The 115,343-nt window shown below is 59.0% G+C and carries 105 protein-coding genes and 1 tRNA gene; 32 read left to right on the top strand and 74 right to left on the bottom strand.

Annotated features, from left to right (window positions below):
• Positions 1 to 239: 239 nt before the first annotated feature.
• From PFY00_RS18010 to PFY00_RS18000, 3 genes are all read right to left on the bottom strand, one after another.
• A complete protein-coding gene (locus tag PFY00_RS18010) occupies positions 240 to 1,754 on the bottom strand; it encodes a glycosyltransferase (RefSeq protein WP_271433989.1) in 1,515 nt (504 codons plus the stop codon).
• 185 nt (positions 1,755 to 1,939) lie between these two features.
• Positions 1,940 to 2,014, bottom strand: a tRNA-Val gene (locus PFY00_RS18005).
• A gap of 117 nt (positions 2,015 to 2,131) precedes the next feature.
• The gene (locus PFY00_RS18000) at positions 2,132 to 2,584 is read right to left on the bottom strand and encodes an HU family DNA-binding protein (RefSeq protein WP_271433988.1); all 453 of its coding nucleotides are present in this window, start codon (positions 2,582 to 2,584) and stop codon (positions 2,132 to 2,134) included.
• 178 nt (positions 2,585 to 2,762) lie between these two features.
• On the opposite strand from PFY00_RS18000, the gene PFY00_RS17995 reads away from it, so the two are divergent.
• Positions 2,763 to 2,951: a hypothetical protein gene (locus PFY00_RS17995; RefSeq protein WP_271433987.1), complete on the top strand. Its 189-nt coding sequence runs from the start codon at positions 2,763 to 2,765 to the stop codon at positions 2,949 to 2,951.
• 116 nt (positions 2,952 to 3,067) lie between these two features.
• Here PFY00_RS17995 and lon read toward each other — a convergent pair whose 3' ends face one another.
• Entirely contained in the window at positions 3,068 to 5,476 is a 2,409-nt protein-coding gene (gene lon, locus PFY00_RS17990) for an endopeptidase La (protein ID WP_271433986.1), read from the bottom strand.
• Positions 5,477 to 5,825: 349 nt separating this feature from the next.
• Entirely contained in the window at positions 5,826 to 6,953 is a 1,128-nt protein-coding gene (gene tgt / locus PFY00_RS17985; protein WP_271433985.1) for a tRNA guanosine(34) transglycosylase Tgt, read from the bottom strand.
• Between the two features lie 221 nt (positions 6,954 to 7,174).
• Here tgt and PFY00_RS17980 point away from each other — a divergent pair, with 221 nt between their 5' ends.
• From PFY00_RS17980 to PFY00_RS17965, 4 genes are all read left to right on the top strand, one after another.
• Entirely contained in the window at positions 7,175 to 8,914 is a 1,740-nt protein-coding gene (locus PFY00_RS17980) for a glycosyltransferase family 2 protein (protein ID WP_271433984.1), read from the top strand.
• A complete protein-coding gene (locus tag PFY00_RS17975) occupies positions 8,911 to 9,867 on the top strand; it encodes a glycosyltransferase family 2 protein (RefSeq protein WP_271433983.1) in 957 nt (318 codons plus the stop codon). The genes PFY00_RS17980 and PFY00_RS17975 overlap by 4 nt, the downstream gene beginning before the upstream one ends.
• Before the next feature lie 78 nt (positions 9,868 to 9,945).
• A complete protein-coding gene (locus PFY00_RS17970; protein ID WP_271433982.1) occupies positions 9,946 to 10,419 on the top strand; it encodes a cupin domain-containing protein in 474 nt (157 codons plus the stop codon).
• A gap of 161 nt (positions 10,420 to 10,580) precedes the next feature.
• On the top strand, positions 10,581 to 12,020 hold the full coding sequence (locus PFY00_RS17965; RefSeq protein WP_271433981.1) for a DEAD/DEAH box helicase: 1,440 nt from the start codon (positions 10,581 to 10,583) through the stop codon (positions 12,018 to 12,020).
• 20 nt (positions 12,021 to 12,040) lie between these two features.
• On the opposite strand, the gene PFY00_RS17960 is transcribed toward PFY00_RS17965, so the two are convergent.
• From PFY00_RS17960 to PFY00_RS17745, 44 genes are all read right to left on the bottom strand, one after another.
• Complete coding sequence (locus tag PFY00_RS17960; protein WP_271433980.1) at positions 12,041 to 12,697, bottom strand: HAD-IA family hydrolase; 657 nt, start codon at positions 12,695 to 12,697, stop codon at positions 12,041 to 12,043.
• Complete coding sequence (locus PFY00_RS17955) at positions 12,694 to 14,361, bottom strand: ribonuclease J (RefSeq protein WP_271433979.1); 1,668 nt, start codon at positions 14,359 to 14,361, stop codon at positions 12,694 to 12,696. Before PFY00_RS17955 ends, PFY00_RS17960 begins: the two co-directional genes overlap by 4 nt.
• Positions 14,362 to 14,363: 2 nt before the next feature.
• A complete protein-coding gene (locus PFY00_RS17950) occupies positions 14,364 to 15,140 on the bottom strand; it encodes a type III pantothenate kinase (RefSeq protein WP_271433978.1) in 777 nt (258 codons plus the stop codon).
• Between the two features lie 14 nt (positions 15,141 to 15,154).
• Positions 15,155 to 15,898, bottom strand: a complete 744-nt coding sequence (locus PFY00_RS17945) for a biotin--[acetyl-CoA-carboxylase] ligase (protein ID WP_271434027.1) — start codon at positions 15,896 to 15,898, stop codon at positions 15,155 to 15,157.
• 123 nt (positions 15,899 to 16,021) lie between these two features.
• Positions 16,022 to 17,464: an NADH-quinone oxidoreductase subunit NuoN gene (gene nuoN, locus PFY00_RS17940; protein ID WP_271433977.1), complete on the bottom strand. Its 1,443-nt coding sequence runs from the start codon at positions 17,462 to 17,464 to the stop codon at positions 16,022 to 16,024.
• Positions 17,465 to 17,476: 12 nt separating this feature from the next.
• Positions 17,477 to 19,072, bottom strand: coding sequence for an NADH-quinone oxidoreductase subunit M (locus PFY00_RS17935; protein WP_408648480.1), 1,596 nt, complete (start codon positions 19,070 to 19,072; stop codon positions 17,477 to 17,479).
• On the bottom strand, positions 19,042 to 21,219 hold the full coding sequence (gene nuoL, locus PFY00_RS17930; protein WP_271433975.1) for an NADH-quinone oxidoreductase subunit L: 2,178 nt from the start codon (positions 21,217 to 21,219) through the stop codon (positions 19,042 to 19,044). The genes PFY00_RS17935 and nuoL overlap by 31 nt, the downstream gene beginning before the upstream one ends.
• A 2-nt stretch (positions 21,220 to 21,221) precedes the next feature.
• Positions 21,222 to 21,707, bottom strand: a complete 486-nt coding sequence (locus PFY00_RS17925; RefSeq protein ID WP_271433974.1) for a hypothetical protein — start codon at positions 21,705 to 21,707, stop codon at positions 21,222 to 21,224.
• Between the two features lie 4 nt (positions 21,708 to 21,711).
• Positions 21,712 to 22,017, bottom strand: a complete 306-nt coding sequence (gene nuoK, locus PFY00_RS17920) for an NADH-quinone oxidoreductase subunit NuoK (RefSeq protein WP_271433973.1) — start codon at positions 22,015 to 22,017, stop codon at positions 21,712 to 21,714.
• A gap of 90 nt (positions 22,018 to 22,107) precedes the next feature.
• Positions 22,108 to 22,710, bottom strand: a complete 603-nt coding sequence (locus tag PFY00_RS17915; protein ID WP_271433972.1) for an NADH-quinone oxidoreductase subunit J — start codon at positions 22,708 to 22,710, stop codon at positions 22,108 to 22,110.
• Positions 22,707 to 23,111: a carboxymuconolactone decarboxylase family protein gene (locus PFY00_RS17910; protein WP_271433971.1), complete on the bottom strand. Its 405-nt coding sequence runs from the start codon at positions 23,109 to 23,111 to the stop codon at positions 22,707 to 22,709. The genes PFY00_RS17915 and PFY00_RS17910 overlap by 4 nt, the downstream gene beginning before the upstream one ends.
• On the bottom strand, positions 23,108 to 23,602 hold the full coding sequence (gene nuoI, locus PFY00_RS17905) for an NADH-quinone oxidoreductase subunit NuoI (protein WP_271433970.1): 495 nt from the start codon (positions 23,600 to 23,602) through the stop codon (positions 23,108 to 23,110). Before nuoI ends, PFY00_RS17910 begins: the two co-directional genes overlap by 4 nt.
• Positions 23,603 to 23,607: 5 nt before the next feature.
• A complete protein-coding gene (gene nuoH, locus PFY00_RS17900; RefSeq protein ID WP_271433969.1) occupies positions 23,608 to 24,645 on the bottom strand; it encodes an NADH-quinone oxidoreductase subunit NuoH in 1,038 nt (345 codons plus the stop codon).
• Positions 24,646 to 24,652: 7 nt separating this feature from the next.
• Entirely contained in the window at positions 24,653 to 25,021 is a 369-nt protein-coding gene (locus PFY00_RS17895; protein ID WP_271433968.1) for a hypothetical protein, read from the bottom strand.
• Positions 25,022 to 25,065: 44 nt separating this feature from the next.
• The gene (gene nuoG, locus PFY00_RS17890) at positions 25,066 to 27,084 is read right to left on the bottom strand and encodes an NADH-quinone oxidoreductase subunit NuoG (RefSeq protein ID WP_271433967.1); all 2,019 of its coding nucleotides are present in this window, start codon (positions 27,082 to 27,084) and stop codon (positions 25,066 to 25,068) included.
• Between the two features lie 263 nt (positions 27,085 to 27,347).
• Positions 27,348 to 27,752 (bottom strand): DUF5333 domain-containing protein, encoded by a 405-nt coding sequence (locus PFY00_RS17885; protein WP_271433966.1) that lies wholly within the window; start codon positions 27,750 to 27,752, stop codon positions 27,348 to 27,350.
• A gap of 105 nt (positions 27,753 to 27,857) precedes the next feature.
• Entirely contained in the window at positions 27,858 to 28,202 is a 345-nt protein-coding gene (locus PFY00_RS17880; RefSeq protein ID WP_271433965.1) for a hypothetical protein, read from the bottom strand.
• The gene (locus tag PFY00_RS17875; protein ID WP_271433964.1) at positions 28,202 to 28,519 is read right to left on the bottom strand and encodes a hypothetical protein; all 318 of its coding nucleotides are present in this window, start codon (positions 28,517 to 28,519) and stop codon (positions 28,202 to 28,204) included. Before PFY00_RS17875 ends, PFY00_RS17880 begins: the two co-directional genes overlap by 1 nt.
• Before the next feature lie 149 nt (positions 28,520 to 28,668).
• Positions 28,669 to 28,896, bottom strand: coding sequence for a hypothetical protein (locus tag PFY00_RS17870; protein ID WP_271433963.1), 228 nt, complete (start codon positions 28,894 to 28,896; stop codon positions 28,669 to 28,671).
• Positions 28,897 to 28,910: 14 nt separating this feature from the next.
• On the bottom strand, positions 28,911 to 29,393 hold the full coding sequence (locus PFY00_RS17865; RefSeq protein WP_271433962.1) for a DUF3291 domain-containing protein: 483 nt from the start codon (positions 29,391 to 29,393) through the stop codon (positions 28,911 to 28,913).
• Positions 29,380 to 29,697, bottom strand: coding sequence for a DUF5333 family protein (locus PFY00_RS17860; protein WP_271433961.1), 318 nt, complete (start codon positions 29,695 to 29,697; stop codon positions 29,380 to 29,382). The genes PFY00_RS17865 and PFY00_RS17860 overlap by 14 nt, the downstream gene beginning before the upstream one ends.
• Before the next feature lie 188 nt (positions 29,698 to 29,885).
• A complete protein-coding gene (locus tag PFY00_RS17855; RefSeq protein ID WP_271433960.1) occupies positions 29,886 to 30,221 on the bottom strand; it encodes a DUF5333 family protein in 336 nt (111 codons plus the stop codon).
• 72 nt (positions 30,222 to 30,293) lie between these two features.
• Positions 30,294 to 31,595, bottom strand: a complete 1,302-nt coding sequence (gene nuoF / locus PFY00_RS17850; RefSeq protein WP_271433959.1) for an NADH-quinone oxidoreductase subunit NuoF — start codon at positions 31,593 to 31,595, stop codon at positions 30,294 to 30,296.
• A gap of 3 nt (positions 31,596 to 31,598) precedes the next feature.
• Positions 31,599 to 31,829, bottom strand: coding sequence for a DUF5337 domain-containing protein (locus tag PFY00_RS17845; RefSeq protein ID WP_271433958.1), 231 nt, complete (start codon positions 31,827 to 31,829; stop codon positions 31,599 to 31,601).
• Positions 31,830 to 31,960: 131 nt separating this feature from the next.
• On the bottom strand, positions 31,961 to 32,944 hold the full coding sequence (locus tag PFY00_RS17840; protein ID WP_271433957.1) for an endonuclease: 984 nt from the start codon (positions 32,942 to 32,944) through the stop codon (positions 31,961 to 31,963).
• Between the two features lie 29 nt (positions 32,945 to 32,973).
• A complete protein-coding gene (locus PFY00_RS17835; RefSeq protein ID WP_271433956.1) occupies positions 32,974 to 34,197 on the bottom strand; it encodes an NADH-quinone oxidoreductase subunit E in 1,224 nt (407 codons plus the stop codon).
• Positions 34,198 to 34,285: 88 nt separating this feature from the next.
• A complete protein-coding gene (locus PFY00_RS17830; protein ID WP_271433955.1) occupies positions 34,286 to 34,588 on the bottom strand; it encodes a hypothetical protein in 303 nt (100 codons plus the stop codon).
• A 148-nt stretch (positions 34,589 to 34,736) separates the two neighbouring features.
• Entirely contained in the window at positions 34,737 to 35,087 is a 351-nt protein-coding gene (locus PFY00_RS17825; RefSeq protein ID WP_271433954.1) for a hypothetical protein, read from the bottom strand.
• Positions 35,084 to 36,301, bottom strand: a complete 1,218-nt coding sequence (locus tag PFY00_RS17820; protein ID WP_271434026.1) for an NADH-quinone oxidoreductase subunit D — start codon at positions 36,299 to 36,301, stop codon at positions 35,084 to 35,086. Before PFY00_RS17820 ends, PFY00_RS17825 begins: the two co-directional genes overlap by 4 nt.
• 130 nt (positions 36,302 to 36,431) lie before the next feature.
• Positions 36,432 to 37,040: an NADH-quinone oxidoreductase subunit C gene (locus PFY00_RS17815; protein WP_271433953.1), complete on the bottom strand. Its 609-nt coding sequence runs from the start codon at positions 37,038 to 37,040 to the stop codon at positions 36,432 to 36,434.
• A 12-nt stretch (positions 37,041 to 37,052) separates the two neighbouring features.
• A complete protein-coding gene (locus PFY00_RS17810; RefSeq protein WP_271433952.1) occupies positions 37,053 to 37,586 on the bottom strand; it encodes a NuoB/complex I 20 kDa subunit family protein in 534 nt (177 codons plus the stop codon).
• Positions 37,577 to 37,942, bottom strand: a complete 366-nt coding sequence (locus PFY00_RS17805) for an NADH-quinone oxidoreductase subunit A (protein ID WP_271433951.1) — start codon at positions 37,940 to 37,942, stop codon at positions 37,577 to 37,579. Before PFY00_RS17805 ends, PFY00_RS17810 begins: the two co-directional genes overlap by 10 nt.
• An 812-nt stretch (positions 37,943 to 38,754) precedes the next feature.
• Complete coding sequence (locus PFY00_RS17800) at positions 38,755 to 39,537, bottom strand: crotonase/enoyl-CoA hydratase family protein (protein WP_271433950.1); 783 nt, start codon at positions 39,535 to 39,537, stop codon at positions 38,755 to 38,757.
• 30 nt (positions 39,538 to 39,567) lie between these two features.
• Positions 39,568 to 40,428: a hydroxymethylglutaryl-CoA lyase gene (locus PFY00_RS17795; RefSeq protein ID WP_271433949.1), complete on the bottom strand. Its 861-nt coding sequence runs from the start codon at positions 40,426 to 40,428 to the stop codon at positions 39,568 to 39,570.
• Positions 40,429 to 40,470: 42 nt separating this feature from the next.
• Positions 40,471 to 41,139, bottom strand: a complete 669-nt coding sequence (locus tag PFY00_RS17790; protein ID WP_271433948.1) for a glutathione S-transferase family protein — start codon at positions 41,137 to 41,139, stop codon at positions 40,471 to 40,473.
• The gene (locus PFY00_RS17785; RefSeq protein ID WP_271433947.1) at positions 41,136 to 43,085 is read right to left on the bottom strand and encodes an ATP-binding protein; all 1,950 of its coding nucleotides are present in this window, start codon (positions 43,083 to 43,085) and stop codon (positions 41,136 to 41,138) included. The genes PFY00_RS17790 and PFY00_RS17785 overlap by 4 nt, the downstream gene beginning before the upstream one ends.
• On the bottom strand, positions 43,078 to 43,587 hold the full coding sequence (locus PFY00_RS17780; RefSeq protein ID WP_271433946.1) for a thermonuclease family protein: 510 nt from the start codon (positions 43,585 to 43,587) through the stop codon (positions 43,078 to 43,080). Before PFY00_RS17780 ends, PFY00_RS17785 begins: the two co-directional genes overlap by 8 nt.
• Before the next feature lie 145 nt (positions 43,588 to 43,732).
• The gene (locus PFY00_RS17775; protein WP_271433945.1) at positions 43,733 to 45,331 is read right to left on the bottom strand and encodes a carboxyl transferase domain-containing protein; all 1,599 of its coding nucleotides are present in this window, start codon (positions 45,329 to 45,331) and stop codon (positions 43,733 to 43,735) included.
• Between the two features lie 73 nt (positions 45,332 to 45,404).
• A complete protein-coding gene (locus PFY00_RS17770) occupies positions 45,405 to 46,007 on the bottom strand; it encodes a hypothetical protein (RefSeq protein WP_271433944.1) in 603 nt (200 codons plus the stop codon).
• Positions 46,004 to 47,563: an AMP-binding protein gene (locus tag PFY00_RS17765; RefSeq protein WP_271433943.1), complete on the bottom strand. Its 1,560-nt coding sequence runs from the start codon at positions 47,561 to 47,563 to the stop codon at positions 46,004 to 46,006. Before PFY00_RS17765 ends, PFY00_RS17770 begins: the two co-directional genes overlap by 4 nt.
• Positions 47,563 to 48,051, bottom strand: a complete 489-nt coding sequence (locus PFY00_RS17760) for a lysozyme inhibitor LprI family protein (RefSeq protein WP_271433942.1) — start codon at positions 48,049 to 48,051, stop codon at positions 47,563 to 47,565. Before PFY00_RS17760 ends, PFY00_RS17765 begins: the two co-directional genes overlap by 1 nt.
• A gap of 11 nt (positions 48,052 to 48,062) precedes the next feature.
• Complete coding sequence (locus PFY00_RS17755; protein WP_271433941.1) at positions 48,063 to 48,371, bottom strand: hypothetical protein; 309 nt, start codon at positions 48,369 to 48,371, stop codon at positions 48,063 to 48,065.
• A complete protein-coding gene (locus PFY00_RS17750) occupies positions 48,372 to 49,535 on the bottom strand; it encodes an isovaleryl-CoA dehydrogenase (protein WP_271433940.1) in 1,164 nt (387 codons plus the stop codon). It abuts the gene before it with no gap.
• Positions 49,536 to 49,705: 170 nt separating this feature from the next.
• Positions 49,706 to 51,340, bottom strand: coding sequence for a L,D-transpeptidase family protein (locus tag PFY00_RS17745; RefSeq protein WP_271433939.1), 1,635 nt, complete (start codon positions 51,338 to 51,340; stop codon positions 49,706 to 49,708).
• 324 nt (positions 51,341 to 51,664) lie between these two features.
• Here PFY00_RS17745 and PFY00_RS17740 point away from each other — a divergent pair, with 324 nt between their 5' ends.
• On the top strand, positions 51,665 to 52,237 hold the full coding sequence (locus PFY00_RS17740) for a YcbK family protein (RefSeq protein WP_271433938.1): 573 nt from the start codon (positions 51,665 to 51,667) through the stop codon (positions 52,235 to 52,237).
• A gap of 177 nt (positions 52,238 to 52,414) precedes the next feature.
• On the opposite strand, the gene PFY00_RS17735 is transcribed toward PFY00_RS17740, so the two are convergent.
• Both PFY00_RS17735 and PFY00_RS17730 read right to left on the bottom strand, forming a co-directional pair.
• Positions 52,415 to 55,393, bottom strand: coding sequence for an Rne/Rng family ribonuclease (locus PFY00_RS17735; protein WP_271433937.1), 2,979 nt, complete (start codon positions 55,391 to 55,393; stop codon positions 52,415 to 52,417).
• 491 nt (positions 55,394 to 55,884) lie between these two features.
• Positions 55,885 to 56,241 (bottom strand): VOC family protein, encoded by a 357-nt coding sequence (locus tag PFY00_RS17730; protein WP_271433936.1) that lies wholly within the window; start codon positions 56,239 to 56,241, stop codon positions 55,885 to 55,887.
• Positions 56,242 to 56,343: 102 nt separating this feature from the next.
• Here PFY00_RS17730 and PFY00_RS17725 point away from each other — a divergent pair, with 102 nt between their 5' ends.
• Together PFY00_RS17725 and PFY00_RS17720 are read left to right on the top strand one after the other, a co-directional pair.
• Positions 56,344 to 57,078 carry a helix-turn-helix transcriptional regulator gene (locus tag PFY00_RS17725; RefSeq protein ID WP_271433935.1) on the top strand — a complete coding sequence of 245 codons (735 nt, stop codon included), beginning with the start codon at positions 56,344 to 56,346 and terminating at the stop codon, positions 57,076 to 57,078.
• Between the two features lie 67 nt (positions 57,079 to 57,145).
• The gene (locus PFY00_RS17720) at positions 57,146 to 57,607 is read left to right on the top strand and encodes a GNAT family N-acetyltransferase (RefSeq protein ID WP_271434025.1); all 462 of its coding nucleotides are present in this window, start codon (positions 57,146 to 57,148) and stop codon (positions 57,605 to 57,607) included.
• Here the strand turns inward: PFY00_RS17720 and PFY00_RS17715 are convergent.
• Positions 57,585 to 57,986 (bottom strand): VOC family protein, encoded by a 402-nt coding sequence (locus PFY00_RS17715; protein WP_271433934.1) that lies wholly within the window; start codon positions 57,984 to 57,986, stop codon positions 57,585 to 57,587. The two genes, PFY00_RS17720 and PFY00_RS17715, sit on opposite strands and share 23 nt — an antisense overlap.
• A gap of 27 nt (positions 57,987 to 58,013) precedes the next feature.
• Positions 58,014 to 58,886, bottom strand: a complete 873-nt coding sequence (locus PFY00_RS17710; protein ID WP_271433933.1) for an NAD(P)-dependent oxidoreductase — start codon at positions 58,884 to 58,886, stop codon at positions 58,014 to 58,016.
• A 138-nt stretch (positions 58,887 to 59,024) separates the two neighbouring features.
• On the opposite strand from PFY00_RS17710, the gene PFY00_RS17705 reads away from it, so the two are divergent.
• A complete protein-coding gene (locus PFY00_RS17705; protein ID WP_271433932.1) occupies positions 59,025 to 61,487 on the top strand; it encodes a penicillin acylase family protein in 2,463 nt (820 codons plus the stop codon).
• Positions 61,484 to 62,431, top strand: a complete 948-nt coding sequence (locus tag PFY00_RS17700; RefSeq protein ID WP_271433931.1) for a phosphotransferase family protein — start codon at positions 61,484 to 61,486, stop codon at positions 62,429 to 62,431. The genes PFY00_RS17705 and PFY00_RS17700 overlap by 4 nt, the downstream gene beginning before the upstream one ends.
• Positions 62,432 to 62,466: 35 nt before the next feature.
• Here the strand turns inward: PFY00_RS17700 and PFY00_RS17695 are convergent, their stop codons facing one another.
• The 11 genes from PFY00_RS17695 to yajC form a co-directional block, all read right to left on the bottom strand.
• Positions 62,467 to 64,347: a cation:proton antiporter domain-containing protein gene (locus PFY00_RS17695; RefSeq protein ID WP_271433930.1), complete on the bottom strand. Its 1,881-nt coding sequence runs from the start codon at positions 64,345 to 64,347 to the stop codon at positions 62,467 to 62,469.
• A 202-nt stretch (positions 64,348 to 64,549) separates the two neighbouring features.
• Positions 64,550 to 65,773, bottom strand: a complete 1,224-nt coding sequence (locus PFY00_RS17690) for an MFS transporter (RefSeq protein ID WP_271433929.1) — start codon at positions 65,771 to 65,773, stop codon at positions 64,550 to 64,552.
• Between the two features lie 133 nt (positions 65,774 to 65,906).
• The gene (gene hflX / locus PFY00_RS17685; RefSeq protein WP_271433928.1) at positions 65,907 to 67,181 is read right to left on the bottom strand and encodes a GTPase HflX; all 1,275 of its coding nucleotides are present in this window, start codon (positions 67,179 to 67,181) and stop codon (positions 65,907 to 65,909) included.
• On the bottom strand, positions 67,178 to 67,417 hold the full coding sequence (hfq, locus tag PFY00_RS17680; protein ID WP_271433927.1) for an RNA chaperone Hfq: 240 nt from the start codon (positions 67,415 to 67,417) through the stop codon (positions 67,178 to 67,180). Before hfq ends, hflX begins: the two co-directional genes overlap by 4 nt.
• 186 nt (positions 67,418 to 67,603) lie before the next feature.
• Positions 67,604 to 69,118 carry a TrkH family potassium uptake protein gene (locus tag PFY00_RS17675; RefSeq protein WP_271433926.1) on the bottom strand — a complete coding sequence of 505 codons (1,515 nt, stop codon included), beginning with the start codon at positions 69,116 to 69,118 and terminating at the stop codon, positions 67,604 to 67,606.
• A gap of 3 nt (positions 69,119 to 69,121) precedes the next feature.
• Positions 69,122 to 70,498, bottom strand: a complete 1,377-nt coding sequence (gene trkA / locus PFY00_RS17670) for a Trk system potassium transporter TrkA (protein ID WP_271433925.1) — start codon at positions 70,496 to 70,498, stop codon at positions 69,122 to 69,124.
• Positions 70,499 to 70,566: 68 nt separating this feature from the next.
• The gene (locus PFY00_RS17665; RefSeq protein WP_271433924.1) at positions 70,567 to 70,938 is read right to left on the bottom strand and encodes an Mth938-like domain-containing protein; all 372 of its coding nucleotides are present in this window, start codon (positions 70,936 to 70,938) and stop codon (positions 70,567 to 70,569) included.
• Positions 70,939 to 71,029: 91 nt separating this feature from the next.
• A complete protein-coding gene (locus PFY00_RS17660; protein WP_271433923.1) occupies positions 71,030 to 71,746 on the bottom strand; it encodes a sulfite exporter TauE/SafE family protein in 717 nt (238 codons plus the stop codon).
• Positions 71,747 to 71,768: 22 nt separating this feature from the next.
• Positions 71,769 to 72,737 (bottom strand): protein translocase subunit SecF, encoded by a 969-nt coding sequence (gene secF, locus PFY00_RS17655; RefSeq protein ID WP_271433922.1) that lies wholly within the window; start codon positions 72,735 to 72,737, stop codon positions 71,769 to 71,771.
• A 1-nt stretch (position 72,738) separates the two neighbouring features.
• Entirely contained in the window at positions 72,739 to 74,400 is a 1,662-nt protein-coding gene (gene secD, locus PFY00_RS17650) for a protein translocase subunit SecD (protein WP_271433921.1), read from the bottom strand.
• Between the two features lie 3 nt (positions 74,401 to 74,403).
• Positions 74,404 to 74,691 carry a preprotein translocase subunit YajC gene (gene yajC / locus PFY00_RS17645; RefSeq protein ID WP_271433920.1) on the bottom strand — a complete coding sequence of 96 codons (288 nt, stop codon included), beginning with the start codon at positions 74,689 to 74,691 and terminating at the stop codon, positions 74,404 to 74,406.
• 219 nt (positions 74,692 to 74,910) lie between these two features.
• Between yajC and PFY00_RS17640 the strand changes: the two genes are divergently transcribed.
• From PFY00_RS17640 to lfb1, 4 genes are all read left to right on the top strand, one after another.
• Positions 74,911 to 76,689, top strand: a complete 1,779-nt coding sequence (locus PFY00_RS17640) for a pentapeptide repeat-containing protein (protein WP_271433919.1) — start codon at positions 74,911 to 74,913, stop codon at positions 76,687 to 76,689.
• A gap of 126 nt (positions 76,690 to 76,815) precedes the next feature.
• Positions 76,816 to 78,108, top strand: coding sequence for a serine--tRNA ligase (gene serS, locus PFY00_RS17635; RefSeq protein ID WP_271433918.1), 1,293 nt, complete (start codon positions 76,816 to 76,818; stop codon positions 78,106 to 78,108).
• Positions 78,105 to 78,806: a hypothetical protein gene (locus tag PFY00_RS17630; RefSeq protein ID WP_271433917.1), complete on the top strand. Its 702-nt coding sequence runs from the start codon at positions 78,105 to 78,107 to the stop codon at positions 78,804 to 78,806. The genes serS and PFY00_RS17630 overlap by 4 nt, the downstream gene beginning before the upstream one ends.
• Positions 78,807 to 78,884: 78 nt before the next feature.
• Positions 78,885 to 79,223, top strand: coding sequence for an LIC10280 family protein (gene lfb1 / locus PFY00_RS17625; RefSeq protein ID WP_271433916.1), 339 nt, complete (start codon positions 78,885 to 78,887; stop codon positions 79,221 to 79,223).
• Between the two features lie 2 nt (positions 79,224 to 79,225).
• On the opposite strand, the gene der is transcribed toward lfb1, so the two are convergent.
• The 3 genes from der to PFY00_RS17610 form a co-directional block, all read right to left on the bottom strand.
• Complete coding sequence (gene der, locus PFY00_RS17620) at positions 79,226 to 80,686, bottom strand: ribosome biogenesis GTPase Der (protein WP_271433915.1); 1,461 nt, start codon at positions 80,684 to 80,686, stop codon at positions 79,226 to 79,228.
• Positions 80,687 to 80,825: 139 nt separating this feature from the next.
• The gene (locus PFY00_RS17615) at positions 80,826 to 82,163 is read right to left on the bottom strand and encodes an outer membrane protein assembly factor BamB family protein (RefSeq protein WP_271433914.1); all 1,338 of its coding nucleotides are present in this window, start codon (positions 82,161 to 82,163) and stop codon (positions 80,826 to 80,828) included.
• 32 nt (positions 82,164 to 82,195) lie between these two features.
• Complete coding sequence (locus tag PFY00_RS17610) at positions 82,196 to 82,852, bottom strand: hypothetical protein (protein WP_271433913.1); 657 nt, start codon at positions 82,850 to 82,852, stop codon at positions 82,196 to 82,198.
• Positions 82,853 to 83,141: 289 nt separating this feature from the next.
• Here PFY00_RS17610 and PFY00_RS17605 point away from each other — a divergent pair, with 289 nt between their 5' ends.
• Together PFY00_RS17605 and PFY00_RS17600 are read left to right on the top strand one after the other, a co-directional pair.
• Complete coding sequence (locus tag PFY00_RS17605; protein WP_271433912.1) at positions 83,142 to 84,929, top strand: efflux RND transporter periplasmic adaptor subunit; 1,788 nt, start codon at positions 83,142 to 83,144, stop codon at positions 84,927 to 84,929.
• Positions 84,926 to 88,651: an efflux RND transporter permease subunit gene (locus PFY00_RS17600; protein ID WP_271433911.1), complete on the top strand. Its 3,726-nt coding sequence runs from the start codon at positions 84,926 to 84,928 to the stop codon at positions 88,649 to 88,651. Before PFY00_RS17605 ends, PFY00_RS17600 begins: the two co-directional genes overlap by 4 nt.
• A 48-nt stretch (positions 88,652 to 88,699) precedes the next feature.
• On the opposite strand, the gene PFY00_RS17595 is transcribed toward PFY00_RS17600, so the two are convergent.
• Entirely contained in the window at positions 88,700 to 88,855 is a 156-nt protein-coding gene (locus PFY00_RS17595) for a DUF2256 domain-containing protein (RefSeq protein ID WP_271433910.1), read from the bottom strand.
• Positions 88,855 to 90,369, bottom strand: a complete 1,515-nt coding sequence (locus tag PFY00_RS17590) for an FAD-binding domain-containing protein (RefSeq protein ID WP_271433909.1) — start codon at positions 90,367 to 90,369, stop codon at positions 88,855 to 88,857. Before PFY00_RS17590 ends, PFY00_RS17595 begins: the two co-directional genes overlap by 1 nt.
• Positions 90,370 to 90,472: 103 nt before the next feature.
• Here PFY00_RS17590 and pepN point away from each other — a divergent pair, with 103 nt between their 5' ends.
• The 4 genes from pepN (at position 90,473) to PFY00_RS17570 (ending at position 95,258) form a co-directional block, all read left to right on the top strand.
• Positions 90,473 to 93,034, top strand: a complete 2,562-nt coding sequence (gene pepN, locus PFY00_RS17585) for an aminopeptidase N (protein ID WP_271433908.1) — start codon at positions 90,473 to 90,475, stop codon at positions 93,032 to 93,034.
• Positions 93,031 to 93,774 (top strand): SDR family oxidoreductase, encoded by a 744-nt coding sequence (locus PFY00_RS17580; protein ID WP_271433907.1) that lies wholly within the window; start codon positions 93,031 to 93,033, stop codon positions 93,772 to 93,774. Before pepN ends, PFY00_RS17580 begins: the two co-directional genes overlap by 4 nt.
• 9 nt (positions 93,775 to 93,783) lie before the next feature.
• On the top strand, positions 93,784 to 94,209 hold the full coding sequence (locus PFY00_RS17575) for a hypothetical protein (protein ID WP_271433906.1): 426 nt from the start codon (positions 93,784 to 93,786) through the stop codon (positions 94,207 to 94,209).
• Positions 94,210 to 94,385: 176 nt separating this feature from the next.
• Positions 94,386 to 95,258 (top strand): lysophospholipid acyltransferase family protein, encoded by an 873-nt coding sequence (locus PFY00_RS17570; RefSeq protein WP_271433905.1) that lies wholly within the window; start codon positions 94,386 to 94,388, stop codon positions 95,256 to 95,258.
• A 16-nt stretch (positions 95,259 to 95,274) separates the two neighbouring features.
• Here the strand turns inward: PFY00_RS17570 and PFY00_RS17565 are convergent, their stop codons facing one another.
• On the bottom strand, positions 95,275 to 96,036 hold the full coding sequence (locus tag PFY00_RS17565; RefSeq protein WP_271433904.1) for a transglycosylase SLT domain-containing protein: 762 nt from the start codon (positions 96,034 to 96,036) through the stop codon (positions 95,275 to 95,277).
• A gap of 213 nt (positions 96,037 to 96,249) precedes the next feature.
• Between PFY00_RS17565 and PFY00_RS17560 the strand changes: the two genes are divergently transcribed.
• From PFY00_RS17560 to PFY00_RS17535, 6 genes are all read left to right on the top strand, one after another.
• Complete coding sequence (locus tag PFY00_RS17560) at positions 96,250 to 97,500, top strand: hypothetical protein (RefSeq protein ID WP_271433903.1); 1,251 nt, start codon at positions 96,250 to 96,252, stop codon at positions 97,498 to 97,500.
• Between the two features lie 127 nt (positions 97,501 to 97,627).
• On the top strand, positions 97,628 to 99,142 hold the full coding sequence (gatB, locus tag PFY00_RS17555; protein WP_271433902.1) for an Asp-tRNA(Asn)/Glu-tRNA(Gln) amidotransferase subunit GatB: 1,515 nt from the start codon (positions 97,628 to 97,630) through the stop codon (positions 99,140 to 99,142).
• 236 nt (positions 99,143 to 99,378) lie between these two features.
• The gene (locus PFY00_RS17550) at positions 99,379 to 99,798 is read left to right on the top strand and encodes an NUDIX hydrolase (RefSeq protein WP_271433901.1); all 420 of its coding nucleotides are present in this window, start codon (positions 99,379 to 99,381) and stop codon (positions 99,796 to 99,798) included.
• A 72-nt stretch (positions 99,799 to 99,870) separates the two neighbouring features.
• Positions 99,871 to 101,361, top strand: coding sequence for an inorganic phosphate transporter (locus tag PFY00_RS17545; protein WP_271433900.1), 1,491 nt, complete (start codon positions 99,871 to 99,873; stop codon positions 101,359 to 101,361).
• 151 nt (positions 101,362 to 101,512) lie between these two features.
• On the top strand, positions 101,513 to 103,063 hold the full coding sequence (locus PFY00_RS17540) for a hypothetical protein (RefSeq protein WP_271433899.1): 1,551 nt from the start codon (positions 101,513 to 101,515) through the stop codon (positions 103,061 to 103,063).
• Positions 103,064 to 103,411: 348 nt separating this feature from the next.
• Complete coding sequence (locus PFY00_RS17535) at positions 103,412 to 103,954, top strand: DUF4177 domain-containing protein (RefSeq protein WP_271433898.1); 543 nt, start codon at positions 103,412 to 103,414, stop codon at positions 103,952 to 103,954.
• 15 nt (positions 103,955 to 103,969) lie between these two features.
• Here PFY00_RS17535 and PFY00_RS17530 read toward each other — a convergent pair whose 3' ends face one another.
• Entirely contained in the window at positions 103,970 to 104,227 is a 258-nt protein-coding gene (locus PFY00_RS17530) for a BolA family protein (protein WP_271433897.1), read from the bottom strand.
• A gap of 74 nt (positions 104,228 to 104,301) precedes the next feature.
• On the opposite strand from PFY00_RS17530, the gene PFY00_RS17525 reads away from it, so the two are divergent.
• Positions 104,302 to 104,925 carry a J domain-containing protein gene (locus tag PFY00_RS17525; protein ID WP_271433896.1) on the top strand — a complete coding sequence of 208 codons (624 nt, stop codon included), beginning with the start codon at positions 104,302 to 104,304 and terminating at the stop codon, positions 104,923 to 104,925.
• Positions 104,926 to 105,044: 119 nt separating this feature from the next.
• On the opposite strand, the gene PFY00_RS17520 is transcribed toward PFY00_RS17525, so the two are convergent.
• Positions 105,045 to 105,992 (bottom strand): alpha/beta fold hydrolase, encoded by a 948-nt coding sequence (locus tag PFY00_RS17520; RefSeq protein WP_271433895.1) that lies wholly within the window; start codon positions 105,990 to 105,992, stop codon positions 105,045 to 105,047.
• A gap of 103 nt (positions 105,993 to 106,095) precedes the next feature.
• On the opposite strand from PFY00_RS17520, the gene PFY00_RS17515 reads away from it, so the two are divergent.
• Positions 106,096 to 106,704: a TetR/AcrR family transcriptional regulator gene (locus PFY00_RS17515; RefSeq protein ID WP_271433894.1), complete on the top strand. Its 609-nt coding sequence runs from the start codon at positions 106,096 to 106,098 to the stop codon at positions 106,702 to 106,704.
• A gap of 24 nt (positions 106,705 to 106,728) precedes the next feature.
• On the opposite strand, the gene PFY00_RS17510 is transcribed toward PFY00_RS17515, so the two are convergent.
• The gene (locus tag PFY00_RS17510; RefSeq protein WP_271433893.1) at positions 106,729 to 107,145 is read right to left on the bottom strand and encodes a VOC family protein; all 417 of its coding nucleotides are present in this window, start codon (positions 107,143 to 107,145) and stop codon (positions 106,729 to 106,731) included.
• Positions 107,146 to 107,181: 36 nt separating this feature from the next.
• Positions 107,182 to 107,649: a peptide-methionine (R)-S-oxide reductase MsrB gene (msrB, locus tag PFY00_RS17505; protein ID WP_271433892.1), complete on the bottom strand. Its 468-nt coding sequence runs from the start codon at positions 107,647 to 107,649 to the stop codon at positions 107,182 to 107,184.
• 176 nt (positions 107,650 to 107,825) lie between these two features.
• On the opposite strand from msrB, the gene PFY00_RS17500 reads away from it, so the two are divergent.
• The 4 genes from PFY00_RS17500 (at position 107,826) to PFY00_RS17485 (ending at position 115,278) form a co-directional block, all read left to right on the top strand.
• Positions 107,826 to 109,481 carry a Y-family DNA polymerase gene (locus PFY00_RS17500; RefSeq protein ID WP_271433891.1) on the top strand — a complete coding sequence of 552 codons (1,656 nt, stop codon included), beginning with the start codon at positions 107,826 to 107,828 and terminating at the stop codon, positions 109,479 to 109,481.
• A 79-nt stretch (positions 109,482 to 109,560) separates the two neighbouring features.
• Positions 109,561 to 110,427 (top strand): phosphoserine phosphatase SerB, encoded by an 867-nt coding sequence (gene serB, locus PFY00_RS17495; RefSeq protein ID WP_271433890.1) that lies wholly within the window; start codon positions 109,561 to 109,563, stop codon positions 110,425 to 110,427.
• Positions 110,428 to 110,550: 123 nt separating this feature from the next.
• The gene (locus PFY00_RS17490) at positions 110,551 to 111,687 is read left to right on the top strand and encodes an alpha-hydroxy acid oxidase (RefSeq protein WP_271433889.1); all 1,137 of its coding nucleotides are present in this window, start codon (positions 110,551 to 110,553) and stop codon (positions 111,685 to 111,687) included.
• Between the two features lie 147 nt (positions 111,688 to 111,834).
• Positions 111,835 to 115,278 carry a pyruvate carboxylase gene (locus PFY00_RS17485; protein ID WP_271434024.1) on the top strand — a complete coding sequence of 1,148 codons (3,444 nt, stop codon included), beginning with the start codon at positions 111,835 to 111,837 and terminating at the stop codon, positions 115,276 to 115,278.
• Positions 115,279 to 115,343 lie beyond the last annotated feature (65 nt).

Genomic DNA, 115,343 nt, shown 5'->3' with positions numbered 1-115,343 from the left:
GCACAACCCGTTAAAACTAGGGGAGAAAATGCGACACCCGGCTACATCTTACCTACACCAACAAACGCTAACCAGATACACACCCGGCAGGATGTCGCATATAAACCTATACCTTTTTGTAGCTCACTCAGACATAGAAGAATCTGAAAGTAGGCTATTCAAATATGAAAGGGTGTAGCGTTCCTATTTGAAAGTTCTTGTATGACGTGTACGTAAAGCTTGGCTGCCCAAGCCCGGTGCTATCGCCCCGAAGCCAATTCAGCTGGCAACTCGTTCTCGGCGTGCATTCTGCTGTCTTCGCTTGCATGGAACGGACCAGCCCCACCCTGCGAGCCCGTTGCCATTTGTCGACCCGCGTGCGCCATTTGACGGGCAAGGTGCTCTAACGCGCAAAGTCCCAGCCCCTGAAGATGTGGGTTTGCTTCGTGAAATGCAGCCTCGTCGAAACCGGGGCTCGGTTGGCGCCCCTCTCCGACTCCCCACTCCAGATAATGCTGAAGAGGGTCTAGGCCGGCCTCGGCCACTTCGGGATATGACCGCAGGTACCATTGCGCATCAAACAAACCGCTGGCCTGAATGACGTCGTAGGCTGACGCGCCCTCTGGATCGGCGGCGACATGTCCCCCCTGAACCAACAGCAAGGTCTCCAGCAGGTGCCGGACGCGGGCCTCTGCTGCCTTGGCGGTATCACGGGCCAGGCTCAGATCCTGGCGAAGTTGCCGTGTCTCGGCCTCAGCCTGCGCCCTCGCCCACACCAGCGCATCCGCTTCTTTTGCCAGCCACGCCATATAGGGCCCAAAGCTTTCGGTCGGGAGCGCTGAACCAACCTTCGACACCGCCCGCTCGTACAGCGCTTCATAGAGCCGACCCGCGTTTTCCAAAGACCAATCCTTGCGTATGCGTGCAGTGGTCTGCGCGTTCTTCTCGGCCGAATAGCCGGCAATCTGTTCTTGCAACCAACCGGGGGACACATGTTGCGCCGTTCTGAAATAACGCGGGCTGAAGTTCAGATCGGACCAATGATCCAGCGTCTCGGGAACGATCAAAGTGCCAGCAAGGCCAGGAACGACCGGAATCACCGCACACCCGCAGGCCATCGCCTCAAGCGCGCTGCGCCCCACTGCAAAAACCAGATCATAGTCGGGCAGAACCAATTCCGGGTTCTCAACGCCGTTGCCGTAACCATGTCCGATAACATCGAAACTCAGCCCCGCATGGACGCATGCCTCTTGCAATTGGCCCAAATCGTCCTGGCTGAACCCGTCCTGGCCGTAGAGCAGCGCTTTCTTCAATCCCGAACCAGTGCGTTGACGATCAAACCGCGCCGTATCGACAAAGTTGGAGATCTGGACAACCTTTTCGGCGTCAATGTCGGCTCTGGTCCGCAGAGTTTGCCGCATCGGATCACTGCACACCGCGTGAAACTGAATACGTTCGCTGACAGGCACCTGTTCGACCCAAGGTCGCGCCCCATGCCAAACGTGAATAGCAGGCACTTCAGGCAAGTTGGCCAGCGCGGCCATGGTTGGCAAATGCTGATGCCCATGGATAACGTCTGGCTGAAACGGAAGCTGTGCCAAATCTTCACAGACCGCGATGCCATTTGGCGCAAACAGCTGCGCCACAGCGCCCCTTTTCGGGGTCCAGACGCAAACATCATGTCCGCGCCAAACGAGCGCCCGAGCCAAATCGAATGTGAACAATTCCGAGCCGCGGTAATCTTCCAGCGCGCGCTGAGCAAACAAAATCTTCATATGAACCTGACGTGCAACAATCCCCTACGTCAACTTAACGGGATCTTTCGGCAGGTCAAAGGCAACAGATTTTGCAACTGAAGTCGGTACCCACCGCGACCTTCACGTCACAGAAATCATTGATTTCGCTAAAAAAAATCTACCAAAGCGTGAGTCATTATATCGCGCAGCAACTCATGGGAGAATGGTGGGTGATGAGAGATTTGAACTCCCGACATCTTCGATGTGAACGAAGCGCTCTACCACTGAGCTAATCACCCGCTGCGAGGCGTATTAGCCCTCTGAAGATCAAATCGCAAGAGGCCGGGCACATGCCGAAACGGGGCGCGCTGTGTCACGCCCCGTCAATTAACAAAAGGTGGAGAACTGGCTTGAGTTTATTCTGCCGGAGAGACGCTGGGCATTGGAACCGCGGGTTCCGATACTTGCGGCTGACGCAATCTGGCGTGCACAACTGTGCCGTTCTGGGCATCAACTGTGCGCTTGACCTTAAATTTGCCAAACCCCTTCAGGTTCAGTTCGCGGCCCTCGGAAACCATTTCGCCCATGATCGCAAGCGCCGCTTCGATCGCAGGCTTTGCATCGCGTTTTTTGACACCGCTGCGCGCAACTGCAAGTTCGATCAGTTCGTTTTTGCGGGCTGCTTCAACGCCACCATCGCCGGTATCCTGAACATCCTCGAGAACGGGCGCCATGTCGTCATCCGCAGCCTTGATAGACGTGGGCTCAAGCGCTGCAGCCGACGTATCGCTGGCCGTCTTCTTTTTGGTAGAGGTTGTCGTTTTACGGGTGGTTTTTCGACCGGTGGTCGATGTTTTTGTAGTCGCCATAACTTCTGCTCTGCCTCTTGTTTTCACCTGCCCGAGCGGTTGCGCCATAAAGGCTCCGCTTCTTGGGTATGACACAAGGTATAGTACATCCTGAGGGAGATTACCACCCATACCTTGACTCTTCGGAAAAAACCGCATCAGCTTTGATTCGAATTCAATCTGCCAAATGGGTTCTCAAATGAAAAAGCTCGTAATCATTGCCTCTCTTTCTTTCGCCGCTGTTTCTGCGCAGGCGGATGGTCCTTCTGATCCGGTCGTTGAACCGATTGTCATTCAACAAGATGCGGCCGACAGCAGTGCAAATGCTGGTGGTTTGGTGCTGGGATTGATCACTTTGATCGTCTTCGGCGCAGCAGCCGGAAACTAACACTTAGACCAATCAATAGCGTATCTCTGGGCCGCTGGCCCTGAACGCGAATTGACGGCGCAAAAAAACGCCGCCCAGAAGGGCGGCGCTCTTTAAGCTTTGGCTTTGGCTTGGGCTCAGTGGGCGGTCGCCCCTGCTCCTTCTCCGCCCGCTTGCAACTTGGCAGCGGCAGCGGCTTCTTCGGCCTCTTCGTCCCATTCAATCGGTTCCGGCGACTGCACAAGCGCCAGTTTCAGAACCTCTGAGACATGCTTGACCGGAATGATCTCGAGACCGCTGGTCACGTTGTCAGGCAGGTCGGCCAAATCCTTTTCGTTTTCTTCCGGGATCAGAACCGTCTTGATGCCACCGCGCAGTGCGGCCAGCAGCTTTTCCTTGAGCCCGCCGATTGGCATCGCGTTGCCGCGCAGCGAAACCTCACCGGTCATGGCGATATCCTTGCGCACCGGGATGCCAGTCAGAACCGATACAATAGATGTCACCATGGCCAAGCCTGCAGATGGGCCATCTTTGGGCGTCGCGCCATCGGGCACGTGCACGTGGATGTCCATCTTGTCGAACTTCGGCGGTTTGACCCCGATCTGCGGCGCGATTGAACGGACGTAGCTGGCAGCAGCGTCAATGCTTTCCTTCATGACATCGCCCAGCTTACCGGTTGTCTTCATCCGGCCCTTACCCGGAAGTTTCAACGCTTCGATGTGCAGCAGATCGCCACCCACAGAGGTATAGGCCAAGCCGGTAACGACACCGACCTGGTTCTCGTCTTCAGCCAAACCGTAGCGGTATTTGCGAACACCGAGAAAATCATCGAGGTTCTCAGAGGTAACCGTAACGGTCGTGTCCTCTTTCTTGACGATCTTGGTCACGGCCTTGCGTGCCAGCTTCGCGATTTCGCGCTCCAGATTACGAACACCGGCCTCGCGTGTGTAGTACCGCACGATATCCGTAAGCGCCGCATCTTCGACCGCAAACTCACCTTTCTTCAGGCCATGGTTCTTGACCTGTTTGTCCAGCAAGTGCCGCTTGGCGATTTCCAGTTTCTCGTCCTCGGTGTAGCCCGACAGAGGGATGATCTCCATCCGGTCAAGCAATGGACCCGGCATGTTGTAGCTGTTGGAAGTGGTCACGAACATCACGTTGGACAGATCGTATTCCACCTCAAGATAGTGGTCCACAAAGGTCGAATTCTGTTCAGGATCAAGGACTTCCAGCATTGCCGACGCCGGATCACCCCGGAAATCCTGACCCATCTTGTCGATCTCATCCAGCAAGATCAGCGGGTTGGACGTCTTGGCCTTTTTCAGCGCCTGAATGATCTTGCCCGGCATCGACCCAATATAGGTTCTCCGGTGACCGCGAATTTCGCTTTCGTCGCGCACACCGCCCAGCGAAATACGAATGAACTCGCGCCCCGTGGCCTTGGCAACGCTCTTGCCAAGCGATGTCTTACCCACACCCGGAGGGCCAACAAGGCACAGGATCGGGCCTTTGAGCTTTTTCGAACGGGCCTGAACGGCCAGATATTCGACAATACGCTCTTTGACCTTCTCGAGCGAATAGTGATCGGCATCGAGGATTTGCTGCGCGCGGCCCAAATCCTTTTTGACGCGGGACTTGGTGTCCCACGGAATCGACAGCATCCAGTCGAGATAGTTCCGCACCACGGTCGCCTCTGCGCTCATGGGGGACATGTTCTTGAGCTTCTTGATCTCGGCTTCGGCTTTTTCGCGCGCTTCCTTGGACAGCTTGGTCTCAGAAACCTTGGCTTCGAGCTCGGCCACTTCGTTCTGGCCATCCTCACCGTCGCCCAGTTCTTTCTGAATGGCCTTCATCTGCTCATTCAAATAGTACTCGCGCTGGGTCTTCTCCATTTGCGTTTTCACGCGCGTCTTGATCTTTTTCTCGACCTGCAGGACGCTCATTTCACCCTGCATCAGACCATAGACCTTCTCAAGCCGTTCGGACACGGCCAGCGTCTCCAGAAGCTCTTGCTTCTGAGGAACCTCAACGCCCAGATGCCCGGCAACCAAATCTGCCAGCTTGGCCGATTCCTGTGCTTCACCGACGGCGGACAGCGCCTCTTCGGGAATATTCTTTTTGACCTTTGCGTAGCGTTCAAACTCTTCTGCAACGGTGCCAGTCAGCGCTTCGACCGTGTCTTCGTCGCCCGGCATCTCGGTCAGGTATTCGGCCGTGGCCTCAAAGAATGAATCGTTTTCGATGTATCCGCTGATGCGAACCCGGCTTTGCCCTTCGACAAGCACCTTCACGGTCCCGTCGGGCAGCTTCAGCAACTGCAGTACATTGGCCAGAACGCCAGCCTTGTAGATACCATCCGTCTCGGGATCATCGACAGAAGGATCGATCTGAGCGGCAAGCAGGATCTGCTTGTCGTCGTTCATGACCTCTTCCAATGCGCGCACCGATTTTTCACGCCCGACGAAAAGCGGCACGATCATATGTGGGAACACAACGATGTCCCTGAGGGGCAGCACCGGGTAAGAGGCATTAAGGGGATTTTGCATGCTCGTATCCTGTTTTTTGGCAAGATCACCCTGCCCCGCTCGGCGGCAGCCTGGGCAATCTCCAGTCATGGAAAATTAAGGTGGGGTTAAAATGCGCCATTTCAACCGGGCACCGCTTTCCTTGCATGGCAGAATGACGTTTGCGCACCCCGGGTGCAAGCAGATGTTGCCCACAAATCAACAAGGTTTCTAACGGTTCTTGGCTTTCGCTAAGCAAGTTTGAAAATTTCAGGCACTTTTCGTCGCCATCCAACCGTTTCATTCGTCACAGCAAGGAGGCGAATGGTGGCACGCAGCAGGAACGGTTCCCCCAATGGCGGCCTGCTCCTCACAGCGTCAATCAGATCGATCAGACCGGCTCAATGTCGCCTTGCTGCCGCTGCGCATGGAAATCTGCTTCGAACTGCGCAAAGCTCTGCCGCGCGATTGCATCGCGCATACCCTGCATAAGTTCTTGATAGTAATGCAGGTTATGCCAGGTCAGCAGCATACCACTGATCATCTCTCCTGACCGAAACACATGATGCAGATAGGCCCGGCTATAGCTGCGGCAGGCCGGACATGTGCAGTGTTCGTCCAGCGGGCGCGGGTCGTCAGCATGGCGCGCATTCTTGATGTTCACCTGTCCGCGACGCGTCCAGGCTTGTCCTGTCCGCCCGGACCGGGATGGCAAAACACAATCCATCATGTCGATGCCGCGTTTCACGGCCCCCACGATGTCGTCGGGCTTGCCAACCCCCATCAAGTAACGCGGCTTGTCATGCGGTAGCTGCTCCGGCGCGAAATCCAGACAGCCGAACATGGCTTCCTGTCCTTCGCCCACCGCCAAGCCGCCGACCGCATAGCCATCAAAACCAATCGATTGCAGGGCTTCGGCGCTCTCAGCGCGCAAATCCTCTTCCAACCCGCCTTGCTGAATACCAAAGAGCATGTGCCCCGGACGATCCCCAAAGGCGTCACGTGACCGCTGCGCCCACCGCATCGACAAACGCATGCTGTCTGCAATCCGGGCCTTGTCGGCTGGCAAGGCGGGACATTCGTCGAAACACATAACAATGTCGCTGCCCAGCAATCTCTGGATCTCCATGGACCGCTCCGGGCTGAGCATGTGCTTGGAGCCATCGATGTGGCTGCGAAAGGTCACGCCCTCCTCGGTCAGTTTGCGCAACTCCGCAAGGCTCATCACCTGAAACCCGCCCGAGTCTGTGAGGATCGGGCGGTCCCAATTCATGAACCGATGCAGCCCGCCCAAACGGGCGATGCGCTCCGCCGACGGCCGCAACATCAGATGATAGGTGTTGCCCAGCAGAATATCCGCGCCGGTGTCTCGCACCGAGCCTGGCAACATGCCCTTTACAGTCGCCGCCGTGCCCACGGGCATAAATGCCGGCGTCCGGATTTCACCACGCGGCGTGTTGATCACACCGGTTCTCGCGCGCCCGTCGCGGGCTTTCAGTTCAAAAGACGTCTCAACCATGGCGCTCCAATGCCGCAAGCCGCCGGACTTGTGAAGCCCCCGCTTCCCAGCTTTCCAAAATACCGCCGCGTGGGCTTTCCACAAAAAACCGCCACAGGCGCCAACGGCCTGTTCCCGCAGGCCGGGATCAGGCAATACCGGCGCGCCGCAGGCGCACAATTTCATAACCTTGCCTCAGGCTTGCCTTGCCCATGCCGCAGCAAACCGCCACTCTTTGAACCATGAGCAGCGATCAGACCTACCCCGGAGGCATCAAGGCCGTGCTGTCCCAATACGAGGGACGGCGCGATGCCTTTGACTATGCGCCCGGCGAAGCCTTGCCAGATGCAGACATTGACCTGACGCCGCTCAGCGGGGAAATCGTTGCAGATCCGGATCTCGATCCGGCTGAGGCCGCGCCCTTCCGCTCCTCCTACCACCGCAAACGGCATGCGCTGCGCAAGGAACTCACCGGCCTGTCAGAACTCTGCTACCTCAATGCAATGCTGATCTCCCACCTGCGAAAACGCAGCTTCCCGGCACATGCGCCTGCCCTGTTCAACAGGCTTTGGGCCGAACACGGGGATCATCTGCGCAGCCATCTCGATCAGCGCTGGCAGGTCTCGGCAATCACCACCTTTGGTGATCATGGCGCAACGGCGGCGCAGCGCTCGGTCGGATTGGCGCTGACCGCCCTCTTCGGCATGATGAAACTTTATGAATCCGAACGGCTTTACTCTGGGCATACCCCGGACCGCGCCTTTGCACTTGATGGAAAACAGCGGGCGGTGCTGCCACTGGATATGGACAGCTACTCGCTGACAGGCGGCGGGCTGGATGTGAACCTGATCGCCCGACTTTGGCAGGAAGCAGCGGGCGATACTGTCATCGCCCCGCTTGCGCATGGGCTGATAGAAGACCTGACGACCGATCCCCGCACCGTGTTCAAGCGCCTCCGAACAATGAAGTCCCGCAAGGAACGGCTTCAGAAGGACAAGGTCAAACCCTCCAATATCGCGCCTGTCCCGCATGATCGTTTGCATCTAGACAGTGAAACGCTGCGTTGGGGGTTGGTCAGCACGATCAAGGCCCCCCTGCCCCAAATCGCGCGATTTGCTGCGCACCATATCGAAATGGGCGCATCGCTCATCCAGATCTACCTCGACCAACCGGATCATCAGGCAGAAGAGTTCCTGACGCGTCACCCGGCGATCCGCATCACGCAATGCGATGACGTCTATTGGCAAGACACCGGAAAACCGCGCATGGCAGCCCATCAGCAGCGTCAGGCCCATAATGCGACCCGCAGCCTGCGCGCGTTGGAGCATTCGCTGGATTGGCTGGGCCACATCGACGTCGATGAGTTCATTCTTTCGGATGGCCGTTTGTCCGACAGGCTCGCCACCGTTCCACCGGCCTGCGCCCTTGCCCGCATCCCCCCAGCCGAAGCCTTGGCAAGCGAAGACGGCACGCCCTGCCACTTCAAGTTGACCCACAAACAAGCTGGCGTCCCAAAGGCACAGTTGCAGGACATATACCCGACCTTCGGCATGCATCTTTACGGGGGTTTTTTGTCACACACCTCCGGCAAGGTCTTTGCCCGGACCGGCATCCCAGACACGCGGCTGGGCATTCATACGCTTAAATATCGCGGGGCGGATGCTACGAACCGGATCAAACCGGATGGTCTCTATCTGGCACACATGCATGCGCCCAGCTGGGATCACTTCCGCAATCATCTTGAGTTCCGCAGAAGCAAGGGATCCTACCGCGCCCGGTCGGAACGTCCCGAATTGGGACAGGCCGAACTGCTTGGTTTTCTGGCTGATGAGGAAGGCGACGAAGGGTTGCGTGCCTTTTTCGACGAAGTCTGCGCCGATACGCCGGAGCTGCGCAAGAAACTGGGTCAGCACAAAATGTTGCTTCGGTGCGAGCTTGATCTGGATGCTGCGGTGTCGCGGGTGTTCGGGACTGCACCATGACAGACCTCAGATGGGGAATCGTATCGACCATCAAGGCGCCGTTGCACGCGGTGCTCGACTTTGCCGCTTGGCATTTGGAACGGGGCGCGCACCGGCTCTACATTTACCTCGACGAACAGGCACCCGAAACGCTGAACACCCTGCAGGCCCACCCCAAGATCCGGGCGGTGCACACCGATGACGCGTGGTGGGACAAACGCAAGGGGCGACCTGAGAAACATCAGGTGCGCCAGTCCATGAACGCCCGGCACGCCAACAACCGCAAAACCGAAGTGGATTGGCTGGCCCATATCGATGTGGATGAATTTCTGATTCCCGGCAGCCCGATAGACATGCAACTGGCCGCTCTGCCCCAAGAGTGCCTCGCGGCACGCGTGCGCCCGATCGAAGCGCTTGCGCCAATGCCCGGCGCGCAAAGCAAAGCAACTGCGTTCAAGGCGTTCCATATTGATCAGGCCGCCCGCCAAAAGGCGGCTCATGATTGCTTTCCCACCTATGGGGCGCATCTGTCAGGCGGTTTTCTAAGCCATGTGGCTGGCAAACTCTTTTTTCGTGCAGGCACAAAAGGCCTTCAGATCAAAATTCACAACGTGATTTTGGATGGGGAACAAAACCCCGGCCAGCACGAATTGCCCGGTATTGAGCTTGGCCACTTTCATTCATCGGATTGGGATCATTTCATCGAAGCCTACCGATTTCGACTGTCCAAAGGTTCCTATCGCGCCGAATTGAAACCTCAGGTGCGCGATGGAACGGCTCTGAACTTGCATGACCTATTCGCCGAAATCGAAGCCAGCGGCGGCGAAGAAGCGCTCCGCGCCTTTTTCCATGAAGTCTGCACTGCCACACCAGAGCTGTGTGACCGGTTGGAAAGACACGGACTTTTGCGACGGCATACGATGAACTTGGAACACCTGCGCGCCAAGCATTTCCCTGACGCGACCCATCTCTAAATTGATTCTTCATTGCGATTTCTAATTCCGGTTGTTTTACTGCCATTGCAAACACCAATTTTGGCACGGAAAAAAATCATGAAAAAAGCAGTTTTGTCAGCGCTTTGTCTGGTCGCCACATCTTTTGCCTCTGAGGTCAGCGCCCAAGCGCAAGAAGCGGAAACCGGCGAAGTCATCAGTCTGGTCACAAAGATCAATGGTCAGACACCACCCGGACGTCTGGCCCATCTGGTCGACGTGGAAACCATGATCGATACCATTATGCCAGACGGCAACCGGCTGGTCGTGATGAAGGGCATTCGCAAGGCGGGCACTCGAGTTGGCATCCATGTTCACAAGTACGGCGGCCACACCTGCGTGCTCAGCGGGGCGATCACCGACTTTGTCGAAGGCATTGATCCGGGCCTGTTTCCTGCTGGCACCTGTTACTACATGCCTTCCGATACGCCGATGACAGCGGCCAATCTTGGCACCGAGGACGCGATGCTGATCGACACGTTTATCCTGCCACCGGGCGAAGAAACGATCACCATCCTCGAACCCGGCTATTGATCTGACGCAACAGGCAAATTCCGGTCTGGGCGGGTTTGGTTGACCAACCCCGCACAACCCCTTAAACCCGCGCACAGGGAAATCGGCGTGACGCCGGGCCATTCGGGCTGCCCCTGGACAGACGCGCGGGCCAAAGTAGTGTCCGCTTTGATCGGACATCTATGACCAAATTTTCTGAGCTGAATCTCAACCCCAAGGTTCTCAAGGCAATCGACGAAGCCGGATATGAGACACCGACACCCATCCAAGCCGGGGCCATCCCGCCTGCTCTCGAAGGCAAGGACGTGCTTGGGATCGCCCAAACCGGGACGGGCAAAACCGCAAGCTTTACCCTGCCGCTGATCACAATGCTGGCCCGAGGCCGCGCCCGCGCCCGCATGCCGCGCAGCTTGGTGCTTTGCCCGACGCGGGAACTGGCTGCACAGGTCGCCGAAAATTTCGACATCTATGCTAAGAACGTAAAGCTTTCCAAAGCCTTGCTGATTGGTGGCGTGTCGTTCAAGGAACAAGACGCGCTGATCGACAAAGGTGTGGACGTTCTGATCGCCACACCAGGTCGCCTGCTCGATCATTTTGAACGCGGCAAGCTGATCCTTTCGGATGTGAAGATCATGGTCGTGGACGAAGCAGACCGTATGCTTGATATGGGCTTTATCCCCGATATCGAACGCATCTTCGGTCTGACGCCTTTCACCCGTCAGACACTGTTCTTTTCGGCCACAATGGCCCCAGAGATCGAACGCGTCACGAACACCTTTTTGTCGGCCCCTGCCCGCGTCGAAGTCGCTCGTCAGGCCACTGCGTCCGAGACGATTGAACAGGCTGCGGTCATGGTCAAAGCGGCACGCCGCGACAGCGAAGCCAAGCAAAAGCGCGAAGTGCTGCGCGCCCTGATCGAGGCCGAAGGCGACGCCTGCACAAACGCGATCATCTTCTGCAATCGCAAGGTCGATGTGGATATCGTCGCAAAATCACTCAAGAAATACGGGTTTGACGCCGCTCCGATCCACGGAGATCTGGATCAGTCCCAGCGCATGCGCACGCTGGATGGGTTTCGCGAAGGCAGTCTGCGCTTCCTCGTCGCCTCGGACGTCGCCGCGCGCGGGCTGGATGTGCCATCGGTAAGCCATGTGTTCAATTTTGATGTCCCCAGCCATGCGGAAGACTACGTGCACCGCATTGGCCGCACCGGTCGCGCTGGCCGGTCTGGCAAGGCATTCACAATCTGTGGATCAAAAGACGACAAGTATTTTGATGCCGTGGAAAAGCTGATCCAGAAAGAAATCCCCAAGATCGACAACCCGATCGCCAAGGCTGAAAAACCCGCCAAGAAGGACGACGCCCCCGAAGAGGCCGCCAAGCCTTCGCGCAGCCGCTCAAGATCACGGAAACCGCAGGCGGAAGCCGTCGAGGCCCAAGCCGAGGCCCCAAAGGCGCCGCAGCCGCAGGTCGAAGATGAAAAGCGCGACAGCAACCGTGGCGGGCGCAGCCGTTCGCGTGGAAAATCCGGCGGTGGTTCTGACCGCGGCGGCGTCGTTGGGATGGGCGATCACATGCCCGAATTCATCGCGCTGAGCTTTGATGAACGGCGCGCAGGCTAATCGCCTGCGCCTGTCGCGCACTACGCGAAGATTTTTGAATAAGTCGCTGGCAATACGCTGAAATCCTCGATCAATAGATCATGCTTTAGCGAACCAATAGGGCTGGTTCTGATCCCGTGAGCGTATAGCGCAAAGGGTACTTTGGCATTTTGCGCGGTCTGTGCGTCCACGTCATTGTCACCGACATAGAGCCCGGTCTCCGCCCCCAGATCCGCAAAAGCCCGGAGCAAAGGCGCGGGGTCAGGCTTGCGCACCGGCAGCGTATCCCCTGCCACCACCACATCCAACAAAGCGTCCAGACCGGTGGCCCGCAACACAACCTCTGTCGGGCCGCCCGGCTTGTTGGTGCACAGCCCCAAAGGCACACCCATCTCGCGCAGCCTTTGCAAGGCATCCAAGACACCTTCAAACAGAACCGTGTTGGCCGAAACCTCTTTGTATAGAGCCATGAAACGCTGAAGAAGCGCATTCTTTGCATCGACCTCTAGTCCGCCTGCAACGATCAGCTTGTCGAGGAAAACCTGCTCTCCCAAACCGACGAAACTGGCAATTGTCGTGCTTGGCAGAGGCGGAAGCGCATGTTCCGCCAACAACGTATTGGCTGCCTCGGCAATGTTCGGCAAACTGTCGATGAGCGTGCCGTCCAGATCAAAGACAACCGGCGTGCGCTTGCTCATGTCAAACGGCTGACGACGACAGTGACCTCGGGCTTCTTGCCGATCTCGTTGTTGCACGACTGACGGGCAATCTTTTTCAAACCGTCTTCCAGCTTGTCATCATCGGCCAGTGTTTTGCTTCCCGCGCGCCCAAGATACTGCGAAAGGTCCTCCTCCAGAACCTCGACCAGCGCCGCATGGCTGCGACCTGTATGCGCAAGACCCATGATTTCGCACCATGGCTCGCCCAGTGGCTCATCATCTTCGTCCAGAATGACGGTCACAACCACATGGCCGTTCAGCGCCATGCGAATGCGGTCACGCACCACGCCATCCAGCGCGCCGATCTGCACGGACCCATCCAGATATGTGCGGCCCGTCTCGATGTATTCGGTCACCTTCGGCTCATTGCCACTCAGATCGATCATCATACCGTTGACGGCCAGAACCCCTTGACGACGCTTGGCTTTCGCCAGTTTGACATGTTCACGCAGGTGGCGATGCTCACCGTGCATCGGCACGACAATCTGCGGCTGAACGACATCCTGAAGCGCCTCAAGATCCGGCCGGTTCGCATGGCCGGATACGTGATACGCGCCGCCTGAATCGTCCACGACGTCGACACCCTTTTCCGACAGCTGGTTCATGATCCGGATCACACCGCGTTCGTTGCCTGGAATCGTCTTGGACGAAAAGAGGAACAAATCGCCGTCCTTCAATTCCATCCCATGGTATTTTCCGCGCGCCAGTTGTGCCGATGCGGCCCGCCGTTCCCCCTGTGAGCCGGTGACCAGCAACATCAGATTCTCACGCGGAATGCTGCTGGCATCCTCAACCGGAACCACCTTGGGAAACCCCTTCAGCACGCCGGTCTCAACCGAAGCTTCGATCATGCGCCGCATGGCGCGGCCCAGCAGCACAATAGACCGCCCTGCCCGTTCCCCGGCCTCTGCCAGCGTTTTGACCCGCGCCACGTTGGACGCAAAGGTTGTCGCCACCACCATGTTCTTTGCGCCGGCCACCAGTGTCTCGACCGCCGGACCGACCGAGGCTTCGGAACGTCCGGGATGCTCGGAAAACACATTGGTGCTGTCGCAGATCAACGCCTTGACGCCATCCTTGGATACCTCGGCCCAAAGCTCGGGGTCCCACGGCTCACCAACCAGTGGAGTTTTGTCCAGTTTGAAATCACCGGTGTGAATGACACGGCCTTCCGGGCTGTCGATCACCAATGCACTGCTTTCTGGAATCGAATGCGAGATTGGTAGGAAGCCCACCGAGAATGGACCGACTGTCACGGTTTCCGGCCATTTCGATGCCGTTTTGACGGCGGTTTCCGCAACGCCATATTCCGACAGCTTGCGCCGCGCGATATTGGCCGTGAAGGCCCGCGCATAGATTGGCGCACCCAGGTCTTCATAGGTATGTCCGATCGCGCCCACGTGGTCTTCATGCGCATGGGTGATGAACACCGCCTCGATACGATCGCGGTTTTCCTTCAGCCAAGTGATATCAGGAAGGATCAGATCAACACCGGGCGTGCCATCCATATCGGGAAAGGTCACGCCAATATCCACAACGATCAGACGTTCCTGCCCCGGTTTGCCGTAACCATAGACGTAGCAATTCATGCCGATTTCACCAGCACCGCCCAATGGCAGATAAATCAAACGCTCTGCGCTCATGCTCAAATTCCCCTGTTCTTGTTATGATTATATATGACGGTTAGCCCGTGCATGGTCAGATCGTCTTCGATGGTATCAAACAGATGATCCTCCTGTCCGAAGAGCGGCGCAAGCCCCCCCGTGCCCACCACTTTCATCGGTTTTCCATATTCGGATTTGATTTGATCCGTGATGCCCTGGATCAGCCCGATATAGCCCCAGAAAACACCGGACTGAATGCAGCCGACCGTATTGGTGCCGATCACCTTGTCCGGACGGGACACATCCACATGCGGCAGCGCTGCAGCGCCCTGCGCCAGCGCCTCGAGACTGAGGTTCACACCCGGCGCAATGACACCGCCCACATAGGCACCATCGGCGGCCACCACATCAAAATTCGTCGCCGTGCCGAAATCCACCACCACAACGTCGCCTCCGTGGCGATCAAAAGCCCCCGCGGCATTGGCCAGGCGATCCGGACCAACCCCCGTACCCGCATCCACGCGCGGTGCATGCGGCAATGTGCAATCAGGTTTGCCCACAACATAAGGCCGGCATCCAAAGAACCGATCCGAAAAGACCCGTAGGTTCCAGACGACGCGCGGCACCGTGGACGAGATGATCACATCCTCGATGTCCAAGGTCAGCCCATAGTGATTGATCAATGTGCTGAACCAGGTGAAATAGGCATCAGCCGTCCGTGCATGATGGGTCGAGGTTCTCAGGGTGCACAGGAAACGCTCCCCATCCCAGATCGAAAATACCGTATTCGTATTGCCGCAATCAATCGCCAGAAGCATGCCCTGCGCTCCGCTTAGAAAAACACGTCCGCTGCGGCGATCGCCGCGCGGGTTGAAGAGGTCTTTAAGACAAGGTTGCCACGCTCGTCCACCGACTCGAAGGTGCCCGTGACTTCATCCCGGGTCGTGCGTGCCGTGATGACCTCACCCAGACGCGCCGCCCTGTCCAGCCAGGCCCGGCGCACAGGCTCGAACCCGTAGGTGACAAATCGGGTTTCCCATTGCGCATAGGCATCGGCCAACAACGTCAGAAACTGCTCCGGTGACACCCGCATGCCGCTTTCTTCCAGCAGCGACACCGGAGGCACGGCACCGGGTTCAACCGCATCGGCGTCAGGCGCCGCGATCAGGTTCACACCAACGCCAATGGCCAGATGCCCACCGGGCCCGCCCAGATTCTCCAGCAGAATGCCCGCCGCCTTGCCGCCGTTCAGCAAAACATCGTTTGGCCACTTCAAGGCCAGTCCCTGCGCCGTCCCCGCCGCCGCTTCAAAGGCATCGAAAAGCGCGAGAGCGGCAACGAAGGACCGCAGCGCCATAACATCGGGCGGATCTTCTGGCCGCAAAACCAATGTCGCCGAAAAATTGCCTGCAGGCATATGCCACGCCCGCCCGCGCCGACCGCGGGCCGCTGTCTGTTGCAAGGCCAAAATCCATTCGGGACCGGTCAGCTCCGGCGCAATGCGCGCGGCCTCTGCCATCGTGCTGTCCACCTGCTGCAGCACCCGGCGCCCGTATCCCGCAGGCCAGGTCACCAGGCCCCGCTCCGGCTTCTTTGTGCCTGAAATATCCCGGGGGGTTTGGGGGGCAGCGCCCCCCGGCACAAAACAAAAAAGCGGCGCGCCTTGGGCGCGCCACCGTTTCGCAAATGCACTTGAGGCTTAGTTGACAAGCGTCATCGCCGCAGCCTGTGCCACGCCTTCGATGCCAAACAGGTTCACGATGCCAACGACCATGATCACCGCCGAAGCCATCAGGAAACCCCAAAGAACCGGGCTTTTGCCGCCGTCCAGCGCACCTTCGCGATCTTCCCCAAAATACATGAAGAAGACGATGCGCAAATAGTAATAGGCACCGATGACCGAAGCGATCACACCTGCCACCGCAAGCCAGGCCAGCCCGGCTTCATAAGCCGCGCGCAGGACATAGAATTTGCCAAAGAAACCAACCAGCGGCGGAACCCCTGCAAGGCTGAACAGCAACACCAGCATTGCCATCGCCTTGCCCGGCTCACGCTTGGAGTACAGCCCAAGCGAATCGATATCCGTTACCGGCTGCCCGTCGCGTTCCATGGACATGATAAAGGCAAAGGTGCCGACATTCATCGTCACGTAGATCGCCATGTAGATCAGCATCGCCTGAACGCCCAGCACCGTACCGGCGGCCAACCCCATCAAGGCGTAGCCCATATGCGCGATGGACGAGTATGCCATCAGACGCTTGATATCGCGCTGGCCGATAGCGGCAATCGCACCGAGGAACATCGAAAGCACGGAAATCAGCGCCACGACCTGCTGCCAGTCGCCGACCGCACCGCCAAAGGCATCATGCATGACACGGGCGAACAGTGCCATGGCCGCAACCTTGGGCGCCGTGGCAAAGAAGGCCGTGACCGGTGTGGGCGAGCCTTCGTAGACGTCCGGTGTCCACATGTGAAACGGAACCGCAGAAACCTTGAAAGCCAGGCCCGAGATGACCAGCACCAGACCGATCAGCAAGCCCACTGACATATCGCCATGCGATGCAGTTTCGATGATGCCGGAGAACAGTGTTGTCCCGGAGTAGCCATAGACCAGTGAAGCGCCATAGAGCAGCAGACCCGAAGACAACGCGCCCAGCACAAAGTACTTCAGGCCGGCTTCGGTGGATTTGGCAGAGTCGCGCCGCAGCGAGGCGACAACGTAGAGCGACAGAGACTGCAGCTCGAGCCCCATGTAGAGCGCCATGAGATCACCAGCGGAGACCATCATCATCATGCCAACCGCAGCCAGCGCGATCAGCAGCGGGTATTCAAACCGCAAAATGCCGCGGCGTTCCATGTAGCCAGCAGACATGACCAGAACCGCCGCCGCCGAAAGCAGGATCGTGACCTTGGCAAAGCGGGCAAACCCGTCATCGATGAACATTCCGTTGAATGCCACCTGCGCGGCACCGCCAGTGCTGCCAATCCAGAACGCAAGGGCGACAAAGATCGCTGAGGTGGCCCAGACCAGTACGGTCGCGTGCTTGTCCTTGCCGGTGTACACCGCCCCGAGCAGAGCCAGCATGGCAAAAACAGCCAGCAGGATTTCGGGCAGGATGATATTCAGATCAGCCGAGATCATGGCCGCGTCCCCTTAATGGTCTGCTTTGGCAACTTGCGTCGGCGCGGCATCGACGTGCCGCCCCGCATCCGCAAGGGCCGTATCGTATTGTTCAACCAGCGCCGCCACAGACGGGCCGATGCGGTCGAGGATCGGTGCCGGATAGACACCCATCCAGATGGTCATGACGACCAGCGGCGCAAAGATCGCCTTTTCGCGTGTCGTCATATCCGTGATGGTCTTCAGGCTTTCCTTGATCAGGTCGCCCATGACCACCCGGCGATAAAGCCAGAGCGCATAGGCTGCCGACAGGATCACACCGGTTGCCGCACCAGCGGCCACCCATGTGTTGACCTGGAAGATGCCCATCAATGTCAGGAATTCGCCCACAAAGCCGGATGTGCCCGGCAGGCCGACGTTGGCCATGGTGAACAGCATGAAGATCAGCGCATAGGCCGGCATCCGGTTGACCAGACCCCCGTATGCATCGATTTCGCGTGTGTGCATCCGGTCATAGATAACCCCGACGCAGAGGAACAGCGCGCCCGAGATGAAGCCGTGGCTGATCATCTGGAAAATCGCACCGTCCACACCCTGCTGGTTGGCTGCAAAGATGCCCATGGTGACATAGCCCATGTGCGCCACCGACGAATAGGCAATCAGCTTTTTCATGTCTTCCTGCACCAGCGCAACAAGGCTGGTGTAGATGATCGCGATCACCGACAGGGTGAAGACAAAGTTTGCCATGACGTCTGATCCCACCGGGAACATCGGCAGGCTGAAGCGCAAGAAGCCGTAGCCGCCCATCTTCAACAGGATCGCCGCCAGAACAACCGAACCCGCCGTCGGCGCCTGAACGTGTGCATCAGGCAGCCATGTGTGCACTGGCCACATCGGCATCTTGACCGCAAAGCTGGCAAAGAAGGCCAGGAAGAGCATGGTCTGCAATCCGCCAACAATCTGCACACCGAGGATCGAGAAACTGTCGGACGCGAACTCGTGCTGCAGCAGGCGTACCATGTCGGTGGTGCCCGCATCCGCATACATCGCAACCATGGCGACCAGCATCAGAACCGAGCCAAGGAAGGTATAGAGGAAGAACTTGAAGCTGGCGTAGATACGGTTCGCCCCGCCCCAGATCCCGATGATGAGGAACATGGGGATCAGGCAGGCTTCGAAGAAGACGTAGAAGAGAACCAGATCAAGTGCCATGAAGACACCGAGCATCAGCGTTTCCAGAACGAGGAACGCAATCATGTATTCCTTGACCCGCGTCTTCACATCCCAGCTGGCAGCGATCACCAACGGCATGATGAATGTGGTCAGCAAGACGAACAGCACCGAAATACCGTCGACGCCCATCTTGTACTGTAGTCCAAGCAGCCAATCTGCTTCTTCGACCATCTGGAACCCGGTGTCCGAAGGGTCGAACTGGAACAGGATGAACAGCGAGATGACAAAAGTCGCCGATGTGGCGGCCATGGCCAGCCATTTGGCATTGCGGTCTGCCGCCTCATCCCCGCCGCGCAGCAGCAGCGCCATGATCAGCGCACCCAGCGCCGGGGTGAAGGTGACGATAGAAAGAAGACTGCTAAGCATTAGTGCGCCCCTCCGGCGATCGTCATCCATGTGATCAGGATGGCCATCCCGATCACCATGGCAAAGGCATAGGTGAAGATATATCCAGACTGCGCCCGGCCTGCGAGGCGGGTGAAGAACGGCACGATGCCCATGGCAAGCCCGTTAATCCCGCCATCAATGACGGCCCCGTCCCCACGCTTCCAAAGCAACCGGCCCAGAGCCGAAGCTGGTTTGACAAAAATGAAGTCGTAGATTTCGTCAAAGTACCACTTGTTGAGCAGGAACAGGTACAAAGGACGCTGGCTCTCGGCGAGCCGTTTGGGCAGCGACGGGTTCACGATGTAGAACCAATACGCCACGGCAAAACCGATCAGCATCGCAAAGAACGGGCTGACCTTGACCCACTTCGGCACGTAGTGCGCCTCGTTCAGGATGTCGTTGTCATGCCCGGCATAGATTGCGCCCTCGCCCGGCTCACCGGCCAGAACGTAGTGTGGCTTGGCATCTTTGCCGTCCTTGGCGTCACCCGCGACTTTGACGATCGGGTCTGCATCAGACTGCACCTGTTTAGGCGCAACATACGCCAATCGGGTGTCGATCGCGGCATGGTCCTTGTCGTCGCCATGGGCTTCCTCGGCGTGATAGGGCACGCCAAAGAACTTGGCGACCTGATCGGTTTTGCCAAAGAAGCTGTTGTACCAGACCATCCCCGAGAACACGGCGCCAAGCGCCAGCACTCCCAGAGGCACCAGCATGACCGCCGGGCTTTCGTGCGCGTGCTCATGCGTGTGCTTGTCGCCACGCGGCTTGCCGAAGAAAGTCAGGAACATCAGACGCCAGCTGTAGAAGGACGTGAACAGCGCGGCGATGACCAGCATCCAGAAGGCATAGCCACCCATCGTGCCGGCATAAGCGCTCTCGATCACGGCGTCCTTGGACAAGAAGCCAGCAAAGCCCAGCGGAATACCACCAAGGGTAAACAGCACGGCTGGCACACCCACACCGGTGATGGCCAGTGTCCCCAGCATCATCGCCCAGAAGGTGTAGGGCATCTTGTCTTTCAGACCGCCATAGTTCCGCATGTCCTGTTCATGGTGCATCCCGTGGATCACCGAACCGGCACCGAGGAACAACATCGCCTTAAAGAAGGCGTGTGTGAACAGGTGGAACATCGCGACCGAATAGACACCGACACCCGCCGCAACGAACATGTAGCCCAGCTGCGAACAGGTCGAATAAGCGATCACGCGCTTGATGTCGTTCTGAACCAGACCAACTGTCGCCGCGAAAAAGGCCGTGGTTGCGCCCAGGAAGGTGATGAAGCCTGTGGCATTCGGGGCAAATTCCATCAATGGCGACATGCGGCACACAAGGAATACACCCGCCGTCACCATGGTCGCCGCGTGGATCAGCGCCGACACAGGTGTCGGACCTTCCATCGCATCGGGCAGCCATGTGTGCAGGATCAGCTGCGCCGACTTGCCCATGGCGCCCACGAAGAGCAGGAAGGCAATCACTTCGGCTGCATTCCACTCACCCCAAAGGAAGGTGATCTGCGTAACCGAAAGCTGCTCGGCGGCAGCAAAGATGTCGTCAAACTTGACCGAGTCGACCAGCAGGTAGAGCGCAAAAATCCCCAGCGCAAAACCGAAGTCGCCCACACGGTTGACGACAAAGGCCTTGATCGCTGCGGCATTGGCCGAAGGTTTCCGATAGTAAAAGCCGATCAACAGGTAGGATGCAACGCCCACGCCTTCCCAGCCAAAGAACATCTGAACAAGGTTGTCCGATGTCACCAGCATCAGCATCGCAAAGGTGAAGAAGCTGAGGTAAGCGAAGAAACGCGCGCGATAGCTTTCCTCGCCCTCCTTGAAGTTGTCGTCATGCGCCATGTAACCAAAGGAATACAGGTGCACGAGCGCCGAAACCGTGGTCACCACGATCAGCATGATCGAGGTCAAACGATCAAGGCGGATCGACCAGTCGGTGCTGAGCGTGCCGCTTTCGATCCAACGCAGAATGTTGATCGTTTCTTTTTCCGCGCCATGCGTCAGGAATACGATCCAGCTGAAGGCACAGGCCAGAAACAGCAGCCCGGTGGTCACCCACTGCGCGCCGCGTATGCCGATGAACTTCCAGCCAAAGCCAGCGATCAGGCTACCGACAAGAGGGGCAAAAAGGATGATGGTTTCCATCGTTAGTCTTCCTTTTCAGAGCTGAGGCCGGTTTTCCCGCACCCGCAATAGGCATTCGGGCCGTTTCCGTCTTCGAGCTGGCTCAGATAAGTATCGAACCGGGTCCAGCGATCACCGAACACTTCGGCAAGCGCATCAACATTGGTCGCACCGCGTTCGACCAGGAAAGGCCGCAGTGGCGGACCCTCCAGATCGTCATTCCATTCTTCGGTCCAATTGCTGCGCACTGGCACAAGGATCGAACGGTTCGCATCACAATCGACAACCAGCGTGCGTTCAAAGCTGCCGCAACCGTGATACTGAGAAATGCTTTGCGCCATCAGCCCATTGTCGAGGCGATACGGCGCCGAGGCATGCACCGGAAAAGCGCCGCCGGCATGTTCAAACGAACAATCCGAACCAACCTGCATGGGTTCATCAGCAACAGGGTTCATCGCGCCGGTACAGAAAGCGACGAACATGTTGGTGATGACTACGGCGTTCCACATGACGTCAGCCCTTCATCACGTTGACGTCTTCGACCGCGATCGTGCCGCGGTTGCGGAAGAAGCAGACAAGGATCGCAAGGCCGATCGCCGCCTCGGCGGCGGCAACGGTCAGCACGAAGAGTGTGAAGACCTGCCCTACCAGATCGCCAAGGTAAGACGAGAAGGCCACAAGATTGATGTTCACCGCCAAGAGCATCAGTTCGATGCTCATCAGCAGGATGATCACGTTTTTACGGTTCAGGAAAAGCCCGAAAATCCCGATGACAAACAGCACCGCTGCCACCGTCAGGTAATGTTCAAGTCCGATCATCTTGTCGTCCCTCCGGGCCGCGCCCGTTTAGTCTTGGATCTTGCGCCGCCTGCATCAGGCAACGCGGGTCTTTTCATATCGCGCCGACGCTCAGAGCCCCTGCCCCGGCTTGACGTCTTTCAGTTCCATCGCCTTGGCCGGATCACGCATCATCTGGGCAACCACGTCCTGACGCTTGACGTCGCTGCGGTGGCGCAGGGTCAGAACGATGGCACCAATCATGGCTACCAGCAGGATCAAGCCTGCCAGCTGGAACAGCAGGAAATACTGGTCATAGAGGATCAGGCCCAAGGCTTCTGTATTGTGCCGGTCCGTCGGTGTTGGCTGGGCAAGCTGACCAGCGGCCAGATCACTGCTTTGCCATGCGCCAAAGGCAATGGTCAGCTGCATCAGGATCACGAGGCCGATCAGCAGGGCCAAGGGCATGTATTTCGCCATCTCCGCCTTCAGCTCGGCAAAGTCGACATCCAGCATCATCACCACAAAGAGGAACAGCACCGCGACCGCGCCCACGTAGACGATGATCAGAAGCATCGCGACAAATTCCGCCCCAAGCAAAACGAACAGGCCCGCCGATGACAGGAAGGCCAGGATCAGCCAGAGCACCGAATGCACCGGGTTGCGGCTGACGACTGTGAACAGCCCGCCTGCAATGGCGCCAAGCGCAAACAAATAGAAGGCGAATGCGATCATGTCTCATCATCCTTTGTCTCATCCATGACGTCGCGGGCGATTTCCATCGCGCGGGTCATGGCGGGAATGCCGGCGAACATCGACATCTGGGCGATGGTCTCGGCGATCTCTTCTTTGGTGGCGCCAGCCTCAAGGGCGTGACGCACTGTCATACGCACGGGCGCTTCGGCCTGTGCCCCCTGCATCGTCAGCCCGGCCAGCGTCAGCAACAGGCGGGTCTTGGCATCAAGTCCGTCCTTGGACACCCCTTTGCCAAACCACATTTCCATGGCGTCTTTGGGCATTGTGGGCCAGAGCGCTTCGAACCCCTTGGGATCAAACGAAGTCATGGCAGGATTGAAGGCTTTCGCCATCTCCTGCGCCTGCTCCATCATCAGCTCAAAGGGGGTCTTGCTGGTCATCGGTACGGCGCATCCAGTTCGAGGTTGCGGGCAATCTCGGCTTCCCAACGGTCGCCATTGTCCAGCAGCTTTTGCTTGTCGTAGTACAGCTCTTCGCGGGTCTCGGCCGAAAACTCGAAATTCGGGCCTTCTACGATGGCATCCACAGGGCAGGCTTCCTGACAGAAACCGCAGTAGATGCATTTGGTCATGTCGATGTCATAGCGCGTCGTGCGGCGGGAGCCGTCATCGCGCGGCTCGGCATCGATGGTAATGGCCTGCGCCGGGCAGATCGCTTCGCAAAGCTTGCAGGCGATGCAGCGTTCCTCGCCGTTGGGATAACGGCGCAGCGCGTGTTCACCCCGGAAACGCGGGCTCAGCGGGCCTTTTTCGTGCGGGTAGTTCAGCGTGGCCTTGGGGGCAAAGAAGTACTTCAGCCCCAGCTGAAAGCCTTTGACGAAATCCGCCAGAAGAAAGTACTTGGCCGCGCGTCCGTAATCGATATTTGCCATCTGTCTTACCCTCCCACAGTCCAGCGCGCGTAAGCGCCGAAGAACCAGTCGAATTTGGCCGCGAAGGCTACGAAGACTACCCAGACAAGGCTGAAGGGCAGGAAGACTTTCCAACCCAGCCGCATCAGCTGGTCATAGCGGTAGCGGGGTGTGATCGCCTTCACCATCGCGAAGATGAAGAAGAAGAACGCCATCTTGGCCACCATCCACAGCGGGCTGTCCGGCAGGAATGGGATCGGCGACAGCCAACCGCCAAAGAACAGCAGCGTGGTCAGGGCGCACATCAGGAAGATGGCGATGTATTCACCGGCCATGAACAGCAGGAACGGTGTCGAAGAGTATTCCACCTGATAGCCGGCCACCAGTTCCGATTCCGCTTCGGGCAGATCGAATGGCGGGCGGTTTGTCTCAGCCAAGGCGCTGATAAAGAACAGGAATACCATCGGGAAGTGCGGCAGCCAGTACCAGCTGAAGAAGCCGTAGGCACCATCCTGTGCATTCACGATCGCGCCAAAGTTCATCGACCCTGTCGAAATGATCACACCGATGATGATCAGGCCGATCGAGACCTCGTAGGAAATCATCTGCGCCGCCGAACGGAGCGAGCCGAGGAACGGATATTTGGAGTTTGACGCCCATCCACCCATGATCACGCCGTAGACTTCCAGAGATGAGACCGCAAAGACATAGAGGATCGCCACGTTGATGTCCGACACGACCCATGTGTCGTTGAACGGGATCACCGCCCAGGCCAGCACCGCCAGCACAAAGGACGCCATCGGCGCCAGCATGAAAACGGTCCGGTCTGCACCGGCCGGGATCACCACTTCTTTGACCACGTATTTCAACGCGTCGGCCACCGTTTGCAGCAGGCCGTAGACCCCCACAACGTTCGGACCGCGCCGCATCTGAACCGCTGCCCAGATTTTGCGGTCGCCGTACACAAGGAACAGCAGGCTGACCATGACGAAACCCAGTACCGCAAGGCATTGCGCCGCTACGATCACCAGGATGCCCAGGGGGGTGCTTAGAAACTCTGCCATCAGGTCCTCATACCATCGGTATTCCGTTCTCAGCGCAGGCCAGCGCGACCACTTCGGCGTCTATGGTCTTGAGCCCACGGGGCAGCGCCGCCGAGATGGTGTAAACCGCATCTCCACGCCAGAGGCCACCCTCTTCGTATACATTTGTGCGCAAATGCCGCGCGAAACCGTAACCGCGGATCAATGCGTATTGCGCGGCTGCGCATTCTGCATAATTCGCGACGTCTTCATTGCCACGCGCACCGCGCATTTCCACTTCGAATTGCACCAGATCACCGTCCAGCAAGCGGGTGTTGATGCCTTCATACACCGGCACAAAGGGGCGTTCATCCTGCGCGCCCGGTTCGGGCGTGCAGGCCGCAACGGCACTGGCCATTGCCAGCGCCAGACCGGTTATGAACAAGCGCCCCGTCACCCGGATTACTCGGCCGCGATCTGATCAGCGGCGCGCGCCTTGGCGCCCCGTGACAACTCGGCCATCAATTCGGATGCCCGTGCAATCGGATTGGACAGATAGAAATCCTTGATCGCGTAGCGGAAATCAGCCTTGCCAAGCTTGCCTGCGGCTTCCGCCTGCCAAGCGTTTTCCGGCACCTCATCGATCTTGGCCAGATGCGGTACCTCTGCCACCAGAGCCTGACGCAACTGCGCGATGCTGTCCCAAGGCTGCTGCGCCCCGACCTCAGCCGACAATGCCCGCAGAATGGCCCAGTTTTCCTTGGCCTCGCCGGGGGCAAAGCCCGCGCGGATTGCCAATTGCGGCCGCCCTTCGGTGTTTACGAAAAGTCCGGTTTCTTCGGTATAGGCAGCGCCCGGCAAGATCACGTCAGCACGATGCGCGCCGCGATCCCCGTGGCTGCCCTGATAAATCACAAAGGCACCCTCACCGATCTCGACCTCATCAGCGCCAAGATTGTAGATCACATCCGCATTCTGAATGGCGTCCATACCGCCATCATTCACAGCACCCACATCCATCGCACCGACACGGGCAGCAGCGGTGTGCAAAACCATGAACTTGCTCTGGCCCGCTTCGGCCGTGGCCATCGCCGTACCCAGAACCGCCGCGCCATCTGCTTCGGTCAACGCACCCTGCCCGACAATCATCACACCGGGAACGCCGTGTTTGTCGGAATGATCCATTTTGGCCAGCTCGGCCAAGGCGTTACGGCCCGTGCCCAGATGGATATAGTCATACGTGAGGTCAACAGCGGGACCAATCAGAGCGACTTTCGCGCCTGCGGCCCATGCCTTGCGAATCCGCGCATTGAGCACAGGCGCCTCTTCACGAGGGTTGGTGCCGATGAGCAGGATCATCTTGGCGTCGTCAATGTCCTCGATGCAGGCATTGCCCACATAGCCAGAGCGATTGCCGGCTGGCAGCTTCGCGCCATCCGTACGGCTTTCGACAACGCCGCCCTGCCCTTCGACCAACTGCTTGAGTGCAAAGGCCGCTTCGACAGGGGCGAGGTCACCGACCAAGCCACCCAGCTTGGACGCGCCTTTGATTGCATCGGCGGCCTTGCCCAACGCTTCGGGCCAGCTTGCGGCTCGCAGTTTGCCGTTTTCACGCACATAAGGGCGATCGAGTCGCTGGCGGCGCAGCCCGTCCCAGACAAACCGTGTTTTGTCGGAAATCCACTCTTCGTTCACGCCATCGTGGTTGCGCGGCAGGAACCGCATCACTTCTCGGCCCTTGGTGTCCACACGAATGTTGGAACCAAGCGCATCCATCACGTCGATGGATTCTGTCTTGGTCAGCTCCCATGGGCGTGCGGTAAAGGCATAAGGCTTGGAAACCAGAGCGCCAACCGGGCACAGGTCAATGATATTGCCCTGCATGTTCGAGTTCAGTGTCTCGCCCAGATAAGATGTGATCTCCGCATCTTCGCCGCGACCGGTCTGACCCATCTGCGTGATGCCCGCCACTTCAGTGGTGAAACGAACGCAGCGGGTGCAAGAAATACAGCGCGTCATGTGCGTCTCGACCAGTGGGCCAAGATCCAGATCGGTTACTGCGCGCTTCGGCTCGCGGAAACGGCTGAAGTCAACACCATAGGCCATGGCCTGATCCTGAAGGTCACATTCGCCGCCCTGATCGCAGATCGGGCAATCCAGCGGATGGTTGATCAACAGGAATTCCATGACGCCCTCGCGGGCTTTCTTGACCATGGGGCTGTTTGTCTTGACGACTGGCGGCTGGCCTTCCGGGCCAGGACGCAAATCGCGCACCTGCATCGCACAAGAGGCCGCAGGTTTGGGCGGACCGCCCACCACTTCCACAAGGCACATGCGGCAGTTGCCAGCAATTGAAAGCCGTTCGTGGTAGCAAAAACGCGGGACTTCGATCCCCGCCTCTTCGCAGGCCTGGATCAGCGTCATTGCGCCGTCCACCTCCAGCTCATTGCCGTCGATGATGATCTTGCGTGTATCGGACATGCCCGAGCCCTTCGTTTCCCATAGCTCGCACGGCCTCGCGAAAGGGCCGCGGTCGCGCGCGTTCTAGCGCGGCTGGCGTCGCGATGCCAGATCATAACGCCCGAATAATGGGGAAAAATCGACGCGGAAGCAGTGATTTACATGCATCTCAATGAATGTGACTTGAATTTAAAGCACTTCGGTCATGTCCCTTGACCAAAAACAGGAACGCCGCCTGAAACTATCGTTACAGGCGGCGCAACTTTCCATCAAAATGGACGACCTCAGCGCAGCAAAATACCAATCGAGGTTGCTTTGGCCATTTGCTTTTTGCCAAAGCTGCAAAGCTGCGCGGTATCAGAGGCGGTTACGCCCTGACTGGCCAGATATGCAGTCGCTTTTTTGCGCATCCGCTTCTTTTCCGATTTGGATGTCACGTAGTCTTCGATCTCATCGTCGGAATAGCCCATGTCCTTGGCCCGTGATTCCAACGCGTTCACAACCGACAACGCCTTGATCATTCGCGCGCGGATGTCATCGCACCGTTTGCGGATTTCGTCAGCGATCGCCACAGCCATCAAACCATCGTCGATCTCGGACACCTGGCTAAGCGGTGGTTTGGCTGATGCCGGCGCTGCCAAAGCAAGACTCAGAGCCGCGGCAGCAAGAACAGTATTAACAAGGCGCATAGTTGGCCCCTTTTCACCAATTTTCATTGAGCTTTAGATGCAGCAAGGCCCCTTGCTATGCAATAACAAGGGGCCAAGAGTCTGAAAACAGGCGGAAATCCCGCATTACTGATCGATGCAGCGCCCCATGAGGGTGATCTTGTCATTGTCCACCGCAAGCGCGTCAGCATCGGTGTCAGGCCCAACCGTCCACTCGATCTCGGAGGTTCCATAGTATTTGATGCAATGCTGCACGCCCTGATGCGCCGCAGCCTGAATTGCACCGTCCAAAGACGTGGAAACAGGGCCTGCCGTGGCGATGAAATAGTCACGCTCTTTGCGATTCTCAGCCTTGGCGCTGCCGCGATAGACATTGTTTTCGATTGTCGTGCCGCGCTTCACCAGCCCAAGGCGTTCGCAGCCTGCCAGCGCGAGGATCATCGCAACTATTGTGATCGATCGGGTCATCATCACTGACCTCCCATGCATAAAACTTCGAATTGGATAGCAAAGGATTGCGTCTTTGCCACGATTGTTGAGAGCGCGGTACCGCCTCGGCAACCTGCGGCGGCAGCAAAATGGCCTGCCGCGACTTGCTGCGCACCGGTCGGAGCTGTGCCAGTCTTGGTGCTGACCGCCACGAAGGCTTGGGTCATTGCCGTTCCGTCCTTCATCGGTGCCAGTGCCTTGCGCTGGACTTCGCCACGAAAGGCGCTCGATTCCACGATTTCGGCATAAGCAGGTGAAACGGCACTCAGGGTCGCCACGAACAAAAAAACGTGTCTCATCGGTCTCGTCTCGCTACAGCCAAAATGCTTGGTATCAAATTACGCCTATCCTCTTGCCTCAAAGGCCCAAGGTCAAGCGTGCAGCACATCTGACCCGCATCTCAGACGAAGGCCTGTTGCGCAAATTGCGCGACTCGGTCCGTTTTTTTTCAACCCTGAAGCGGCGGTATCCCCTGCCAAGCTTTGGACAAAAACGCCAAAACCACAGCCGATGTGACCAGCACCAACGCGACGATGCAGGCGTAGACCCATGTCGGCGCAATGCCGATAGAAATGGCTAAATGCGCATACCAGCCGGGAACAAATCCGGCGGCTGCGGTAATCAGGGCCGCAATTAAGCTCAGGACTCCTGCCCAGATTCGTTTAACAAACGTCATCGTTACCCAACCTTTTACCTATCCAACGGCTGCGCCGTTGCTGTCGCATCGGCCTTTCTGGCCATAAGCCAGTCCCAGCCAAAGGCATCCTCGCTATCGCCGTTCCTGCGCAGCTGTTCAAGCTTTTCCATCGCTTCGTCCAATGTTGGGCGATGTCCCTCCGGCACCCACCACATAACGAAGTGGCGTTGCTCCATCTTTTCGAACCAATTGGCCCGACGTTTGAAGAACCGGCTGTGCAAGGTGTTCCAGACAAAGTGTTCAAGGCTTGCCACATCCTCCCAGACCGTCAAATTCGCGACCATCTGTGGATCTTCATCAAGACAGTTCTCGGTATTTCCCGTTCCCGGCTCGCCCGAACCTTCCATCATCCAGACAAAACCGGGGCTGCGCTTGCCAATTCCGTTGACCCGATCAAGGCTGTCCATGAATTCCGCAACCTTGGGATCATCCGTGGGGGCGATCAGCCGCCCGATGTTCAATTCAGCTAGATGCATTGTCCGGAACCCTCAACATGCGCCCGATCGGTGTTCTTTGCGTTATTTCAGAATGCCCGGCGTCACAAAACCGGGTAATCGGACTCGCTGCGCTCAGGCCGTACTTGCGCAAGAACTCTTCTTGAAGCGGCTGATATCGCTCTGGTGCAATCGGGGAAAACTTGTTTTGAAGATCGCGGGCGTGGTGGCCGCGATCACTCATGGCGGCATAGGCCGATGACCGATGTCGGTCGATGCCGGGATGATGCTTTTCCAGATCCCCGCAATTGTCCGCCAGCATAAAGGCCATGTGTTCTTGAAACATGTGCTCAACCCATACATCGGGATATGGCACCCTGCCCTGTGCAGCCGCACAAACAGGCAACAGACAGGTGAAAACCACTGCTGGAGTCAGATTTCTGAAAAAACCGCGCATGTGGTGTTCTCCCTTATGTCCTGAACCGCAATCACGGCCGTGAACTGGCAACGCACCAAGATCGCAGGACACTTCAGTCAGTTGCGTTCCAGAAACTGCCCGACCAGATCATTGGCGCCAACAACCTTGCGTCCATGACCGCACAAGGCGCGTTTATCCGCAAGCGATGCGCCCACCCCGGCCAAAAGCTGATCCGTCGCCTTGGCCAGGACCCCGGCTTTGGAATAGTAGACGAGCTTGAGAACCGCCTGCCTGCGAAAACCCTGCCGTTTCAACGTTTTCGAAGCAGATTGCAGAAAATCTGCCTCGGACTGACCACCAACCAGTCCGATCCCGTCGCAGTCGCGCGCAATGTGGATCGCAGCCGAAAGCGCCGCCGCGCCCATCATCGGATCCTGTTTGGCCTGTGCCATCATCGGAGACAGCAACAAGCCAACACTGAAAGCAATTGCAACAGATACGCGCGGGCCGGTTGTCACGGCAGTTTACTCGGCAGCGACAGCGGCGCTGATCCGGCCAGCCTGCTGCGCCTTGATACGGTCTTCGATCTCATCGCGGAAATTGCGGATCAAACCCTGAATTGGCCAAGCCGCCGCATCGCCAAGCGCGCAAATGGTGTGACCTTCGACCTGCTTGGTCACGTCCCAAAGCATATCGATCTCTTCCGGATCCGCTTTACCCTGAACAAGACGGTCCATGACGCGCATCATCCAGCCTGTGCCTTCACGGCAAGGTGTGCACTGGCCGCAGCTTTCGTGCTTGTAGAACTTGGACAGTCGCCAGATCGCCTTGATGATGTCAGTTTGTTTATCCATCACGATAACCGCAGCCGTGCCGAGACCCGAACCCAGTTCACCGCGCAGATAGTCAAAATCCATGATTGCGTCGCGCATGTTTTCGCCGCGCACACAAGGCACCGATGATCCACCCGGGATCACAGCCTTGAGATTGTCCCAACCGCCGCGGATGCCGCCGCAGTGCTTTTCGATCAGTTCTTCGAACGAGATCGACATCGCCTCTTCGACGACACAAGGATTGTTCACATGGCCCGAAACCGCGAACAGCTTGGTGCCCGCGTTGTTCTGACGGCCAAAGCCCGCGAACCACTCGGGGCCACGGCGCAGAATGGTCGGAACCACCGCAATCGATTCAACGTTGTTTACCGTGGTCGGGCAGCCATACAGACCCGAGCCTGCCGGGAATGGCGGCTTCATCCGTGGCATGCCTTTCTTGCCTTCGAGGCTTTCGAGCAAGGCGGTTTCTTCGCCGCAGATATAGGCGCCCGCACCATGGTGCAGGTACAGATCGAAATCCCAACCGGACCCGGCTGCATTCTTGCCCAGAAGGCCCGCATCATAAGCTTCGTCGATTGCGGCCTGAAGCGCTTCTTTTTCACGGATGTATTCGCCGCGAATGTAGATGTAGCAAGCATGGGCCTGCATTGCGAAACTGGCGATCAGGCACCCTTCGATGAGCGTGTGCGGGTCGTGCCGCATGATTTCACGGTCCTTGCAGGTGCCCGGCTCGGATTCATCGGCGTTCACAACCAGATAGCTGGGGCGACCGTCGCTTTCCTTGGGCATGAACGACCACTTCAGACCGGTTGGAAAGCCGGCTCCGCCACGGCCACGCAGACCGGATGCCTTCATCTGGTCAATGATCCAGTCGCGTCCGTTCTGGATGATCTTTGCCGTTCCATCCCAATGGCCACGCTTCTTGGCACCCGCAAGGGTGCGTTCGTGCATGCCATAAAGGTTGGTAAAGATACGATCCTGGTCTTGCAGCATAGCCTAGTCGTCCTTGTGTTCCTGGCTGTCGCGCCAGATCCCGTATATCTTCCAAATGGCCAATCCGAACCCGGCCAGAACAGCCAGATCGAAAAAGGCCCGCGTGCGCTGGGGCCAACCCAACGAACCGCCCAGTGCCGTGATCCCGATCCAGCCGATGCCAAGACCTGCGATCAGCAAGGCAACCTGCCTGCCGCGTCTGGCCCTGTCTTCTGCACCGTCGTTCTTCGACATCCTGCGCCTGCGCCTATCAAACCAATCCGCCCTCGTTCAAGAGGACGTGGGGCCGCACAATGCCACCCCACTCTATTTTTCTTGGGCTTGCCGATCAGTTGAACCGGCAAGCCAAGTCTCAAAACTCCGCGTTAGTAGACGTTGCCGCCTTCTACACGCTTGGAGAACTCCGTTTCACCGCCAGCAGCAAGGATCTTGGCTTGCTCGACCCACTTGTCACGGGTCACACGGCCACGGAAGCCTTCGAGGTTCGCGTCAACCCAAGCGACTTCGTCTGCCGTCCAGTTGGCGATCTGGTCAAAGTGGTAAAAGCCCAGCTTGTTGCAGAGTTTTTCTAGCTTGGGGCCGATACCCTTGATTTCCTTCAGGTTGTCGGCGCCGCCATCCCGAGGGCCGTCCAAGGTTGTTGGCTTCGAGCCTTCGTTGCGACCTTCGATAATACCATCGCCATCGCGATCCACTGTGTCATCGCCCGCATCAACAGCAGGAGCCGCTGCCTTGGCCTCTTTCGCCGCCTTCTTGGGTTTGTCAGCCTTTGCCGCCTTTGCGGGTTTGTCGGCTTTCGCCTTGGCCGCTTTTGCTGGTTTCTTGGCCTTGGCTTCCTTGGCTGGTGCAGCGTCTTGCTGCTCTCCTTCGTATTTCCAAGTACCCTTGCGAGAGGCAAGGTCTTCTTCACCCGCCAGACGCGCAGATGGCTGTACCGAAACCTCGGCCGCTGTGTCTGCCGATGATGCCGCCGTATCAGCCGCTGCTGCCGCAGAACCAGATGCATCCCCCGCATCTGCTGCCGCTGCATCCGCATCACTTGCCGAAGCCGAAGCACTTGCACCGGCCGCTGCTGCTGCACCGGCTGCCGCTGTTGCGCCAACGGCGCCAGCCGCTGCCGAAGAGCCACTGTTTACGCCAGAAGCTTCACCCGGCGCGGGCAAAGACCGGCAAAACAAGAAGCTAAAGAGAAGCCCCAGAACCACAAACAGCACTGCGCCCGCAAAAAGGGCCTGAATAAAGCGCCAATCACCAAGTACCATAAGCAGGATGAATGCGAGCAAGCCAACGCCCGCCGCCAAAGCCCAGCTGCCGAGTGTGCAGCTCATACCACCATTATCATTACTCATTCTGTCACTCCCTCACCGTGTTGAGACTGTCATTTGTCGTAGACATTACCTTTTTTGACACGGGTAGAGAACTCTGTTTCGCCGCCAGATGCTAGTACTTTGGCCTGATCGACCCATGAATCGCGGCTAACGCGACCTTTAAAGCCCTCAAGATTGGCGTCGACCCAAGCAACTTCGTCTGCGCTCCATTCAGCGATCTGGTCGAAATGGTAGAAGCCCAAGCGGTTGCAAAGCTGTTCCAGCTTGGGACCGATACCCTTGATCCGCTTGAGATCATCAGCCTGCCCGCCGCGTGCTTTCTTGAGCGCGGCAGGTTTGGTTCCGCCCTCGACAGGCGCGGCAGGCTCGGCCTTGGCCGCCTTGGGCGCAGGCTTCTTGGCGACCACTTTCTTGGCCGTCTCCTTGGCAGGCTTGGCCGCTGCCTTGGTGGCTTTGGGCGCCGCCTCTGCCTTGGCTTTGGGCGCTGCTTTGGCTTTGGTCTTGGCTTTTGACTTTGGTGCGCTGGCGCTGTTGGCCGCACCGTCGCCGGCTGCGCCGCCTTTAGTCATGTCTGACCAATTCGCCTTCAGAGCGACTTCGGTACCGTCGATCCGCTTGACCGTATCACCGATGTCAGAGGCCAACTGCGCCGAGGCATTCAGCTTGATCGAGCCGTTGACGAACTCAGTCAGTGAAGTGATGCCGGAAGCAGGCTCAGAGGCAAAACGCCCGTTCTGAGGACCAACCTGCGGCACGTCTCCACGCGCCAGCGCGTCGAGCAGATCGCGCAGTTTGTCCGTCGTCAGGTCTTCATAATAATCTTTGCCGATCTGCGCCATCGGAGCGTTGGTGCAGGCCCCCAGACACTCGACTTCTTCCCACGAAAACTTGCCGTCCGCGGACAATGCATGCGCCTTGTCAGCGATCTTTTCGCGGCAGACAGCGATCAGGTCCTCTGCTCCACAAATCATGCAAGAGGTCGTTCCGCAGATCTGGATATGTGCAACGCTGCCAACGGGTTGCAGTTGGAACATAAAGTAAAAGGACGCCACTTCGAGCGCACGCATATAGGCCATGCCAAGCATGTCGGCCACAGCTTCGATCGCCGGGCGGGTCAGCCAGCCCTCTTGTTCCTGTGCGCGCCAAAGCAGCGGAATAATCGCGCTGGCCTGACGACCCTCGGGATACTTGGTGATCTGGGCCTGTGCCCAAGCAAGGTTATCCGGGGTGAAAGCAAAGCTTTCGGGCTGTTCGTGGTGCAAACGGCGCAGCATCGTCGTGCTCTCCAATTCATCGGATCACCGCATCAGGCGGAGACCACTTCGTCATTTGTCCTGCCCCGGCAGACGGAGCGCTAAAGTATCAGGCCTCGGCAGCCGGTGCAGCGGGCGCGCAGTTGCCTGTGATCAGCTTGACGCCACCGCTTTCCAGAGCGACCGCCTCTTCGAGAGCGACCTTGTACTGGGCGACCTCGATCAGCTTTTCGCGGGTCAGACCTGTCTGCAGTTCCACAGGCAGGTAATGCCGTTCGCTTTCCAACGTGCAACCGATAGAGGCCACCGCATTATCAAAGGCAGCCAGATCCTCTGGTGTCACATCCTTTGGCGGCAATACGCATCCCGCGAGCAGTGTCAGCGCCGTGCCGGCCAGCATCATCTTTTTCATCACAAGTCCCTCCATTCCGAAGCGCGCAGCTGCATTTTGCATGTCTGCGCGGAACCACTCATAACACAACACTGAGATGCCCGTTGGTGCCGGCATCCACTGCCTGCGCGCCGCCCGGTTCCAGTGGCAGCGTGCTGCAGCGACTTGGTTACTTGACCCGCACCCAAGCGCACTCTGATTTTCCGCGAACCATCATGGCCCGCTTGTTCTTGCCCTGCCCCATCACGAAGTAAGGTTTGAAATCGTCCATCGACACCTTTTCCTTGCGCTTGCATCGCTTGGCGTCTTTCTCGGCTGACTCGAAGGTGTTGTACATCACCGATACGGCCAGACCATCCGAAGGCTTTTGCAAAGAAGGGTTGCGCAGTTTGGCAAAGAGGTCCTTGTACTTGGCCTCATACATACCTTCGCAAACCGATGCCTTGAGCAAGCACACATCTTTGGCCGCCACCGGGGCGCCCAGCAGTGCAATGCAAAACGCAATCGCCGCCGTTTTCATCGGTCGATCTCTCCAAACACAACGTCCATGGTGCCGATGATCGCCGCAACGTCGGCCAACTGGTGGCCGCTGGCGACGTGGTCCATGGCCTGCAGATGCAGGAACCCCGGTGCGCGCAGTTTGGCGCGGTAAGGTTTGTTCGACCCATCCGCCACGAGGTAGACACCGAATTCACCCTTTGGCGCTTCGACTGCCGCGTAGACCTCACCCTCGGGCACGTGGAAGCCTTCGGTGTAGAGTTTGAAGTGATGGATCAGCGCTTCCATCGAGGTCTTCATCTCGGACCGCTTGGGTGGTGTGATCTTGCCACGTGCCAGAACATCACCCGGCCCCTCGGCCCGCAGCTTTTCGATGGCCTGATGAATGATGCCCAGCGACTGGCGCATTTCTTCCATGCGCACCAGATAGCGGTCAAAGCAATCGCCATTTTTGCCAACCGGGATCTGGAAGTCGAATTCGTCGTAGCATTCATAGGGCTGCGCGCGGCGCAAATCCCAAGCAAGGCCAGAGCCACGCACCATGACGCCAGAGAAGCCCCAATCGTTGATCTCTTCTTCGGTGACCACGCCGATATCGCAGTTCCGCTGCTTGAAGATGCGGTTTTCGGTCAGCAGCCCGTCGATATCCGAAAGAACAGCAGGGAATTCCTTGGCCCATGTCTCGATGTCATCAATCAGGTCATCGGGCAGATCCTGATGCACACCGCCGGGGCGGAAGTAGGCCGCGTGCAGGCGCGCGCCGCAGGCGCGTTCGTAAAAGACCATCAGCTTTTCACGCTCTTCAAAGCCCCAGAGCGGCGGCGTCAGAGCGCCCACGTCCATGGCCTGCGTGGTCACGTTAAGCAAGTGGTTCAGAATGCGGCCGATTTCCGAGTAGAGCACCCGGATCAAGCTAGCGCGGCGCGGCACTTCCACTCCCGTCAGCTTTTCGATGGCCAGACACCAGGCGTGTTCCTGATTCATCGGCGCCACGTAATCCAGCCGGTCGAAATACGGCAGATTCTGCAGATACGTCCGGCTTTCCATCAGCTTTTCGGTGCCACGGTGCAGCAGGCCGATGTGCGGGTCGCAGCGTTCGACGATTTCGCCGTCAAGCTCCAGCACCAGACGCAAAACCCCATGTGCCGCAGGGTGCTGCGGGCCGAAGTTGATGTTGAAGTTGCGGATTTTCTGTTCGCCCGTCAGAGCGTCTTCGAAACCTTTGGAGCCGTCCATCATTCGAACCTCCTAGCTAAACAAAGCGGCCGCTTTGCAATCCTGTAGACCGACCCGACGAGCACTGGGCCGACCAATAAAGTCGCTAACACCAACGGGGCGATGATAAGCAGCGGACCAAGCGGCGATATCATGCCTTCTCCTCGGTCTTCTCATCCCCCGGCAGCACGTATTGCGCGCCCTCCCAAGGGGACATGAAATCAAACTGGCGGTATTCCTGAACGAGGCTGACCGGCTCGTAGACCACGCGCTTTTGCGCCTCGTCATAGCGTACTTCGGTGTAGCCCGTTGTCGGGAAATCCTTGCGCAACGGATAACCGCGGAAACCATAGTCCGTCAGAATGCGGCGCAGGTCCGGGTGGCCCGAGAACAAGACACCGAACATGTCGAACACTTCGCGCTCAAACCAGTTGGCTGACGGATGCACGGATACGATTGACGGAACCATATCCTCTTCGCGGACCGATACGCGCAAGCGAATGCGATGGTTCTGGTACATCGACAGGAAGTGGTAGACCACGTCGAACCGTTTAGGCCGCTCGGGGTAATCGACCCCGGTAATGTCCACCAGTGTCGAAAACTTGCACGTCCGGTCAGTCTTTAGAAATTCGACGAAACCGCGGATATTGGCCGGAGCCACATCAACATTCAGTTCACCATGCGTGACATCCCAGCCAATAACGCAATCGGGGCGCTTCAGCTCAATATGGGTGCCGAGTTCCTTGAGCGCTTCAGTCATGCCATCGCCTCCTTATCGAACCAGCGTACCGGTACGGCGAATTTTCTTTTGCAGTGCCATGATGCCATAGAGCAGCGCTTCGGCTGTGGGTGGGCACCCGGGCACATAGACATCAACCGGCACGATCCGGTCGCAGCCGCGCACCACGGAATAGCTGTAGTGATAGTAGCCGCCGCCATTGGCGCAAGACCCCATGGAAATCACGTAACGCGGCTCTGGCATCTGGTCGTAAACCTTGCGCAGCGCCGGAGCCATCTTGTTGGTCAGCGTGCCGGCAACGATCATCAGGTCCGACTGACGCGGGGAGGCACGTGGCGCTGTGCCAAAGCGTTCCATGTCATAGCGCGGCATGGCCGTATGCATCATTTCAACTGCGCAGCATGCCAGACCGAATGTCATCCAGTGAAGCGAGCCTGTGCGCGCCCAGTTGATGATGTCTTCGGTCGACGTCAGCAGGAAACCTTTGTCCTGCAACTCGCGGTTCAGGTCCTGGGTGGCAACCTCGCGGTCAAACCCGGCCGTGTTGGCTCCGGTCATCACTCCCATTCGAGCGCTCCCTTCTTCCATTCATAGGCAAAGCCGATGGTCAGCACGCCAAGGAACACCATCATCGACCAGAACCCCACCATGCTTACGTCCTTGAAGGCGACAGCCCAGGGGAACAGAAAAGCAATTTCCAGATCGAAAATGATGAAGAGGATCGAGACCAGATAGAACCGGACATCGAACTTCATCCGCGCATCGTCAAAGGCATTAAACCCGCATTCGTAGGCCGACACTTTTTCCGGATCCGGGTTTCGAACCGCGATGATGACGGCAGCAAGGATCAGGACAAGCCCGAGCCCGATTGCAATGGCCAAAAATACGAGAATGGGAAGGTATTCCCTGAGCATCTCTTCCACGACAGATGGCTCCCTTTTGAATGGCGCGCAGAGCGCACCTGTTGGCTGAGTTGTGACTTATCCTTGTGACGCCGAAGGGTCAACAAGCCGAAAACATATTCATTCCCTGCAAAATGTTGTCCTCTGCCCCGGGTTTCGGGGGAATATGTTATTGATTTGCAGAGGGATAACAGCCGCCGCAGCGCACGGAATGCATATCTGGCCGCGCGGATGGGTCGCGCTGCATTTGATATATTTGTGAGCAAAGGAAAACGGCCCTACGCGATGCGCAGGGCCGATAACGAGTCATGTGAGTCTGGCTTGCCGGAGCGGCCGTTCTATCGCCTATGGCGCGGTCAACACCTTGCGCAACTGCCAAAGCTCACCTTGGTCGGGTTTAACATACGCGCTGGCCTGGTTCTGTTTCCGGGCTCGCGCGATGCTGTTGGAATCAAGATCTGCCTCTTCGAGCATTTGTTGAATATCCTGATAGTCGACCCTTTTCGCCACATCTGCCGATGTCTCGGTGCAGGCTTCGTGGGTCTGAACACGCTTTGCTTTCCTTTTCTCAAAGAAAGACGTTCCGCGTCTGCGTGTAAATCTGGATAGTCCGATCTTGATCATCGCTCGTACCTGACTGTCTCTTCTCAAGCATCCCCGCTTGCCTTTTCAAGATACCTGTCAGGCTTTGGCGCTGCATCAACGCATCAGACTTGGGAAACGCGCGATGGTCTGAACAAACTACCCGTTCGGATTACATGCGCATTCCGGAATGTACATTTTGGCCGCTATAAGCATTACTTTTAGGGCCTCTGTTCACAGCACCGTAAGATTTAACCAGCCCACGGCGCAGGTCGTTTGTCGAAAAACGCAGCGATTCCATCGCGCGCTTCGCTGGTTTCCCAGCGCTGTGCCAGCGCATCAATAGCAAGATCGACATGTTCCTGAGTTATCCGCCCTTCCAGCATGCGCAAGAGCGCCTTGGCTTCAGACACCGCGCCGGGAGCGCAGGACAGATAGGGCGTGATCGCTTCCTCGACCGCATCATCGAGATCCACTGCCGCAACGGCACGGGTCAAAAGGTTCAGGCGCACAGCTTCGCCCGCATCAAAGAGCCGCGCATTCATAAAAACCTCTCGAGCGCGGGTGCCACCCATGCGGGCAATGACATAGGGACCGATGTTCGCAGGAATGAGACCGAGCTTTGTTTCGGTCAGCCCCATCTTGATGCCCGCGGCGCCCAGCGCCACGTCGCAGACCGAGGCCAGTCCAACACCGCCCCCAAAGGCATTGCCGTGAAGGCGCCCGATCAAGGGTTGCGGCAGTTCATACAGCGCCATCAGTGCGGTCGCGATGCGCGCAGATTCAGACCGTCTCGTGTCAGCGTCCATGGCCATCTGATCGCGCATCCATGCAAGATCGCCCCCGGCACAGAATGTCTTGCCGCGCGCGGCCAGGACCACCACCCGAACATCGCTGTCCTGTGCCAAACGCCGCGCCGCCTCTTCCAACTGCGTCATCATATCGGCCGACAGAGCATTGTGCTTGTCTTCACGCGCCAGCCAAAGCGTGGCAACGCCGCGCGCATCGATCTCGGTTTCAATGAATTGGGTCATTGTCTATCCTCAGAATATCAAACGAAAGGATCATTCACTGCTGCTGCGCATTGCCTGCGCGCGCGCCGCTGCACGCTCTAGAACGGCGATGTTCAGCCCGGTTTCGTATCCCATTTGCTCAAGACGCCGGTGCACGGCTTCTGTCGCCACATTGCCCGCCGCCCCCGGCGCATAAGGACATCCCCCAAGACCACCGACCGCAGCATCAAAAACCCGCACGCCGTGCTGGAGTGCCACTTCAATGTTGTCCAACGCTCGCCCTGAGGTGTCGTGAAAATGCCCCGCCAGCTTTTCAGCGGGAATGACAGCGCCCACGGCACCGAGCATACGGTCAACGGAATCGGGATGGGCGCGGCCTATCGTGTCGCCCAGACTGATCTCGTAGCAGCCCATGTCCAGCAAGGCCCGGGCGACCCGCGCGACCTGCGCCGGTTCAACCGCGCCGTCATAGGGACATTCCACCACACAGGACACGTAGCCACGCACCGGCACTCCGGCATCTCGGGCCGCAGCAGCGACGGGTGCAAAGCGTTCCAGGCTGTCGGCTATGCTGGCGTTGATATTGGCCTGTGAAAACCCTTCGGACGCCGAACCAAAGATTGCCACTTCGTCTGCCTTGGCCGCCAAAGCCCGCTCCAGACCTTTCATGTTCGGGGTCAGCGCCGCATAGCGCACACCCTTGGCCCGGCGAATGCCAGACAGAACCTCGGCACTGTCCGCCATCTGCGGCACCCACTTGGGGCTGACAAACGACGCGCATTCGATCCGGGAAAAGCCCGCATCCGACAAGCAATCGACCAAAGCGATTTTGTCCTGCGTCGCGATATGAACCGCTTCGTTCTGCAAACCGTCCCGCGGCCCGACTTCAAAGATTTCCACTCGCTTGGTCATGCGCCTGCCTTTTGTCGTGGGTTGCGTTGCTGAAGTGACCTGTCAGCTTTCGGGAACAGGGTAGAAATCCTGTTGGTAGAACCGTTGCGGGCCTTCGCGTTCGACAGACCGCTGAAATGCAGGCCGGGCCTCCATCCGGGCCTTGTAGGCCTGCAACTTCGGAAATTCGGCCAAATCCACATAGTAAGGCGCGGCAAACAGGTTAAAGCCCATCATGATGTCCGCCGCCGAAAAGCCACCCTCCAAGAGCCACGGGCTGTCTCCCATCCGCGCCTCCATGCCCCCTAGTGTCTGGCGCAGCCGTGCGACGGTCAGTTTAACAACGATTGGTGATGGTTTTGCCGGAGGCCGCAGAAACACCATCTGAAGGTTCAGATTTTCGATCAGGCTCGCCATGGTTTCGGCGAAATGGATCCACTGCAGATAAGCCGCCCGTTCCGGATTTCCGACTCCGCGCCCCAACTCGGGCGCTTCGGACTCGACCAGATACTCGATGATGGCGCCGCTCTCTGCCATCTCAAGTCCATCCCATTCAATTGCCGGAATACGCACGCCGGGCGACAGACGCGGCAAATCCCCTTCGCGCATTGCCGGGGTGCCGATCTGATACTCGCTGATCTCAAGCCCACCAAAGTGATCGATGCCGATCTCTTCGAGCAGCCATAACACCCGGAAAGACCGACCGTATTGTACGTGATGCAAACGGATCATGCTGTCGTCTCCTCTTCGCTTTCCAACCGGATCAATGCGGCCCCTGCTTCAACCTGCGCGCCCGCTTCGGTCAGCACCTCGGCGATGCGTCCGGCCCGTGCCGCCACCATCGTGTGTTCCATTTTCATGGCCTCCAGAACCGCCAATGGCATGCCCTCTTCCACCAGATCACCTGCAGACACATGGACCGCCACAACCTTGCCCGGCATCGGCGACAAGGTCAGTCCGTCCCCTGCCCCGGCCTCGGATTGACGCGCCAGCGGGTCGGGAACGTCAAAACAGACGCCATAGTTTGCAAACACCGTGATCTGCCCGTTCTCAAGGTGAACTGCAGCCCCGGCTTTGCCATCCAGCCACCACGCGCCGTTGTGACGCTCGACCGTGACCGATGTGCCATTCACTACAACCGCGCCATTGTCAGGCCCGGTCATCTGCAAAAGGCATACAAAGGTCTGATCCCCAAAACTCAGAGAAACGCTTCGATCCAGCGGAGCCCAAAGGGTGAAACCTGCAAAAGGGTCAGCCCCTTCATCCAGTCCGGCCACGGCCAGCGCGGCACGCGCCACCATGGGCGCCTCGATCGGCTGAGCTTTCGTCAATTCTTCGAGATCGCGGGCAATCAGCCCTGTGTCCACCTCGCCGCGGGAAAACCCGTCATGCCGGGCCAAAGCCCCCAGAAAGGCCAGATTTGTCACCGTCCCGGCGACCTGTGTCTGCTCCAATCCCTTGGCAAGCCTTTGCAGGGCCACTGCCCGCGTCGGGCCATGCACGATCACCTTGGCAATCATTGGATCATAGTGCGGCGAGATCACATCCCCTGAGCGCACACCGCCGTCAGCCCGCACATCGGACGGAAAGCCAAGATGCGCCAGACGGCCGGTGGCCGGCAGGAAACCGGCCGGGACGTCTTCGGCATAGAGCCGCGCTTCAAAGGCATGACCATTGATCGAAAGATCCTGCTGCCGCGCGGGCAGCGGATCACCCGCGGCTACGCGCAATTGCCATTCGACCAGATCAATACCGGTAATCGCTTCAGTGACGGGATGTTCGACCTGCAGGCGGGTGTTCATTTCCATGAACCAGAACCCGTCCGTGCGCAGCCCGTCCGAGCCATCAACAATGAACTCGACCGTGCCAGCACCTTTGTAACCGATCGCCTCGGCCGCTCTTACCGCCGCGGCGCCCATTGCATCGCGCACATCCTGCGGCATGTCAGGCGCCGGTGCTTCTTCGATCACCTTCTGGTGGCGGCGTTGAAGCGAACAATCGCGCTCAAACAGATGCACCGCTGTTTCACCGTCGCCAAAGACCTGTACTTCGATATGGCGTGGGCTTGTGATGAATTTCTCGATCAGGACCGCATCGTTGCCAAAGGCGGTGCGGGCTTCGGCCTTGGCCCGCTCCAACGCATCATCAAAAGCATCTGCCTGCTCCACCAGCCGCATGCCCTTGCCGCCGCCGCCGGCAACAGCCTTGATCAGCACCGGATAGCCGATGTCTTTTGCGGCTTGCGCCAGAACGCCAGCATCCTGATCCGCGCCGTGGTAGCCCGGCACGACCGGCACCCCGGCCTCTTCCATCAAGGCCTTGGCCGCATCCTTAAGCCCCATGGCCCGGATCGCGTCTGCCGAGGGACCAATGAACACGAGACCAGCAGCTTCGACCGCCTGCACGAAGTCAGGGTTTTCAGACAAAAATCCATAGCCGGGATGGATTGCCTGTGCGCCCGTGTCCAGCGCTGCCTGAATAATGACATCGCCGCGCAGATAGCTTTCCGAAGGCGCAGCGCCACCGATGCAAACCGCTGTGTCGGCCATCTGGACGTGTAGCGCGTCGCGGTCAGCTTCTGAGAACACAGCCACACAGCGCGCACCCATCCCCTGCGCCGTGCGCATGATCCGGCAAGCGATCTCGCCCCGGTTTGCAATCAGGATCATGTCAAACATATCTGCTCTCCTTGCCGGCCGGCCCTACGCCCGGCGCCATCTTCTGCCCCAGACGGGCACACCAGTCAGGTCTCGCGCCGCCCGCATAGCGAACAGCCAAGCCTTCCCGAACCAAGGTGTCGGCCACATCCACGTGGTTCACCCAAAGCTGCATCAGCGGGCGGCGGTATTTGTCCACGCCGACGCGGTCCAGCCGGGTCTCTCCGCTTGCCACAAGGGCCCGTAGCCTCTGCGTCGCACGATCTGCCAGAGCAGCCTCGGCCGGGCATCGCGCACGGCTTTTGCTTTCTGGCGTGTCGAACCCTTGCAGGCGTGCGGTGATTTCCCGCCCAGTGCCACAATCCAGCGCAACAGTGTCCCCGTCGTAGACATAAGTGATGGCACAGCCCGGCCCTGCGGGAACCCGGCCAAACAACTGGCCACCCTGCGCGGCGACCAGCCCCATCCATCCGCCAATTGTGACAGCTGTCACCACCACAGCCCTCAGCACCAGTTTCAGCATGGTCTTTGCCTTGCACAGGCTGATCTGGCCCGGTCTGACCGACGAAACACTGCGCCCTCCTTGCTCGGATCCGAAAACCCACTGAAGCGCTTGGCAAACTTGCCAACACAGGGGATTGCCGCCCCGGATCTGTGCGGAGCCTGCCTCACATCCGGAACACGCCAAAGCGTGTCTCCTCGATCGGCGCGTTCAGTGCAGCGCGCAGGCTCAGCGCGAGAACATGGCGGGATTTGCGTGGATCCACGATGCCATCATCCCAAAGCCGCGCTGAAGCATAAAGCGGATGGGACTGACGCTCGAACATGTCGATGGTGGGCTGTTTGAAGGCAGCCTCTTCCTCTGCCGACCATGTGCCGCCCTTGCGCTCAATCCCATCGCGTTTGACCGTAGCCAGAACGCCAGCAGCCTGCGGTCCGCCCATCACGGAAATGCGGCTGTTGGGCCATGTCCACAGGAAACGCGGCTGGTAGGCGCGACCGGCCATACCGTAATTGCCCGCGCCAAACGAGCCGCCGACGAGAACAGTGATCTTGGGCACAGACGTCGTCGCCACCGCTGTCACCAGTTTGGCCCCATGACGGGCGATCCCCTCGTTTTCATACTTCTGCCCGACCATGAAGCCGGTGATATTCTGCAAAAAGATCAGTGGAATGCGCCGCTGCGAGCAAAGTTCAACGAAATGCGCGCCTTTTTGCGCGGCTTCCGAAAACAGCACACCATTGTTGGCGATGATCCCCACGTCCATGCCTGCCAGCCTTGCAAAACCGCAGACCAGCGTCTCACCAAACCGGGACTTGAATTCATCAAAATAAGAGCCGTCCACCAGACGGGCGATGACCTCGCGAATGTCATAAGGCGTCCGCAGGTCGGCTGGTACGACCCCCAGCACTTCGTCCGGATCATAGGCCGGGTCTTCACCGCTCAGCGCACCCGCCCCCGGCGCGCTGCCCAATGACCGGACAGCCCGGCGCGCCAAGGCCAGCGCATGTCCATCATCTTCTGCCAGATAGTCCGCAACACCGGACAAGCGAGTGTGTACGTCGCCGCCGCCCAGCGCCTCGGCGCTCACGATCTCGCCGGTCGCCGCCTTGACCAAGGGAGGGCCTGCCAGAAAGATCGTACCCTGTTCCTTGACGATAACCGTGACGTCGGACATCGCAGGCACATAGGCGCCGCCCGCCGTGCAAGACCCCATCACAACAGCGATCTGGGCAATGCCCTTGGCGCTCATCCGGGCCTGATTGTAGAAAATCCGCCCAAAGTGATCGCGGTCCGGGAACACCTCGTCCTGATTGGGAAGGTTCGCGCCACCACTGTCGACCAGATAGATACACGGCAGATGGTTTTCCTCTGCGATCTCCTGCGCGCGCAGGTGTTTCTTGACCGTCATCGGATAGTAGGTGCCACCCTTTACCGTGGCATCGTTGCATAAGACCATGACCTGCCGCCCATGAACCAGTCCGATGCCGGCGATCACCCCGGCGCAGGGCGCGGCCCCGTCATACAGTCCATGGGCCGCCGTCGCGCCCACCTCCAGAAACGGTGAGCCGGGATCGAGCAGATTGGCCACCCGGTCCCGCGGCAGCATCTTGCCCCGGCTCAAATGGCGTTCGCGGGCGCGTTCACCGCCGCCCGCCGCGGCCTGCATTGCCGCCTCTTCGATTTCGGCCAACGCGGCCAGATGCGCCGTCTGGTTGGCCCGAAACGCCTCTGACGTCGGAATGATCTGCGACTGAAGTTTCATGCCGCTTGCTCCTTTATTTTCGATACGCTGCTTTGAAGGGCAAAGGCGTTTCGCTGAAATCTCTCTACCAAGCTCATTGATCCTGCCCCTGCGAGGCTTTGCGCGCTCTGGGTCGGACCAAAGGCGGCTCGTCGGCCCACCCGGCTGTGACCGCTGGCTCGGCCTGTCCCAAATATCGGGCCAGTTCCCACAGATGGATCGTTACGGACAGACGGTTGTTGGCCTGCCAAGCCCGACACCAGGCCTTCAGTGCCGGCTCTGCCCCTGCGCAATCGTCGCCAGCAGACGTGCCCCGGGCCAGCGCATAGAGTTGCGGGTAGAGCGTTTGCCCCAGATCACCTTCGGTCTCAAAGCTGTCCGGCTCAGGCACAGACATCAGCACCTGAGTGGCCAGCAATTCCTGCTCTACGGCCAGTCGCTGCTGACACGGGATCGGGGTCCCGGTGCGATCGCAATTCACGATACCGACGCCCCCGCAGTAGATGGCGCCCGTGGTCCCGCCAACGGCAAAGGGCAATAGATCGGGAACATTTTCAAGCGCAACCAGCTGGCGCTCAAATCGCGCGACCTCGCGGTTCATGCAGGTCGAAAAATCAGGCAGCGGTTCCGGTTCGGTTTCAGCCATGGTTCGACCGGCCACCATCAGCAGCATCGCAAAGAGGACTGCAGGTTTCACGAGTTGCCTCCTTCCGCTGCTGCGCGGGCCTTTAGCGCTTTGCGGATCACTTTGCCGGTGACCGTCATGGGCAAGGCATCCAGAAAGGCGATCTCACGCGGGTAGGAATAGCTGGCCAGCCGCTGCTTAACCCAATCCTGCAGCTCTTGTTCGGGTACCTCGCTGCGCGCCTTGAGCACCACATAGGCCTTGACGATTTCGCCGCGCAGCGGATCAGGTTTGCCCACCACGCCAACGGTTGCAACAGCAGGATGGGTCAAAAGGCAGTCTTCGATTTCGGCCGGACCGATGCGATAGCCCGCGCTTGAAATGACATCATCATCACGGCCAACAAAGCGGACAAAGCCGCCCTCTTCCATGATCCCCCGATCGCCGGTCAGCAGCCAACCCTTGCGGTATTTTTCTGCCGTCGCTTTGGGGTTTCGCCAGTATTCCAGCATCATCGAGGCCGCCCCGCGTCGCACCGCGATGTCACCCTCTTGATCGGTCAGTTGGCCGTCTTCATCAATCACGGCCACCGTGAACCCTGGCACAGAACGCCCCAGACATCCCGGCTCGGGGTCAAACAGGCTGCCGCAGGAACTGGCAACCATGTTGCATTCCGTCTGACCGTAGAATTCGTTGATCGTGACCCCGAGAGCCTCTCGCCCCCATGCCAGCATTTCCGCGCCCAGCGGCTCACCGCCTGATGCAACGGACCGCAACCCTTCAAGGCGGGTGTCTGCGGCCTTGAGCATACGCAGCGCGGTGGGCGGAAAGAAGACGTTGCGCACGCTGCCCGTGGCGATGACCCAATCGGCGAAATCCGGGCTGAACTTGTCCGCCCGGGCCGCCACCACGGGAATGCCCAACGCCAGACCCGGCATCAAAACGTCGAACAATCCGCCGATCCATGCCCAATCAGCTGGCGTCCACAACACATCGCCCGGCTGGCCCAGAAAATCATGGCTCATTTCAACGCCGGGCAAATGTCCTGTCAGAACCCTGTGACCATGCAGAGCACCCTTGGGTTTGCCCGTCGTGCCGGATGTGTAGATCAGAACAGCCGCATCTTCGGGCCCTGTCCCAACGGCTGCCCGCGTCGCCATGGCAGCGTCGGGCAGATCTTTTTGCGTAAGCACTGCGCAATCGAAAGGGCGCAGCATGCCCTTTCCTTCATCATCCGTGACAACAACCTTCGCGCCGCTGTCACCCAGCCTTGAGGCCAATGCATCGCGCTGGAACAGCTTGAACAACGGTACGGAAATCGCGCCAAGCCGCCAGGCCGCGATATGCGCAGCGGCACAAAGCGGGCCTTGGCTCAGCAATACACCCACACGGTCACCGCGCATCACACCACGGGCAACCAGCCCGGCCTCAACGCGGCGGGACAACTGGTAGAGCGTGCCAAAGCTGACATCGCGTCGATGACCCGAGGTCAGATCGATAATCGCGGTGCGGTCCGGGTCGGTCGCGGCCCATCCGTCACAGGTCTGATGGGCCATGTTAAGATCATCTGGTAAATCCCAGTCGAACCGCGTCCGCAGCGCTTCATAACTGGAGGACCGGCGCAGCATCAGCGCACGAATTGCTCAAGGTAAAGGGCCTGTTCGCCGGTCGTATGCATCAGGCAACCAATCGCAGCAGGACCACCACCGGTGCCACCCCCCCAAAGCGAACGGGCATAGTCACACCGCGCATCGCGAAACCCGATCCACGCCCGCTGCATGGCCCGCAGGTTTTCTTCCTGCGGGGGTGCTGTATAGCCATAGTCCTTTGCATCCTTGTCCGCGGCCTTGGCTTCGGCCAGCCGGGCCTGGTATGCCGCGTTCAACCTGGTGTCCCAATACTGCAATTCCTGATCAAGACAGGCGCCCATTCCAACGGTCGAACCGCCGCCGTCTGTATCGACCATGCACTGTTCTGCAGACAGGCCGATGCAACTGGATTCAGCACCAGGGTTCTGATGCAGGCAAATCTCGGTCTCGGTCGGCGAAAAAACTAGATCCTGCGCAAAAAGCGGACCAGAGCAAAAGATGGCCGCCAGTGCTACCCTTGTGAACATGTCATTCCTCCTCAGGCTTCAGGCTCTGCTGGTCCGACATCGGCGTCCACCATAGCCCCCATTCGATTAACCGCGTAGCGTCGTGCGGTTTCGCCCCGACCACAGAAAACGACCAGCCAAATGCCCGGCGTTTCGCCCGGACGGGCAAAACAATCGCTCTTGCGGGCGCTGCCTCCTAATTCGTCCTCGTAGCGCTGCGCGTAAAACTCGATGACATCGGTTTCGGTCAGATTGGCCCGCAGCCACCCAATCCGGTAGGCCAGCACGGTGACCCCGGCGATCAAAGTGAGGATCGGTACAAACCAGACCCAACGCGGCATTCACCCCATCGCCCCCATCAATTCACGTCCCACCAGCATACGGCGAATTTCAGAGGTGCCCGCACCGATTTCCATCAGCTTGGCATCGCGGAAAATTCGCGCAACCGGTGCGTCGTTCAAGAACCCAGCGCCACCCATGGCCTGCACCGCTTGGTGCGCTTGTTTCATCGCCTCTTCGGACGCATAGAGACAGCAGGCAGCCGCATCCTGACGGGTCACTTCACCCCGGTCACAGGCCTTGGCCACTTCATAGACATAGGCACGTGCCGAATTCATCGCCGTATACATGTCCGCGATCTTACCCTGCATCAGTTGGAAATTGCCGATGCTTTGACCAAACTGTTTGCGTTCAACCATATACGGCATGATCTCATCGAGACAGGCCGCCATGATCCCAAGCCCAATTCCGGCCAGCACCACGCGTTCATAGTCCAGTCCGGACATCAGAACGCGAACGCCCTTCCCTTCTTCGCCCAACACGTTTTCAAAAGGAACCTCGACACCGTCAAAGATCAGCTCGGCGGTGTTTGATCCACGCATGCCGAGCTTGTCAAAATGCGGGCTGGTCGAGAATCCGGCCATACTTTTTTCAATCAAAAACGCCGTGATGCCCTTTGATCCTGCATCCGGATCGCTCTTGGCATAGACAACCAGCGTGTCGGCATCCGGGCCATTGGTGATCCAGTACTTGTTGCCGTTCAGCACATAGCGATCGTTGCGCTTTTCCGCGCGTAGCTTCATTGAAACAACATCCGATCCCGCCGATGGTTCCGACATCGCAAGCGCCCCGACATGGGCACCGGAAATCAACCCCGGCAGATACTTCTGCTTTTGCTCTTCGGTGCCATTCAACTTGATCTGGTTCACACAAAGATTGGAGTGCGCCCCATAGCTGAGCGAAACTGACGCGCTGGCACGGGCGACCTCTTCGACCGCCACAGTATGCGCCAGATAGCCCATACCTGCGCCGCCATACGCTTCGTCTACGGTGATCCCCAAGAGGCCCAGATCTCCCATTTCCTGCCAAAGCGGCGCGGGGAATTCATTGCTGCTGTCGATCTCGGCTGCCAGCGGTTTGACCCGCTCCTGCGCCCATTTGTGAACCATTTCGCGCAGGGCATTTACGTCTTCGCCCAGATCAAACGTCATACTGGCCATAAACATCGGATTACCCCTCTCGCGGTTATTGAACGCTTGTTCAGTTTACGGATGCCAAATGATTCCGTCAACGCGCTTTGAACACCGCTACACCACCACAATCAGCGCCCAAGACAGAAAAACCCCCGGCGTTGACGACGCCGGGGGTTCATTCAGGTTTCAATCGCGTTGACTGGTCAGGTGCGCCCGTTGCGCAGCTGAACGCCAGCAGCGACCAAAGCGTTCCAGATCTTGGCATCGCGGCCATAGACATCACGGCGATAGTTCATGTGACCCTTGGCCTGCGTAAAGGCCGTACGATAGATCAGATGCACCGGCACGTGCTGTTCCAGATTCACACGGGTTTCCACACGCGAATTCAGGATTCGGTCGAAGTAGTTCACCGGATCGGACTCTTGCTTGGCCAAAAGTGCATAGGCAAAATCATGCGGATCATCCAGACGGATGCAGCCATGGCTATAGGTGCGCACTTCGCGCGCAAACAGGTGCTGCGACGGCGTATCGTGCAAATAGATGTTGTACTTGTTCGGGAACATGAACTTGACCGAACCCAGTGCGTTGCGCGGCCCCGGAGGCTGGCGCATCGAGAATGGGAAGGTGCGCGCCGTATATCCCGCAAAGCTTTGACCACGGCCAACAACGCGACCCCGGCCATCAATGATCTGTAGATGGGACACCGCGCCCGGATTGGAGCGCAGCAATGGCAGGTATTCCCCGACAATGATCGACCTCGGTACGTACCACGACGGGTTGATCACCATATGATCCATGACATCCGAAAACTCGGGTGTGCGGCGATCGTAATCCTGATGACCGATGACCGAACGGGTTTCGTAGGTCAGCTTGTTGTCATCGATGATCTGCGCGTGGAAATCGGTCAGGTTCACCTTGACGTGACGCTTGCCCAGACCTTCGGGCAGGTTCAACCAGCGTTCCCGCTCCATCGCGACCATCACGGATTTCAGGCGCTCTTCAGGGCTGACATTGATGGCACTCATGGTCGAGGCACCGGCAACACCATCCGCTTCGAGATTGTGGTCGATCTGGAATTGCCGCACCGCTTCGGTCATCCGGGCATCAAAGCTGCCGCCAAGGTGCGGCGCCAGATATCCCATCGCTGTCAGACGGTTGCGCAGCGCAACAACGGCCTTGCCGGATTGACCAGGGCTCAGCTTGGCCGCCGGTACAGTCGGACCCCAACCGCCATGGGCAATGCGATGCTCGAGCATCATCTTGGCGCGCATCAGGCGTGTGTATTCGGGACTGTTCGGGATCAGTTTGCGCATCGCCGCACGGGGATCGCCCTGCATGATCTGCGCCAGCAGGTCCGCCGGATCACGCCGTGGCAAAACACGTTTGATATCTCCATCGATCCGACCCGGCTGCAAGAGCCCGGATTGCAGATCGTTGGCGAATTGCAAATAGGTCTTGGTCAACTCCATCTCGAGCAGACCACGTTCGCGACCATTGGAGACTGCGGCCATCCGGGCCATCAGACCTTCTGGGTCATAACGGTCGATCGGCAGCGCGTGATCATCCGCCAGCTGCAGCGCCTCGAAGAAGGCAATGCGCCGCTCGCGATCCTCTACCCCTGCCCCGGTCCAAAGCGGCTCAAATGCGCGGGCACGATAAAAAGCGGCGACGGCTTCGTTCTCACCCAAGGATTCGGCGACAGCCTGTTTGTAGGCCGTGACCTGAAACGAAAATCCACTTTCGGCTGATACGCCCGTAACGCCGACTAAAAAGAATCCACCAGCAGCGATGACCGAACGCACCAGACGCAGCGTCCGGCCCTGTTTGGTTTGCATCATCTCATAACCCCTTGGTCACTCGTTTTGTAATAATATCAGTCTGTAAGTGCAGCGGGTGCCTGTCTATTCACATTTCCGCCAATTTGCTACCCTTCCGTACAGTGTGCTCAACAGGCCAATTTCGGAGCATTTGCGTCACAGCCTTGCGCCATTTCGGCAGGAAGCCGCGCATTTCCCCTTGAATGCTCGAATTGTTGAGAAAACAGGCTTTCTACAGAGTCCGATTCGTGCGATAGAGACTGTGCATCTGGGGAAGATGGCAGCAGGCGTGTAACAGCACGCCGACTTACAGGTAACAGCGACTACGGGACAGACGCTACCGATATGGCAGATTTGACTTCTAACCGCTTTACGCGGCGCGGTATCCTCGGTGCATTTGCAGCAACAGCGGTTGTGGCAGCACCCACCTACTCCAACGCAGCAGGCTTCCTGCGCGGAGGTGGCGATATTCGCAGGATCAAAATGTATTCGGGCCGCACAGGTGAGCGGATCGATATGATCTATTGGGTCGAAGGGCACTACATCAAAGACGCTGTCCGCGAAGTGAATCACTTCATGCGTGATTGGCGTACCAATGATGTCAAATCCATCGACCTGCGCACGATCGACATCATGGCGGCCGCGCATAACCTGATGGATGCAAACGAACCCTACATGCTGATCTCGGGCTATCGCAGCCCAAAGACGAACGCGATGCTCCGCTCGCGTTCTAACGGCGGCGTTGCCAAAAACTCCCGCCACCTGCGCGGACAGGCAGCGGATCTTCGGTTGTCTTCACGCTCGGTCGGGCAAATGGCCCGCGCGGCAGCCGCCTGCAAGGGTGGCGGTGTGGGTCGCTACAGCGGATCGAATTTCGTCCACATGGATTGTGGTCCGGTTCGCACCTGGGGACGGTAACACCGAAAATCAGCAAATCCTGCAAAACCAGCGCCCCGCTTCGGGGCGCTTTGTTTTTGTAGTCCATGTTGAATGACCGGCGAAGTCTGGTTTTCCGGACCGCCGTCATGGCCCAACCCCAAACAAAAAAGGCCGCGCAATCCACTGCGCGGCCTATTGTTTTCAGTTCAGTGCGGGTCAGCGACCCAGCGACCACCATCCACGGCGTTTCGGCTTGTCGTCATCTGACGGCGCCTCATCTGCCGCAGCCTCAACTGGCGCGGCTGGTGTCTCGGCCTTGGGTTCAGGCGCAGCCTCAACCTTGTCCTCGGCGGCGGCACCACCTGTCACCTCAGCGATAACGTCGGCCGCCTTTTTACGCGTGCGGCGTGGCTTGGGTGCAGGCGCAGCTTCAGCGGCTTCTTCAGCAACCGGTTCCGGCTTTGCCTCTTCCTTGGCAGCCGTCGCCTCTTCCGCAGGGGCATCATCGGTCTTCTTTTTCCGAGTCCGAGTGCGCTTGGGCTTGGGCTTTTCCTCGGCCTCGGCTTCGGCCTCTGGCTCAGCCTTCACCTCTGCCACATCCTCAGTCTTGGCCTTCTTCGAACGCGAACGCGACTTGGTCGGCTTCTTCTCGGTGGCCTCGTCTGGTTTGGCGTCTTCGGCCTTGGCCTCCTCGGCTTTGCCGTCCTCTGCCGCGTCGCCCTCGGATTTCTCTTCGGTCTTTTCTTCAGTCTTCTTGGATTTGCTCCGACTGCGTGACCGGGTTTTCTTGGGCTTCTCTTCAGCTTCGGCTTCGGCCTCTGGCTTTTCGGCCTCAACGTCAGACTTGGCATCCGCTTTGTCAGCCTGTTCTACCTTGTCATCCGAGCCGTCTTCTTTTGCCTCGGCATCGCCGGATTCGTCGTCCTGTTTGGACTGCGACTCGTCCTGATCGCCCTCACCATCCTTGGACTTGGACCGCCGGCGACGTCTGCGACGGCGCTTCTTGGGCTTTTGTTCATCGGAGCCTGCGTCCGGCGCCGCTGGCGCTTCTTCGACGTCTGCCTCGGCTGCGGCGTCCTCGTCGACCTGATCCATCAGCATCGTGTCGACAGAAACAACCGGTGCCGCTTCGGGCACAGGGCGTGTCGCAGTCTTGAACTTTTCGAGGGTGAAGTCCGGCGCAACCATATGCGCATCACCTTCGATCCGCACCGCCATGCCATAACGCGACTCGATCTGTGCAACATGCTCGCGCTTTTGGTTCATCAGGTAGTTGGCGATTGCCACAGGGGCCTTCACCAGCACTTCACGTGAACGGCGGCGGGTACCCTCTTCTTCGATCTGGCGCAGAACCTGCAAGGCCATGTTATCGTCCGAGCGGATAAGACCCGTGCCATGGCACGCCGCACAAGGCTGTGTGGTCGCCTCGATCATGCCTGGACGCAAACGCTGGCGCGACATTTCCAAAAGGCCAAAGCCGGAAATCCGGCCCACCTGAATGCGGGCGCGATCCGTCTTGAGCTTGTCCTTGAGCTTCTTCTCGACCGCCGCGTTGTTCTTGCGGTCGTCCATATCGATAAAGTCGATGACGATCAGGCCGGCCAGATCGCGCAAACGCAACTGCCGCGCGACCTCTTCGGCCGCTTCAAGGTTGGTCTTTGTCGCGGTTTCCTCGATCGACCCTTCCTTGGTTGCCCGACCCGAGTTCACGTCGATTGCAACCAGCGCTTCGGTCACACCGATAACGATGTAGCCCCCGCTTTTCAGCTGGACCGTCGGGTTGAACATGCCAGCCAGATAGGATTCCACCTGATAGCGCGCAAAGAGCGGCATCTGGTCGTGGTAGTTTTTCACGTTCTTGGCGTGGGACGGCATGATCATTTTCATGAAGTCCTTGGCGATGCGATAGCCGCGCTCGCCTTCGACCAGAACCTCATCGATTTCGCGATTGTACAAATCGCGGATCGACCGTTTGATCAGGTCGCCTTCTTCGTAAATCTTGGCGGGTGCAGTCGATTTCAGCGTCAATTCGCGGATCTGCTCCCACAGACGCTGAAGGTATTCATAGTCCCGCTTGATCTCGGTCTTGGTGCGCTTGGCACCGGCTGTCCGCACGATCAGGCCCGCGCCCTTGGGCACGTCGATTTCAGCCGCGATGGCCTTGAGCTTTGAGCGATCCGAAGCGTTTGTGATCTTGCGGCTGATGCCGCCGCCACGGGCCGTGTTCGGCATAAGCACGCAGTACCGTCCAGCCAGAGACAGGTAGGTTGTCAGAGCAGCGCCCTTGTTGCCGCGCTCTTCCTTGACCACCTGAACCAAGAGGATCTGGCGAACTTTGACCACTTCCTGAATCTTGTATTTGCGCGGACGCGGTTTGCGACGTGGACGAATATCATCGGTGGTGTCGTCATCTGCGACGGATTCGATATTGGAATCCCGCTCGGACGCGTCCGGCTTGTCATCCTCTTCGTCGTCATCGTCATCACTGTCGGCGTCGTCACCATCCGTGTCCGCCTCGGCAGCATCGTCCTCGGCCTTGGTGTCTTCAGCGGCAGGATCAGCAGGCGCTTCGGCTTCGGCCTCGGGCGCGCTGTCGCTGGCTGCGTCGGCCTCCGCGGCATCGGCTTGGGCGGGTTGCGCCTCTGCAGCCTCATCCGCGGGCTCTTCGACGGGTGTTTCGGCCACACGCTCCATAGGAGAGCTGGCTTCATCATCGGCTACGACAGCCTCATCGGTCTGATCGTCGTCCGACAGATCGATCGTTTCCATACCGCTGACTTCGGCGACCGGATCGGCCTGAACCACCGCGTCATCTGCCTTGGTGGTCTCTGCCTTGGTCGATTTACGGCGCGAGCGGGACCGCGATCTTTTCTTGGGCTTTTCGTCCTCTTCGGCAGCCGCAGCAGCAAGCGCGGCCTCCTCTTCCATCAGGGCCTGACGGTCTGCGACAGGGATCTGATAGTAGTCGGGATGAATCTCCGAGAACGCCAGAAATCCATGACGATTGCCGCCATAGTCAACAAAGGCGGCCTGAAGCGAGGGTTCGACCCGAGTTACTTTTGCGAGGTAAATGTTGCCAGCGAGCTGGCGCTTGTTTTCTGATTCAAAGTCGAATTCCTCGACCTTGTTTCCGTCCACCACCACAACGCGGGTCTCTTCCGCGTGGGTGGCGTCGATGAGCATCTTCTTTGCCATGTTATCCGTCTGCACGGGGCATGCGCGCCCTGCCCTGGCGGGCCGAGCGTGGATGAGCCGTGTCTGATTTGGGCGATTGGAGACGCGCCAATGCGGGGTGGCTTTACGCCCCCGGCCCGCATTTTGCTATGTATCGCGCGCGTCATCGCGGTTCTTCTCCGACGCCAGCCTTGGCTTGGCGCCCGTTCATTGGCCCGTCGCAATCGTGCGGTCCGGGCGCGGTTCATTGGCCAGTTGGCCCAATCGGTCTGAAAAAGGCAGGCGGGTTTGCCCGCAAAGCACCTGTTCAGCGAAACTGTCGAGCGCCGCCAAAAAGGGCTATGCGCTTGCCTTCAACATAAGGGCAGCCATGGGGGAATGACAATGGGCAAAGCAGAAACGCGCGAATTAATCTCGTATCCGAGAACGGGCCGCTGTCGCGTCTCACATCAGCGGTGCCCGCCCTGTTGATGCCGGCGCCCGGCCAACCGGGCACCAGAGAACCGAAAAATTCAGTCTGAAAAGCAAAGCTTGTTGTTGTCCAGATCACGGACATAGGCAGAATACCGCGGCCCTCTGTGTCCGGGCGCGCCTTCACAGGCGCCGCCAAGCTCGATTGCCAAACGGTGCATGTGCTTCACCTCGTCCGCGGAACCCACGGCAAAACCGATCATGGTGCCGTTGCCGTTCGACGCTGCGCCCTGATCAAACGGAAGCGCCACCGCAAATGCGAAATCCTCTCCCAGCCAATAGGTCATACGGTCCGAAGGCGCGAACCGTCCCAGATCCAAATGTGCGAACAGTTGGTCGTAGAACTGGCTGGCGGCTGTCATATCGTTGGTTCCAAGAACCACGTAGTTCATTTTCATCGGGTGATCTCCTGCGGTTTGACGATCCGACATCCCGGCACATGCCGGGATCTGTTTAGCCGTGATATTGAAATAGACGTCAGTTTATGTCGTATTTGTTTCATGACCCGAACAAACGCGATCGGCAGGCTTAGGCGCATTGAGTTGCTGGCTGTCCAGCTCAAGCAAGAGAGCCATTGCACCATCAAGGATCTGGCCGCCCAGCATCAGGTCAGCGCCAGGACAATCCAGCGCGATCTTGATTTGATGCGCGAACAAGGCATGCAAATCGACGCGGATCGGGGTCGTGGCGGCGGCGTCCGTCTGGACGGCAATTGGGGTGTCGGCCGCTTGAATCTGGGCTATGCCGAAGCAATCGATCTGCTGATCAGCATCGCGGTAGCAGAACAGATGGACTCGCCCATGTTCCTTGCGAACCTAGCGTCGGTTCGCCGTCAGCTTGTCGCCTCTTTTTCAAAGGACAAACGCCAGCGGGTGGAAAGCCTGAAGTCTCGCATTCTGATCGGGGTCACGGCTTCGACCTATGTGCAGGCCGGTTTTGTCAGCCCGCCAGAACGGATCGTGCGAGCCCTGCATCAGGCCTTTGTGGATCTGGAAATGCTGGACATCACGTACCAGCGTGAGGATGGCCAACCGTCGCAACGCAGGATCGAACCGCACTTTCTCTTGCTCAAATACCCTGTGTGGTACGTGCTGGCTCATGACCACCTACGTGACGAGCCGCGAAGCTTTCGCTGTGATCGCATTCTGAGCGCAGCGCGCGCGGGCACCCGGTTCAGGTTGGCGGCAAAGGATGACTTCCAAAATTGTTTTCAGGATGGAGGACACCTGAAATGACCCCAAAGCCATCACGCGGCAGCGCGTATTGAGCGATCAGGCCCCATATCAGTTTCGACGCGTGACCATGGCGGATGCAACCATGCTGGTGTCTTGGTTAAGCCGCGCCCACGTTCGCAGGTGGTGGGGCCCGCCAAAGGCCATCAGCGCCAAAGACTTGGCCGATCCACGTGTCGCGCGCTGGATCGTGTCGCATGAGGGCGCACCCTTTGCCTATATGCAGGATTACACCGTGCACGGCTGGGAAGATCATCATTTTGCCGCGCTGCCGCAGGGGTCCCGGGGCATCGATCAATACATCGGCGAACCCGACATGATCGGGATCGGACACGGCCCCGCCTTTATGGCTCAGAGAACAAAATCACTTCTGGAAACTGGCGCTCCGGCCCTTGCGACCGATCCGCACCCAGACAACACGCGCGCTATTGCAGCCTATCGCAAACTGGGTTTTGCGCCCACGGGTCCAGCCCGGCAAACCAAATGGGGGCTGATCCTGCCGATGGTGCTCAGATCGCACGCCCATCCGTAAACTGAATCAGGTCCCACAGATTGCCATATAAATCCTTGAACACCGCGACGGTGCCATAGGGGGCGTCCTTCGGCGCACGTGCAAATTCCACGCCTTTGTTCAGCATGTCGTTATAGTCACGCCAGAAGTCATCGGTCTGCAGAAACAGGAAAACCCGCCCACCGGCCTGATCCCCAACAAAACTGGCCTGCCTGTCATTCGACGCCCGCGCCAACAAGATGGAACAGCCCCCGCCGCTTGGCCGCACCACAACCCAGCGTTTGTCCTGTTCGGGCTGATAGGTGTCTTCTACCAGTTCAAATCCGAGCAGATCCACGTAGAAGGCTATGGCCTCGTCATAGTCGCTGACCACCAGCGCAATGTGGGCAAGGCGTTGCATCACGCCCTGCCCTTCATCGGATATGGGTCAGCCAAGCGCATTGAGCCGCTTGATCAGGCTTGACGTATCCCAGCGCCCGCCGCCCATTTTCTGTACGTCCTTGTAGAACTGATCCACCAAGGCGGTAACAGGCAGCGATGCGCCATTCTCATTCGCTGTCATGAGACAAATTCCGAGATCCTTGCGCATCCAGTCAACGGCAAAGCCATGTTCGAATTCATCATCGACCATGGTGTCGACCCGGTTGACCATCTGCCAGCTGCCCGCCGCGCCGCCACCGATCACCTCGACCACCTCGCGCCCGTCAAGACCAGCCTTGGCGGCAAAGTGCAGCCCTTCGGACAAGCCCTGAACCAATCCGGCAATGCAAATCTGGTTCACCATTTTGGTCAACTGGCCTGCGCCACTTTCGCCCAGCCGTTTGCACAGCTTGGCATAGGACTGCATCACAGGCTCAGCCGAGGCATAGACGCCCTCGTCGCCGCCACACATGATCACCAACTGGCCATTCTCGGCCCCGGCCTGACCGCCAGACACCGGCGCATCCACGAAGGAAAGCCCCGCATCTGCTGCCGTGGCATAGAGCTCGCGCGTGACCTGCGCGGAAACCGTTGTGTGATCCACGAACGTCGCGCCGGACCCCATGCCTGCAAATGCGCCATCCTCACCGAGGCAAACCGAACGCAGATCATCGTCGTTTCCGACGCAGGCCATGACAAAGTCGCAGCCCTGTGCCGCCTCGCGCGGGGTCGCGGCAGCGGTACCGCCATGTTCTTTTGCCCAGGCTTCGGCCTTGGCAAAGGTACGATTGTAAACGGTTACCTCGTGACCGGCCTTGGCCAGATGTCCTGCCATCGGGTATCCCATGACACCCAGCCCCAGAAACGCTACCTTTGCCATTGCAATTCTCCCTTGCTCTTCAGCGCGAATACACACGCGCTTTGCAATAATACGCCCACACTGCCCACCCTATTGGCATTGGCGGCCATGCAGGATAATCCCTGCCTACCCAGTTAGCGCATGCAAAGGGCGAGGGAAATGGCGGTTGTATTCCGATGGCTTTTGCGACTGGTCAGCGCGGCGCTCGTGCTGGGCGTCATTGGCGTGTTGCTTACCTATTATCTCGCCTCTCGATCCCTGCCGGACTACGACAAGACCCGTGCTGTTTCCGGAATCACGGCCGACATCGAAATCATCCGCGACAACGCCGGCATCCCGCATGTCATGGCGCTGTCCGATCGCGATGCCTTTTTCGGGCTTGGGTATGTGCATGCGCAGGACCGGCTGTGGCAGATGACACTGATGCGCAGGACCGCACAGGGGCGCCTTTCTGAAATTTTCGGCCGGCGCACCGTTGAAACCGACACGCTCTTGCGGCGGCTCGATCTGTATCCACTGGCGGTGCAATCCGTTCAGCATCAAGACGCAGCCACGCTCGACGCTCTCGAAGCTTATGCGGCAGGCGTCAATGCGAGGATCGAGGAAATCAACAGCGACAGTCTGGGCCGGGGTGCGCCGGAATTCTTCATGTTCAACGCGCCGATCTCGCCATGGCAGCCTGCGGACTCCATCGCTCTGGTCAAGCTTATGGCGCTGCAACTCTCAGGGCACCTCAAAGAAGAAGTCCTGCGCGCTCGAACATCGCTTTTGTTGGCCGATGAGGACCGTCTGGCCGACCTTTTGCCTGACATGCCCGGCGGCGGTGTCGCGGCATTGCCCGACTATGCCAACCTGATGCCCGATGGACTGGCCCCTTATTCGCCCAGCCAGACGCGGCACGCATTCCTCAGCCCCATCGCGCCGCGTGGTCTGGCCGGTGCATCCAACGCATGGGCCGCGGCTGCGACCCGGTCCGCTGGCCCCGGCACATTGCTGGCCAATGACCCACACCTCGGGCTGACCGCCCCCGGCACGTGGTTTCTGGCACGCCTGCAGCTGCAATCCGGCGGCGTGATTGGCGGGACAATTCCCGGCATTCCGGCCATCATGGTTGGCCGCAACGAACGTCTGGCCTGGGGGCTGACGTCCTCATACATGGATGATCAGGACCTCTTTATCGAAGAGCTGAACCCCGAAAACCAAGAACAATACCGCACGCCGGAGGGCTGGGCCGAATTCGTCACGCGCCGATCCATCATCAATATCAAGGACGATGCACCCGTCACAATCACGATGCGTTCGACACAAAACGGCCCGGTCTTGCCGGGATCGCAATTCGATTTGGCATCGGTGACCCCACCCGGCCATGTGGCGGCCTTGGGTTGGACCGCCCTGTCCGGACGTGACACATCCCTGTCAGGTGCCGTGGCGCTGATGAACGCAGGCTCCGTCGAAGACGCACTCGAAGCTTCGCGGGCCTATGTCGCCCCCTCGCAGAACCTGACACTGATCGACGCCGACACCATCGCGATGAAGACCATCGGCGCCATGCCGCGCCGAACAGCCGAACATCAAAGCCAGGGGCGCTTGCCCTCACTGGGCTGGAAGCGGGAAAACCAGTGGCAGGGAATGCTGCCCTATTCCGCCAACCCCGAATTCGTGAACCCACAAGGCGGCATTGTCGGCAATACCAACAACAAATCCGTGAACCGCCCGTTTCCACTACATGTCAGCTTTGACTGGGGCGACAGCCAACGCGTGTTGCGGTGGCGCGGCCTGATGCAGGGCCGTCAGGTTCACACCCGCGACAGCTTTATCGAAGCGCAACTGGACACGGTTTCAGAAGCCGCGCGCACCTTGCTGCCCCTGATTGGCCGCGATCTTTGGTTCACCGAAGAAGCCGCCCCGGAAGGCACGCCGGCCCGGCAGCGCCAGCGCGCGCTGGCTCTTCTGGCCAATTGGAATGGCGAGATGAATGAACATCTGCCCGAACCCCTGCTCTATGCAGCCTGGGTGCGCGCCTTGCAGGAACGTCTGATCCGCGACGATCTTGGTCCGCTTGCCGATGAATTCCATCATGTGGAGCCATTGTTCATCGAACGGGTTTTCCGGGATGTGAACGGGGCATCCAAATGGTGCGATATCATTCGCTCAGCGCGCGTAGAAACCTGCACGGATGTCGCCCGCCTTGCGCTGGACGACGCACTGATCTGGATCGACGAAACCTATGGCACGGAACTGGAATCGCTGCGCTGGGGCGACGCGCACCAAGCCGCCCATGATCATCCCGTGCTGGGCGAAGTGCCAGTGCTGCGGTACTTTGTAAACATCCGGCAGAGCACCTCTGGCGGGGACCATACCCTGCAACGCGGCAGGACGTCCGGACGCGATCCGGAACCCTTCCTCAATGTGCATGCCGCAGCCTATCGGGGCGTCTACGACTTTGCTGATCCGGACAGTTCAGTATTCATCGCCTCAACCGGTCAATCGGGTCACTTCCTGTCACGCCACTATGACGATCTGGGGCAGCTTTGGCGGCGCGGCGAATATATTCCCATGTCACTTGATACCGACCTGGCACGCGCTGCTTCGGTCGGGGTGACGCGCCTCGTCAAACCGTGAGCGATACGCACCTGAACGCCGAGGCGGCCCAGAGCACAGCGCTGCGGGTACTCAGCCGGTTTTGGCCCGACTGGAGAGGCGCGCTGATCCCGCTAAAGCCGCTCAGCAAGCCGCTGCGCGCGACGCCTTTCCGGGTGACGGGCGGCCCTGTGCCCGCGGTGATCAAGGTCTGGGGTCCCGGCAATCTGGCCAAAGCCACCGCTCAGGCCGACCGGCAACGTGACGTGGCCGGGTTTCTTGGCAAAGCGCCCCACCGCGCGCCGGCCGTGCTCGACTTTGATTCATCACAGTGCGCCCTGCTGATGCAGGACACCTGCGGCGATCCGCTGGATGCAGTTCTGGACTCCGCTGCAGCTGACGACGCGGATACGATTTTGACGAAAGTCGGCAGCTGGATCGCGGCGCTGCACGCCCCATCGCGACAAAGTCAGCCTTTTCGACCCAAAGGGCACATTGCCTGGCTGGAGAAGCTGACAAATCAGGTGCGGACCGGTGCCCGTATCCCGCCGGACGCGCAGGGGTTTTGTGCAGTTGCCAGTCAGATCGCATCGGACGGTCTGGCATTGCGCGGCAAACCATCGACCCGCGCAATCACGCACAAGGATCTGACGCCGGGCAACCTGATGGTTGATCGGGCCGGCACGATCTGGGGCATCGACTTTGAAAACGCCGCTATGGATGAGCCGCTCAGAGACCTCTTCTCAGTCAGCAGTGCACTTATGGCCCATAGCCCGCATGGCACCCGCCGGGCCGCCATCACCGCCCTGTTTTCCGGCTATGGCGATTTGCAAACGAACCCCGACGTCGCGCGTTTTCTGTTCCGTGCCTTTGCGCTCGGCCTATGGGCACGCACACCTGCAGAGCCATCGCGCAGACAGGCGCAACTTTGGGCAGCCGCACAAGAGATCCTGAACAGTCCTGACGCGCTGCCTGACCGCGTCTGAAGATCCAAACGCGGTCCACTTGGCAAGAAGCGCAGTTATTCTTTCAACGCGGTCTGCATGTTCTGCTTCAGCTCTGCTTCCCACTCGTCCAGGTTTTCGCGCGCAACCCGTGAATACTCGCTCAGATCAGAGTCTGGGTCGTTGTAATCGTAGACTTCGGCAAGTTTCAGCATCGTAGACCGGTCATACTCTTCGAACACACCGGTCAGCCGCTCTGCCTTGCTGCGTTCGATACCCAGCGCCTCGAACACAGACCGCGCCGCCCGGATCGAGCTGTCATAGGTTTCGCGGATGATGTCTCGGCATCCAACAGACCACAGATCATAAACATGCCAACGGTCGATGGCGCGGGCCACCACATGCACATGAGGATGATGTTCGCGCACGTGGCGCGTCAGTTCGGTAATCGCTTCCTTGTCGTCGATGGCGATGACCAGAACTTCGGCCTCATCAATCCCGGCCGCATGCAACAGATCAGGTCGCGTGGCATCACCGTAGTAGACGCTCATCCCGAACTTCCGAAGCATTTCCAACTGTTCGTTGCTGTAGTCGATGACAGTGGTTTCATAATCCGCCGCTTGCAAAGCCCGGTTTACGATCCCGCCAAACCGGCCATGACCTGCGATGAGAATCTTGGCATCCGATGAAATTTCGTCCGCTTCCTGAACCTGCTGGCGCGAATAGCGCGGCGCGATCAGCTTGTCATAGCAGATGAACAATGCGGGCGTCAGAAGCATGGAGAGCGCCACGACCAGCAAAAGCAAATCAGCCACCGGCCCCGGCACAACGGCATTCGCCACGGTGAACGACACAAGGACAAAACCAAATTCACCCGCCTGCGCCAATCCAAGTGCGAACAACCACTTGTCGCCGCCTTCAAGTTTGAAGACATGTCCCAACACAAACAGAACAACCGACTTGAGCACGATCAGTCCAAGCGTCAACCCGACGATCAATGCCAGGTTTTCGCCCAGCAATGCAAAATCAATGCTGGCCCCAACGGTGATAAAGAAAACGCCAAGGAAGATGCCCTTGAATGGTGCAATATCGCTTTCCAGCTCATGCCGGTATTCGCTGTTGGCCATGACGACGCCCGCAAGGAATGTCCCCAACGCAGGCGAAAGCCCGACCATCGTCATCAAAAGTGCAATTCCGACCACCATCATCAGCGCCGTGCTGACAAACAATTCGCGCAGGCGCGCACCGGCCACATAGCGAAAGACCGGCCCGGTCAGATAGCGCCCAGCGACGATAACCACGCCAATCGCAGCCAGTGTCACCAGAGCGGTTTGCCACCCGCTCAGCCCCTCGACGAGGCTCAGATGAAGCCCTTCTTCACCGTGCCCGCCCCCATGGCCATCGCCGTGACCATCTCCGTGATGCAGCGCTTCCTGCAACTCTGGAAGTGCCAGCAAAGGGATCAGAGCCAGCATCGGGATGACCGCGATGTCCTGAAACAGCAAAACGGAAAAGCTGGCCTGCCCGCCGTCGCTGCGCATCAGGCCCTTTTCATTCAGAGTCTGAGTCACAATGGCCGTTGATGACAGAGCAAAAATCAGACCGATGGCCAAAGCAACCGTCCAAGGCTGCCCGAACAGCATGGCAACCGCCATGACACCGGCAGTGGTCAGTCCAACCTGAAGACCACCCATGACGAAAATCCGGGCGCGCATGGCCCAGAGCACCTTGGGCTGCATTTCCAGACCGATCAGGAACAGCATCATCACGACGCCGAATTCGGTGAAATGCTGAAGCCCGACCACATCCACCCCGGCCCAATGCAAGATGGGGCCGATAGCAATGCCAGCGATCAGGTATCCCAAAACGGACCCTAGCCCGAAGCGAGATGCCAAAGGCACCGCAATCATCCCGGCAAGGAACAGGGTAAACGTGATAAACAGGAACTCTGCGGTCATGATATGGTCCTTGTGCGTATCGCAGGCGCCGCACTGCGGCCACTGATCGACACATTGGTTTAATGATTATTCGGCGTGATCAAAAACCCCGCGCGGCAAAGACTACTCTGCCTTTCTTTGGAAAGACCAGAGCGGAACGACTGAAGGATTTTGTTTGCCCCTGATCAGGCTGCGGCACAGGCGGTTTCGGAACGGCCTGCGATCAGCCTTTCGCGGCCATTTCAGCACGGGCCAGTGGGCCGGGTTCTTCGCGAATGGGCAAATGGATTAGCGCGGCCAGCAATCCCAGAACAACGGCAGCCCACCACATCGGCGTGTAATCCTGTGCCGCGTCATAGATCCGCCCACCCAGCCATGCGCCCAGAAAGCTCCCTGTCTGGTGGCTGAGAAACACCAAGCCGGTCAGCGTGGACAGGAACCGCAAACCCTGTGTCTGCGCGACAAGCCCCATGGTCAGCGGAACGGTCGACAGCCACAGCAATCCCATGACTGCCGAGAACACCAGCACGGTGGTGCCTGTGACCGGCACCAGAATGAAGACGGCGATCACAGCGGCCCGGGCAAAGTAAATCCCGCTCAGAACCGTCTTTTTCGAGTGGCGCTGCCCGGACCATCCGGAGAGGAAAGAACCGGCAATGTTCAGCAATCCAATCAGTGCCAGTGACCACGCCCCGATGGTCGCGGCCAGCCCCAGATCGATCACATAGGCGGGCAGATGAGTCTGGATAAAGGCAACGTGAAACCCACAAACGAAAAACCCAAAAAACAGACACAGATAACTACGGTCCCGGAATGCCACGGCCAGCGCGTTGCCAAATTCACCGGCGCTCGATCCTGATGCGGTGGGTTTCGAAACGCGTGCGATGAACACCAGAAAGGGCAAGATAAACACATAGCTGAAACCAATGAGCAGCAAGGCCGTCTGCCAACCCAAACTGCCGATCATGAAGGTCGCCGTTGGCGCAGAGACGAACATGCCCAGCGATGCCGCCGCCGTGCCCAACCCCAGAATAAAGCTGCGCCGATCGGCGCTGACGATTTTTCCAAGGGCGCCAACCACAATCGGAAAAGATGCCGCGCCGGTGCCTATACCGACCAGAACACCAGTCAGAACAAAGGCGGTTGGATCAGTCACGACGCCGCGCAGCGCAAAGCCCGCACCAGCAAAGAGTGCACCAAACGCCAAAACCCGCGCAGTGCCGTATTTGTCGGCGATCGCCCCCGCGATTGGCTGCGCAAATCCCCAGGTCAAAAGCTGAACCGCCACGGACAGCGAAAAGGTTTCTCGCCCCCACCCCAGATCCTGCGACATCGGCGCCAGAAAAACGCCAAAGGACGCGGCAAAGCCAAAACCCAGAAATGCGACCATACAACCGGCAAAGATTGCCATGGACAGACCCGGTGCCGATGTATCGCTCTGTGTCATGACCCATCCATGTGTGACACGTTCTCTGCATTCACGCTGTCACAGGGCTTGCGGCAAAGCAATTCTACTTGTGAATAGGATCAGTGCAAAAGGCGCTTTCGAAACGAAGTCTGCCGCCGCAACGGGCAATCAATCATATCGTTTCAAATCGCGCGCGATCGCTGGCCGACCATTTAAGCGTCAGGACATAGCCCTCTTCGCCCTGCTGTTCGGCCTCGACCAAGCCTTTGTCAAACAACCATGCGCGCTGCTTGCCAGCGGCATAGGGCAACACCAGCTGTTCTTCGCGCTTTTCCTCGCCAAGCAGGCGCGTCACGTCTGTCAGGAAATCATCGAGACCAAATCCGGTCAGCGCAGATACAGCGAATATCCCCGTCTCACGCCCTGCCCGCGTCTGCATCGCCTCGGCTTCGTCAGGATCCAGCTGATCCACCTTGTTCCACAGTTCGATCTGCGGCGTCTCATCGGTCACACCGAGCGATCCCAGGATCGTGCGTACATCGGCGGCCTGCGCCTCGGTTTCAGGGTGCGAAATATCCCGCACGTGCACGATTACGTCCGCGGCCAAGACCTCTTCCAGTGTCGCACGGAAAGCCGCCACCAGCTCGGTCGGCAGATCCGAGATGAATCCAACCGTATCCGACAAAATAACGTCAGCGCCTGTCGGCAACCGAACCGATCGCATGGTCGGGTCCAGTGTCGCAAACAGCATATCCTTGGCCATGACCTCTGCGCCGGTCAATCGGTTGAACAGCGTAGATTTGCCTGCGTTGGTGTACCCCACAAGGGCAATGATCGGGTACGGCACCTTGGCACGTGCCTTGCGATGCAATTCGCGTGTCTTGACGACTTTTTCCAACTGGCGGCGCAAACGCACAAGTTGTTCGTCAATTGCGCGCCTGTCTGCCTCGATTTGCGTTTCGCCGGGCCCGCCAACAAAGCCCAGCCCGCCCCTTTGCCGCTCAAGGTGAGTCCAGGCCCGGACCAGCCTTGTACGCTGATAGGACAGATGCGCCATCTCAACCTGCAAAACCCCTTCGCGGGTCGCGGCACGATCGCTGAAGATTTCGAGAATCAGACCCGTGCGATCCAGCAGCTTGACGCCCCAGGCCTTTTCAAGATTGCGCTGCTGCACCGGGGTCACCGGGCCATCGATCAAAACCAGTTCGACTTCATTGGCCTTCATCAACGCCTTGAGTTCGTCAATCTTGCCTGAGCCAAACAACATGCCCGGATGGGGTTTGGGCAAAGGTACGACGGTCTGCCCGACCACAGCAAGATCAGGCAGCGCCAGAGCCAAAGAGACCGCCTCTGACAATGCCATGTCGGCATCTCGGCGGTCCCGGTCGGATTTTATGTCAGGATGCAGGACCCAAGCGCGGGTCACTGGCGGATCGTGTTCGTTCAAGACGCCTCTTCGCCGTCGTACAGATTGATCGGCTGGCTCGGCATAATCGTGCTGATCGCGTGTTTATAGACCAGCTGGCTTTGACCATCGCGACGCAAAAGCACGCAGAAGTTATCAAACCAAGTGATAACACCTTGCAACTTCACACCATTGATCAAGAAGACCGTTACCGGAACCTTGGTTTTGCGCACGTGGTTAAGGAATGCGTCTTGCAGGTTCTGTCTGTCCGAAGCCATTGAATTGCCTTTTGTTCTTATGCGTGTTGGTGCGTGGCACGTCCGTCCGTGCCAGAGTATGTATTGCTCGTTACGGAACTTCCAGCCGAAAATTGATGCTTTTTTGGCCTTTGGGCGGGTTTACCCACCACTTGTTTCCAATAACGAATAAGAAGCGCCTAAAAAATAAGCAAACCAAACGAACGATCAATCTCGCCACAAGTCTGGGCTAAGCATGACGATGATTGCAAGCAATTCAAGCCGTCCAAGCACCATCCCGACACATAAGATCAATTTTCCAGCCGGAGCCAGTGCAATCAGATCAAAGGATGTTGAGGGGGCAAAAGAAATCAGCGGGCCTGTGTTCGAAAGCACAGATACGCTCAGAACCAGTGATTGTTCGAACCCGACGCCAACCAATCCCAGTGTGACAGTTATCGCCGCCAGCGTCAGCGCGAAGAGCATGAAGAACACCCATGAAATGAACCCCGCTTCGCGCCGGGTGCGCCGACTGACAAAGCCCGATCGCCCGACAGACGACGGATGCACCAGTTTTTCGATTTCGCGCGCTCCGTTCATGTAAAGCGCAAAAACGCGCAGCAACTTCACACCGCCTGCCGTGGTGGCAACGCCGCCCCCGACCAAAGCAAGGCCCATCAGGATAATGCCGGGCGTCGACAGGCCGGACCAGCTTTGCGCCGCTTCCCAGTTGGCACTGACAAAGCCCGTAGTGCTCAGGTACGACGCGGCGGTAAAAAGCGCGCCCCAGAAGGCCGTGAGCCCCATGACGATGTTCTCTTCGCCGCCAACGTCCAAAGCGCCCCACCAGTGACGCAGAAATAAAGCACAGGGCACAATGACCACAATGATCAGACCCAAGCGGAACTCGGGATCATGCCACAGGGAATCGCCCAGTTTGCGACTGCCGGTGTCGGCGGCAAATGTCAGACGGGACAGAGCAAAGACCATAAAGCACATCAGGATCATTTCGCCCGCCAGACCCGAGCCGTTTTCAAGCACACTGCCGGTGGGCGATATCCCTGATGTCGACATCACCGCCATCGCATGGCTCAATGCCACCAAGGGCGGATCGCCCGCCACCAACAGCATTACACACAGCGATACGGTCAGTCCGAAGTAGACCGGAAACAAGGCTTGAAAACTGCGCAGTAATCGCACGCCGGGATCGCTTTGCTCATTCATGGCCGACCCGCTGAGCGACTGGCCCGGCTCACCGCTTGCGGTTACTTCGAATCCGCCAAGCGTCAGGGGTGCCATGATTGCCGCCGCCGAAACCCAGATCAGCAACCCGCCCATCCAGCCGACCTGCGCCCGCCACAGATGTTCGGGGCCAGACAACCGTTCGGGTTCGAACAAAGTTGCGCCGGTGGTCGTCAGGCTGGAAACCATTTCAAAGTAGGCTGACAGGAAAGTGGTATTCCGAACCGCTTCGTAGAATGGGACCGCCAGAAAGACCGGCAAAAGCGTAAACCCGGCCAGCAAGGCCACAAGCTGACGAAAGGCGTTTCGGTTGTGATCCCGGTTTGCCATGGCCAGCCCGGCAAACGCCGTCAGGATCATGCCAACCAACCCGGAATAGAAGAACGCCCGCGCGTCGTGAAAGCCCTCTTGCGCGAGCGCAAAGATCGCCGGCAGCACACAACTCGCTGATGCGATGGCCAGCATCAGCAAGAACAAGGGCATGCGGGTGATCGCCTGCATGATCTAGAAGAAGTCGATCGATACTTGCAGCAGGCGTTCAACTTCCGGCACATCGCCCGCCAGTGTAAAGATCACGACATGATCGCCATCGTCGATCCGCAGCGATCCGGTCGGTTTCAAAACCTTATCCCCTTTTCGAACCGCTCCAACCAGAACGCCTTCGGGGAAATCGATCTCTCGGATCATTTTGCCTGCCATGGGCGAGGTCGACAGAACCTCGGCTTCGATCACCTCGGCTTCGGCATCGCCAATCGAATAGACCGATTCAACCCGGCCATGGCGAATGTGGCGCAGGATCGAGCTGACCGTGGTTGCACGTGGGTTGATGTAGGCATCAACACCCAGCGGTTCCATCAGCGGAACCAATGTCGGATCATTGACCAGCGCGATGGCCATCGGGCATCCGGCTGCCTTGGCCCGCACCGCAGCCAGCATGTTGGTCTTGTCATCATCGGTCACGCATAGCGCAGCATCCGCACGTTCGATCCCGGCCTCGGACAACAGCCCGGCGTCCAGACCATCCCCGTGCAGAACGATTGTGCGCTCCAGCTCTTCGGCGGCGTGTTCCGCGCATTTGCGGTTTTTCTCGATCATCTTTGCACGCACCCGGTCCGTGCGCCCTTCAAGCGCGCGGGCTACGGCAAGACCAACATTCCCGCCACCCACGATAACCACGCGTTCCTGTTTGCGCAGGCTTTTGCCAAAGATTTCAAGCGTGCGGCGTATGTCATCAGCGTGCACCATGACGTAACAGCTGTCCCCGACGAACAACTGGTCACCTGCCTCGGGGGCAAACAACGTGCCTTCGCGGCGTACACCCACCACGACGGATCGCAGCGTCGAAAACAGATCTGTCAGCTGGCGCAGCGGCGTGTTGACGATCGGGCAATCTTCGTCGATCGACAAACCGAGCAGCTGTGCCCCACCCCCTAGAAAGACCTCGGTATCAAACGCAGCGGGCGCGGACAGGCGTTGCAGGGCGGCTTCGGCCACTTCCTTTTCCGGGCTGATCACCACGTCGATCGGCATGTGATCGCGCCGGTAGAGATCAGAATAAATCGCGGTCAGATAGCTTTGCGCGCGCAGCCGCGCAATCTTGCGCGGAACCGCGAAAACCGAATGCGCCACCTGACAGGTGACCATGTTCACTTCGTCGGAATAAGTTGCCGCGATGACCATGTCCGCATCACGCGCACCGGCCTTGTCCAGAACGTCCGGATATGAGGCGAAACCCGCAATCCCCTGCACATCAAGGGTATCGGTAGCCCGCCGAACCAGATCGGGGTTGTTGTCCACAACCGTGACATCGTTTCGTTCACCGGAAAGATGTCTTGCGATTTGCCAGCCGACCTGCCCGGCACCGCAGATGATGACTTTCATGGACAGATCCCCATCGTCCCTTTGCCCTTAGCCGAGCCGTTTTGGCATGACATGCAGCAGCGCATCGGTCAACCGCTCTGGGAATCCGCAACCGGAAGTGCGGCCAGAGCCACACGGCGCCCTTCGGACAGCAAGACGTTGTAAGTGCGGCAGGCCGCCGGTGAATTCATGACCTCGACGCCAAGCCCGGCCTCTTCGAGCCGGGACCGCAAGGCTGCCGGAATATGCGCGATTTCCGCGCCCATGCCTACAAACACAACATCGACCGACCCGGACAGTTCCAACAGGGTTTCCATATCATCCAGACCGCCCCAAGCCTGAGGCTGACCGCCTGCAAGCAAAACCGCGCCTTCGATCTTTTCGCCTCCGACCCGAAAGAACCCCGGTCCATAACCATCCACGGGCACCGCATCGGAAAACTGGATTTCGTTAATTCGCATCAAGCAACTCCTGTTTGTGCGCAGACCAACAACTCTAAAGCCCTGTTCGGACTTTAGCGGTCTCTGCCCGGCGTGACATGGGCCAAGATGGTTACAGGATCAAGGCGGACAAGGCTGACGCCGTGATAATCAGGTAGGCCGCCACACGATAGAGTTTTTCTTTTTCCGGGCGGAAAATGGCTGCACCCGCGAGGTTGCCCAGTACATTTGGGGCGGCAAGCGCAACACCGGTGATTAGGGTCGCCCAGGTCAGATCATCCCGATACGCGAACATGCCCAGCATCAGGAAATCAAACCCGAACAGAAACATCATCGTATTCGCCCGGATCGCTGCGGCTGGCAAAGGCGAGGCCATGTAGAACAAGATAACCGGAGGCCCCGCCACACCGGCAATGCCACCCAGAAAACCAGCTGTGCCGCCAATACCATAGATCATTGGTGTCTTCAGCGTTCCGCGATAGCGAAACCCACTGATCAGGATGGCCAGCAAAATCAGCGAGACCACGGCAACGGTCGATCGAAAGACGGCTGGCTCCATCATCGACAAGAGCAACAGACCAAAGGGCAGCACGATCAACGAGCCGATCAGCAGGCGGGCTACATCCGGCGGATGACCATCACGGGCTGCGCGTGGCAGCAGCGGCAACGGGCCAAAGACATCCATGACGATCAACGCGATGATTGCCGCCACAGGGCTGAGAAACTGACCTGCAATGGGAAGAAACACCATAGCGGTCCCGAAGCCGGAAAAGCCCCGAACCAGCCCGCCCAGAAACGCCGCCGCCGCCAGGATAAGCGGCGCCGGCATGTCCAGCGCGTAGAAAATGTCGCTAGGCGTCAACGTTGCCGAACTGGTTTCCAGTGGTGTCGGTCGGCTTGGACCAGTCACGTTTTACGCCCAGCCACAACAGAATGGCCGACGCCACAAAGATCGAGCTGTAGGTGCCCACAATCACACCCCAGATCATCGCAAAGACAAAGCCCCGGATCACGTCACCACCCAAGACAAACAGCGAAATCAGTGCCAGCAAGGTGGTCACGGATGTCATGAATGTCCGGCTCAGCGTTTCGTTGATCGAGATGTTCAGAACTTCCTTGAGGTCCCGGGACTTGTACTTGATCAGGTTTTCCCGAACGCGGTCAAAGACCACCACAGTATCGTTCAGCGAATATCCAACAATGGTCAGAAGCGCCGCGATGATGGCCAGATCAAACTTGATCTGAAGCTCCGAAAAGATGCCGATGGTCAGCACAACGTCGTGCACCAGTGCCGCAACCGCACCCAAGGCAAACTGCCATTCAAACCGAAGCCAGATGTAGAACAACACGGCTCCGATCGCCAAAACAACGGCAATGGCCGCAGTCTGGATCAGCTCGCCCGATACTTTCGGTCCGACACTCTCCACCGAAACAAACTTGATGTCAGGCGCCACGCCCTGCAATGCGCCGCGGGCCGCCTCGATCACTTCCGTGGTCACAGCTTCCTGTCCGTCCTGCGCCTGAATGCGGATCATCGCCACGTTCTGATCCGGCCCGAAGGTCGGATCGAACACTTCGGAAATCGAGGTATCCCCCAGCTCCAGCGCTTCCAGCGCCGAACGATAGGCGCCCACATCAACCGGTTGGGTGCTTTCCGTCCGGATCGTTGTGCCACCACGGAAATCGATGCCGTAGTTCAGCCCTTGCAGCATGAATGACCCGAAGGCCACCAGAACCAGCAAGGCAGAAATCCCAAGCCACAGCTTGGAGCGGGAAAAGAAATCCCAATTCGTTTTCTCGGGAACAAGTCGCAAGCGCATGTCAGACCTCGATCTTTTTCGGGCGGCGGCGTTCAAACCACATCACGATCAAAAGCCGCGTCACAAAGATCGCCGTGAAGACAGATGTCAGGATGCCAAGACCCAACGTGATGGCAAAGCCGCGCACCGGGCCGGAGCCCATGACGTAGAGGATCACAGCCGTGATGAATGTCGTGATATTGGCGTCGATGATGGCGCTGAGCGCTTTTTCATATCCAAGCTCAATGGCTCTTGCCGGCCCGCGCGCCGTGCGCAGTTCTTCCCTGATCCTTTCAAAGATCAGCACATTGGCATCCACGGCCATACCCACGGTCAGAACGATCCCCGCAATACCCGGAAGCGTCAGCGTAGCACCGATCAGCGAGAGCAGACCAAAGATCAACACGATGTTGATGATCAGCGCGACATTCGCAAACAGGCCGAACAGTCCATAGCTCAGCGCCATGAAGACAAGCACGGCCACAAAGGCCACGATGGTGGCAACCTTGCCCGCATCGATGCTGTCCTGTCCCAGCTCTGGGCCAATGGTCCGTTCTTCGAGGAACTCAAGCCCCGCAGGCAGCGCACCGGCGCGCAGCAGAACCGCGAGATTGGTCGCCTCTTCCACGGTGAACTGGCCGGTAATGATGCCCGAGCCGCCGGGGATATGGCTTTGAATGCGCGGTGCGGAAATAACCTCGGCATCCAGAACGATCGCGAAAAGCGTGCCGATGTTGGCCGCAGTGTAATCGCCGAACTTGCGCGCGCCGCCCGGATTAAAGCGGAAATTCACCGCCGGGGATCCGTTCTGGTCAAAGGACGGCTGTGCATCCACCAGTTCCTCGCCCGTAACGACAGGAACAGATTCCAGAATGTAGAACACACCCTCTTCATCGAGGCTTGGCAAAATCTCGTTACCGACACCGGCCGTTGCATCGGCGCTGCTGGCCCGACCCACGACAGGCTGGAACGTCAACTGCGCTGTCGTGCCGATGATCTCTTTGAGTTCGGCCGCCGATCCGATGCCCGGCACCTGGATCAGGATACGCTCGCTGCCCTGACGCTGAATGGTTGGCTCGCGCGTGCCCACTTCGTCGATCCGGCGGCGAATGATCTCAAGCGACTGCTGCATCGTGCGCTCATCCGTGGCCTGTTGTTCGGCCTCGGAAAGGGTCACGACGATGTCGCTGTCTTCGGCGCGCACGTCCAGATCGGTGGCCCCGGCCCCGGTCAGGGACACAACCGGCTGCGCCAGACCGCGCACCAGCTCCAGCGCCCGGACCATTCCGTCGGGGTTGGAAATCCGCACCCGCAGCTCACCGGGTGCAGAGGGCTGCAAACGGATCGTGCCGACGGTCTCACGTTCGGGCCGCAGCACATCACGCACATCCGGCCAGAGCGCTTCCATACGGGCGGCATAGACGTCGGCCAGCTTCACTTCGGCCAGCAGATGCGCACCGCCGCGCAGATCAAGACCCAGATTGACCAGACCCGAAGGCAGAATATCCGGCCAGAGCGCCGCCTGCTCCCGATTTTCGGTCGTATCGGCACCGGCTTCGATGGCCTTTATCGCGTCGTTGTGCTGCTCAACCCGCGTGTAGAACCCGTTGGGCATAGCGAGCAAAAGGCCCACCGCAATGGTGAGCCAGATGACAACGCGCTTCCATAGATCAATCTGGAGCATCTATCAGCTTTCGACAGGTTCGGTCTTGGAAAGCACCTGAGCGATGGTCTGCTTGATCACGCGAACCTTGACGCCCTCGGCAATTTCCACTTCCAACTCGTTGCCTTCTTTGACTTTTGTCACCTTGCCGACGATGCCGCCCTGCGTGACAACACGATCGCCGCGCGTCAGCGCCTCGACCATGTTCTGGTGTTCTTTCATCTTCTTCTGCTGCGGACGGATGAGCAGAAAATACATGATCGCAAAAATGAGGATCAGCGGGACGAACTGGGCAAAGGCGTTGCCTTCCATGGGATGCTCCTGTCTGAGAGGCTGTCTGAGATACGGGGCATCCCCCGCGTTTGTTGGCCGGAACCTATGCGTCACCGGGGTTGGATGCAAGGTCTGAGCGCGTCGAAAAACAACGCAATCCGGACCAGGCCCGCGTGCATACAAATCACGCGTGCGCTGCACGGGTAGACGCCACCCCAGCGCACGCCTAGGGTGAGCTCTGTAAATCGGAGCCTCTGTATGTCCACCTCCTGCCACGGCAGCCCCCAAGCGCTTGTTGAGCGTGTCAACGAAATGACAAAGACAGCCAAAGCAAGTTGGTTTGGCCTGTTGTCCTATCTCGCTTTTGTGGGCGTTACGCTTATGGGGGTACGGGACGAAGATTTCTTTTTGGTCGAGAAGGAAACGCAACTGCCATTGATTGGCGTTTCGATCCCTACGCTCTTGTTTTTCTATGTCGCTCCAATCCTGGGCATGTCTTTATTTGCCTACCTGCATCTGCACCTGCTCAAGCTATGGGAGGCGCTTTCAGACGCTCTGCAACACCCCGCACTGTCGATGCTGTCCGAACATGTTGCGCCTTGGCTGATCACCGACTTTGCGCTCTCGCTGCGCCCAGGTGCTTTGCGTAAACGTCCTGCGATCTGGCTGGTGCAGGTCGTCGCCATTTTGCTCGCGTATCTCGCGGCACCCGTCGTCTTGTTTTTCTTCTGGTGGCGATCAATGCCAAAACACGACACCTTGTTGACGATGATCTTCTGTGGCGTGCCGTTGTTCCTGACACTCTATCTGGCCTTGATCAGCTGGCGACGGCTGTACTGGCTTCTGCGAAAACAGTGGGGCATGGAAACCGGCTGGCGGTGGGATGGCATCTCAGCGTTTTCGATGATTGTACTGTTTCTGGCTGCAATCAGTTGGTTTCGCACCGAAGAGCCTGCCGGGACATATTTCGACCCAATCGCTCGAAAATTTTGGGAAAAATGGGACGCAAAACAACTAGTGCAGTGGGATATCGCCCTACAAAACACATCAAGTTCGACTTATCATCCGATTTCTAACGCATTTTGGAACAAATCACCTTTTACTTTGAGGTCTGCCGATTTAGCGGGGGTCAATTTCGCGTATCTCCCCCAAACTTGGCAATCTTTCGAAGAGATCAAAAAAATTGAGAAAAATAAGTTCTGCAAGATTCAGAACGTTTCGGCCCTACTTTGCATTTCGATGCATCAAAAAACCGAAGAGGCCGAAACTCGGCGTCAAGAGTTTTGCGAAGAGCAATTTGGGCGCCAAAACAATCCAGAATTTTGCTCTAGCCACTTTGAAAAGTTGCAAAACCAATTTGCTGACCAGTGGCCAGCGCTTTGGAAGCAGGAACTGGAAAAACTTACACCGCGGGCCATGAAGGCTTCAGATCTCAGAACGGCAAACCTTTCGGGCGCAAATTTGCAACGAGTTGAACTCGACAACTCGGATTTGCGTGGGAGCAATTTGAGGTCAGCAAATCTCAGTGGTGCGTCACTTGTCAGAGCAAAGCTTGAAGACGCTAAGCTGTGGAACACAAAATTGCGCGAAACGGATTTAACTGGTGCGTCGATGCAGAACATTCAGTCCGTCTCTGGGCATTATTTCTCTGCTCAGATGGAAGGAGCGGATTTGACCGGTGCGGTTATTGTCGATTCCGATTTTTCTAGGGCCAGTCTAGCGCTAGCGAAACTGAATGGAGCTAAATTCGTTCGAAACACTTTCTTTGGAGTAAATTTCGCCGGTATAAGTACAGATCGCGCTACAAGTTTTTTGGAAAGTAGATTGACTGGATCCAGTCTTTTCCTTGTCGATGAGTACACTGTTGATTCGATGCGTGCCCACTGGGATGCAATCTTTGCCGACGGATCCGTTCGGGTGCCCAAAAGCGAACGGCCCGCGCATTGGGCGGATGAAGATCTGCCATGGCAGGAATTCGAAACCCGCTGGCGCGCTTGGCAGCAGGAGATCGGCTTTGATCCCGACGCGCTTGACTAAAGCCCAGCCAAAGGTGGCCTGAGCGTCTTTCACAGGCCTGTTACGCCCTTGCGTGCACGGATGCTCTACACTCCGATCCCAAGATCGGGCATAAGGCGCGCGACTCGTGTCGAAAGGAACAGACAGATGCATGACATCCGCACAATTCGCGAAAACCCACAGGGCTTTGATGCGGCGATGGCCCGCCGCGGTGTGAGCGATGCATCCTCGTCGATCCTGAGCCTTGATGAGGCGCGCCGCGCGGCCATTCTGACGGCAGAAACCGCGCAGGCCGAACAGAACAAGGCCTCCAAGCTGGTGGGCGCCGCCAAGGCCAGCGGTGACGAGGCCGAATTTGAACGCCTGCGGGCGCTGGTGGCCGAGAAAAAGGCCGAAGTCGCACAGATGCAGACCCGCGCCAAAGAGCTTGATGCCGAGCTGACGGGGCTTCTGATGGAGTTGCCCAACGTCATGCACGCCGATGTGCCCGATGGCGAGGACGAAGACGACAACGTCGAGATCCGCCGTTGGGGCACCCCGCGCGAGATGGATTTCCAGCCGCTGGAGCATTTCGAAATTCCGGCAGCCAAGGGCGGTCTCGACTTTGAAACCGCCGCCAAGCTGAGCGGTTCGCGTTTTGTGGTGATGTCGGGCGCGGTCGCGCGTCTGCACCGGGCGCTGGCCCAATTCATGCTGGACACCCATATCGCCGAACACGGCCTGACCGAGACATGGACGCCGGTGCTGGTTCGCGAAGAAATGATGTACGGCACAGGCCAGCTGCCAAAATTCGGCGAAGACAGCTACAAGACCACCAATGGCTGGTGGCTGGTGCCCACCGCCGAGGTGACACTTACCAACATCGTGAACGGCATGACGGTAGACGAAGACTACCTGCCCCGCCGCTACGTGGCCCACACACAGTGCTTCCGCTCTGAGGCGGGCAGCGCTGGCAAGGACACCGCCGGCATGTTGCGCCAGCACCAGTTCGAAAAGGTGGAAATGGTCTCGGTCACGCATCCGGACAAATCGATGGAAGAGCACGACCGCATGACCGGCTGCGCCGAGGCGATCCTGCAAAAGCTGAGCCTGCCTTATCGGACGGTTGTGCTGTGTTCGGGCGACATCGGCTTTGGCATGATCAAGACCCATGACATCGAGGTTTGGCTGCCCGGGCAGAATACTTACCGCGAGATCAGTTCGGTTTCGGTTGCGGCTGACTTTCAGGCCCGCCGGATGAACGCGCGGTTCAAGCCAGCAGGCGGCGGTAAGCCGGAATTCCTGCACACGCTGAATGGCTCGGGCCTCGCGGTCGGGCGCTGCCTGATCGCGGTGCTGGAAAATGGCCAGCAGGCCGATGGATCGGTTGATCTGCCCGAAGCGTTGCATCCATGGCTGGGCGGCAAGACACGGATCACCGCGGAAGGCGCCTTGGTGTGAGCCGCCTTTGGGCTCTTGGCGTTGCCTTGGCGGCCGTGGCCTTTGCCGCGTCGCCCTGGCTGGCGCCGGGTTTCAACGGCTTTGAAGCAGACCAGTTCCCGGTCCCGCAGATTGACCCACCTGTGCAACCCGCCGGATACGCCTTTGCGATTTGGGGATTGATTTACGCATGGCTGATCGCCGGGTCCGGCTTCGGCCTTCTACGCCGGGCGCAGGACGCCGATTGGGACCCCATGCGCCCTGCCCTGTTTGTCTCACTTGCGGTTGGCACCTTCTGGTTGCCGGTGGCACAAGTATCGGTGATTGGCGCAACGGTGATGATCTGGGTGATGCTCGGCGCGGCCATGTGGGCGCTGTTTCGCGTCGGCGATACCGACCGATGGCTGCAACAGGCTCCGGTCGCAATCTACACAGGCTGGCTGACCGCCGCGTCCTGCGTTGCGCTTGGTTTGCTGCTGGCAGGCTATGGCATCCTGCCCGCCACACCGGCGGCCTTGGTGGCACTGGCATTGGCGCTGACCATTGCGCTGATTGCGCAATACCGCCTGCACCGTGCGCCGGAATACGGGATTACCGTGATCTGGGCGCTGGTGGGCATTATGGTTGCCAACGTGCAGCCGGTGAACGTGGCTGTATCGGGGCTGGCCTTGATTGGCATCCTCGCCATTCTGGCGGTGCGGGGCACCGACACCGAATAAGCGCGACATTCGGGTTTTGCATCAATGCCCCTGCCTGCCTTAGGCTGGGTGCACATTTCAGAACCCGGAGAGTTTCATATGTCCTTTCATCGTGTCATCCCTTTTTGCGCCTTTGTCATGGCGAGTCCCGCTTTTGGTGAAACCGATTTGTCCGGGCTTTACGCCGTAGAGGGCCGCAATCCCGACGGCAGCGCCTATAGTGGCGCGCTTTCCCTGACCCACGCCGGCGACACGATTGCCGCGCATTGGACGGTCGGAGCCGACAGCTATCGCGGTTCGGGCACCTTAGAGAACCGGATCGTCACCGTGGACTGGGGCAGCACCTATCCGGTGATCTACGTGGTCATGCCAGACGGAAGCCTGCACGGCACTTGGGACAACGGGCGCGCCCTCGAAAAGGCGTCACCGCGCAACTGAGGTCAGCCCTTTTGCTTGGGCAGCTTTCCTAGATGTTTTTTCAATGCGCCCGCGTTCTTCTTGCGCCGCCCTTTGAAGGGGTTGGCGTCGCTTTGACCGCGCATGGTCAAACGGATTGGCGTGCCCGGCATATCAAAGTCTTCGCGCAGACCATTGACCAGATACCGCGAATAGCTGGCAGGCAATTTGTCAGGATGCGAACACATCACGATAAAGCCCGGTGGCCGGGTCTTGGCCTGTGTCATGTAGCGCAGCTTGATCCGTTTCCCGCCGGGTGCGGGCGGTGGATGGCGCTCAATCATGCCCGCCAGCCAACGGTTCAGGTGTCCAGTTGGAACGCGGCGGTTCCAGACATCATGGGCCTGCATGACGGCCTGTTGCAAACGGTCCAAACCTTTGCCAGTCCGGGCCGAAACAGTGACCAGCGGCGCACCGCGAAGCTGCGGCAACAGACGCTCAAAGGACTCGCGAAGATCCCGCAGCTTTTGCTGCTTTTCGTCTTCGATATCCCATTTGTTGACGGCCACGACGACCGCACGCCCTTCGCGTTCAGCCAGATCTGCAATCTTGAGATCCTGCGTCTCGAACGGGATGGCCGCATCTAGCAGTACAACAACCACCTCGGCGAACTTCACCGCACGAATGCCATCGGACACCGAAAGCTTTTCAAGCTTTTCCTGAACCTTGGCCCGTTTTCGCATGCCCGCCGTATCAAAGATGCGAACGGGCACACCGCCCCATTCCATCTGCAATGAAATCGCGTCGCGGGTGATCCCTGCCTCGGGGCCGGTCAACAAACGGTCTTCGCCAAGGATCGAGTTGATCAAGGTCGATTTGCCCGCATTCGGGCGGCCAACGACCGCAATCTGCAGAGGTTTTTCCTTGGTGATCGGTCGCGGCGCATCCGGATCACCGTCCTCGACATCAACCTCTGTCTCGGGCGTCGAAGCCGCCGCGCGCTCTTCGAATTCCTCGGCAATCGGAGTGAGCGCAGCATAAAGCTCGCTCATGCCTTCGCCATGTTCCGCGGATATCCGCAGCGGTTCACCCAGTCCCAGACTGTAGGCTTCGATCACGCCGGCATCGGCGGCCGATCCTTCGGCCTTGTTGGCCGCAAGGATCACATGCGCAGACCGTTTGCGCAAAATATCTGCAAAGACTTCGTCAGATGGGGTGATCCCGACGCGCGCATCCACGATGAACAAGCAGACATCGGCCATGTCGACAGCCCGTTCGGTCAAACGGCGCATCCGTGCAGGCAGAGAGTCGTCGGTGGCTTCTTCCAGACCGGCTGTGTCTATCGCCGTGAACCGCAGATCTCCAAGGCGCGCTTCGCCTTCGCGCAGGTCACGGGTCACGCCCGGCTGGTCATCGACAAGCGCGAGGCGCCGGCCCACCAGTCGGTTGAACAGCGTTGACTTGCCCACGTTCGGGCGGCCCACAAGGGCGACGGAAAAAGACATTGGCTGCACGCTCCGGGTTTGCAGGCGTCCGCTTAACGCATTTCAGCGCCGCGTGAAAGAGTTGCCGCGTAAGGGCTTTGACAGGCCCATGCAAGCCCAAACAAGATCGCCCTGCTGCGATCAGGCGTCGCGCCGCCGTTTAGCGATAAGCGTGCAGAACACCCTTGCGGGACACAACGTAAAGTGTGCCACCCGCCACAACGGGACGTGTTGTTGCGCCGCCGTCAATCGCAGTTGCTGCCACCTGCGCACCATCTTCGGGTGAGAACGCACGGATTTGCCCGTCTGAACTGGCCACGATCAATCGCCCACCTGCCAGGATCGGTCCATGGTTGGCAAAGGATGCGTCACGCTTCCGGTTCGGATTGCGTGTCGGCTCGTAGCCCGGCAATGCGACTTGCCAGATCTGTTCACCGGTGTCCGCATCCAGACGAACCAGCTGATTGCGGTCCGAGACAAAGAAGACCGAGTCGCCGGCCGGCCATGCCGGGCCCAGAGCCCCCTGCTGCGCGGTCCAGAACCGTTCACCTGTGTGCACCGACAGCGCCGCGATACGGCCCGAATGGTTACCCGCGTAAACGGTTTCACCGGAAATCAGCGGATCACCGGTGATGTCATCGATGCCAGACAGGGCAAAACCGTTGCGACGCCCGAGCAGATCAGCGCTCCAAAGGCGCAATCCGCCTTGACGGAACATCGCTTGCACAGAGCCGTTGCCAAACGAGAAGATCACATGTTTTTCGCCAATCGCCGGTGCTGGTGCGCCGGCGACATTGTTCGCATCGCCCACGCCCTCGACCTGCCAGCGGACACGGCCGCTGTCGGCTTCGATGGCCCAGGCAATCTGATCACCGGACACCACATAGACCACGCCGTCGCGCACCGATGGAGCGCCCGTCGCGCTGGCATCCAGTCTTTGTGTCCAGACCTCAGCGCCATTCGAGGCGTCAAGCGCGGTCAACGTACCAAATCCGGAAGCCACATAGAGTGTGCCGCCTGACACAGCGAGACCACCGCCCTGCCCCTGCTTTGCATCGTCACGCTGCGGCGTCAGATCATAGCTCCAGAGTGTTTCGCCCCCAGTAGAGGTCGCACGCACGATATGATCGGCACTGACCGTAAAGATCCGGCCATCCGCCACCACGGGATCAACATTCAAGCGGTTCCGGCGGCTGTCGCCAGCACCGATATCCACGGACCAAAGCGGGCTGAGCGATCCTGAGCCCAGTGCAGCATGGCCAATCCGAACATGAGGCGAGACGCCGCTCTGCGTCCAGCTGGCATTGCTGCTGGCGCCGCCAAGTGCGATTGCACGCGATGTGTTTTCGCCAGCGAGGGCATCAGGTCCGCCGCGTGTTTCGAGAACATCTCGAACCCCAAGGCGTTCCCCGGTGAGGATCACTTCACGGTCTTCGCAGCCCGCAAGCGTCATTACGGCCAACATTCCCAGAATGCTTGCGCTTCTTGCCAATGCCATTCGCTGCCCTCCTGCCAGGCCTGTGCGTCGGTTCAGCCGCTCTGCGGCTCGCCGCCCAAGGCCACAATCAACTGTGAAGCACGACGGCGCAAGCCTGCCGTTGCCTCTGAATCCTGCGAAAGCTGAATTAGTCGCTCCAGCGCCGCCTCTGCATTGCCGGTTTCAATGTCCAGCAACGCCAATTGTTCTTCGGCCAGAACGCGCAGGGGCTGGCCCGGAATCGCCAGCGCCTCAAGCCCGGCACGGCGTTCATCGGCACTCAGTCCGCCATCGGTGCGGGTCAGTGCCTTGAAGCTGGCAATCTGGCGGTAAATCTGTGGAACTTCGGCATTGTCCGATACGGCTTTGAGGCGCGCGACGGAATCGCCGTCACGACCAGCGCTGCCCTCTTCTGCCGCGATCAGCAATTGCAGGATCGCGTTGCCGTCACTGCTCGGTGCCTCGATCGCGTTGAGCGCATCGATACGAGCGGCTTCGTCTTCGCCTTCCAGAGCGGACAGAATGGAATCGCCAAAGGCCTGCGCGCGTGCTTCGGTCTGGGCCTTGCTGTACTCGCGCCACGCGGCACCGCCAACAATCAGAACAACCGCGAGGATGGCAATCCATCCGTACTTGCGCATGGTGGCGAAAAGCCGGTCACGGCGGACCTCTTCTGTCACCTCTTCAATGAAACTGTCGGTATCGCTCACGCGGGCCCCCTGCCGATGCGCCGCCCTTTTTGACGGCCGTGCTTTGACCTCTCTTAGCGTGGGTCCACGCCAGTGCCAAGGGAGGACTCCTGCCCGCATGCGCGGCAGCTTGCCGGAAAATGCTTCGCAGTCACCACAAATCCACGGCTGCGCCTTGAAGAAACCACCTTCCAACCCTAAAACTAAACTGGACAGTTTAGAGAGTTGGGCGTATTGGCCTTGGCAGAACGCGGCCTATGTAACGCGTCGTAACATTGACAGCCATGCGGCACAAAAGTGGATAAGTCAGATGCGGATCATTCCAGTAATCACAGCGCTCCTCGTGATGGGCTTTTTGTACGTGCTCGTCCTTGAGCGGGATCGCCTGCAGGAATTCACCCGTGCCTACACACCAGCCGCGTTGCTGGGCGGCGATGCGGAACAGACTGCCACAGACGGTGAAGCCGAAGATGTTGCCGCCGCTCCGGAAGAGGATGACCAGCAAACAGCGCTGCCCGAAGGCACTGTGCGCGTGATGGCCATGCGGTCGACCGCACAGGAAATCGACAGCGCGGTCATCCTGCGCGGCGAAACCGAGGCCCTGCGCCAAGTTGAAGTCCGGGCCGAAACCAGCGGCAAGATCGTGTCTGAGCCCCTGCGCCGCGGCACATTTGTCGAAGCCGGGCAAATGATGTGTGAAATCGACACTGGCACGCGCCGCGTGTCCAAGCAGGAAGCGCAGGCCCGATTGGCCGAAGCAAATTCACGCGTGCCAGAAGCAGGTGCCCGTCTCGCCGAAGCACGCGCGCAGGTACCGGCAGCAAAGGCCCGCATCGCGGAGGCCGAAGCCGGTGTACCCGCCGCCGAAGCGCGTTTGCTGGAAGCACGTTCCCGCGTACCCGAGGCCGAGGCCCGTCTTCTCGAGGCGCGCGCCCGCATTCCAGCCTCAGAAGCGCGACTGGCAGAGGCAAAGGCGAAGATCCCCGAAACCACGGCCCGCCTTGCTGAGGCAGAAGCCCGCTATCCAGAGGCCGAGGCACGGCTGCTTGAAGCGCAGGCCCGCGTCAAGGAAGCCGAGATCAATCTGAACGCAGCGCGCCAACTGGCCCGCGATGGATTTGCCGCGCAAACAAGACTGGCATCGGCAGAAGCGGCCTATGAGTCATCGAAGGCGCAGGTTCAATCGGCACTGTCCGGCCTCAAGAGCGCAGAGGCAGGCATCCAGGCCGCCAAAAGCCAGGTTGAAGGCGCACGGGCCGGTGTCGAAACAGCACGGTCAGATGTGGAGTCCGCCATCGCGGGCGTTCAGGCTGCACAAAGCCAGGTCGAAAACGCACGCGCCGGTGTGGAAACCGCACTCAGCAGCGTCGAAGGCGCGCGCGCGGCGGTCATCAGTGCCAAAGCCTCGCTTGAGGGGGCGCTTGCCGCCATCGAGGCAGCCCTTTCCGGCGAAGAAAACGCCCGCGCTGGCATTCAATCCGCCGAGGCGGCATTGGCCACGACCGACAAGGAAATTGACCGCCTGAGCATCACCGCGCCGTTCTCGGGCCTGTTGGAGACCGACACGGCAGAGTTGGGCGCGCTGATGCAGCCCGGCGGCGTCTGCGCGACGATCATTCAGCTGAACCCGATCAAGATCGTGGGCTTTGTCCCCGAAGTGGATGTCGCCCGCGTCGAACTGGGCGCGCGCGCCGGAGCGCGGTTGGTCGGTGACACCGAAGTTGTGGGGCAGGTTTCCTTCGTGTCGCGCAGTGCCGATCCGGTGACACGCACCTTCCGTGTGGAACTGACAGCCGAAAATGCAGACCTGCTGATCCGCGACGGCCAGACTGCCGCAATCGCGATCGAGGCCGAAGGCGCGCCTGCACACCTGCTCCCGCAATCGGCTTTGACCCTGAACGACGAAGGCGATCTGGGCGTGCGAAGCATTGATGCCGACGGATTGGCCCTGTTCAACCCGGTAAAACTGCTGCGCGACACCCGCGATGGCGTCTGGGTGACCGGTCTGCCTGACCAAGTGGATGTGATTACCGTCGGACAGGAGTTCGTGACCGACGGTGTGCCTGTCGCGCCCAGTTTTGAGGAGGTCATCCAATGACCGGTGTTGTAGACTGGGCCGCGTCACGGGCCAGGATGATCCTGGCTTTTATCGCTTTGTCGATCCTTGTCGGCGGCTATTCCTACATCGCACTGCCCAAGGAAGGCGAGCCGGACATCGAAATTCCGGCGCTGTTCGTTTCGGTGCAGTTCCCCGGCATTTCCGCGGCAGACAGCGAAACACTGCTGGTCAAACCGATGGAAGCCGAACTGTCGGATCTGGACGGTCTGAAAAGCATGTCAGGCACGGCCGCCGAAAACTATGCTGGTGTGGCACTCGAATTCGAATTCGGCTGGGACAAGACCAAGATCATGGCCGACGTGCGCGACGCCATGGGCAAGGCAGAGTCCTTCTTTCCTGAGGGTGCGGAAACCTATTCGATCAACGAAATCAACTTTTCCGAATTCCCGATCATCATTGTGAACCTGTCCGGCCCCGTGCCGGAACGCACGATGGCCAAAATTGCCAAGGATCTTCAGGACGACATAGAAGGACTGGATGCTGTTCTCGAAGCCGGGATTGCCGGCAACCGGGACGAGATGCTCGAAGTGGTGATCGATCCACTTAAACTCGAAAGCTACAACGTCACCGCCGGCGAATTGATTTCGGTGGTTCAAAATAACAACCAGCTGATCGCGGCGGGCGAAGTGGAAACCGCGCAGGGCTCTTTCGCGGTGAAGATCCCGTCCAGCTTTGACGATCAGCAAGACGTTTATGAACTGCCGGTCAAGGTCAATGGCGACCGGGTTGTGACCCTTGGGGATCTGGCCGAAATCCGGCTGACCTTCGAGGACCGGGCCGGCACGGCGCGCTTTAACGGCGAAACAACCGTCGCGCTGCAAGTGGTCAAACGCAAAGGCTTCAACATCATCGACACCGCAGAAGAAGTGCGTTCGGTCATTGCCAAGGCCGAAAAGGACTGGCCCGAGGAATTGCGCGCTGTTCTGGACGTGGGCGCGTCAAATGACCAAAGCCGTCAGGTCGGATCCATGGTCAGCCAGCTCGAAGGCTCGGTGCTGACAGCGATTGCGCTGGTGATGATCGTCGTACTGGCCGCACTTGGATTGCGCCCAGCCCTGTTGGTTGGCTTTGCGATCCCAACGTCGTTCCTGCTGTGCTTTGCTTTGCTGGCGCTGATGGGCGTGACGGTTTCGAACATCGTGATGTTTGGCCTGATCCTTGCGGTGGGCATGCTGGTGGACGGCGCCATCGTGGTGGTTGAATACGCAGACAAACGCATCGCCGAAGGCACAGGGCCCATGCACGCATATGTTGAGGCGGCCAAGCGCATGTTCTGGCCCGTGGTTTCATCGACGGCAACAACGCTCTGCGCTTTCCTGCCCATGCTGTTCTGGCCCGGCGTTCCCGGCCAATTCATGGGTATGCTGCCGGTCACGCTGATCTTTGTCCTGTCGGCATCTTTGGTCGTTGCGCTGGTGTACCTGCCAGTCATGGGCGGCGTCACTGGCCGGTTTTCGCGCCTGATCACCCGCTCGGGCGCAGCCCTGCGCGCATCAACACCGTGGTATGTTCGGGTGGCCTTGGTGCCATTTGCCATCCTTGGTCTGTTTGTCGGAGCGATGATGTCGCTGAACCCGGCCTACCTGTTCACGCCGTTCTGGAGTGGGTTTATGGCCTATGTGCCGGGCATCGCCTTGTTCCTTCTGTTTGGCGCAATCAGCTCCATCGTGTTGGACGCCGCAGCCATTCGCCGGGCACCCAAACGAGTGGACAGTGGCTATCGGCGCACACCCTTTGGCTGGTTCATTACAGCGGTGACCGGCAACCCGATCATGCCGCTGGTTACCATCGGCGCAGTGATCTTTTTCGTAATGAACGTGTTTGCTTATTTCGGTGAGAACAACAACGGCGTTGAATTCTTTGTCGAAAGCGAACCGGAACAAGCCATCGTTTATGTGCGGGCACGCGGAAACCTGTCGCTCGAAGAAAAAGATGCGCTGGTCAAACGCGCAGAAGCAATCGTGCTGGCGCATCCCGGCATCGACAGCGCATTCTCTTTTGCCGGCGAAGGCGGACTTGGCAACAACACTGGCGGAGCCGAAGCACCAAAGGACACCATTGGGCAAATTCAGCTCGAAACGATCCCATGGGATGACCGCGCCGCCTTTGCAATGACCCGCAATGACATCACGCTGGAGCAGCTTGATGGTGATGTGATCCTAGAGGATTTGACCCGCGCCCTCGGGACAATCCCCGGTATTCAGATCGACATTCTGTCGCTGACGCAGGGGCCCGCATCGGGCAAACCTGTTCATCTGCGTTTGAAAGGCGACAGTTGGAATGACCTGCTGGATGCTGCCCAGGTGGCCCGTGCAAAATTCGAGGCAACACCGGGCCTGACCCTGATCGAAGACACACGCCCCCTGCCCGGCATCGACTGGAAGATCAACGTCGACGTAGAAGAAGCGGGCCGGTTCGGGGCAGACGTGGCAACCGTTGGCGCTATGGTTCAGCTGGTCACACGGGGCATCCTGCTCGACACCATGAGAGTCGACAGCTCGGACGAGGAAATCGAGATCCGTGTGCGCCTTCCAGAAGAAGACCGCGTTTTGTCAACGCTCGACAGCCTGAAGGTGCGCACCCCCGGCGGCTTGGTGCCACTGGCCAACTTCATCACGCGCGAGCCAGTCGAAAAACTGGCCGAGATCAACCGCATCGACCAAAAGCGCTATTTCGATGTGAAGGCGGATGTAGCGCCCGGATTGGTCTCATTCGTCGTAGGCCCGCCGAACGAGACCGAAATTTTGGGCTATGGCAGCGAGACAGACAGTATTGGCGACAAAACGCTGGAACTTGGCGGCACAACCTATTCCGTTGCTCCCGGAGCCGATGTGGACGAATTGGAGAAACTGGCAGACGCTGGCGATTTGCGCGCGTCTGTTTTGAACCCGAACGAACGCATCGCCTTTTTGGGGGGCTGGCTTGAAACAAACCCGTTCCCCCTCGGTGTAGAATGGGAGTGGACCGGCGATCAGGAAGATCAGGCCGAAAGCCAAGCCTTCCTCTCTTCGGCCTTTGCCGCCGCCTTGGGGTTGATGTTCATCATTCTGCTGGCTCAGTTCAACAGCTTCTACAACGCGACACTGGTTCTGTTGGCGGTGGTGTTGTCCACGACCGGCGTTCTGATCGGCATGTTGGTCATGGGGCAGTATTTCTCGATCATCATGACCGGCACGGGCATCGTGGCTTTGGCGGGGATCGTGGTGAACAACAACATTGTTCTGATTGATACCTATCAGGACTACGCGCGCTTCATGCCCCGGATTGAAGCCATCATTCGCACCGCCGAAGATCGCATCCGTCCGGTTCTGCTGACCACCATCACAACAATGGCCGGTCTGGCCCCGATGATGTTTGGCCTTAGCCTCGATTTCTTTGTGGGCGGCTTTTCCATCGATAGCCCAACAGCGCTGTGGTGGAAGAACCTCGCAACGGCGGTTGTCTTTGGATTGGGCATCGCGACTGTGCTGACCTTGGTCTTCACCCCCTCGATGCTGGCCCTTCGGGTTTGGTTCACAACCTATGCAATGTGGTTTGCGCGCCTTCTGGCCAAACTGTCGCTGGGGCGTGGCAGCCGAATCGCCCGTGATTGGGCCCTGCAGCGCGAAGCACGCCGGGTCACATCGCCGGAAATCATCTGGGATGATGATGAAAGCACCGATGATCGCCAGCCAGAACTGCCGCTGCGCGCGGCCGAGTAGTCATCGCGAACAGCCTGTCCTGAGACAGACAATCCAGCGACCAAGGCGCTATGCGCCCTGGCTCCGCTTTTCGCGGCGGCATCGGTCAGAGCAGTAGCGCACCTCTTCCCAGACCTTTGCCCATTTCTTGCGCCACGTGAACGGCTTGCCGCATGTGGCGCAGGTTTTGACCGGCAAATCTGATTTCTTAACCCCGCGCGGCACTACAGATCAAAGCTCATCTGGCGATTGTCGCGGGGTTTGGGGCGCGGCTTGCGCGGTGCCCTGTCATTTACAAAATGGCGCTGCGGATCCTTGCGAGAGGCGTGCTTGCGCACAACGCGCGCCGCCTCTTTGGCAAAGCCTGCCTCTTTACGTTTGGCCCATATCTGATCGCGCGCCTGACGGGCCGCTTCAGCCACATCCACCACCGGCGCGGGATAGTGCAATTGCCCTTCCCATCGCCACGGCTCGTGCAACAGCGCATCCGGCACACCGCGCAATTCCGGCACCCAGCGACGGGTGAAAGCCCCTGTACTGTCCTGATCCCTGCCCTGCTTGACCGGATTGTAGATGCGCGGCGTGTTGATTCCCGTGGTCCCGGACTGCATTTGAACCTGACTCCAATGGATGCCCGGTTCGTAGTCGGTGAACATCCGCGCCAGATGCTGTCCGGTTGCGCGCCAGTCCAGCCACAGATGATAGGAGGCAAAGCTCATCAGCATCGAACGCATCCTGAAATTCAGCCATCCTGTTGCGATCAGCGAACGCATACAGGCATCAACAAAGGGAATCCCAGTCTCGCCCTTACGCCATGCATCGAGCCGCTCTGCATCTGATTGCACCGGGCGCAAACCTTCAAAGGCCGGGTGCATACAGCGCTGCTCCAGTGCAGGCTCATCCTCCAGTTTCTGAATGAAGTGATCCCTCCAGGCCAACCGGGATTGGTAGCTCTTCAGACCTTCGCGGCGGGGATCACGGCTGCCCTTCAGACTGCGCTGTTCCTGCGCACAGACTTGCACAGCCTCACGGACCGAGACGGCGCCCAGCGCCAGATGTGGCGACAGGCGTGAACAGACCTGAGCCCCTTCCAGCGGCGATGACATGCCCCGCCGATAGGTTCGGGACCGCGAAGAGACAAAGGTTTCCTGCAGACGCAAAGCCCGGCTGCGCCCCCCCTTCTGGCGATCCGGACAAGGATCGGAGCGCGTTGCAGGTCCGGCATCGCCGAGTGCGCGGCTGTCGAGGGCCACAGGTGGTAAAGACCGGGGCGCCGGGATTATCGGCTCCGACATCCACGCATTGCGCGCAGCCGCCCAGCGGTCACGATCATGTGCGCCGCGCCGTACGGCTGACTGGGGCAGCTCTGTCCAGTGCACACCATGCGCCCCGGCCCATTGCGCAACCTTTTGGTCGCGTCCGAATGTCCATGCGTTGCCCGTTTCTTCATGACTGACGATCTGCCGGGCCCCGGTTTCACGGCATAGCCCGGCCAGCACCTCAACGGCCGCCCCCACCCGAACGATCAGATCAGAGCCCTTTGACCGCAATTGGCCCTGCAGATCCTCCAGCGTTTCGCACAAAAAGGCCCACTGACGTCCCGAGGTATCCGGCCGCTGCCAATAGTCAGGTTCAACGATAAAAACCGGGATTGGCGCGCCGATCTCGGACGCTCGCACCAATGCGGCGTGATCGGTCAGTCGCAAATCGCGCTTGAACCACAAAATGACTGGATCCATGAAAATCCATCTGCCTCAATCGTCCGGGGGCCATTGCGGCCCGATGGTCTCGCGCCTATCAATTAGACCCAAGCCCAGCCGTTTCAATTCCGCGAGGTTCCCAATGAAAGATGCCGCCGCGCCCAGCGCCAACCAGACCATCTATCTCAAGGACTACACGCCCTTTGGCTGGCAGGTCGAAGATGTGCATCTGACCTTTGCTTTAGCACCCGAGGCGACCCGTGTGACCGCGCGCATTCACTTTGCCCCGAACCCCGGCGCACCAAAGCAGGAATTCTTTTTGCACGGCGAAGAACTGACATTGATCCGCGCTGCGATCGATGGTCAGGACATCACGCCCGAGATCGATGCCAACGGATTGCGCTGCGCGGTGCCGGATGGCCCCTTCCTGTGGGAATGCGAGGTCGAGATCGCTCCAATCCGGAACACGGCACTGGAAGGGCTGTACATGTCCAACGGCATGTATTGCACACAGTGCGAGGCCGAGGGTTTTCGCAAGATCACCTTCTATCCGGATCGCCCCGACGTGATGAGTGTTTTTACAGTGCGGGTCGAAGGCGATGAGCCGGTCAAGCTGTCCAATGGCAATCCCACTTCCAGCGGCGACGGTTGGGCCGAGTGGCACGATCCATGGCCAAAACCGGCCTATCTCTTTGCGCTGGTGGCAGGCGATCTGGTTGCGCATCCGGGCAAGTTCACCACAAAATCAGGCCGCAAGGTCGCGTTGAATATCTACGTGCGCCCCGGCGACGAAGGCAAATGCGCCTTTGGCATGGAAGCCTTGATCAAATCGATGAAATGGGACGAAGACGTCTATGGTCGCGAATATGATCTCGACATCTTCAACATCGTCGCAGTCGATGATTTCAACATGGGCGCGATGGAGAACAAGGGGCTGAATATCTTCAACTCCTCCTGCGTTCTGGCCTCTCAGGAGACGTCGACCGATGACAACTTCGAACGGATCGAAGCCATCATTGCGCATGAGTACTTCCACAACTGGACCGGCAACCGCATCACCTGCCGCGATTGGTTTCAGCTGTGCCTGAAGGAAGGTCTGACCGTGTTCCGCGATGCGCAATTCACCTCTGATATGCGCGGGCCCGAGGTCAAGCGGATCAATGATGTAAGCGATCTGCGCGGGCGGCAGTTTTCTGAAGATCAAGGCCCGCTCTCACATCCAGTGCGGCCAGAAAGCTTTCAGGAAATCAACAACTTCTACACCGCGACGGTCTATGAGAAAGGCGCCGAGGTGATCGGCATGCTCAAACGGCTGGTCGGCGATGAGGGCTACTACAAAGCCTGCGAATTGTACTTTGACCGTCACGACGGCGACGCGGCGACGATCGAGGATTGGCTCAAGGTCTTTGAGGATGCCACCGGGCGTGATCTGTCACAGTTCAAGCGCTGGTACAGCCAAAGCGGCACGCCGCGCCTGCAAGTGACCGAGACATGGTCCGAAGGCACCTTCACCCTGAACTTCAAACAGCATACGCCGCCGACACCGGGTCAGGATGAAAAGCTGCCGCAAGTTCTGCCAATCGCGGTTGGACTGTTGAACCCGAACGGCGACGAAGTGCAGCCGACGACAGTGCTCGAAATGACAGAGGCCAAACAAAGTTTTGCCTTTGACGGATTGGCCGCGAAGCCGGTCGCTTCGGTCCTGCGTGGCTTTTCGGCCCCAGTGGTTCTGGAGCGCGAACAAAGCCGCGAAGAACGCGCTTTTCTAATCGCCCATGACACCGATGCCTTCACCCGTTGGGAAGCCTCGCAGGAAATGGCGCGTGAAAGTCTGATGGCCAGCGTGACAACGGGCGCCACGCCAGACACCGATTGGCTGGATGCTCTGCACAAGGTGGTGCGAGATCGCGACCTCGACCCGGATTTCCGTTCCTCGATGATGGACATCCCCACCCAGAGCGAAATCGCTCGGCTGTGTCATGAACGGGGTCATGTGCCTGATCCGGACGCGATCTGGGCGGCGGATAAGGCGCTGCGCGATACAATTGCAAAGCGTTGGTCCGAAGACCTGCCAGCGCTGCTGGATGAAGCGCGCGTGACAGCGGCCTACAAACCGGACGCGGAACAGACCGGCAAGCGCGCCCTTGGCAGTAAGATCCTTGGGTTGCTCAACCGCATCGATGGCGGTGCCGCCGCACAAGTTCAGTTTGACGCTGCCGACAACATGACGCTGCAACTGACCGCCTTGGCCTGTCTGTTGCGCGCGGGCAAAGGGGCGGATGCACTCGCACGCTTCCATGACCAGTGGCGTGAAGACCAGCTTGTCATGGACAAATGGTTCGGCCTGCAAGTCGCCTGCGCCGATCCCGGTGAAGCCGCGCAGGTCACAAAGACACTGACCGAGCATCCCGCCTTTTCATGGACCAACCCCAACCGGTTCCGCGCGGTCTTTGGATCACTGGCCGGGCACCATGCCGGGTTCCATCAGGCCGATGGTTCCGGCTATGCCTTGCTGACCGACTGGCTGATCCGTCTGGACGAAAAGAACCCGCAGACCACGGCCCGGATGTGCGCCGCCTACCAAACCTGGAAGCGCTATGACAGCGGGCGCCGGTCGCTGATCAAGACGCAACTGGAGCGCATCGTCGCCAAGGAAGGCCTCAGCCGGGACACTTCGGAAATGGTTGAAAGGATCCTGTCATGAGCCGCCTGTTGATCATCACAGGGGCCAGTGCGGGGATCGGCGCTGCCACGGCGCGGCTGGCTGCCGTATCCGGATGGCAAAACATCGTGGTGCACTACGGCCGCGATCTGAACGGTGCCAACGAAACAGCCGCCGCAATCGAAGCGGTGGGCGCAAAGGCCCATGTGATCGGCGCCGACGTGTCGGAGCCAGATGCCATTGCAAAGATGTTTCGGTCCATTCGCGAATTGCCCGCGGCGCCTGTCGATCTGGTCAACAACGCTGGCATCGTCGCTCCGAAAGGTGGCATTGCCGATCTGACACCAGATCGGGTCAAACAAGTTTTCGACGTTAACGTGCTGGGCGCGATTGAGGTCGCACGTCAGGCTGTGATGCTGATGCGCGACTGGGGACAAGGCGGCGGCATCGTAAACGTCTCGTCGATGGCGGCCAAGCTTGGCTCACCGCGCGAATACACCGACTACGCGGCCTCCAAAGGCGCAATCGATACCTTTTCGACCGGACTGGCTGACGAACTGGCACCCGAAGGCATCCGCGTGAACGTTGTGCGCCCGGGTCCGATCGAAACCGAAATTCATGCCAAAGGTGGTCAGCCCGACCGGCTGGAACGCATCAGCAAGAACATCCCAATGGGACGCGCGGGCAAGGCCGAAGAATGCGCCGAAGCAATTCTTTGGTTGCTGTCGGACCGGGCATCCTATTGCACGCGCAGTTTTGTCGACGTGTCGGGCGGCCGGTAAGAAATCGGGATGATCTATCGCTACGAACGACCTTCACGCAGCCGCTCTGCCGCCTTGGTTCTTGGCCTTGTGTGGGCCGGACTGTTCGCGATGTGGTGGTGGTTGAATGCAGCGCCCTGGATCATTGCGGCCCTTTTGTTGTTCACTCTGCCTGCTGCCTATGATTTCGCGCGCGGCCGCGAGGCGTGGTTCGAACTGGACAGTGACGAAATTCGTTGGCGCTCAGGACGGCAAAACGCCAAGGTGGCGACCAAGCGGATCCGGCACATCCGGCTTGAGACACGGTTGGATCTGACTGTACGCGCCCGTCTGGTGCTGGACGACGGCAAACGCATACCAGTTCCACAGGACGCCACACCATCGCGCGACCTGTTGGAAACCGAATGTGCGGCGCGCGGCATCGAAACCCAAAGGCATCATTTCAGCCTGATGTAGTCATCGCGCGCCCCTGCCCGGTGATTTCGGCAATTCCCCGCCGCGATCCGGCAACGCGCTGCCGATCCAAAGTCACGCGGGGATGCACAAGAGCGAAAAGGCGCAAAACCCCTTATATTGAGAGCGTGGCACATGGTGTCACTGAACTTTCATATGCCTTTGGTTTGAGGTTCGTCATGAAAGACCGAATTGACCCATTGATCGCCGAGCGCGCACCCTGGCTGTATTCAGAACGACCGCTGTCGATCCTTGCCAAAACCGTTTTGAACCGCGCCTTGTCTTATGAGGAAACGCTGCGCATAGGCGCGGCCATTGCCCCCCTGAGCGCGCCGGACATCATGCAGGAAATGGCCAAGGCTCTGGCGAAGAACATCAAGGTCGCGGGGCTTGAGCACATTCCCCGGCAAGGCCCGGCACTGGTGGTGGCCAACCATCCCACCGGAATTGCGGATGGGATCATGTTGCACCATGCACTGGCCCGGATCCGGCCAGATGCCTATTTCTTTGCCAATCATGATATCCTGCGGGTTCTGCCCCAGTTTCACAGCATGATTGCCCCCGTAGAATGGCGCCGGGACAGGCGTAGCCATGCCAAGACACGCGAAACCATGGAATACACCCGCCAAGCGGTTAATGCAGGCCGGCTTGGGGTGATCTTTCCGTCGGGCCGACTGGCCAAGCGACGTGCCTTGTCACTTTATGAACGCCCATGGATGGCCTCGGCGGCAATGATCGCCCGGAAATTCGAATTGCCGGTCATTCCGGTGCATATTCAGGCCAGAAACTCGGCGCTTTTCTATCTGTTGGATCTGATCCATCCCACGCTGCGCGACATAACCTTGTTCCACGAAACGTTGAACAAGGCGCAGCAGCCTTATCGCATCACAATCGGTGAGCCGATTTCCAGCGCGTCATTGCCGCGCAAGTCCGAGGACGGCATTGCCTTGTTGCGCAAATCCACGCTTGCGCTTGGTGGCAATCATGCCCCGGCCGTTTCATTGCTGGATGCAACCCGACGTCCCGGTTGGATGCGCGCCTTGCGTCCGTGATGTGCCGAAGCGGGCATCAGCCCTGATCGGTCTGAGCGGGCACAAGATCTTCGGCCTCGTAGACCGGTGCCAACAGATCGGGGATATTCAACGTGGAAGGCCGGGCCATGGGCCGCAGCGAACGGGTCAGACCAGCGCAATAACTTTGCTTACGGGTCCAATCCATCATGTCCATACGCTTGCGCCGTGAATGAAACGGCCCCCAATCAGCGGCGACGCCGCGCATCCCCTGACTGACAACCCGATCCCGAGGCACGGTTACGGCCATGATGCGCAACGCGCAGCTGAGGTTGTCTTCGGGATCCTTCAAAGCAGCGCCTGTCTTGGCCTTGCATTTGTAGCGGCGGGCTGTGTCAGGGTAGATCTGAACCAACCCGTACCAAAGACCACCGCCGCCTACTGCTGTTGGCCGATAGGTGCTTTCGTGTTTGGCCAGCGTAGAGATCAGACCTACCCAAAATGCCTCGCGCCCTTCTTGATCCGCATTAGGATAAGCAGGGCACCATTGCGCGATGTCCTTGGGCACGATTGTCGGCAAGACACTGGCATGCCCGCGCAGCCCCGAGAGCACCGCGAGCGTCCAGCTTGGCTCACCGCCGTGTTTATCCCAACGGGCAACAGGAATGCTGGTTCGGCGCGCCTGAGGGCGCAGCGAAGCCGCAACAGCGCGCGCTGTTGGCGACAGGTCGACGTTTACCAAAGGCTTGGCACGATCTTGTGCAGGCGCAGGTGCTGGATTGGCCATAGCAGCCTGCCCAAACAGTCCCCCCGTCGCCATGCACGCTATTATCAAGGCAGCACGTAACATAACCGGTGCACCCTGCCAAAAACCGCGCCTCAGAGCAAGCGCGCTGGCAAAGGCCGATTGTCGCTGACTTCGCAACGCACCGTTCCCTTACGTAAAACACTGACAGGTAAAGACCCGAGGAAGGCCTGCTTCACTTCCTTTTGCTGCCCTGTTTTGGCCAAGATACAAGCGCATCTTCAGCCTATGACCATGATCGATGCGCTGCCCTCAATCCGATCCCTGACCCGCCGTTTGCTGCCCACCAAAGCCGCGACGCCAAGTGATGTGCACGATCTCATCCGTGAGCGCGCGGCCGCTGTGCCGCCGATGCGTCCGCGGGTCGAAATCCCGGTTTGCGATGTATCCCCCGAAGAACAAGCGCTCGTGGCCCTGCACGAACGCGGTCAGCATCTGGCCCGGCAGGAAAACTGGGAAACCCTGTGCCGCGAAATGATCGAAGCGGAACATGGCAGGGCAAAGACGCCCGGCCTGACACCGGTTGCCCAGGTTTTGGCAGAAGGTGCCCGCGCCGATGTGCTGGAGGCGGCAAAATCCGCCGTGTCCAAGGGCGAGCCACGCCGCGCCTTTGCTGCCATGGCATCACTCGAAATCAATCTCGATGATATGCCCGAGTGTTTCGGATTCGCATCCGTTGTCGCGATGGCGCATGTGGAACTGGCGCAAATGTGGCGCGGGAGAACGCCATTGCGCGAATTGTCTCCTCAGATTCGGGAGGCTCATGATCGCCATATGCGCGCGGCATCGCAGCTGGCTGACCGGTTCGAGCCTTTTGCCGCCGACGCTCCCCTGCTGGCGATGTTGCGCTGCGCAGTCATCTCGGCAGATGTGGCACCCTCTGAACGTCTGGCTGACGACTTCGAAGACCTGATCGATCTCGATCCGACCTGTCCGGAACACATGTGCGCCTTCGGACGTCAATTGCTCCCGCAGAACCTTGGGTCTTGGGAAGCGCTCGAACTGCAGGCCCGGCGGGTTGCCACCAACACAAGCGACATTTGGGGCAGCGGCGGTTATACGTGGGTCTGGATCGGCGCACTGGAGCAGGACATCGAAGCCGTGCGCCGTGTTGATGCCGAAACCTTCACAAGCGGATTGCATGACATTCTCGAACAATGCCGCGACCAACACATGGCCAACCGTCTGGCCGCTTTTACCGGTGTGACCATGGCCGCCGGTCAGAACCGCGACGCCAGCCACAGCAGGATTGCCCATTGTTTCGGGTGGATTGCACAAAACCATCTTCGTGAAATCCATCCCGGTTTGTGGGCCAAGGCCCCTGCCCCTTGGTATTCTGCAAACAACGAACCCGAAGCCGAAGATGCCGCAGCACGCGGCAAGGCCCGTGCGCTGTCCACTCTGGCCAGCTACTTTGCACCGCAACTTGGCCAGCACGGTCGCATCACCTTTGGCGAAAACGGCGTCGAAATCGTCTAACAAATGACCGGCTCACCCAAAGGCCCGCGCCCGAAGTGCGCAGGCCTCTTGCCGCTCGTTGCGCGCTGGCCTAGAACGCGGTCAACGCAGCGCAATCCGAGCGCAATCAGACACACGGAGCCACCCAATGCTGGACCTGACCTTTGAGACACCCAAACCCAAGGTAATCGCCGGGGCAAAGCACGATTGGGAACTGGTGATCGGCATGGAAGTGCATGCGCAGGTCGCCAGTCAGGCCAAACTGTTTTCAGGCGCTTCGACCAAATTCGGCGCCGAGCCCAACTCCAACGTGGCGTTTGTGGACGCGGCCATGCCCGGCATGCTGCCTGTGGTGAACGAATACTGCATTGAACAGGCGGTTCGCACCGGCTTGGGCCTGAAGGCGGAAATCAACCTGACGTCGGCATTTGACCGCAAGAACTATTTCTATCCCGACCTGCCACAGGGGTACCAGATTTCACAGCTGTATCACCCGTTGGTCGGCGAAGGCGAAATCATCGTGGACATGGAGCCGGGCATCGCGCGGCTGGTGCGCATTGAACGCATCCACGTTGAACAGGACGCCGGCAAATCGATCCACGACATGGACCCGCATATGTCCTTTGTGGATTTGAACCGCACAGGCGTGGCACTGATGGAGATTGTCAGCCGCCCCGACATTCGCGGCCCCGAAGAAGCCGCCGCCTATGTTACCAAGCTGCGCCAGATCCTGCGCTATCTGGGCACCTGCGATGGCAACATGCAAAACGGCAACCTGCGCGCCGATGTGAACGTGTCTGTCTGCCGTCCGGGCCAATACGAAAAATATCAGGAAACGCAGGACTTCGGGCATCTTGGCACGCGCTGCGAGATCAAGAACATGAACTCCATGCGCTTTATCCAGCAGGCGATCGACTATGAGGCCAAGCGCCAGATCGCAATTCTGGAGGCCGGCGGCGAAATCGATCAGGAAACCCGTCTGTATGATCCAGACAAGGGCGAGACGCGTTCCATGCGCTCCAAGGAAGAAGCGCATGATTACCGCTACTTCCCCTGCCCTGACCTGATGCCGCTGGAAATCGAGCAGGGCTGGGTTGACGACATTGCCGCTTCGCTGCCCGAGCTGCCCGACGAAAAGAAAGCCCGTTTTGTGGCTGACTTCAGCCTGTCGGAATACGACGCATCGGTGCTGACCGCCGAGGTCGCAAATGCTGCCTACTTCGAAGAAGTCGCATCGCAGGCCGGAGACGGAAAATTGGCCGCCAACTGGGTCATCAATGAGCTGTTCGGACGGCTCAAGCAAGAAGACCACAGCATCGAAGACAGCCCGATTTCCCCTGCGCAACTCGCTGGTATCATTAAACTTATCAAGTCTGACGCCATCAGCGGAAAGATCGCCAAGGACCTGTTCGAAATCGTCTACACCGAAGGCGGCGACCCAGAGCAGATTGTCGAAGATCGCGGCATGAAGCAGGTCACGGACACCGGCGCGATTGAAACAGCGGTCGATGAAATCATCGCCGCGAACCCCGCACAGGTGGAAAAAGCCAAACAGAACCCCAAGCTGGCAGGATGGTTTGTTGGTCAGGTCATGAAAGCCACAGGCGGCAAGGCCAACCCCAAAGCCGTGAACCAGATCGTGGCGGCCAAGTTAGGTCTGTGACCTTTTCGGAAAAATTGGACGTGATTGGCCTGCCCGCCCCGGCAGGCTGACCCGGGACGCGCGCATCAAACCTGTCGCATATGTGGCCGCTGTGGCCCGGCCGGGCGATCCGGTCCGCGTCAGGGTAAATTTGCACTGCCCGCCTCTTTGTTATAAAACAAGAAAAAACAAAGAATTGAGCGGTTTCATTCATGAATTCGGTACTGCACAAAGCATGGTCTGATGTGCTGAGCCCTATGCTTCAGCGCCCAAAAAAACTTCAGGTGGCCGCCCTGTGTCATCGCGGTGAACGCAACAAGCGCGAGTATCTGTTGGTGACAAGCCGGGGCACCAAGCGCTGGATCATTCCCAAGGGTTGGCCAATACGCGGTCTCGCTTCAAACGAGGCAGCGTTGCAAGAAGCCTGGGAAGAAGCCGGTGTCAAATCCGGCCAAGCCAAAGGCCGCCCATCCGGCACCTACACCTACCAGAAACGACAAAACTCGGGTTGGAGTTTTCCAGTCGAGACGCTGGTTTATTCCGTGTCCGTTGAAGAACTGGCCGAAGACTACCCCGAGGCTGATCAGCGCACACGCACATGGGTTTCGGCCGAAAAAGCCGCAGACATGGTGGACGAGCCGCAGTTGCAGCAGATCTTCCGGGACCAAACCGGCTGAGGTTGGAAACTTACAATTGATTATCCCTGTATCCCCGGTTTAAACGCGTTAAAAATTCCTGGGGAGTAAGGGATGACAGACCAAAAGGGTGATCCGCGCCATTTGGAAACGCTGGATCGTGATCTCGACCGGTTTTCCAATCTGGAAATGGCGACGAGCTACGTAGGGCGGCCTTTGGTCGGGCCCGGTATCTCATTGATCTTTGTGGTGCTGGCCGGGCTCGCGGCTGCACTGTTCTTTGGCCAGACAAACAATTCGATGGTCGTGATCGTCGCTGCCTGCTTCGGGGCTTATATGGCGCTGAACATTGGGGCCAACGACGTTGCAAACAACATGGGCCCCGCCGTCGGCGCAAATGCGCTGAGCATGGGCGGCGCCATTGCCATCGCTGCTGTCTTTGAAAGCGCGGGCGCCCTGATTGCGGGTGGTGATGTGGTGTCCACCATTGCAAAGGGAATCATCGAGCCCGAAAGCATGGGCACCGCCGAAGTGTTCATCTGGGCGATGATGGCTGCGCTTTTGTCGGCCGCGCTTTGGGTGAATTTGGCCACATGGGTCGGCGCACCTGTGTCCACCACCCATTCTGTGGTCGGCGGCGTCATGGGGGCCGGGATTGCAGCGGCGGGATTTACCGCCGTGAACTGGCCTACGATGAGCGCGATTGCCGCCAGCTGGGTCATCTCGCCCGTGCTGGGCGGGGTCATCGCCGCGCTGTTTCTGGCCCTGATCAAATCGCGTATCATCTATCAGGACGACAAGATCGCAGCGGCGCGCAAATGGGTGCCTGTGCTCGTGGGCATTATGGCCGGCACCTTTGCATCCTATCTGGCGCTGAAGGGTCTCAAAAAGATCATCAAGATCGACCTGCCCACCGCGCTTTTGATCGGCGCTGCCATTGGCGCACTTGTCTGGATGATCATGATCCCGATCATTCGCAAACAGTCGCAGGGGCTGGAGAACCGCAACAAATCGCTCAAGGTGCTGTTTGGCATTCCGCTGGTGGTATCCGCTGCCCTTCTCAGCTTTGCCCATGGTGCCAACGATGTGGCCAATGCGGTTGGTCCGCTTGCCGCGATCGTGCAGGCTTCGCAGTCGGGCAACTTTACCGAGGCTGTCAGCATCCCGCTCTGGGTCATGGTCATTGGTGCCTTCGGAATTTCCTTTGGCCTGTTCATCTTTGGGCCTAAGCTTATCAAGATGGTAGGCAGCCAGATCACCAAGCTGAACCCGATGCGCGCCTACTGCGTCGCCTTGTCTGCCGCGATCACCGTGATTGTCGCCAGTTGGCTCGGCCTGCCCGTCAGCTCGACCCACATTGCCGTGGGCGGTGTTTTCGGGGTCGGCTTCTTCCGGGAATGGGACGCGGAACGCCGCATTCGCAAGGCCCGGATCGCCATGCCAGATCGCCCGGTTTATGGCGTGGAGGAACGTCGTCGTCGCAAATTGGTGCGCAGGTCGCACTTCATGACGATCATCGCAGCATGGGTCATCACAGTCCCAGCGGCCGCGACGCTCTCGGCTGTGATCTTCTTCCTGATCACCTCGGCCATGGGCACCGTCTGACCGGCGACCAGGCACGATCCACACAAAACAAAGCCGGCCCCGATAATACGCGGGGCCGGCTTTTTCTATGGGGCCAATGCAGCGCCTGAGTGCAAGGCAAAAGACTCTCCTTTTGCTTGCAGACCGGCACGACGCGCCCTAGCGTCATGCCATGGGATTGGACAAGTTTGTTGATTGGGTGGTTGTGTTGTGGGGCGTCCCGTCGCTCGTCGCAGCCGGTGTGTTTTACCTGCTCTACCGAACGCTGAAAACAGCAGGCAAACACCAAGGTGACAAGGACTGGCTGGCGCAAAAAGCCAAACGCATGCACCGCCCCTACAAAGCAACGCTAGAGGCCGTCCTGCAATGGCTGGAACGGGTATTGAAACCGGAAACGGTGGAAGACAATCCGCTTCCGGAAAAGGGCTGGATGGACCGCTTCGAATGGCGAATCCAACCAAGAGCTGTCGACAATGCGACGGCGGAAGAAATAGCAAAGAACCCTTGGTCGTGGCCTGTTCTCAATGCCGCCCTGACTGTCGCTATCATCTATCCTATTTTAGTCGCTGGAGTGCAGTGGGCAGTCACTGGTAGCGAAATTCGTTTTGGCGGGTTCCTTTTATTCCCAGAAGGCGTGAATTGGGCAGTGAGAATGCCAACGTTGGCTGGCGTTAGTATTTTTTTGGCAGTGCGGTTCCTATCAGTGTCTGAGTTGGCGTTTGTTTCATCAAAGTTGATGACGCAAATGCTCGACAACGTCGCAATTTTGGCGTTTGTCGGCTCCCTAGCGTTTGCTTTCGCAGTGCTGGTTCTGGGCGCAGTTGAGTTCTCTGGCGCTGTTGCATTGTTGGGTTCCATTACGGTAGCCGCCATTATTTCCGGCATAGCGGCGATCGCTTTGGCATCGACCGGTGCACTAGCCGGCGCATTCTCTGCAGCATTCACAACCTTGGCTACGGCTGTAAGCACTGTTCTGGCAGTATTGGTCGGCGCAGCAGCAACTCTTTGGGTTGCCGCGGGGATCACTCAGGGAATCGGCGCCCGGCGGCTTTCATTCTATTTGTTAGCCAGTTTTTTGACAGGTAGTTTCATCGCAATTGGATCGACTGATGCACAGGCTTTGCTTTGGGCCATAGCATTGGTTCTCTTACCTTCGATCAACGCGTTTTTTGATTGGCTCAGCTATGGCTGGACGATCTTCCTTCTAAGGTGGGGACGCAGCCACAAGAAAGTTTGGCCCTTCCTCGCCGGACTTGCCGATATCGCGGTGGCAGCGGTTATCTTTGCGCTATTGGCGACCACGCTGGTCATCGTCTTTGCTCAGATCAATCTGCTGCGCGGCGAGGTGCTGGTGGATGTTCAGGCCATTCTGGACGATCCGGGGGCGCATGTCTGGGTGGTCGCCATGGTTGCCTCTACCTTGCTGCCAACACTGGTGCACCTCGGGCTTGCCGCGCTCAGCGTCATCACATGGGTGCCGCTGCCCTTCTGGGGCGGTTTGGTCGCGCGGCTGGATCCGGAACAAAGCGCGGTATTGTCCAACCTGTCCGCAGCCGCGCTGGCGCTGTCGCTCATGGTGCTATACACGCTGCCGATCGTCGCCATCGGGGGAGTCCTTTGGCTTCTCTGGCAGCATTCAGGCTGGGTGCTGGACGGGTATCTGTGGTGGCTTCAGCTGGTTTTGGACTGGATGGGGTCCCCCCCATCAGTGGTTTCGGCCTGAATCCGGCTTCCAAAGCGCTTGCATTCCAATTCCCTAACGTAAGGTTTCCCTGACTGCCCCTGTCTAGGGGGAAAAGTTAACGTGTATTCACCGTCACGGGATTAGGCGGCAGCCTCAGTATTTGAGAGGCGCAAGAGAGCGATTGATACAAGAATTTTCGATTGGGGGGTCTTAAGCCCTTTGTTTTTCAGAGCATCGAGGCGGCGCCGAAAGGCCCGCCTTTATTCTTTTGGGAACAAGCCCAACCCGGCCCCCTGTCCCGCGCGGCATCATGATGCCGCAATTTCTCCCTCACCTGACCACAACAGCCTGAGATACCCACCCCAAAGACAACAGGTGCATGAGCAGATGCGTTACGAATACAAGGTCGTTCCCGCCCCCGAAAAGGGTGACAAGGTCAAAGGCGTCAAAGACCCCGAGAGCCGCTTTGCGGCCTCGATTGAGCAGATCATGAACGATATGGCTCAGCGCGGCTGGGAGTATCAGCGCAGCGAAACCCTGCCCAGCGAGGAACGCAGTGGCTTGACACAGACCGCGACGGTCTGGCGCAACCTGCTGGTATTCCGTCGCCCCGACGCAGAAGATGTGAACAGCTACGCGCCACGTATGTTGGCCCCGCCGCAAATCGACGAGCCCCCCACGCCACGGGAATTGCCGGAAACTCAGATCCATGATGTGGCGCAGGCCAAGCCCCAACCAGACCCGGCCAAGCCCGCGCGCACCGTCAAAATCGTCAGCAAGACGGCCAAGCGCAAAGCCACCCCGGCGGCCACGCCAACGGACCGGGGTCCGGCCTCACAGCCAGACGCCCCGGCCGAAGTTCAGCCCGTACAGCAACTGCCCAGCGTTCTGACCGCCCGCGCCTCACGGCTCAAGGCGAACGGCAGCTAGACAGCAACCACGCCTTCAGGTGCCCAGATCTAGCGACAGGGCGTGAATGGATGCCACCAATTCCGCGCCCAGCGCCTTGTGCACCGCGCGGTGGCGGGCAATCCGGCTTTGACCTTCGAATTCCATCGATCGAAGCGTCACGTGATAGTGGCTTTCGCCACCTTCCTGATAGCCTGCGTGGCCACGATGGCGTTCACTGTCATCGCGCACCGACAGTGCGCTTGGGTTAAAGGCGGCACGCAGCGCCTGCTCAATCCGATCTGCCTTGGACAATTTTCTGCTTAGCCCCCTGTAAACTGGTGAAAGATAGTCTAAACTCTGGCCTCCGAGTCGAAAAGAGGTTGCAGATGAGCAAGCCAGATCCCTTTGGGTTCGACATGTCCGTCAAGTCCGCGAAAAAGAAAAACCCGCGCGGGCGCCGGGGCATGACAGGTGAACAGGAAACCTCCACCCGCGTGTGCGAACATGAGGGCTGCGAGGAAGCGGGCAAGTTCCGTGCGCCCAAGGCGCCGGACGTGCTGGACGACTTTTACTGGTTCTGCAAGGACCACGTCCGCGAATACAATAACAAGTGGAACTTCTACGAAGGCAAGACCGAGGCCGAGATGAATGCTCAGGATTCCTCGGACAAGGTTTGGGAGCGCAAGACCAAGGACTGGCGTGACCCAGAGGCCAAGGCCTGGGCCCGTCTGGGCATTGAAGACCCGCATCAGGTACTGGGCGACAATGCCACGCGCAATCCCGGCAAAGCCAAGGGCGGCACTCGCAAGCTGCCCCCCACCGAACGCCGCGCGCTTGAGGTGCTCGAGGCCGAGGATACTTGGACCAAGGCGGAAATCCGCAAGTCCTACAAAGCCCTGATCAAGGTTTTGCACCCCGACATCAACGGCGGCGACCGCAGTCAGGAAGACCAGTTGCAACTGGTTGTATGGGCATGGGATCAGATCAAGGATTCACGCTCGTTCAAATAGACTACTGTCATGCCTTAGGCGGCAGGCCAGACCAGCAAAAGCCCGGACCGCGGATTGGTCCGGGCTTTTTTGTGATCACTGTTTGGAAATCTGTGCCTGGTCTCGGTTTCGATGCCAGATCAGGTTTCAACCCAATCGCGCACCATCGCGGCAAACTCAGCGCTTTTGTCCTGATAGCAGAAATGCCCGCAGTTCTCGAACACATGAACAGAACCTTGGGGCAGTCGAGCCTGCAGATTGTGCGCATTGTCGACCAGCAGGAATCCATCTTCATCGCCCCAGAAGACCTGCGTGGGTACATTCAGCTTCGCTATGTCAGCGGTCAGCGCCGCACAGCCCGTGGCGTAGTGTTTGAAGTACTGGGTGACCTGCCCGATCCGCCCCGCGTAGGATTTGACATAATCTTCAACCTCTTCTCGTGTGGGGCTGTAGTGCAAATAGCCCAGCTGCAAGGCCCCGGCGATAAAGGTCTTGGCCCCGTTCAGCCGAACAAGGGTCCGCCAGAACCCGGATTTCGTGATTTTTCGGATCAGACTGCCGTCGGCTGAAGGGAAGATGCCCGGCCCGTCCCCAATCAGAATGCTTTTGACCTTTTCGGGTCTATGGATCGCATGATGCATCGCAACCGGCATAGCCACATCCGGCGCGACGATGTGCACGTCGTTCAGCGCCATCACATCCATGATTTTTTGCAGAAAAGCGCTTTGCGCATCAAAACTCATGTATTGCGACCCACCATCGCTGCGACCAAAGCCCGGCAGATCAACAGCGATCAGGTCGCAATGGCCAGACAACTTCGCCCAGACAGCATCGTAGCAAAGGATGCTCTGAGGCAGTGGGCTGAGGAACAATACAGTGGGACGATCGGGCATTCGGCTTGTTGCTACGCGAATATTAAGCCCATCCACTTCGATGAAGTCAGGCTTCATTTCGAAGCGCGCAGGCGCTTCGGAAATCCGGGCCGCCCCTTCTGAACGCATCCGGCGAATTTTATAAAATTCGGGGGTGATCATCATCAGGCTCATCGCATTCATGCGTGCCACGATTCCAAGGGGATCTTTCGACATGTTCAGTCTCTCACTATCAGGCTGGCGGCGGGTTCATTTTTTTCGTAACTAGAGGTACGAAAACATGACTGTCAATCAATAAATACCTATTGGTACGAAATATATGAACTCTCCTGCAAAGCCCCGTGGACGCCCCAAGACCCTCGATCGTGACCGCGTCCTGGAAATCGCATTGATGAACTACTGGTCAAACGGACCTGCCGAGGTATCCGTCAATGACATTTGCGCGGCCGCAAAGGTTTCCAAACCCGGTCTCTATCGGGAATTCGGCAGTGATGACGGCCTGAAAACGGCCGCCTTGATGACCTACAAAACAATGGCGATCGACCCGTTTCTGGCGCTTTTTCGTGTTGGCGAACCCTATGCGGACACAGTGGAAACGATCGTGTCGTTTCTGACAAAAGACAAAGATGCGCTGGGTCTGCCGGCGGGCTGTCTGTTTGTCACCATGCGCGCACACCGCGATAGATTGGGGCCGGAAACCGGCGATCTTGTTGACCAGCTGCGCGATTATTTCCAGCAAGGGATTGCAGTCTGGGTGGACGCCCAAAAAGAGGCCGGACTATTCAGACCAGAGGTTCCGACAGCCATCGCAGTGCATCACATAGACACGCTGCATTCCGGCGCGATGCGCATGCAAAAGGAACAGATTCCCACACAGGAAATCGAGGATTTTCTCAGGTTTGGATTTGCGACCTTGACCACCCTTTGAAGGGCTGCGCCGCGCCTATCAGTATCAATCGTCCCGTCCCGGTTCGGCCGGATTGCAGGAAAACAGGGCGATTTTGTTGCCTTGGGGATCGCGAAGGTAGCTGACATAAAAATCCGCGCCATAGGCGGCACGAAATCCGGGTTGGCCTTCGTCCGCCCCGCCAGCTGCCAGTGCAGCGGCGTGCAACCTGCGAACCTCGTGTTGGGTGCTGGCCTCGAACGCCACCATGGCACCGTTGCCAGCCGACGCCGGATTGCCGTCGTACGTTGGTTTGACATAAAAATCCGGCAAAACGACAGACTGGCCCGGCTCAGACGGCAAGGCAAAGCTCAAACCTTCGGAGCCTTCGGTCAACCCGTACCCCAGCGCAGGCAGAAAGGCGGTATAAAACCGCTTTGCGCTCTCGATGTCATCGGCACCGACAGTGACATAGGCAATCATGCTGTACGGTTCCTTCCGGCCAAAATGACGGACACCCTAGCTGGCCTTGAACACCAGCGACACCCCGTTGATGCAATGGCGTTGTCCAGTGGGCTGAGGCCCATCATCGAAGATGTGCCCAAGGTGCGATCCGCATCGCGCGCAATGGCACTCGGTGCGCACCATAAAAAGCGAACGGTCGGTCTTGGTTCCGATCGCCGAAGGGCGTACCGCCTGCCAAAAGCTGGGCCAGCCTGTGCCGCTGTCGTATTTGTGCTTGGACGAATAAAGCGGCAGATCACAGCCTCGGCAAACAAATGTCCCCGCACGCTTTTCGTTATTGAGCGGCGAGGTAAAGGCCCGTTCGGTGCCTTCGCGCCGCATCACTTTGTACTCAAGCGCGCTCAGCATGGCCTTCCACTCAGCATCGCTTCGGGTGACCTCGAAACGACCCTTCGCCGTTGCGGCCTGCCCCGACAGGCCAAGCGCAGCAGCGGCTCCGGTAAAGAAATGACGTCTTTGCATGGCTTTCTCCCTTTGCTTGAGGATGCAAAGGCGAAAGGGACTTGGCAAGCATGGGCTGCGCACGTTTGCGCGAGCCAGACATCCTGACCGGTTTTGCCCAATCAGCCACAAGGTCTGGGACTCGACATCGGCACCCGGAATTAATAAGAACAAATTAGGAACATTTTCTGCTGCCCATGCCACATCGCCGTATTCTATCCCTCTGGTTTCCGCGCCTTGGCGCTGAACGTCTGATCCGGGTCGAACCGCATCTGGGCGATGTTCCCTTTGCTATCATGGAAGAACAGGGGCCCGCGCAGGTGCTGTCTTCTGTCTCCGAGGCTGCGGCAAAGCTGGGGCTCTACTCCGGGCAACCATTGCGCGATGCCCACGCCCAATGCGCCGATCTGATCACCCGTCCCCGCGCGGCCCATCGCGAAGCCGATTTTCTGGGTGCATTGCACCGCTGGGCCGGGCGCTTTTCCCCTTGGGTCTCTTCTGAGCCTCCCGATGCACTGGTGATCGATTTGACAGGTTGCGCGCATCTGTTCGGCGGTGAAGCCGCACTGGCAAAGCAAGTGACACAGGATTGCGCGGATCTGGGGCTGACAGCACGGCTGGGGATCGCAGACACGCTGGGCGCGGCATGGGCACTGGCACGCTACAGCGCCCAGCAGGTCGGATCACACCGATCCGGGGATGCCATCGACCAAGAGGCGCGCGCCACGCGTTCCCGCGCAGGCAAACGGCGGCATTGGGAACGCGGCGGCACCGCACCGGGGGTGGCGGCCGCATCCCCCAGCCAGAGCCGCATCGCACCGGTTGGGCAAACATGGTCCGCGATCGGCTCCTTGCCCGTGGCGGCCCTGCGGCTGGAGCCGCACACCCGCGATCAACTGAACCGGCTGGGCCTGCGCCGGATCAGTGATCTTTTGGGGCAACCGCGCGCCGGGCTGGCCCGGCGGTTCGGACGCGGCATGGTGGACCGGCTGGATCAAGCCATCGGCAGCGCGCCAGAACCGATTTCGCCCGCCCCGCCCCCAGAACGCTTTGCCGTACGACTGTCCTTTCCAGACCCCATCGGTCTGGCCAGTGACGTCGAAGCAGCGCTCGAACGCATGCTGGGCCCTCTGTGTGACAAACTGCGCACCAAGGCGCGCGGTGCACGGGTCATGCGGCTCGAGGCGCATCGCTGTGACGGACAAATGTGCTGGCAAACGGTGACCGGCGCTGTGGCCAGCGCAGACCCGCAAAGGCTACGGACATTGCTGGCCATGAAAATCGAAGCGCTGGACGCAGGTCCGGGCATCGACATGCTACGCCTCGAAGCCGTACAGCATGAGCCGATACAGGCGCGCACCATGGCCGGACACGCTGAGGCCGCCGCCCATGGCCAGCGCAGGCAAAATCAGGGCGCTGCGCTTGAGGATCTGCTGGGACGACTGGGCGCGCGGGTGGGCATGGAAGCCATCACACGCCTGCACCCCGGCGCCAGCCACATACCGGAAAAAGGGGCTCAGGTTCTGGCTGCGGCATGGTCCGAACCCGCCGAGGACTGGCCCAAATCCGCAACCCCCAGACCCGTGTTGCTCTGGCCACCCGAACCGGTGGCAGGTGGCGACGGCCCTACCCCACCGCCCCGCTTTCGCTGGCGCGGGCGCGACTTTTCCTGCCTGCAGGCATCCGGGCCCGAACGGATTGCCCCGGAATGGTGGCTGGATGATCCCGCATGGCGATCCGGGCCGCGCGACTATTGGCGCGTTGAAACGGATCGGGGCGACAGGCTCTGGCTGTTTTATGCCCATGGCGCGGCGCTTTCGCCGGGGTGGTTCTGTCAGGGCAGCTTTGCCTGAGCGGCGTGCCATCCACCTCTGGCCAAGCCCGCCTCGCCATGGCAGAAGCGCAGCCGAACAAACCACGGAGCCAAGACCCATGCTGATCGCTTCCCTCATCGCCAAGCCCGGCGCGCTGGATCCGGCCCTCGTGGAGACGCTGCGCAACGCTTTTGGCGGCGGCACGGTCACATGGCTGTCCCCGGACGAAGCCGCCGAATTTCCGCTCGAAACGCGGCCAAGCCAGTTTGATGACGTCCGGGCGACGCTGGCCGATCAGGCAGACCTGAACCTGCTACCGGCCGAAGGGCGCCGCAAATCCATGCTCTTGGCCGATATGGACAGCACCATGATCGAGCAGGAATGCATCGACGAGCTGGCAGAAGAAGCCGGCGTAGGCGCCCATGTCAAAGACATCACAGCCCGCGCCATGAACGGAGAACTAGATTTTGACGGCGCCCTGCGCGAACGCGTAGCGCTGCTGCGCGGATTGCCCGAAGAGGTCATCGACCGCGTTGTGGAAACCCGGATCACGCTGATGCCCGGCGGGCCTGCGCTTCTGGCGACCATGAAAGCGAACGGTGCGCATTGCGCGCTGGTGTCAGGCGGCTTTACCGCCTTTACGGCCCGTGTCGCTGCCAAACTGGGCTTTGATGAAAACCAGGCCAACACGCTATTGATCAAGGACGGCCAGTTGACCGGCGAAGTGGGCATGCCCATCCTCGGCCGCGCGGCCAAGGTCGACGCTCTGGACAGCATATCCCAACGACTGGGCATCACCGCGAATGACGTTCTGGCCGTCGGTGATGGCGCCAACGATCTGGGCATGCTTGGCCGCGCCGGCATGGGGGTCGCTCTGCATGCAAAGCCATCGGTTCAGGCCGAATGCGATCTGCGTGTGAACCACGGCGACCTGAGTGCGCTTTTGTATTTGCAAGGCTACGGTCAGGCCGACTTCGTGCGGTAGCCGTGCGATTGGTGCGCATCGCGTGCCAAGAGACCCGCTACACCACCCGCACGGGCATTTCAAAACCGGCAATCGCATCAAAGGGCACTGGACAAATGCCAATGCACTGCGGCTAATGCGGCCATGGACCTTGATCTGACTTATCCAGCCCTTTCCGACCTGCGCGCCAAGGCAAAGCGGCGCATTCCGCATTTTGCCTTTGAGTACCTGGACAGCGGCACAGGGCGAGAGCTGCAAGTGCAGCGCAATCGCGATGCACTGGATGCCGTGTTGTTCAGACCGGACATTCTGCCCGGCAAGATCGATCCGGATCTGAGCACACATTTCATGGGCGCCGACTATGCCCGCCCCTTCGGCATCGCTCCGCTCGGCATGTCTGGCCTCATGTGGCCCGGGATGGAACGCATTCTGGCAGGTTTCGCACAAGAGCAGCGTATTCCCTATGGACTGTCCACCGTGGCCACGCGCCTGCCCGAAGAGATCGGCCCTATTGCAGGTGACATGGGCTGGTTCCAGCTCTATTGCCCGGCCGATCCCGAGATCAGACGCGACATGCTGGCCCGCGCTAAGGCCAGCGGGTTCACCAAACTGGTTTTGACGGTGGACGTTCCCGACGATTCCCGCCGCGAGCGGCAGCGCCGCGCCAAACTGACCCTTCCGCCCAAGATTACACCACGCGTAATCTGGGAGGTGCTGAGCCATCCGCAATGGTCTCTGGGCACCCTGCGAGAAGGCTCACCCCGGTTGCGTTTGCCAGAAAGCTATCTGAATCAGACCGAGGCCCGTTCTTCGCTGGCGCACGCCGGCCATATCATCCGCGGCGCCCCCGGCTGGGACACCCTGAAAATCCTCCGCGAGGAATGGCAAGGCGATCTGATCATCAAGGGCGTGCTTTGTACCGACGTTGCCAAACGCCTGATGAGCGAAGGGGTCGACGCGCTTTGGGTCTCCAACCACACCGGGCGCCAATTCGAAGCGGGCCCAGCCACGATCACCGAGCTGAGCAGCATCCGCGCAGCTGTCGGCCCTCAGGTTCCGATCCTGTTCGACAGCGGCGTCGCCTCTGGTCTGGATGTGATGCGCGCTCTGGCCTTGGGTGCGGATTTCGTAATGCTGGGACGGGCATGGCATTATGCCGTCGGTGCCCTTGGCAAAGCCGGTCCCGGCCATCTGATGCACATTCTGACGGATGACATGAAACTGAACATGGCACAGATCGGAGCGCATCGGCTGGCCGATCTTTCCAAGCGCCTGATCTGAACAGAAGCCACAGGTGCCCTTGAACATCACGGGTTTATCGCTAACATTGCCGCGCTGCAGCAGGAGCTACCCAAAAACCCCGATTTACCGGGCCCACCCAAGTGCCGTAAGCCTGCGCCAATGACGATTCCGAAGGACTTCTCTGACATGACCAGCTTTACCAAGATCCTGATCGCCAACCGGGGTGAAATCGCCATCCGCATCATGCGTGCGGCCAACGAGATGGGCAAACAAACCGTCGCGGTCTATGCCGAGGAAGACAAGCTGGGCCTGCACCGCTTCAAAGCGGACGAAGCTTACCGCATCGGCGAAGGTCTGGGACCCGTTCAGGCCTATTTGGCGATCGACGAAATCATTCGCGTTGCCAAGGAATGCGGCGCAGATGCGATCCATCCGGGCTATGGCCTGCTGTCTGAGAACCCTGAATTCGTGGACGCCTGCGAAGCAAACGGGATCACCTTTATCGGCCCCAAGGCCGCTACCATGCGCGCACTGGGCGACAAGGCCAGCGCCCGTAAAGTCGCGGTGCAGGCAGGCGTTCCGGTCATCCCCGCCACAGAAGTTCTGGGCGACGATTTCAAAGCCATCGCAAAAGAAGCCGAAGAAATCGGCTATCCCTTGATGCTCAAGGCGAGCTGGGGCGGCGGTGGCCGCGGTATGCGCCCGATCAACGGGCCGGACGAGTTGAAAGAAAAGGTGCTGGAGGGCCGCCGCGAAGCCGAGGCCGCTTTTGGCAACGGCGAGGGGTATCTGGAAAAGATGATCACCCGCGCGCGTCACGTCGAGGTTCAGATCCTTGGTGACAAGCACGGCCAGATCTACCACCTTTACGAACGCGACTGTTCTGTCCAGCGCCGCAACCAGAAAGTCGTTGAACGCGCCCCTGCCCCTTATCTGTCCGAAGCACAGCGCGAAGAGATTTGCGAGCTGGGCCGCAAGATCTGTGCCCATGTGAACTATGAATGTGCTGGCACCGTCGAGTTCCTGATGGATATGGAAACCGGCAAATTCTACTTCATCGAAGTGAACCCTCGCGTCCAGGTGGAACACACTGTCACCGAAGAGGTGACCGGCATCGACATCGTTCAGGCGCAAATCCTGATCGCCGAAGGCAAGTCGCTGGCCGAGGCCACCGGCCGCGCCAGCCAATATGATATCCGACTGAACGGCCACGCGCTGCAAACCCGGATCACCACAGAAGACCCGGCAAACAACTTTATCCCCGACTATGGCCGCCTGACCGCCTATCGCGCGGCGACCGGTATGGGCATTCGTCTGGACGGCGGCACGGCTTATGCGGGCGGCGTGATCACCCGCTACTACGACTCGCTCTTGGTGAAAGTCACAGCCTGGGCGCAGACCCCGGACAAGGCGATCAAACGGATGGACCGCGCTTTGCGTGAATTCCGTATCCGCGGCGTGACCACGAACATCGAGTTCGTGATCAACCTGCTCAAGCATGAGACCTTTCTCAACAACCAGTATTCGACCAAGTTCATCGATACCACGCCGGACCTGTTCCAGTTCCGCAAACGTCGGGACCGCGGCACTAAGGTGCTGACCTATATCGCGGACATCACCGTAAACGGTCACCCCGAGGTGCAAGGCCGCGCCATGCCAGCGGCGGACCTGCGCCCTGCACGTGCACCGGGTTTCAAAGTCGAAACCCCTGCCCCCGGCACCCGCAACCTGCTTGAGGAAAAAGGCCCGCAAGCGGTGGCCGATTGGATGGCTGCGCAAAAGCAGCTGTTGATCACTGACACAACCATGCGCGACGGCCACCAGTCGCTTCTGGCCACGCGGATGCGGTCAATCGACATGATCAAGGTCGCCCCGACCTATGCGCATAACCTGCCGCAGCTGTTCTCGATGGAATGCTGGGGCGGCGCGACATTTGATGTGGCCTACCGCTTCTTGCAGGAATGCCCCTGGCAACGCCTGCGCGATCTGCGCAAGGCCATGCCAAACCTGATGACCCAAATGCTGCTGCGCGGTGCAAACGGGGTTGGATACACCAACTATCCCGACAACGTCGTGCAGTTCTTTGTCAAACAGGCCGCCGAAACCGGCGTCGACGTATTCCGCGTTTTCGACAGCCTGAACTGGGTGGAAAACATGCGCGTCGCCATGGACGCGGTGCTGGAAAGCGGCAAGGTGCTGGAAGGCACCATCTGCTACACCGGCGACATCCTCGACCCGGACCGCGCCAAATATGACCTGAAATACTACGTCGCCATGGGCAAGGAGCTGAAAGCCGCTGGCGCACATGTCCTAGGTCTCAAGGACATGGCAGGTTTGATGAAGGCCCCTGCAGCCGGCCCGCTGGTCAAAGCGCTGAAGGAAGAGGTCGGCCTGCCGATCCACTTCCACACGCATGACACATCCGGCGCAGCCACGGCCACCATCATCGCTGCTGCCGAGGCTGGCGTTGACGCCGTGGACGCCGCCATGGACGCGCTGTCGGGCAACACCTCGCAGCCCACACTCGGTTCCGTGGTCGAAGCCTTCCGCCACACCGAGCGCGACACCGGGCTGGACATCGCGGCGATCCGTGAGATTTCCAACTACTGGGAAGCGGTCCGCGGTCAGTATGCTGCCTTTGAAAGCGCGCAGCAGGCACCAGCCTCTGAGGTCTACCTGCACGAAATGCCCGGCGGGCAGTTCACCAACCTCAAGGCACAGGCCCGCAGCATGGGACTGGAAGAACGGTGGCACGAGGTCGCCCAGACCTATGCCGATGTGAACCAGATGTTCGGTGATATCGTCAAAGTGACGCCATCCTCCAAGGTTGTGGGAGATATGGCGCTGATGATGGTGTCGCAGGGTCTCAGCCGCGACGAGGTCGAAGATCCCAAGACAGATGTGTCCTTCCCGGATTCGGTGATCGACATGATGAAGGGCAATCTTGGTCAACCGCCCGGTGGCTGGCCAAAGAAGATCCAGAAGAAGATTCTGAAGGATGAAAAAGCCTTTACTGATCGCCCCGGCCTGCATGCGGCGCCTATTGATATCGAAGAGACACGCGCCGATCTGGTCAAACAGCTTGAAGGCAAAGGCGTCGATGATGAGGATCTGAACGGCTACCTGATGTATCCAAAGGTCTTTCTGGACTACATGGGGCGTCACCGTGCCTATGGTCCAGTGCGTACCCTTCCCACGCTGACCTTCTTCTACGGTATGGAGCCGGGCGAAGAGATCACGGCCGAAATCGATCCGGGCAAAACGCTGGAAATCCGCCTGCAGGCGGTTGGTGAGACGCAGGACGACGGCGAAGTGCGTGTCTTCTTTGAACTGAACGGACAGCCGAGGACAATCCGTGTGCCGGACCGCAAGGCCAAGGCCTCCAGCGCAGCACGTCCAAAAGCCGAGGTCGGCAACGCCAAACACGTGGGCGCGCCGATGCCGGGCGTTGTGGCATCGGTTGCCGTCACGGCGGGCGCGAAGGTCAAGGAAGGCGACCTGCTGCTGACCATCGAAGCCATGAAGATGGAAACCGGGATGCACGCCGAGGCCGATGGCACCGTCAAGGCCGTGCACGTGCAGCCCGGTGGGCAGATCGACGCCAAGGACCTGCTGATCGAGTTCGAATAATATTGGGAAGCACTGGATCGGATCGCTGACGCGATCCGACCGCGGGGGGGGGGGGGGGGGGGGGG

This window comes from Thalassococcus lentus, assembly GCF_028023555.1.
GTDB classification, from domain to species: Bacteria; Pseudomonadota; Alphaproteobacteria; order Rhodobacterales; family Rhodobacteraceae; genus Thalassococcus_A; species Thalassococcus_A lentus.
The sequence above is the reverse complement of the archived record's forward strand: the minus strand, read 5'-3'. Positions and strand labels throughout refer to the sequence as shown.

Coding starts and splice junctions, on each gene's coding strand:
- PFY00_RS18010 (WP_271433989.1), bottom strand. CDS start 1,754: ATGAAGATTTTGTTTGCTCAGCGCGCGCTGGAAGATTACCGCGGCTCG.
- PFY00_RS18000 (WP_271433988.1), bottom strand. CDS start 2,584: ATGGCGACTACAAAAACATCGACCACCGGTCGAAAAACCACCCGTAAA.
- PFY00_RS17995 (WP_271433987.1), top strand. CDS start 2,763: ATGAAAAAGCTCGTAATCATTGCCTCTCTTTCTTTCGCCGCTGTTTCT.
- lon (WP_271433986.1), bottom strand. CDS start 5,476: ATGCAAAATCCCCTTAATGCCTCTTACCCGGTGCTGCCCCTCAGGGAC.
- tgt (WP_271433985.1), bottom strand. CDS start 6,953: ATGGTTGAGACGTCTTTTGAACTGAAAGCCCGCGACGGGCGCGCGAGA.
- PFY00_RS17980 (WP_271433984.1), top strand. CDS start 7,175: ATGAGCAGCGATCAGACCTACCCCGGAGGCATCAAGGCCGTGCTGTCC.
- PFY00_RS17975 (WP_271433983.1), top strand. CDS start 8,911: ATGACAGACCTCAGATGGGGAATCGTATCGACCATCAAGGCGCCGTTG.
- PFY00_RS17970 (WP_271433982.1), top strand. CDS start 9,946: ATGAAAAAAGCAGTTTTGTCAGCGCTTTGTCTGGTCGCCACATCTTTT.
- PFY00_RS17965 (WP_271433981.1), top strand. CDS start 10,581: ATGACCAAATTTTCTGAGCTGAATCTCAACCCCAAGGTTCTCAAGGCA.
- PFY00_RS17960 (WP_271433980.1), bottom strand. CDS start 12,697: ATGAGCAAGCGCACGCCGGTTGTCTTTGATCTGGACGGCACGCTCATC.
- PFY00_RS17955 (WP_271433979.1), bottom strand. CDS start 14,361: ATGAGCGCAGAGCGTTTGATTTATCTGCCATTGGGCGGTGCTGGTGAA.
- PFY00_RS17950 (WP_271433978.1), bottom strand. CDS start 15,140: ATGCTTCTGGCGATTGATTGCGGCAATACGAATACGGTATTTTCGATC.
- nuoN (WP_271433977.1), bottom strand. CDS start 17,464: ATGATCTCGGCTGATCTGAATATCATCCTGCCCGAAATCCTGCTGGCT.
- PFY00_RS17935 (WP_408648480.1), bottom strand. CDS start 19,072: ATGGATGACGATCGCCGGAGGGGCGCACTAATGCTTAGCAGTCTTCTT.
- nuoL (WP_271433975.1), bottom strand. CDS start 21,219: ATGGAAACCATCATCCTTTTTGCCCCTCTTGTCGGTAGCCTGATCGCT.
- PFY00_RS17925 (WP_271433974.1), bottom strand. CDS start 21,707: ATGTGGAACGCCGTAGTCATCACCAACATGTTCGTCGCTTTCTGTACC.
- nuoK (WP_271433973.1), bottom strand. CDS start 22,017: ATGATCGGACTTGAACATTACCTGACGGTGGCAGCGGTGCTGTTTGTC.
- PFY00_RS17915 (WP_271433972.1), bottom strand. CDS start 22,710: ATGATCGCATTCGCCTTCTATTTGTTTGCGCTTGGCGCCATTGCAGGC.
- PFY00_RS17910 (WP_271433971.1), bottom strand. CDS start 23,111: ATGACCAGCAAGACCCCCTTTGAGCTGATGATGGAGCAGGCGCAGGAG.
- nuoI (WP_271433970.1), bottom strand. CDS start 23,602: ATGGCAAATATCGATTACGGACGCGCGGCCAAGTACTTTCTTCTGGCG.
- nuoH (WP_271433969.1), bottom strand. CDS start 24,645: ATGGCAGAGTTTCTAAGCACCCCCCTGGGCATCCTGGTGATCGTAGCG.
- PFY00_RS17895 (WP_271433968.1), bottom strand. CDS start 25,021: ATGGCCAGTGCCGTTGCGGCCTGCACGCCCGAACCGGGCGCGCAGGAT.
- nuoG (WP_271433967.1), bottom strand. CDS start 27,084: ATGTCCGATACACGCAAGATCATCATCGACGGCAATGAGCTGGAGGTG.
- PFY00_RS17885 (WP_271433966.1), bottom strand. CDS start 27,752: ATGCGCCTTGTTAATACTGTTCTTGCTGCCGCGGCTCTGAGTCTTGCT.
- PFY00_RS17880 (WP_271433965.1), bottom strand. CDS start 28,202: ATGATGACCCGATCGATCACAATAGTTGCGATGATCCTCGCGCTGGCA.
- PFY00_RS17875 (WP_271433964.1), bottom strand. CDS start 28,519: ATGAGACACGTTTTTTTGTTCGTGGCGACCCTGAGTGCCGTTTCACCT.
- PFY00_RS17870 (WP_271433963.1), bottom strand. CDS start 28,896: ATGACGTTTGTTAAACGAATCTGGGCAGGAGTCCTGAGCTTAATTGCG.
- PFY00_RS17865 (WP_271433962.1), bottom strand. CDS start 29,393: ATGCATCTAGCTGAATTGAACATCGGGCGGCTGATCGCCCCCACGGAT.
- PFY00_RS17860 (WP_271433961.1), bottom strand. CDS start 29,697: ATGTTTCAAGAACACATGGCCTTTATGCTGGCGGACAATTGCGGGGAT.
- PFY00_RS17855 (WP_271433960.1), bottom strand. CDS start 30,221: ATGGCACAGGCCAAACAGGATCCGATGATGGGCGCGGCGGCGCTTTCG.
- nuoF (WP_271433959.1), bottom strand. CDS start 31,595: ATGCTGCAAGACCAGGATCGTATCTTTACCAACCTTTATGGCATGCAC.
- PFY00_RS17845 (WP_271433958.1), bottom strand. CDS start 31,829: ATGTCGAAGAACGACGGTGCAGAAGACAGGGCCAGACGCGGCAGGCAG.
- PFY00_RS17840 (WP_271433957.1), bottom strand. CDS start 32,944: ATGAGTAATGATAATGGTGGTATGAGCTGCACACTCGGCAGCTGGGCT.
- PFY00_RS17835 (WP_271433956.1), bottom strand. CDS start 34,197: ATGCTGCGCCGTTTGCACCACGAACAGCCCGAAAGCTTTGCTTTCACC.
- PFY00_RS17830 (WP_271433955.1), bottom strand. CDS start 34,588: ATGAAAAAGATGATGCTGGCCGGCACGGCGCTGACACTGCTCGCGGGA.
- PFY00_RS17825 (WP_271433954.1), bottom strand. CDS start 35,087: ATGAAAACGGCGGCGATTGCGTTTTGCATTGCACTGCTGGGCGCCCCG.
- PFY00_RS17820 (WP_271434026.1), bottom strand. CDS start 36,301: ATGGACGGCTCCAAAGGTTTCGAAGACGCTCTGACGGGCGAACAGAAA.
- PFY00_RS17815 (WP_271433953.1), bottom strand. CDS start 37,040: ATGACTGAAGCGCTCAAGGAACTCGGCACCCATATTGAGCTGAAGCGC.
- PFY00_RS17810 (WP_271433952.1), bottom strand. CDS start 37,586: ATGGGAGTGATGACCGGAGCCAACACGGCCGGGTTTGACCGCGAGGTT.
- PFY00_RS17800 (WP_271433950.1), bottom strand. CDS start 39,537: ATGACCCAATTCATTGAAACCGAGATCGATGCGCGCGGCGTTGCCACG.
- PFY00_RS17795 (WP_271433949.1), bottom strand. CDS start 40,428: ATGACCAAGCGAGTGGAAATCTTTGAAGTCGGGCCGCGGGACGGTTTG.
- PFY00_RS17790 (WP_271433948.1), bottom strand. CDS start 41,139: ATGATCCGTTTGCATCACGTACAATACGGTCGGTCTTTCCGGGTGTTA.
- PFY00_RS17785 (WP_271433947.1), bottom strand. CDS start 43,085: ATGTTTGACATGATCCTGATTGCAAACCGGGGCGAGATCGCTTGCCGG.
- PFY00_RS17780 (WP_271433946.1), bottom strand. CDS start 43,587: ATGCTGAAACTGGTGCTGAGGGCTGTGGTGGTGACAGCTGTCACAATT.
- PFY00_RS17775 (WP_271433945.1), bottom strand. CDS start 45,331: ATGAAACTTCAGTCGCAGATCATTCCGACGTCAGAGGCGTTTCGGGCC.
- PFY00_RS17765 (WP_271433943.1), bottom strand. CDS start 47,563: ATGCTGCGCCGGTCCTCCAGTTATGAAGCGCTGCGGACGCGGTTCGAC.
- PFY00_RS17760 (WP_271433942.1), bottom strand. CDS start 48,051: ATGTTCACAAGGGTAGCACTGGCGGCCATCTTTTGCTCTGGTCCGCTT.
- PFY00_RS17755 (WP_271433941.1), bottom strand. CDS start 48,371: ATGCCGCGTTGGGTCTGGTTTGTACCGATCCTCACTTTGATCGCCGGG.
- PFY00_RS17750 (WP_271433940.1), bottom strand. CDS start 49,535: ATGTTTATGGCCAGTATGACGTTTGATCTGGGCGAAGACGTAAATGCC.
- PFY00_RS17745 (WP_271433939.1), bottom strand. CDS start 51,340: ATGATGCAAACCAAACAGGGCCGGACGCTGCGTCTGGTGCGTTCGGTC.
- PFY00_RS17740 (WP_271433938.1), top strand. CDS start 51,665: ATGGCAGATTTGACTTCTAACCGCTTTACGCGGCGCGGTATCCTCGGT.
- PFY00_RS17735 (WP_271433937.1), bottom strand. CDS start 55,393: ATGGCAAAGAAGATGCTCATCGACGCCACCCACGCGGAAGAGACCCGC.
- PFY00_RS17730 (WP_271433936.1), bottom strand. CDS start 56,241: ATGAAAATGAACTACGTGGTTCTTGGAACCAACGATATGACAGCCGCC.
- PFY00_RS17725 (WP_271433935.1), top strand. CDS start 56,344: ATGACCCGAACAAACGCGATCGGCAGGCTTAGGCGCATTGAGTTGCTG.
- PFY00_RS17720 (WP_271434025.1), top strand. CDS start 57,146: ATGGCGGATGCAACCATGCTGGTGTCTTGGTTAAGCCGCGCCCACGTT.
- PFY00_RS17715 (WP_271433934.1), bottom strand. CDS start 57,986: ATGCAACGCCTTGCCCACATTGCGCTGGTGGTCAGCGACTATGACGAG.
- PFY00_RS17710 (WP_271433933.1), bottom strand. CDS start 58,886: ATGGCAAAGGTAGCGTTTCTGGGGCTGGGTGTCATGGGATACCCGATG.
- PFY00_RS17705 (WP_271433932.1), top strand. CDS start 59,025: ATGGCGGTTGTATTCCGATGGCTTTTGCGACTGGTCAGCGCGGCGCTC.
- PFY00_RS17695 (WP_271433930.1), bottom strand. CDS start 64,347: ATGACCGCAGAGTTCCTGTTTATCACGTTTACCCTGTTCCTTGCCGGG.
- PFY00_RS17690 (WP_271433929.1), bottom strand. CDS start 65,773: ATGACACAGAGCGATACATCGGCACCGGGTCTGTCCATGGCAATCTTT.
- hfq (WP_271433927.1), bottom strand. CDS start 67,417: ATGGCTTCGGACAGACAGAACCTGCAAGACGCATTCCTTAACCACGTG.
- PFY00_RS17675 (WP_271433926.1), bottom strand. CDS start 69,118: ATGCAGGCGATCACCCGCATGCCCTTGTTCTTGCTGATGCTGGCCATC.
- trkA (WP_271433925.1), bottom strand. CDS start 70,498: ATGAAAGTCATCATCTGCGGTGCCGGGCAGGTCGGCTGGCAAATCGCA.
- PFY00_RS17665 (WP_271433924.1), bottom strand. CDS start 70,938: ATGCGAATTAACGAAATCCAGTTTTCCGATGCGGTGCCCGTGGATGGT.
- PFY00_RS17660 (WP_271433923.1), bottom strand. CDS start 71,746: ATGCCGGCGCCGCTTATCCTGGCGGCGGCGGCGTTTCTGGGCGGGCTG.
- secF (WP_271433922.1), bottom strand. CDS start 72,737: ATGCGCTTGCGACTTGTTCCCGAGAAAACGAATTGGGATTTCTTTTCC.
- secD (WP_271433921.1), bottom strand. CDS start 74,400: ATGCTCCAGATTGATCTATGGAAGCGCGTTGTCATCTGGCTCACCATT.
- yajC (WP_271433920.1), bottom strand. CDS start 74,691: ATGGAAGGCAACGCCTTTGCCCAGTTCGTCCCGCTGATCCTCATTTTT.
- PFY00_RS17640 (WP_271433919.1), top strand. CDS start 74,911: ATGTCCACCTCCTGCCACGGCAGCCCCCAAGCGCTTGTTGAGCGTGTC.
- serS (WP_271433918.1), top strand. CDS start 76,816: ATGCATGACATCCGCACAATTCGCGAAAACCCACAGGGCTTTGATGCG.
- lfb1 (WP_271433916.1), top strand. CDS start 78,885: ATGTCCTTTCATCGTGTCATCCCTTTTTGCGCCTTTGTCATGGCGAGT.
- der (WP_271433915.1), bottom strand. CDS start 80,686: ATGTCTTTTTCCGTCGCCCTTGTGGGCCGCCCGAACGTGGGCAAGTCA.
- PFY00_RS17615 (WP_271433914.1), bottom strand. CDS start 82,163: ATGGCATTGGCAAGAAGCGCAAGCATTCTGGGAATGTTGGCCGTAATG.
- PFY00_RS17605 (WP_271433912.1), top strand. CDS start 83,142: ATGCGGATCATTCCAGTAATCACAGCGCTCCTCGTGATGGGCTTTTTG.
- PFY00_RS17600 (WP_271433911.1), top strand. CDS start 84,926: ATGACCGGTGTTGTAGACTGGGCCGCGTCACGGGCCAGGATGATCCTG.
- PFY00_RS17590 (WP_271433909.1), bottom strand. CDS start 90,369: ATGGATCCAGTCATTTTGTGGTTCAAGCGCGATTTGCGACTGACCGAT.
- pepN (WP_271433908.1), top strand. CDS start 90,473: ATGAAAGATGCCGCCGCGCCCAGCGCCAACCAGACCATCTATCTCAAG.
- PFY00_RS17580 (WP_271433907.1), top strand. CDS start 93,031: ATGAGCCGCCTGTTGATCATCACAGGGGCCAGTGCGGGGATCGGCGCT.
- PFY00_RS17575 (WP_271433906.1), top strand. CDS start 93,784: ATGATCTATCGCTACGAACGACCTTCACGCAGCCGCTCTGCCGCCTTG.
- PFY00_RS17570 (WP_271433905.1), top strand. CDS start 94,386: ATGAAAGACCGAATTGACCCATTGATCGCCGAGCGCGCACCCTGGCTG.
- PFY00_RS17565 (WP_271433904.1), bottom strand. CDS start 96,036: ATGGCGACGGGGGGACTGTTTGGGCAGGCTGCTATGGCCAATCCAGCA.
- PFY00_RS17560 (WP_271433903.1), top strand. CDS start 96,250: ATGACCATGATCGATGCGCTGCCCTCAATCCGATCCCTGACCCGCCGT.
- gatB (WP_271433902.1), top strand. CDS start 97,628: ATGCTGGACCTGACCTTTGAGACACCCAAACCCAAGGTAATCGCCGGG.
- PFY00_RS17550 (WP_271433901.1), top strand. CDS start 99,379: ATGCTTCAGCGCCCAAAAAAACTTCAGGTGGCCGCCCTGTGTCATCGC.
- PFY00_RS17545 (WP_271433900.1), top strand. CDS start 99,871: ATGACAGACCAAAAGGGTGATCCGCGCCATTTGGAAACGCTGGATCGT.
- PFY00_RS17540 (WP_271433899.1), top strand. CDS start 101,513: ATGGGATTGGACAAGTTTGTTGATTGGGTGGTTGTGTTGTGGGGCGTC.
- PFY00_RS17535 (WP_271433898.1), top strand. CDS start 103,412: ATGCGTTACGAATACAAGGTCGTTCCCGCCCCCGAAAAGGGTGACAAG.
- PFY00_RS17525 (WP_271433896.1), top strand. CDS start 104,302: ATGAGCAAGCCAGATCCCTTTGGGTTCGACATGTCCGTCAAGTCCGCG.
- PFY00_RS17520 (WP_271433895.1), bottom strand. CDS start 105,992: ATGTCGAAAGATCCCCTTGGAATCGTGGCACGCATGAATGCGATGAGC.
- PFY00_RS17515 (WP_271433894.1), top strand. CDS start 106,096: ATGAACTCTCCTGCAAAGCCCCGTGGACGCCCCAAGACCCTCGATCGT.
- PFY00_RS17510 (WP_271433893.1), bottom strand. CDS start 107,145: ATGATTGCCTATGTCACTGTCGGTGCCGATGACATCGAGAGCGCAAAG.
- msrB (WP_271433892.1), bottom strand. CDS start 107,649: ATGCAAAGACGTCATTTCTTTACCGGAGCCGCTGCTGCGCTTGGCCTG.
- PFY00_RS17500 (WP_271433891.1), top strand. CDS start 107,826: ATGCCACATCGCCGTATTCTATCCCTCTGGTTTCCGCGCCTTGGCGCT.
- serB (WP_271433890.1), top strand. CDS start 109,561: ATGCTGATCGCTTCCCTCATCGCCAAGCCCGGCGCGCTGGATCCGGCC.
- PFY00_RS17490 (WP_271433889.1), top strand. CDS start 110,551: ATGGACCTTGATCTGACTTATCCAGCCCTTTCCGACCTGCGCGCCAAG.
- PFY00_RS17485 (WP_271434024.1), top strand. CDS start 111,835: ATGACCAGCTTTACCAAGATCCTGATCGCCAACCGGGGTGAAATCGCC.